Annotated in this window: 103 protein-coding genes and 2 pseudogenes (1 of these 105 cut by a window edge); 40 read left to right on the top strand and 65 right to left on the bottom strand. The window is 71.0% G+C overall.

The window, feature by feature from the left end:
* Positions 1-231 carry the 5' portion of a hypothetical protein gene (locus ACFYZE_RS20175; protein ID WP_388995583.1) on the bottom strand. It extends 213 nt beyond the left edge of the window, so 231 of the gene's 444 nt are visible here — the first part of the coding sequence; the start codon lies at positions 229-231; the stop codon falls past the left edge of the window.
* A 392-nt stretch (positions 232-623) separates the two neighbouring features.
* Here ACFYZE_RS20175 and ACFYZE_RS20170 point away from each other — a divergent pair, with 392 nt between their 5' ends.
* From ACFYZE_RS20170 to ACFYZE_RS20155, 4 genes are read left to right on the top strand one after another with little or no spacing between them, the layout of a single operon-like run.
* Positions 624-2,372, top strand: coding sequence for a sialidase family protein (locus ACFYZE_RS20170; RefSeq protein ID WP_388995580.1), 1,749 nt, complete (start codon positions 624-626; stop codon positions 2,370-2,372).
* Positions 2,373-2,837 (top strand): hypothetical protein, encoded by a 465-nt coding sequence (locus ACFYZE_RS20165; RefSeq protein ID WP_388995577.1) that lies wholly within the window; start codon positions 2,373-2,375, stop codon positions 2,835-2,837.
* Between the two features lie 24 nt (positions 2,838-2,861).
* Positions 2,862-3,353: an NUDIX domain-containing protein gene (locus tag ACFYZE_RS20160; protein ID WP_388995574.1), complete on the top strand. Its 492-nt coding sequence runs from the start codon at positions 2,862-2,864 to the stop codon at positions 3,351-3,353.
* 56 nt (positions 3,354-3,409) lie between these two features.
* Entirely contained in the window at positions 3,410-4,138 is a 729-nt protein-coding gene (locus ACFYZE_RS20155; RefSeq protein WP_388995571.1) for an NAD-dependent deacetylase, read from the top strand.
* Between the two features lie 6 nt (positions 4,139-4,144).
* Here the strand turns inward: ACFYZE_RS20155 and ACFYZE_RS20150 are convergent, their stop codons facing one another.
* The 9 genes from ACFYZE_RS20150 to ACFYZE_RS20110 form a co-directional block, all read right to left on the bottom strand.
* The gene (locus ACFYZE_RS20150; protein ID WP_388995568.1) at positions 4,145-4,627 is read right to left on the bottom strand and encodes a methylated-DNA--[protein]-cysteine S-methyltransferase; all 483 of its coding nucleotides are present in this window, start codon (positions 4,625-4,627) and stop codon (positions 4,145-4,147) included.
* A 9-nt stretch (positions 4,628-4,636) separates the two neighbouring features.
* The gene (locus ACFYZE_RS20145) at positions 4,637-6,148 is read right to left on the bottom strand and encodes an AlkA N-terminal domain-containing protein (RefSeq protein WP_388995565.1); all 1,512 of its coding nucleotides are present in this window, start codon (positions 6,146-6,148) and stop codon (positions 4,637-4,639) included.
* Between the two features lie 140 nt (positions 6,149-6,288).
* Entirely contained in the window at positions 6,289-8,634 is a 2,346-nt protein-coding gene (locus tag ACFYZE_RS20140) for a glycoside hydrolase family 65 protein (RefSeq protein ID WP_388995562.1), read from the bottom strand.
* A gap of 158 nt (positions 8,635-8,792) precedes the next feature.
* Positions 8,793-9,302, bottom strand: coding sequence for an O-acetyl-ADP-ribose deacetylase (locus tag ACFYZE_RS20135; RefSeq protein WP_388995559.1), 510 nt, complete (start codon positions 9,300-9,302; stop codon positions 8,793-8,795).
* On the bottom strand, positions 9,299-10,708 hold the full coding sequence (locus tag ACFYZE_RS20130; protein ID WP_388995556.1) for a phytoene desaturase family protein: 1,410 nt from the start codon (positions 10,706-10,708) through the stop codon (positions 9,299-9,301). The genes ACFYZE_RS20135 and ACFYZE_RS20130 overlap by 4 nt, the downstream gene beginning before the upstream one ends.
* A gap of 90 nt (positions 10,709-10,798) precedes the next feature.
* Positions 10,799-11,644, bottom strand: coding sequence for an inositol monophosphatase family protein (locus tag ACFYZE_RS20125; RefSeq protein WP_388995554.1), 846 nt, complete (start codon positions 11,642-11,644; stop codon positions 10,799-10,801).
* Between the two features lie 170 nt (positions 11,645-11,814).
* Positions 11,815-13,644 (bottom strand): gamma-glutamyltransferase family protein, encoded by a 1,830-nt coding sequence (locus ACFYZE_RS20120; RefSeq protein WP_388995551.1) that lies wholly within the window; start codon positions 13,642-13,644, stop codon positions 11,815-11,817.
* A gap of 115 nt (positions 13,645-13,759) precedes the next feature.
* Positions 13,760-13,981, bottom strand: a complete 222-nt coding sequence (locus tag ACFYZE_RS20115; protein WP_388995548.1) for a helix-turn-helix domain-containing protein — start codon at positions 13,979-13,981, stop codon at positions 13,760-13,762.
* A complete protein-coding gene (locus ACFYZE_RS20110; protein WP_388995545.1) occupies positions 13,981-14,466 on the bottom strand; it encodes a DUF2975 domain-containing protein in 486 nt (161 codons plus the stop codon). Before ACFYZE_RS20110 ends, ACFYZE_RS20115 begins: the two co-directional genes overlap by 1 nt.
* Positions 14,467-14,705: 239 nt before the next feature.
* On the opposite strand from ACFYZE_RS20110, the gene ACFYZE_RS20105 reads away from it, so the two are divergent.
* The 3 genes from ACFYZE_RS20105 (at position 14,706) to ACFYZE_RS20095 (ending at position 17,026) form a co-directional block, all read left to right on the top strand.
* Positions 14,706-15,455: a YqjF family protein gene (locus ACFYZE_RS20105; RefSeq protein WP_388995543.1), complete on the top strand. Its 750-nt coding sequence runs from the start codon at positions 14,706-14,708 to the stop codon at positions 15,453-15,455.
* 135 nt (positions 15,456-15,590) lie between these two features.
* Positions 15,591-15,830 (top strand): DUF6480 family protein, encoded by a 240-nt coding sequence (locus tag ACFYZE_RS20100; protein WP_388995540.1) that lies wholly within the window; start codon positions 15,591-15,593, stop codon positions 15,828-15,830.
* 506 nt (positions 15,831-16,336) lie between these two features.
* Entirely contained in the window at positions 16,337-17,026 is a 690-nt protein-coding gene (locus ACFYZE_RS20095) for a hypothetical protein (RefSeq protein WP_388995537.1), read from the top strand.
* A gap of 26 nt (positions 17,027-17,052) precedes the next feature.
* Here ACFYZE_RS20095 and ACFYZE_RS20090 read toward each other — a convergent pair whose 3' ends face one another.
* The 8 genes from ACFYZE_RS20090 to ACFYZE_RS20055 form a co-directional block, all read right to left on the bottom strand.
* Positions 17,053-18,579 carry an NCS1 family nucleobase:cation symporter-1 gene (locus ACFYZE_RS20090; RefSeq protein ID WP_388995534.1) on the bottom strand — a complete coding sequence of 509 codons (1,527 nt, stop codon included), beginning with the start codon at positions 18,577-18,579 and terminating at the stop codon, positions 17,053-17,055.
* 164 nt (positions 18,580-18,743) lie between these two features.
* Positions 18,744-19,766 (bottom strand): TIGR03842 family LLM class F420-dependent oxidoreductase, encoded by a 1,023-nt coding sequence (locus ACFYZE_RS20085; protein WP_388995531.1) that lies wholly within the window; start codon positions 19,764-19,766, stop codon positions 18,744-18,746.
* 12 nt (positions 19,767-19,778) lie between these two features.
* Positions 19,779-21,179 (bottom strand): dihydropyrimidinase, encoded by a 1,401-nt coding sequence (hydA, locus tag ACFYZE_RS20080; RefSeq protein WP_388995527.1) that lies wholly within the window; start codon positions 21,177-21,179, stop codon positions 19,779-19,781.
* 142 nt (positions 21,180-21,321) lie between these two features.
* A complete protein-coding gene (locus ACFYZE_RS20075) occupies positions 21,322-22,164 on the bottom strand; it encodes a nitrilase-related carbon-nitrogen hydrolase (RefSeq protein ID WP_388995524.1) in 843 nt (280 codons plus the stop codon).
* Between the two features lie 148 nt (positions 22,165-22,312).
* Entirely contained in the window at positions 22,313-23,875 is a 1,563-nt protein-coding gene (locus tag ACFYZE_RS20070) for a PucR family transcriptional regulator (RefSeq protein WP_388995521.1), read from the bottom strand.
* 186 nt (positions 23,876-24,061) lie between these two features.
* Positions 24,062-25,345, bottom strand: coding sequence for an aspartate aminotransferase family protein (locus ACFYZE_RS20065; protein ID WP_388995518.1), 1,284 nt, complete (start codon positions 25,343-25,345; stop codon positions 24,062-24,064).
* The gene (locus ACFYZE_RS20060) at positions 25,342-26,184 is read right to left on the bottom strand and encodes a nitrilase-related carbon-nitrogen hydrolase (RefSeq protein ID WP_388995515.1); all 843 of its coding nucleotides are present in this window, start codon (positions 26,182-26,184) and stop codon (positions 25,342-25,344) included. Before ACFYZE_RS20060 ends, ACFYZE_RS20065 begins: the two co-directional genes overlap by 4 nt.
* 185 nt (positions 26,185-26,369) lie before the next feature.
* Positions 26,370-28,028 carry a hypothetical protein gene (locus ACFYZE_RS20055; protein WP_388995512.1) on the bottom strand — a complete coding sequence of 553 codons (1,659 nt, stop codon included), beginning with the start codon at positions 28,026-28,028 and terminating at the stop codon, positions 26,370-26,372.
* Between the two features lie 399 nt (positions 28,029-28,427).
* Here ACFYZE_RS20055 and ACFYZE_RS20050 point away from each other — a divergent pair, with 399 nt between their 5' ends.
* Complete coding sequence (locus ACFYZE_RS20050; protein ID WP_388995509.1) at positions 28,428-31,037, top strand: ATP-dependent Clp protease ATP-binding subunit; 2,610 nt, start codon at positions 28,428-28,430, stop codon at positions 31,035-31,037.
* Between the two features lie 21 nt (positions 31,038-31,058).
* Here the strand turns inward: ACFYZE_RS20050 and ggt are convergent, their stop codons facing one another.
* Entirely contained in the window at positions 31,059-32,870 is a 1,812-nt protein-coding gene (ggt, locus tag ACFYZE_RS20045; RefSeq protein ID WP_388995506.1) for a gamma-glutamyltransferase, read from the bottom strand.
* Between the two features lie 104 nt (positions 32,871-32,974).
* Between ggt and ACFYZE_RS20040 the strand changes: the two genes are divergently transcribed.
* From ACFYZE_RS20040 to ACFYZE_RS20030, 3 genes are all read left to right on the top strand, one after another.
* On the top strand, positions 32,975-33,724 hold the full coding sequence (locus tag ACFYZE_RS20040; protein WP_388995503.1) for a hypothetical protein: 750 nt from the start codon (positions 32,975-32,977) through the stop codon (positions 33,722-33,724).
* 108 nt (positions 33,725-33,832) lie between these two features.
* Positions 33,833-35,395, top strand: coding sequence for a CocE/NonD family hydrolase (locus tag ACFYZE_RS20035; protein ID WP_388995500.1), 1,563 nt, complete (start codon positions 33,833-33,835; stop codon positions 35,393-35,395).
* A gap of 496 nt (positions 35,396-35,891) precedes the next feature.
* Positions 35,892-36,047 (top strand): DUF6131 family protein, encoded by a 156-nt coding sequence (locus ACFYZE_RS20030; RefSeq protein WP_388995497.1) that lies wholly within the window; start codon positions 35,892-35,894, stop codon positions 36,045-36,047.
* A gap of 134 nt (positions 36,048-36,181) precedes the next feature.
* Here ACFYZE_RS20030 and ACFYZE_RS20025 read toward each other — a convergent pair whose 3' ends face one another.
* Positions 36,182-36,982 (bottom strand): HAD family hydrolase, encoded by an 801-nt coding sequence (locus tag ACFYZE_RS20025; RefSeq protein WP_388995494.1) that lies wholly within the window; start codon positions 36,980-36,982, stop codon positions 36,182-36,184.
* Between the two features lie 278 nt (positions 36,983-37,260).
* A complete protein-coding gene (locus ACFYZE_RS20020) occupies positions 37,261-38,130 on the bottom strand; it encodes a ScbA/BarX family gamma-butyrolactone biosynthesis protein (RefSeq protein WP_388995491.1) in 870 nt (289 codons plus the stop codon).
* A gap of 136 nt (positions 38,131-38,266) precedes the next feature.
* Here ACFYZE_RS20020 and ACFYZE_RS20015 point away from each other — a divergent pair, with 136 nt between their 5' ends.
* On the top strand, positions 38,267-38,908 hold the full coding sequence (locus ACFYZE_RS20015; RefSeq protein ID WP_388995488.1) for a ScbR family autoregulator-binding transcription factor: 642 nt from the start codon (positions 38,267-38,269) through the stop codon (positions 38,906-38,908).
* On the opposite strand, the gene ACFYZE_RS20010 is transcribed toward ACFYZE_RS20015, so the two are convergent.
* From ACFYZE_RS20010 to ACFYZE_RS19970, 9 genes are all read right to left on the bottom strand, one after another.
* Entirely contained in the window at positions 38,905-39,345 is a 441-nt protein-coding gene (locus ACFYZE_RS20010) for a DUF6278 family protein (RefSeq protein ID WP_388995485.1), read from the bottom strand. The genes ACFYZE_RS20015 and ACFYZE_RS20010 overlap by 4 nt on opposite strands.
* 70 nt (positions 39,346-39,415) lie before the next feature.
* Complete coding sequence (locus ACFYZE_RS20005; protein WP_388995482.1) at positions 39,416-40,195, bottom strand: exodeoxyribonuclease III; 780 nt, start codon at positions 40,193-40,195, stop codon at positions 39,416-39,418.
* A gap of 67 nt (positions 40,196-40,262) precedes the next feature.
* Entirely contained in the window at positions 40,263-40,898 is a 636-nt protein-coding gene (locus tag ACFYZE_RS20000; RefSeq protein WP_388995479.1) for an MBL fold metallo-hydrolase, read from the bottom strand.
* A 71-nt stretch (positions 40,899-40,969) separates the two neighbouring features.
* Positions 40,970-42,268: a 4-carboxymuconolactone decarboxylase gene (gene pcaC, locus ACFYZE_RS19995; protein WP_388995476.1), complete on the bottom strand. Its 1,299-nt coding sequence runs from the start codon at positions 42,266-42,268 to the stop codon at positions 40,970-40,972.
* Between the two features lie 32 nt (positions 42,269-42,300).
* Entirely contained in the window at positions 42,301-43,398 is a 1,098-nt protein-coding gene (locus tag ACFYZE_RS19990) for an IS110 family transposase (RefSeq protein ID WP_388995473.1), read from the bottom strand.
* Positions 43,399-44,122: 724 nt separating this feature from the next.
* On the bottom strand, positions 44,123-45,328 hold the full coding sequence (locus ACFYZE_RS19985) for a PP2C family protein-serine/threonine phosphatase (RefSeq protein WP_069777868.1): 1,206 nt from the start codon (positions 45,326-45,328) through the stop codon (positions 44,123-44,125).
* A 402-nt stretch (positions 45,329-45,730) separates the two neighbouring features.
* A complete protein-coding gene (locus tag ACFYZE_RS19980; RefSeq protein WP_233273550.1) occupies positions 45,731-46,099 on the bottom strand; it encodes a hypothetical protein in 369 nt (122 codons plus the stop codon).
* Positions 46,096-46,767 carry a hypothetical protein gene (locus ACFYZE_RS19975; RefSeq protein ID WP_158926423.1) on the bottom strand — a complete coding sequence of 224 codons (672 nt, stop codon included), beginning with the start codon at positions 46,765-46,767 and terminating at the stop codon, positions 46,096-46,098. Before ACFYZE_RS19975 ends, ACFYZE_RS19980 begins: the two co-directional genes overlap by 4 nt.
* Positions 46,758-47,333 carry an RNA polymerase sigma factor gene (locus ACFYZE_RS19970; RefSeq protein WP_199272894.1) on the bottom strand — a complete coding sequence of 192 codons (576 nt, stop codon included), beginning with the start codon at positions 47,331-47,333 and terminating at the stop codon, positions 46,758-46,760. Before ACFYZE_RS19970 ends, ACFYZE_RS19975 begins: the two co-directional genes overlap by 10 nt.
* A 153-nt stretch (positions 47,334-47,486) precedes the next feature.
* Here ACFYZE_RS19970 and ACFYZE_RS19965 point away from each other — a divergent pair, with 153 nt between their 5' ends.
* The 7 genes from ACFYZE_RS19965 to ACFYZE_RS19935 all read left to right on the top strand — a co-directional run bounded on the left by ACFYZE_RS19965 (position 47,487) and on the right by ACFYZE_RS19935 (position 51,847).
* Positions 47,487-47,984 (top strand): Asp23/Gls24 family envelope stress response protein, encoded by a 498-nt coding sequence (locus ACFYZE_RS19965; RefSeq protein WP_135790982.1) that lies wholly within the window; start codon positions 47,487-47,489, stop codon positions 47,982-47,984.
* Positions 47,985-48,068: 84 nt separating this feature from the next.
* Positions 48,069-48,236 (top strand): hypothetical protein, encoded by a 168-nt coding sequence (locus tag ACFYZE_RS19960; RefSeq protein ID WP_030645371.1) that lies wholly within the window; start codon positions 48,069-48,071, stop codon positions 48,234-48,236.
* On the top strand, positions 48,233-48,640 hold the full coding sequence (locus ACFYZE_RS19955) for an Asp23/Gls24 family envelope stress response protein (protein ID WP_388995467.1): 408 nt from the start codon (positions 48,233-48,235) through the stop codon (positions 48,638-48,640). Before ACFYZE_RS19960 ends, ACFYZE_RS19955 begins: the two co-directional genes overlap by 4 nt.
* A gap of 112 nt (positions 48,641-48,752) precedes the next feature.
* The gene (locus ACFYZE_RS19950; protein WP_388995464.1) at positions 48,753-49,379 is read left to right on the top strand and encodes a DUF6286 domain-containing protein; all 627 of its coding nucleotides are present in this window, start codon (positions 48,753-48,755) and stop codon (positions 49,377-49,379) included.
* Positions 49,380-49,407: 28 nt separating this feature from the next.
* Complete coding sequence (locus tag ACFYZE_RS19945) at positions 49,408-50,016, top strand: alkaline shock response membrane anchor protein AmaP (protein ID WP_388995461.1); 609 nt, start codon at positions 49,408-49,410, stop codon at positions 50,014-50,016.
* Between the two features lie 88 nt (positions 50,017-50,104).
* Complete coding sequence (locus ACFYZE_RS19940) at positions 50,105-50,260, top strand: DUF6131 family protein (RefSeq protein WP_388767770.1); 156 nt, start codon at positions 50,105-50,107, stop codon at positions 50,258-50,260.
* A gap of 345 nt (positions 50,261-50,605) precedes the next feature.
* Positions 50,606-51,847: a PP2C family protein-serine/threonine phosphatase gene (locus ACFYZE_RS19935; RefSeq protein ID WP_388995458.1), complete on the top strand. Its 1,242-nt coding sequence runs from the start codon at positions 50,606-50,608 to the stop codon at positions 51,845-51,847.
* A 72-nt stretch (positions 51,848-51,919) separates the two neighbouring features.
* On the opposite strand, the gene ACFYZE_RS19930 is transcribed toward ACFYZE_RS19935, so the two are convergent.
* Together ACFYZE_RS19930 and ACFYZE_RS19925 are read right to left on the bottom strand one after the other, a co-directional pair.
* Positions 51,920-52,123, bottom strand: coding sequence for a hypothetical protein (locus ACFYZE_RS19930; RefSeq protein ID WP_388995455.1), 204 nt, complete (start codon positions 52,121-52,123; stop codon positions 51,920-51,922).
* Entirely contained in the window at positions 52,108-52,737 is a 630-nt protein-coding gene (locus ACFYZE_RS19925; protein WP_352357893.1) for a DUF5994 family protein, read from the bottom strand. The genes ACFYZE_RS19930 and ACFYZE_RS19925 overlap by 16 nt, the downstream gene beginning before the upstream one ends.
* A gap of 344 nt (positions 52,738-53,081) precedes the next feature.
* On the opposite strand from ACFYZE_RS19925, the gene ACFYZE_RS19920 reads away from it, so the two are divergent.
* The 3 genes from ACFYZE_RS19920 to ACFYZE_RS19910 all read left to right on the top strand — a co-directional run bounded on the left by ACFYZE_RS19920 (position 53,082) and on the right by ACFYZE_RS19910 (position 56,150).
* On the top strand, positions 53,082-53,774 hold the full coding sequence (locus ACFYZE_RS19920; protein WP_388995452.1) for a DUF5994 family protein: 693 nt from the start codon (positions 53,082-53,084) through the stop codon (positions 53,772-53,774).
* A 124-nt stretch (positions 53,775-53,898) separates the two neighbouring features.
* Entirely contained in the window at positions 53,899-54,762 is an 864-nt protein-coding gene (locus ACFYZE_RS19915) for a slipin family protein (RefSeq protein WP_350834317.1), read from the top strand.
* Positions 54,763-54,881: 119 nt separating this feature from the next.
* On the top strand, positions 54,882-56,150 hold the full coding sequence (locus ACFYZE_RS19910; RefSeq protein ID WP_352357897.1) for a bifunctional GNAT family N-acetyltransferase/ATP-binding protein: 1,269 nt from the start codon (positions 54,882-54,884) through the stop codon (positions 56,148-56,150).
* A gap of 39 nt (positions 56,151-56,189) precedes the next feature.
* Here ACFYZE_RS19910 and ACFYZE_RS19905 read toward each other — a convergent pair whose 3' ends face one another.
* The 4 genes from ACFYZE_RS19905 to ACFYZE_RS19890 form a co-directional block, all read right to left on the bottom strand.
* Positions 56,190-56,675 carry a DUF5994 family protein gene (locus ACFYZE_RS19905; RefSeq protein ID WP_069777876.1) on the bottom strand — a complete coding sequence of 162 codons (486 nt, stop codon included), beginning with the start codon at positions 56,673-56,675 and terminating at the stop codon, positions 56,190-56,192.
* A 283-nt stretch (positions 56,676-56,958) separates the two neighbouring features.
* Complete coding sequence (locus tag ACFYZE_RS19900) at positions 56,959-57,483, bottom strand: hypothetical protein (RefSeq protein WP_373304000.1); 525 nt, start codon at positions 57,481-57,483, stop codon at positions 56,959-56,961.
* Between the two features lie 6 nt (positions 57,484-57,489).
* Positions 57,490-58,077: a DUF5994 family protein gene (locus tag ACFYZE_RS19895; protein ID WP_388995448.1), complete on the bottom strand. Its 588-nt coding sequence runs from the start codon at positions 58,075-58,077 to the stop codon at positions 57,490-57,492.
* Between the two features lie 139 nt (positions 58,078-58,216).
* A complete protein-coding gene (locus ACFYZE_RS19890) occupies positions 58,217-59,194 on the bottom strand; it encodes a magnesium transporter CorA family protein (protein ID WP_200418071.1) in 978 nt (325 codons plus the stop codon).
* A gap of 248 nt (positions 59,195-59,442) precedes the next feature.
* Between ACFYZE_RS19890 and ACFYZE_RS19885 the strand changes: the two genes are divergently transcribed.
* The gene (locus tag ACFYZE_RS19885; protein WP_200418072.1) at positions 59,443-60,495 is read left to right on the top strand and encodes an acyl-CoA desaturase; all 1,053 of its coding nucleotides are present in this window, start codon (positions 59,443-59,445) and stop codon (positions 60,493-60,495) included.
* Between the two features lie 431 nt (positions 60,496-60,926).
* Here the strand turns inward: ACFYZE_RS19885 and ACFYZE_RS19880 are convergent, their stop codons facing one another.
* Positions 60,927-61,961 (bottom strand): IS110 family transposase, encoded by a 1,035-nt coding sequence (locus ACFYZE_RS19880; RefSeq protein WP_388995445.1) that lies wholly within the window; start codon positions 61,959-61,961, stop codon positions 60,927-60,929.
* A gap of 616 nt (positions 61,962-62,577) precedes the next feature.
* Between ACFYZE_RS19880 and ACFYZE_RS19875 the strand changes: the two are divergent.
* Positions 62,578-62,783, top strand: a pseudogene (locus ACFYZE_RS19875) (DUF2267 domain-containing protein); the annotation flags it as partial.
* A gap of 67 nt (positions 62,784-62,850) precedes the next feature.
* Here ACFYZE_RS19875 and ACFYZE_RS19870 read toward each other — a convergent pair.
* The 3 genes from ACFYZE_RS19870 to ACFYZE_RS19860 form a co-directional block, all read right to left on the bottom strand.
* Positions 62,851-63,702, bottom strand: a complete 852-nt coding sequence (locus tag ACFYZE_RS19870) for an aldo/keto reductase (RefSeq protein WP_388995442.1) — start codon at positions 63,700-63,702, stop codon at positions 62,851-62,853.
* Between the two features lie 38 nt (positions 63,703-63,740).
* A complete protein-coding gene (locus ACFYZE_RS19865) occupies positions 63,741-64,778 on the bottom strand; it encodes a zinc-binding dehydrogenase (RefSeq protein WP_388995439.1) in 1,038 nt (345 codons plus the stop codon).
* Between the two features lie 64 nt (positions 64,779-64,842).
* Complete coding sequence (locus ACFYZE_RS19860) at positions 64,843-65,820, bottom strand: aldo/keto reductase (protein ID WP_388995436.1); 978 nt, start codon at positions 65,818-65,820, stop codon at positions 64,843-64,845.
* A 209-nt stretch (positions 65,821-66,029) separates the two neighbouring features.
* Between ACFYZE_RS19860 and ACFYZE_RS19855 the strand changes: the two genes are divergently transcribed.
* Positions 66,030-66,938 (top strand): helix-turn-helix transcriptional regulator, encoded by a 909-nt coding sequence (locus tag ACFYZE_RS19855; protein WP_388995433.1) that lies wholly within the window; start codon positions 66,030-66,032, stop codon positions 66,936-66,938.
* Positions 66,939-67,091: 153 nt separating this feature from the next.
* Here ACFYZE_RS19855 and ACFYZE_RS19850 read toward each other — a convergent pair whose 3' ends face one another.
* The 3 genes from ACFYZE_RS19850 to ACFYZE_RS19840 all read right to left on the bottom strand — a co-directional run bounded on the left by ACFYZE_RS19850 (position 67,092) and on the right by ACFYZE_RS19840 (position 68,967).
* Positions 67,092-67,961, bottom strand: coding sequence for a DUF5994 family protein (locus ACFYZE_RS19850; RefSeq protein WP_388995430.1), 870 nt, complete (start codon positions 67,959-67,961; stop codon positions 67,092-67,094).
* A gap of 71 nt (positions 67,962-68,032) precedes the next feature.
* Positions 68,033-68,527 (bottom strand): DUF5994 family protein, encoded by a 495-nt coding sequence (locus ACFYZE_RS19845; protein WP_388995427.1) that lies wholly within the window; start codon positions 68,525-68,527, stop codon positions 68,033-68,035.
* Positions 68,528-68,748: 221 nt separating this feature from the next.
* Positions 68,749-68,967 (bottom strand): hypothetical protein, encoded by a 219-nt coding sequence (locus ACFYZE_RS19840; RefSeq protein ID WP_388995425.1) that lies wholly within the window; start codon positions 68,965-68,967, stop codon positions 68,749-68,751.
* A 638-nt stretch (positions 68,968-69,605) separates the two neighbouring features.
* On the opposite strand from ACFYZE_RS19840, the gene ACFYZE_RS19835 reads away from it, so the two are divergent.
* Complete coding sequence (locus tag ACFYZE_RS19835) at positions 69,606-70,286, top strand: hypothetical protein (protein ID WP_388995423.1); 681 nt, start codon at positions 69,606-69,608, stop codon at positions 70,284-70,286.
* A 31-nt stretch (positions 70,287-70,317) separates the two neighbouring features.
* On the opposite strand, the gene ACFYZE_RS19830 is transcribed toward ACFYZE_RS19835, so the two are convergent.
* Positions 70,318-72,111, bottom strand: coding sequence for a SpoIIE family protein phosphatase (locus ACFYZE_RS19830; protein ID WP_388995420.1), 1,794 nt, complete (start codon positions 72,109-72,111; stop codon positions 70,318-70,320).
* An 867-nt stretch (positions 72,112-72,978) separates the two neighbouring features.
* Here ACFYZE_RS19830 and ACFYZE_RS19825 point away from each other — a divergent pair.
* Positions 72,979-73,356, top strand: a complete 378-nt coding sequence (locus tag ACFYZE_RS19825) for an ANTAR domain-containing protein (protein ID WP_388995418.1) — start codon at positions 72,979-72,981, stop codon at positions 73,354-73,356.
* A gap of 1,104 nt (positions 73,357-74,460) precedes the next feature.
* On the opposite strand, the gene ACFYZE_RS19820 is transcribed toward ACFYZE_RS19825, so the two are convergent.
* Both ACFYZE_RS19820 and ACFYZE_RS19815 read right to left on the bottom strand, forming a co-directional pair.
* A complete protein-coding gene (locus ACFYZE_RS19820; RefSeq protein ID WP_388995415.1) occupies positions 74,461-75,558 on the bottom strand; it encodes an IS110 family transposase in 1,098 nt (365 codons plus the stop codon).
* Positions 75,559-76,090: 532 nt separating this feature from the next.
* A pseudogene (locus ACFYZE_RS19815) lies at positions 76,091-76,282 on the bottom strand (L-tyrosine/L-tryptophan isonitrile synthase family protein); the annotation flags it as partial.
* A gap of 1,255 nt (positions 76,283-77,537) precedes the next feature.
* On the opposite strand from ACFYZE_RS19815, the gene ACFYZE_RS19810 reads away from it, so the two are divergent.
* The 3 genes from ACFYZE_RS19810 (at position 77,538) to ACFYZE_RS19800 (ending at position 82,695) form a co-directional block, all read left to right on the top strand.
* Positions 77,538-79,922, top strand: a complete 2,385-nt coding sequence (locus ACFYZE_RS19810; protein WP_388995412.1) for a hypothetical protein — start codon at positions 77,538-77,540, stop codon at positions 79,920-79,922.
* 161 nt (positions 79,923-80,083) lie between these two features.
* Positions 80,084-81,961, top strand: a complete 1,878-nt coding sequence (locus ACFYZE_RS19805) for an exo-alpha-sialidase (RefSeq protein WP_388995409.1) — start codon at positions 80,084-80,086, stop codon at positions 81,959-81,961.
* Positions 81,962-82,455: 494 nt separating this feature from the next.
* Positions 82,456-82,695, top strand: coding sequence for a hypothetical protein (locus tag ACFYZE_RS19800; RefSeq protein WP_388995407.1), 240 nt, complete (start codon positions 82,456-82,458; stop codon positions 82,693-82,695).
* Positions 82,696-82,777: 82 nt separating this feature from the next.
* Here ACFYZE_RS19800 and ACFYZE_RS19795 read toward each other — a convergent pair whose 3' ends face one another.
* The 5 genes from ACFYZE_RS19795 to ACFYZE_RS19775 form a co-directional block, all read right to left on the bottom strand.
* Positions 82,778-85,453 (bottom strand): glycosyl hydrolase, encoded by a 2,676-nt coding sequence (locus ACFYZE_RS19795; RefSeq protein ID WP_388995405.1) that lies wholly within the window; start codon positions 85,451-85,453, stop codon positions 82,778-82,780.
* Positions 85,454-85,624: 171 nt separating this feature from the next.
* Positions 85,625-87,172, bottom strand: a complete 1,548-nt coding sequence (locus ACFYZE_RS19790) for a neuraminidase (sialidase) (RefSeq protein ID WP_388995402.1) — start codon at positions 87,170-87,172, stop codon at positions 85,625-85,627.
* A gap of 196 nt (positions 87,173-87,368) precedes the next feature.
* A complete protein-coding gene (locus ACFYZE_RS19785; RefSeq protein ID WP_388995400.1) occupies positions 87,369-88,490 on the bottom strand; it encodes an MFS transporter in 1,122 nt (373 codons plus the stop codon).
* A 77-nt stretch (positions 88,491-88,567) separates the two neighbouring features.
* Entirely contained in the window at positions 88,568-89,464 is an 897-nt protein-coding gene (locus tag ACFYZE_RS19780; protein WP_388995397.1) for a M48 family metalloprotease, read from the bottom strand.
* A 26-nt stretch (positions 89,465-89,490) separates the two neighbouring features.
* Positions 89,491-89,883 carry a BlaI/MecI/CopY family transcriptional regulator gene (locus ACFYZE_RS19775; protein ID WP_388995394.1) on the bottom strand — a complete coding sequence of 131 codons (393 nt, stop codon included), beginning with the start codon at positions 89,881-89,883 and terminating at the stop codon, positions 89,491-89,493.
* Positions 89,884-90,059: 176 nt separating this feature from the next.
* Between ACFYZE_RS19775 and ACFYZE_RS19770 the strand changes: the two genes are divergently transcribed.
* Genes ACFYZE_RS19770 through ACFYZE_RS19760 form a run of 3 tightly spaced genes read left to right on the top strand, consistent with a single transcriptional unit; the run spans position 90,060 to position 92,274 of the window.
* A complete protein-coding gene (locus tag ACFYZE_RS19770; RefSeq protein ID WP_388995391.1) occupies positions 90,060-90,743 on the top strand; it encodes a ferric reductase-like transmembrane domain-containing protein in 684 nt (227 codons plus the stop codon).
* A gap of 5 nt (positions 90,744-90,748) precedes the next feature.
* A complete protein-coding gene (locus ACFYZE_RS19765; RefSeq protein ID WP_388995388.1) occupies positions 90,749-91,033 on the top strand; it encodes a ferredoxin in 285 nt (94 codons plus the stop codon).
* Positions 91,030-92,274 carry an NAD(P)/FAD-dependent oxidoreductase gene (locus ACFYZE_RS19760; protein WP_388995385.1) on the top strand — a complete coding sequence of 415 codons (1,245 nt, stop codon included), beginning with the start codon at positions 91,030-91,032 and terminating at the stop codon, positions 92,272-92,274. Before ACFYZE_RS19765 ends, ACFYZE_RS19760 begins: the two co-directional genes overlap by 4 nt.
* A gap of 331 nt (positions 92,275-92,605) precedes the next feature.
* Here the strand turns inward: ACFYZE_RS19760 and ACFYZE_RS19755 are convergent, their stop codons facing one another.
* Positions 92,606-93,223 carry a sigma-70 family RNA polymerase sigma factor gene (locus ACFYZE_RS19755; protein ID WP_388995382.1) on the bottom strand — a complete coding sequence of 206 codons (618 nt, stop codon included), beginning with the start codon at positions 93,221-93,223 and terminating at the stop codon, positions 92,606-92,608.
* A 186-nt stretch (positions 93,224-93,409) separates the two neighbouring features.
* Positions 93,410-94,174, bottom strand: coding sequence for a hypothetical protein (locus ACFYZE_RS19750; protein WP_388995379.1), 765 nt, complete (start codon positions 94,172-94,174; stop codon positions 93,410-93,412).
* 256 nt (positions 94,175-94,430) lie between these two features.
* Here ACFYZE_RS19750 and ACFYZE_RS19745 point away from each other — a divergent pair, with 256 nt between their 5' ends.
* Both ACFYZE_RS19745 and ACFYZE_RS19740 read left to right on the top strand, forming a co-directional pair.
* Positions 94,431-95,573, top strand: coding sequence for an MFS transporter (locus tag ACFYZE_RS19745; RefSeq protein WP_388995376.1), 1,143 nt, complete (start codon positions 94,431-94,433; stop codon positions 95,571-95,573).
* Positions 95,570-96,610, top strand: coding sequence for a sugar ABC transporter permease (locus ACFYZE_RS19740; protein ID WP_388995373.1), 1,041 nt, complete (start codon positions 95,570-95,572; stop codon positions 96,608-96,610). Before ACFYZE_RS19745 ends, ACFYZE_RS19740 begins: the two co-directional genes overlap by 4 nt.
* On the opposite strand, the gene ACFYZE_RS19735 is transcribed toward ACFYZE_RS19740, so the two are convergent.
* Positions 96,588-97,778 carry an acyl-CoA dehydrogenase family protein gene (locus ACFYZE_RS19735; protein ID WP_388995370.1) on the bottom strand — a complete coding sequence of 397 codons (1,191 nt, stop codon included), beginning with the start codon at positions 97,776-97,778 and terminating at the stop codon, positions 96,588-96,590. The genes ACFYZE_RS19740 and ACFYZE_RS19735 overlap by 23 nt on opposite strands.
* Before the next feature lie 125 nt (positions 97,779-97,903).
* On the opposite strand from ACFYZE_RS19735, the gene ACFYZE_RS19730 reads away from it, so the two are divergent.
* Both ACFYZE_RS19730 and ACFYZE_RS19725 read left to right on the top strand, forming a co-directional pair.
* The gene (locus tag ACFYZE_RS19730; RefSeq protein WP_388995367.1) at positions 97,904-99,643 is read left to right on the top strand and encodes a CoA transferase; all 1,740 of its coding nucleotides are present in this window, start codon (positions 97,904-97,906) and stop codon (positions 99,641-99,643) included.
* The gene (locus ACFYZE_RS19725; protein ID WP_388995364.1) at positions 99,640-101,307 is read left to right on the top strand and encodes a class I adenylate-forming enzyme family protein; all 1,668 of its coding nucleotides are present in this window, start codon (positions 99,640-99,642) and stop codon (positions 101,305-101,307) included. Before ACFYZE_RS19730 ends, ACFYZE_RS19725 begins: the two co-directional genes overlap by 4 nt.
* Positions 101,308-101,369: 62 nt before the next feature.
* Here ACFYZE_RS19725 and ACFYZE_RS19720 read toward each other — a convergent pair whose 3' ends face one another.
* The 8 genes from ACFYZE_RS19720 to ACFYZE_RS19685 form a co-directional block, all read right to left on the bottom strand.
* On the bottom strand, positions 101,370-102,191 hold the full coding sequence (locus ACFYZE_RS19720) for a metal ABC transporter solute-binding protein, Zn/Mn family (RefSeq protein WP_388995361.1): 822 nt from the start codon (positions 102,189-102,191) through the stop codon (positions 101,370-101,372).
* Positions 102,140-103,018: a metal ABC transporter permease gene (locus tag ACFYZE_RS19715; RefSeq protein WP_388995357.1), complete on the bottom strand. Its 879-nt coding sequence runs from the start codon at positions 103,016-103,018 to the stop codon at positions 102,140-102,142. Before ACFYZE_RS19715 ends, ACFYZE_RS19720 begins: the two co-directional genes overlap by 52 nt.
* Positions 103,015-103,650 (bottom strand): ATP-binding cassette domain-containing protein, encoded by a 636-nt coding sequence (locus tag ACFYZE_RS19710; protein ID WP_388995354.1) that lies wholly within the window; start codon positions 103,648-103,650, stop codon positions 103,015-103,017. The genes ACFYZE_RS19715 and ACFYZE_RS19710 overlap by 4 nt, the downstream gene beginning before the upstream one ends.
* A gap of 106 nt (positions 103,651-103,756) precedes the next feature.
* Positions 103,757-104,269, bottom strand: a complete 513-nt coding sequence (locus ACFYZE_RS19705) for a copper chaperone PCu(A)C (protein WP_388995351.1) — start codon at positions 104,267-104,269, stop codon at positions 103,757-103,759.
* Positions 104,266-106,527 carry a heavy metal translocating P-type ATPase gene (locus tag ACFYZE_RS19700; RefSeq protein ID WP_388995348.1) on the bottom strand — a complete coding sequence of 754 codons (2,262 nt, stop codon included), beginning with the start codon at positions 106,525-106,527 and terminating at the stop codon, positions 104,266-104,268. Before ACFYZE_RS19700 ends, ACFYZE_RS19705 begins: the two co-directional genes overlap by 4 nt.
* Positions 106,524-106,766 (bottom strand): hypothetical protein, encoded by a 243-nt coding sequence (locus ACFYZE_RS19695; RefSeq protein WP_388996052.1) that lies wholly within the window; start codon positions 106,764-106,766, stop codon positions 106,524-106,526. Before ACFYZE_RS19695 ends, ACFYZE_RS19700 begins: the two co-directional genes overlap by 4 nt.
* Positions 106,767-107,154: 388 nt before the next feature.
* On the bottom strand, positions 107,155-107,715 hold the full coding sequence (locus ACFYZE_RS19690; protein ID WP_388995345.1) for a GNAT family N-acetyltransferase: 561 nt from the start codon (positions 107,713-107,715) through the stop codon (positions 107,155-107,157).
* Between the two features lie 4 nt (positions 107,716-107,719).
* The gene (locus ACFYZE_RS19685) at positions 107,720-108,328 is read right to left on the bottom strand and encodes a superoxide dismutase (protein WP_388995342.1); all 609 of its coding nucleotides are present in this window, start codon (positions 108,326-108,328) and stop codon (positions 107,720-107,722) included.
* A 546-nt stretch (positions 108,329-108,874) separates the two neighbouring features.
* Between ACFYZE_RS19685 and ACFYZE_RS19680 the strand changes: the two genes are divergently transcribed.
* Positions 108,875-109,090, top strand: a complete 216-nt coding sequence (locus ACFYZE_RS19680) for a heavy-metal-associated domain-containing protein (protein WP_388995339.1) — start codon at positions 108,875-108,877, stop codon at positions 109,088-109,090.
* Positions 109,091-109,213: 123 nt separating this feature from the next.
* Here the strand turns inward: ACFYZE_RS19680 and ACFYZE_RS19675 are convergent, their stop codons facing one another.
* Both ACFYZE_RS19675 and ACFYZE_RS19670 read right to left on the bottom strand, forming a co-directional pair.
* On the bottom strand, positions 109,214-109,951 hold the full coding sequence (locus ACFYZE_RS19675; RefSeq protein WP_388995336.1) for a YcnI family protein: 738 nt from the start codon (positions 109,949-109,951) through the stop codon (positions 109,214-109,216).
* Between the two features lie 41 nt (positions 109,952-109,992).
* The gene (locus ACFYZE_RS19670) at positions 109,993-110,577 is read right to left on the bottom strand and encodes a hypothetical protein (protein WP_388995333.1); all 585 of its coding nucleotides are present in this window, start codon (positions 110,575-110,577) and stop codon (positions 109,993-109,995) included.
* A gap of 317 nt (positions 110,578-110,894) precedes the next feature.
* Between ACFYZE_RS19670 and ACFYZE_RS19665 the strand changes: the two genes are divergently transcribed.
* A complete protein-coding gene (locus tag ACFYZE_RS19665) occupies positions 110,895-111,110 on the top strand; it encodes a hypothetical protein (RefSeq protein ID WP_388995330.1) in 216 nt (71 codons plus the stop codon).
* Positions 111,111-111,284: 174 nt separating this feature from the next.
* Positions 111,285-112,727 carry a PepSY-associated TM helix domain-containing protein gene (locus ACFYZE_RS19660; protein WP_388995327.1) on the top strand — a complete coding sequence of 481 codons (1,443 nt, stop codon included), beginning with the start codon at positions 111,285-111,287 and terminating at the stop codon, positions 112,725-112,727.
* 73 nt (positions 112,728-112,800) lie between these two features.
* Here the strand turns inward: ACFYZE_RS19660 and ACFYZE_RS19655 are convergent, their stop codons facing one another.
* A complete protein-coding gene (locus tag ACFYZE_RS19655; RefSeq protein WP_388995324.1) occupies positions 112,801-113,559 on the bottom strand; it encodes a hypothetical protein in 759 nt (252 codons plus the stop codon).
* Between the last annotated feature and the right edge of the window lie 364 nt (positions 113,560-113,923).

Raw genomic sequence — 113,923 nt, 5'->3', positions numbered from 1 at the left:
CCCGGGTTCACCGCCCGTGCCCGGGTCGGCCCACCAGCCGGCCCACCCCGCGAGACGGCCCTCCATGGAGTCGTTGAAGACGTTGATGTAGGTGTCGCTCCCCATGTGCTGGAGCTCGAAGTGGAAGCTGTCCTCCGCGGCCGAGGCCGGTCCCGCCCCCGCCGCCAACAGGCCGGCGGTGAGCGCGGCGGCCCCCGCCATCGCCGCCAGGCGCGCCTTGATGTTCGGCACGTGGTCCCCCTGTTCATGGTCTTGGCATGCTCCTGACGAGCATGGTGATCACCGATCTTCTCCCAGACCTTGCCTCTCCGCAACTCCCCATCCTTTACGCGTCGTTGGTCAGGAGAGGCAGCCAGTGGTGATCCGGTTGCACGGGGAACGCGTGCTGCGGCTCGTGGAAGCCGAGGCCGCCGGAGGGAGCCGGAGCCCGTCCGAAAAATGTTCGACTTCCGCGCGACGGACGGCCCCCACCTCCCCGTAGAGCAGGTGAAGGCACCACCCGTACCGCCCCGCACCACCGCCCTTCGTCCGACTCTCGAACCCTCGAGGTACTTGTGGCCCTCTTCTCCGTGCTCCGTCGTCACCGCCACCCGCGGTCGCGGTGGTCTGTCGCCGTAGGGTTGGTGGCCCTCCTGGCCGGCGCCCTGCCCGGTGTGTCGGCCGACGCCGCCACTCCGCCCTCCGGATCGGTCAGCGACACCGCACCCACAACCACATGGGGCGGCGGACCCTTCGCCGTCCCGAACGTCTCAGGCACCACGGGCACCGTGAGCTGCGGCGACCCGCAGCTGTGCGACGACTACGCGCTGAAGGTGACGGTGCCCACCGGCTACGACACCGGTCACAGCCTGCGCATCGACATCAAGTGGCCCGACAGCGCAGCCGACTTCGACCTGTACGTCCTCGACGCGAACGGTCATGTCGTGGCCGCCTCGGCCTCCAGCAGCGACCCCGAGACGGTACTGCTTCCGGCGGTGACGGCGTCGTACACCGTGCGCGTGGTGCCGTACGCGCCGCTCGGCGACAGCTTCACCGGCACCGCGAGCCTGGTCTCCGACCCGGCCGATCCGCCGCCGAGTACGGCGACCCCGCCGACGTACGCCAACTCCTCGGCACCGGACAGCATCGCGGACGCGCACAACGCCGGTGAACCCTCGATCGGTGTCGACCGCGCGACCGGCGCCGCGATGTTCCAGGCCTATACCTCGACGCTCAAGGTCGCCTACGACAGCGCGGGCACCGCCACCTGGCAGGACAAGAGCGCGAACACGGCGCACGGCTGTCCCCAGGGCGGCATCACCAGCCTCGACCCGATCCTGTTCACCGACCCGGCCACCCATCGCACCTTCGAGTCGCAGCTCGCCGGCAAGACCGCCCTGACCTGCTACACCGACGACGACGGCGAGACATGGACGCCGACGGCCGGCTCGGGCATCAACTCGGGAGTGGACCACCAGACGATCGGCGGCGGCCCCTTCGCACCGGGCGGTCCCGGCGCACTCACCTCGTACCCCGACGCCGTCTACTACTGCTCCCAGGACATCGCCGACGCCTCCTGCGCGGTCAGCCGGGACGGCGGTCTGACGTACGGGCCCGCTGTCCCGATGTACTCGCTGCTGGACTGCGGCGGACTGCACGGGCATGTGAAGGTCGCCCCGGACGGCACGGTCTACGTGCCCAACAAGGGCTGCGGCGGCAACCAGGCCGTGGCGGTGTCCGAGGACAACGGACTGACGTGGACCGTCCGCAAGAACCCCTCCAGCACCCCCGGTGACTCCGACCCGAGTGTGGGCATCGGCGCGGGCGGGACCGTCTACATGGGCTACCAGAACAGCGACGGCACCGCGCGGATCGCCGTCAGCCACGACAAGGGCAGGACGTGGCTGTACGACCAGAACGTCGGTGCGGCCCTCGGCATCAAGAACGTCGTCTTCCCGGCCGTGACCGCGGGCGACGACAACCGCGCCGCCTTCGCCTTCCTGGGCACCACCACCGGGGGCGACTACCAGGACACGGCCGGCTTCAAGGGCGTCTGGCACCTGTACGTGGCCACCACCTACGACGGCGGCCAGTCCTGGGTCACCGTCGACGCCACCCCCACCGACCCGGTGCAGAAGGGGTCCATCTGCACGGGCGGCACCACCTGCGGCCAGGACCGCAACCTCCTGGACTTCATCGACGTCACCCTCGACGCCCACGGCCGCGTGCTCGTCGCCTACGCCGACGGCTGCACCGGCGCCTGCGCCACCGGCGGCGCGCAGAACTACGACGCGCTGGCCTCCGTCGCCCGCCAGTCCTCCGGCAACACGCTGTACGGCGCGTACGACGCCGTGGCCGCCGGCAAGCGCAAGAAGACCGAGGGAGGCCGATAGGTGAAGCCGTTCCCGCCCGCCACCGCGCTGGCCGGCTGCGTCCTCGTCCTCGCGGCCGTCACCGGGTGCTCGGCCGCGAGTGAGCAATCGGAGCGGCCGGCCGTGGAGGCAGCCGCCGCACCGGCGCCCGGCGGCTGCCCCACCGCCGCCTCACTTCCGCTGCCCAAGGACTTTCCGGCCGACCTGCCGGTGCCCGAGGGCGCGGTCGTGACCTCGGTGGAGCACCGCGCCGGCGACCGGCTGGTCGTGTCCACCGTCGTACGCGGCGGCTTCGACTCCGCGCTCACCTTCCTGCAGAAGCAGCTCCCCAAGGCGGGGTACCGGCTGAAGGAGGGCGAGGTGGAGGAGGACGACGCCGAGTCGAACTTCTCCTCCCGGACGGTGGAAGGCCGCTGGACTCTTCGGACGGTGCCCGACTGCGCGGGAGGTGTGTACCTGACGTACCTGACGTCCGCCGTCTCCTGACCCGGCAGTGGTTACCCTTCCTGGATGACGACTCCAGACTTCGCCGCGTACATCGCGTCCCTCCCCCGTGTCCTGTCGGGCGCGGCCGCCCTCTTCCGCGACGCCGAAGGCCGGGTGCTGCTCGTGGAGCCCAACTACCGTGAGGGCTGGGCGCTGCCGGGCGGCACGATCGAGTCCGACGACGGTGAGACGCCGCGTCAGGGTGCGCGCCGCGAGACGCTGGAGGAGATCGGTCTCGACCGCGAGCTGGGCCGGCTGCTCGCGGTCGACTGGGTGCACGGGACGGGACGCCCGCCCCTGGTCGCCTACCTGTACGACGGCGGGGTCCTCGGCGAGGACGACCTCAAGGCCATCCGGCTGCAGGAGGAGGAACTGCTGTCCTGGCGCCTGGTGCCCCGTGAGGAGCTCACCGACTACCTGCCCGGCGCCCTCGGGCGCCGCGTGCTCGCCGCCCTCGATGTGCTGGCGGACGGCGCGGGCACAGCGGAGCTGGAGAACGGCAACCGGGTCGGCTGACGCGGACCGCGTTATCCGTTCGCCCCGCCGGGATCAGCCGTCCTACTCTCGGTGACATGACCAAGCCCCTCGTGGCCGTCCTCAGCGGCGCCGGTATCTCCACCGACTCCGGGATCCCCGACTATCGCGGGCCGAACGGGCTGTGGCGACGGGACCCCGAGGCCGAGAAGCTGGTGACGTACCAGTACTACATGAGCGATCCGGAGATCCGGCGGCGCTCGTGGCAGATGCGGCGGCAGAACCGGACCCTGGGCGCCGAGCCGAACGCCGCGCACCGGGCCGTGGCCGAGCTGGAGCGGTCAGGGGTGCCCGTGCGGGTGATCACGCAGAACGTGGACGGGCTGCACCAGCTCGCCGGGATGCCCGCCCGCAAGGTGCTCGAACTGCACGGCACCGCCCGCAGCGTCGTCTGCACGCGGTGCCACGCGCGCGGCCCGATGGAGGACGCGCTGGCCCGCGTCGACGCCGGGGAGGACGACCCGCCGTGCCTGGAGTGCGGCGGGATCCTGAAGTCGGCGACCGTGATGTTCGGTGAGCAGCTGGACCCCGAGGTCCTCGGCGAGGCGGTCGCGATCACCAAGGCGTGCACGGTCTTCATCGCCGTCGGCAGCAGCCTCCAGGTCCAGCCCGCCGCCGCTCTCGCCGGCCTGGCCGCCGACCACGGGGCCCGGCTGATCATCGTCAACGCCGAGCCGACCCCGTACGACGACCGTGCCGAGGAGGTCGTACGGGAGCCGATCGGCACCGCTCTGCCCGCTCTGCTGCAGAGTCTCCGGGAAGGGTAGGCAGCCCTAGAACAACGCCGATCCCCGTTCGAACTCCAGCAGCCGGCGCTTGCGGTCCAGTCCGCCGCCGTAGCCGGTCAGGCCGCCGCTCGCGCCGATGACGCGGTGGCAGGGGACGATGATGCCGATGGGGTTCCTGCCGTTGGCCAGGCCCACCGCGCGGGAGGCACCGGGGTTGCCGAGGGCGTCGGCCAGTTGGCCGTAGGAGCGGGTCTCGCCGTAGGGGATGCGGCGCAGTTGCTCCCAGACGCCGCGCTGGAACGGGGTGCCGTGCAGGCGCAGTTCGAGCGTGAACTCCTTCAACTCGCCCGAGAAGTAGGCCTCCAGCTGTTCCTCCGCCTCGGCGAAGGACCCCTCCTTTCGCTCGCCGAAGGTCTCCTCCGAGGGGCGGTGGCGCTGCTCGGTCATGTAGAGGCCGCACAGGACGCCGTCGTCGGCGACCAGGGTGAGGGGCCCGTAGGGGCTGTCGATGATCGTGTGCTGTTTCACTGTGTGTCCTTAAACCGGAAGGAAGTTGATCGGGTGGCTGTCGGTCGCCCACAGGTACTGGACCGCGTACGCCCGCCACGGCCGCCAGGCCGCCGCGCGTGCGGTGAGTGCCGCCGGGGTGGACGGCAGGCCGAGTTCCTGTGCGGCGCGTCTGATGCCGAGGTCGGTGGGCAGGAAGGCGTCGGGGTCGCCGAGGGCGCGCATGGCGATCACGTCGACCGTCCAGGGGCCGAAGCCGGGGAGTGCCAGCAGCCGGGCGCGGGTGTCCTCCCAGTCGCTCTCGACGCCCAGGTGGATGGATCCCTCGGCGAGTTGACGCACGAGGGTCGTGAAGGTCGTCCGGCGGGTGCGGGGCATCGCCAGCGACTCGGGGTCGAGTGCGGCGAGGGCCTCCGGTGCCGGGAAGAGGTGGGTGAGGCCGCCTTCGGGGTCCTCGACGGCCTCGCCGTGCGCGGTGACCAGGCGGGCCGCGTGGGTGCGGGCGGCAGCCGTGGAGACCTGCTGGCCGAGGACCGCCCGTACGGCGAACTCGGCCTCGTCGACGGTGCGCGGCACACGGCGGCCGGGGGCCTTGTCGACGAGGGGCGCAAGCACCGGGTCCGTGCGCAGCTGGTCGTCGACGGCGACCGGATCGGCGTCCAGGTCGAGCATGCGGCGGCAGCGGCTGATGGCGACGGCCAGGTCGCGCATGTCGCTGAGGCTGAGACGGCAGGCGATGTGGTCGGGTCGCGGGGTCAGCGCCACGATGCCGTGTCCGTACGGCAGCCGGAGCGTGCGCCGGTACGCGCCGACGGGGGGACCGCCCTCGCCGTTCAGGCTGCGGGGGAGCCACTCCTCCACGCCCGGTACGGCGGTGGCGGCGAGGTGTCCGAAGAGGTTGTCCGGGTTGAGCGGGGCGCGGAACGGCAGCCTCAGGCTGAGGACGCCCGGTGCGATCACCGTCTGCCGGGGCAGACGGGCGCGCAGCTCGCTCGGGGAGAGCGCGAAGACCTCGCGGACGGTGTCGTTGAAGGTGCGGATCGAGGAGAACCCGGCCGCGAACGCGATCTCCGCCATCCGCAGCCCGGTCGTCTCGATGAGCAGCCGGGCGGTCTGGGCGCGCTGCGCGCGGGCGAGCGCGAGCGGCCCGGCGCCGAGTTCGGCGAGGAGCTGGCGCTCGATCTGGCGGGTGCTGTAGCCGAGACGGGCGGCGAGGCCGGGCACGCCGTCGCGGTCCACGACACCGTCGGCGATCAGCCGCATGGCGCGGGCGACGAGGTCTGCGCGCTGGTTCCACTCGGGCGAGCCGGGGCTGGTGTCCGGGCGGCACCGCTTGCACGCCCGGAACCCGGCCTGCTGGCAGGCGGCGGCGCTCGGGTAGAAGGTCATGTTCTCCGGTTTGGGCGGCACCGCCGGGCAGCTGGGGCGGCAGTAGATCCGCGTGGTCAGGACCGCTGTGTAGAACCAGCCGTCGAAGCGCGCGTCCTTGGACTGGACGGCGCGCACACAGCGCTCCCGGTCGGTGTGCATCGCGTTCCGCATGCCTCAAGCATCGGGCACCGGAGCGTGCCGGGCTGGCGGAAATCCGACATGTGGCTGGAGCGACCTGCCGTTACCCCGATCGCTGTGCCGCCACGTCGTCGTCCGCAGGCCGCCCCCGCACAGCAGCAGGGGTTTTGTGTTCAGTGGGGGCGCTCGGGGTGGCGTCCGGGGGGCTGGGAAGGCTGCGGCAAGGGGGGCGACGGTTTCACCGGGCGGGTCTGCGCGGTGTCGCCGGCCACAGTCAGCGGCTCGCCGTAGTGCCTGATCCTGACCGATTCCCCCTTCACCAGCGTGTACGTGGCATGGGAGTCGGTGATCTCCACCCGGAGGCACTGGCCGCGGACGTGGATCGAGAAGGCCAGCCGGCTGAGCCTGTCGGGCAGCCGGGGCGCGAAGGACATGGTTCCGGAGTGGTAGCGCAAGCCGCCGAAGCCGGCGACGAGCGCGATCCAGGAGCCCGCCAGGGACGCGATGTGCAGGCCGTCGCGGGTGTTGTTCTCCAGGTCGTCCAGGTCCATCAGGGCCGCCTCGCCAAGGTAGTCGTACGCCAGGCGCAGGTGGCCGACCTCGGCTGCGATGACGGCCTGCACGCTCGCCGACAAGGAGGAGTCACGGACGGTGAGCGGTTCGTAGTAGGCGAAGTTGCGCGCCTTCTCGCCCTCGTCGAAGGCGTCGCCGCGCAGGTACATCGCCAGCACGAGGTCCGCTTGTTTGACCACCTGCTTCCGGTAGATCTGGAGGTACGGGTAGTGCAGCAGCAGCGGGTAGTCCTCCGGCCGGGTGCGGGAGAAGTCCCAGACCTGGTGGCGGGTGTAGGCTGCGGCCTGCTCGTGGATGCCGAGGGCCCTGTTGTAGGGGACGGTCATCGTCTTGGCGGCGGTGCGCCAGGCCGCCGTCTCGTCCTCGGTCACGCCGAGCGCGGCGGCCTGTTCGGGGTGGCGTTCGGCGGCTTCGGCGGCGGCCCGCAGGTTCTCCTGGGCCATGAGATTGGTGTAGGTGTTGTCGTCCGCGAGCGCGCTGTACTCGTCGGGGCCGGTGACGCCGTCGATGTGGAAGCGGCCCTGGGAGTCGTGGTGGCCGAGGGAACGCCACAACCGGGCGCTCTCCACCAGGAGTTCCACCCCGGTGTCGCGTTCGAAGTCCTCGTCGCCGGAGACCGAGACGTAGCGCAGGACGGCATGGGCGATGTCGGCGTTGATGTGGAAGGCCGCGGCGCCGGCCGGCCAGTAGCCGGAGCACTCCGCGCCGTCGATGGTGCGCCATGGGAAGGCGGCTCCCTCGAGGCCGAGCTGCCGGGCGCGGGCGCGGGCCGCCGGCAGGGTGTCCTGGCGCCAGCGCAGCGCCGCGGTGACGCTGCGCGGGTGGGCGAAGATGAGCACCGGCAGAACGTAGGTCTCCGTGTCCCAGAAGGCGTGCCCGTCATAGCCGGAGCCCGTCAGGCCCTTGGCGGGGATGGCCCGCTGCTCCGCCCGGGCGGCGGCCTGGAGCACATGGAAGAGCGCGAAGCGGACGGCCTGCTGTATCTCGGCGTCGCCGTCCACCTCCACATCGGCGTGCGCCCAGAAGTCGTCCAGGACGGCCCGCTGCTCGTCGACCAGACCCTGCCAGCCCGTGCTGCGCGCCTCGGCGAGCGCGGCCTCCACCTGGTCCCCCAGGGACGGCAGTGAGCGCAGCGAGGACCAGCCGTAGGAGACCAGCTTCTCCAGACGGAGCTTCTCGCCGGGCCTGAGGTCGGCGATGACGGTGAACCGGGCGACGTCGTGCGCGCTCTCTCCGGCTGTCCGGGTGGATGCCGGACCCTGTACGACGTGGTCGGCGGCGGCCGCGACCCGCAGTCCGCTGCGGACGGTGCGGTGGATCAGGCGCAGCCGGGCCCCTTCGGCGTGGTGCTCCTCGGAGCGCAGCGGGGATTCCAGGGCGGCGGCCACCCGCGGATCGTCGCTGGGCTGCGGCATGGGCTCGTTGGCGACGAGTTCGGACTGGATGACGACGCGCACCTCGTCGTCCAGCGGCTCAACCTCGTAGGCGATCGCGGCGACGGCGCGGTGGGTGAAGGACACCAGGCGGGTGGAGCGCACCCGGACGGCCTTGCCCACCGGCGAGACCCATTCGCAGACGCGGTGCAGTACCCCGGCCCGCAGATCGAGGACCCGTTCGTGCGAGAGGAGACGCCCGTAGCGCAGGTCCACCTGCTCGTCGTCGACGAGGAGGCGGATGAGCTTGCCGTCGGTGACGTTGATGACCGTCTGGCCGGACTCCGGGTAGCCGTATCCGGCCTCGGCGTAGGGCAGCGGGTGTACTTCGTGGACGCCGTTGAGGTAGCAGCCGGGCAGTCCGTGCGGCTCCCCCTCCTCGAGGTTGCCTCGCCAGCCGATGTGTCCGTTGGACAGGGCGAAGACCGATTCGCTCTGTGCCAGGACGTCCAGGTCGAGCCCCGTCTCGCGGATGCACCAGGGGTCGGCCCCGTAGGCGGGATGAGTGATCACGGCGGGACCTCCGGGAGACATATCCGGAATGCCTGGAATGCCATGTGCTATATCTGCCCGCTCAGCAGTCACTCCATCCCCAAGGGCCCCGGAAAGGACGGCGCACCCCACCAGGGGCAGCGCGGCCTCGCCGAGGGTCGCGGGGAATGAGCGGTCGCTCAGCGAAGCCGCGCCGCGAACGCCTCGTACGCCGGCTCGTCGAAGAGGACGAACGTGACCTCCTCGACGGCCGTCCTCGTGGCCCTGACCGTCTCCACCGCGATACGGGCGGCGTCGTCGATCGGCCACCCGTAGATGCCGGCGGACACGGCTGGGAAGGCCACCGTACGGGCGCCGAGCTCGTCGGCGACGCGCAGCGACTGCCGGTAGCAGGAGGCCAGCAGCTCCGAGCGGTCCTCCTGGGGGCTGAAGCGGGGACCGACCGTGTGGATCACCCAGCGTGCGTCCAGTTCGCCCGCCGTGGTGGCGACCGCCCGGCCCGTTGGCAGTCCCTTGCCGTACCTCGAGGCGCGCAGCGCGCGGCACTCCTCGAGGATCGCCGGGCCGCCGCGCCGGTGGATCGCGCCGTCCACCCCACCCCCGCCGAGCAGGGATGAGTTGGCCGCGTTGACGATCGCGTCGGCGCTCTGCCGGGTGATGTCGCCCTTGACCAGCGTGATGGCGGTCATCGCTGCCTCAGCCTCCGCCAGACCGCCTTCGCCGCGTTGTGTCCCGACATGCCGTGCACGCCCGGGCCCGGTGGGGTGGCCGAGGAGCAGATGAAGACGGCCGGGTGCGGGGTGCTGTACGGGGACAGGGACACCTTGGGGCGCAGCAGGAGCTGGAGGCCGGACGCCGCGCCGGAGGCGATGTCGCCGCCGACGTAGTTCGCGTTGCGGGCGGCCAGTTCGGGCGGGCCGGCGGTGGCGCGGGCGAGAACGCGGTCGCGGAACCCCGGGGCGAAGCGCTCCAGCTGGCGCTCCATGGCGTCGGTGAGGTCACCGCGCCAGCCGTTGGGCACATGGCCGTAAGCCCAGAAGACCTGCTTGCCCTGAGGCGCCCGGGTGGGGTCGGCGACGCTGGGCTGCACGGTGATGAGGAACGGCCGGTCGGGCGCGCGGCCCTCCCGGGACGCGGCGCGCAGGGCGGTGCCGATCTCCGCGCTGTCCGCGCCGATCTGCACGGTGCCGGCGACGCGCGGTTCCTTCGCGGTCCACGGGACCGGGCCGTCCAGCGCGTAATCGATCTTGAAGACGCCCGCGCCGTAGCGGTAGCCGTCGTAGTAGCGCCCGAGGCCGGCGATACGGGCCAGCGCGGTGGGCGAGGTGTCGAAGACGTACGCGCGCGCCGGGGGCAGGTCGTCGAGGCGCTTGACCTCGTAGTCGGTGTGGACGGTGCCGCCCAGGTCCTTCAGGTACGCGGCGAGGGCGTCGGAGATCGACTGGGAGCCGCCGCGGGCGACCGGCCAGCCGCGGGCGTGCGCCGCGAGGGCGAAGACCAGGCCGATCGCGCCGGTGGCGAAACCGCCGAGCGGGGCGATCACGTGGGCGACGAGCCCGGCGAACAGGGTCTTCGCGCGCTCGTCGTGGAAGCGGCGCATCAGCCAGGTCGACGGGGGCAGGCCCACTAGGCCGAACCGGGCGAGGGTGACCGGGTCCCGGGGCAGCGCGGTCCGGGGCAGGGACATGAAGTCCCGGGCCAGGGTGTCCCAGCGGCTCAGGAACGGCGCGACCAGCCGGCGGTACGCTCCCGCGTCGCGCGGGCCGAACGAGGCGGCCGTCTCGGCCACGGACCGTGACAGCACCGCGGCCGTGCCGTCGGGGAAGGGGTGCGCCATCGGCAGCTCGGGGTGCAGCCACTGAAGGCCGTACCGCTCGAGGGGCATGGCACGGAACGCGGGGGAATTGACACCCAGGGGGTGAGCGGCCGAGCACGGGTCGTGCCGGAAACCGGGCAGCGTCAGCTCCTCGGTCCGGGCGCCGCCGCCGACGGTGTCGCGCGCCTCGAAGACGGCCACGGAGAAACCGCGACGGGCCAGCTCCACGGCAGCCGTCAGCCCGTTGGGCCCCGCCCCCACCACGACCGCATCGAGCATCGACGGCACCTTCGGACTCCTTCGTCAGCCGACGGCCACAGGAGATCAGGATATGCCGGAGGTCTGACACGCCTCGGGTACGGGGGAAGGTCAGGCGGCGCCCGACAGCAGGCCCACCACCCGGCGCGCCGTGGCCTCGTCCCGCGCCGCGGTGAACGGCAGCGCGTTGCCGCCGGTGATCCGGAACGGTTCGCCCGTCAGGGTCAGGTGCGCGCCGCCCGCCTCCTCGACCAGCAGCAGGCCGGCCGCGTGGTCCCAGGCCGCCTCCCAGGAGAAGGCCGTGGCGTCGAGCAGGCCCTGGGCGACATTGAGGTACTCAAGGCCCGCCGAGCCGCACGGGCGCGGGCGGACGCCGCCCGTCCGCAGTCCGAGCAGCCCGCGCTTCTGCTCGTCCGTGGTGTAGTCGGGGTGTGACGTGGCCACCTCCAGGTCGCGGCCCGCCGTGGGAGAGCCCGCTCGCAGGCGTTCGCCGTCGAGGAACGCGCCCTCGCCCCGCACCGCCGTGGCGAGGCGGTCCAGGGCCGGGGCGTACGTCCACGAGGCGCGTACGACACCGCCCTGGGCGAGTGCGACCAGCGTGCAGAACCCGGGGTCGCCGTGCACGAACTGGCGGGTGCCGTCGACCGGGTCGACGATCCAGACAGGGGCCTCGCCCCGGACGGCCTCGTACGTCACCGGGTTGGCGTGCACCGCCTCCTCACCCACCACGACCGAGCCGGGCAGCAGCCTCGGAAGCACCTCGGTGAGGTAGGCCTCGGCGTTGCGGTCGGCGTCCGTGACCAGGTCGTGCGGGCCGTTCTTCTCGTCGATCTCGTGCGCGGCGAGCCGGCAGAAGCGCGGCATGATCTCGCTGGCGGCCGCCTTGCGCACGGCCTCCTCGACGTCTGCCGTGCCGTGCGCGAGAAACCCGTCGATGGTTTCGTAGTCGTCGATCATGCCCTCAATGAGAGCACGCGTCACTGACAATCCTCACCGGCCTGGTGTACTCCGGGTTGAATCGGTATGAATTCGGTGCTTCTCCCCTGCTTCGGCCGGTCGGCGGGTCGGCCGGTTCGGTGGGACCGGCTGATTCAACGGCACCCGCTGGTTCAACGGCACCCGCTGGTTCAGCGGCCGACCGCGTACCCCTGCATGCCCCGTGGATTGGCCGCGGCCGAGAGCACGCCCGTCTCCGGGTTCCGGGCTACCGCGCACAGCCGCCCCTCCGACCAGGCCTCGCCGACGGTGACGTCATGGCCGCGCCGGCGCAGCTCCGCGACGACCTCCGGGTCCGTGCGGGACTCGACGGTGACGCTGCCGGGGCGCATACCGCGTGGGTAGAAGGAGCCCGGGAAGCTGTCGTTGTGCCAGTTCGGGGCGTCGATGGCACCTTGCAGGTCGAGGCTGCCGCGGACCTGCGGGAGCAGGGCGACGGACAGGAAGAAGTGGAGCTGCCACTGGTCCTGCTGGTCGCCGCCGGGTGTGCCGAACGCCAGCACCGGCACCCCGTCGCGCAGGGCGATCGAGGGCGTGAGGGTGGTACGGGGCCGGCGCCCGGGCGTGAGCGAGTTCGGCAGGCCCTCGTCGAGCCAGGTCATCTGGAGCCGGGTGCCGAGCGGGAAGCCCAGCTCGGGCACGACCGGGTTGGACTGGAGCCAGCCGCCGCTGGGCGTGGCCGCGATCATGTTGCCCCAGCGGTCGACGACGTCGAGGTGGCAGGTGTCGCCGCGGGTGGCGCCGTCGGCGGTGACGTCCGGTTCACCGGGCACGGGCGACGTCGGGCTCTTCGCCACGGTCGGTTCGCCGACGCCCATGGGGTTGAAGCCGGGATCGTCGGTGGCCACCACGCGAGCGTACTCACTCAGGCGCGGCACGCGGCTTCCGGGGGCGCCGGGGCGCAGCTCGTACGACGCCTTGTCGCCGATCAGGGCGCGCCGCTCGGCGTTGTAGGCATCGGACAGCAGTTCGTCGAGCGGGACCGCGGCCGCGTCGCCGTACCAGGCCTCGCGGTCGGCCATGGCGAGCTTGCAGCCCTCGATCAGCAGGTGGACGTAGTCCGCGGAGCCGTACCGGGGCAGCTCGGGCGGGAGCAGGGCGAGCTGCTGGAGGAAGACGGGGCCCTGGCTCCAGGGGCCCGCCTTGCACACGGTCCAGCCGTTCCAGTCGTAGGTCGCCGGAGTCTCGTAGGCGGCCGACCAGGAGGCCAGGTCGTCGGCCGTCAGGGTGCCCCGGTGGCGTTCGCCGCTGGTGTCCATGGTGGGCCGCCCCGCCTGCCGCACCAGGGCCTCGGCGATGAATCCGGAGCGCCACACCCGGCGGGCCTCCTCGATCTGCTCCTCCCGGTCGCCGGCCCTCGCCACCTCGGCGAGCAGCCGCTTCCAGGTGGCGGCCAGCGCGGGGTTGCGCAGCGGCTCGCCGGGGCGCGGCGACCTCCCGCCGGGCAGGTACACCTCGGCCGAGGAGGTCCACTCGGTTTCGAACAGCTCGCGCACGGTCTCGACCGTCCGGCCGACGCGCTCCACCGGCGGGTGCCCGTGCTCGGCGTAGCCGATGGCGTACTTCAGCACGTCGGCGAGGGACCTGGTGCCGTGGTCGCGCAGCAGCAGCATCCAGGCGTCGAAGGCTCCCGGGACGGCGGCGGCCAGGGGCCCGGTGCCGGGGACGAGATCCAGACCGAGTGCCCTGTAGTGGGCGATGGTGGCCCCCGCGGGCGCGACGCCCTGCCCGCACAGCACCCGCACCTCGCCGCCCGCCGGGGCGAGCAGGATCGGGACCTCGCCGGCGGGGCCGTTGAGGTGCGGTTCCACGACGTGCAGCACGAACGCGCCCGCCACGGCCGCGTCGAACGCGTTGCCACCGTCCTCCAGCACGGCCATCGCCGACTGGGAGGCGAGCCAGTGGGTGGAGGACACCATGCCGAAAGTCCCTTGAAGGGTGGGGCGGGTCGTGAAGTGCATCTCTCACCTCGGGGTCGGGGCGGTGCTGCGGGTGCTGGGCGATCCATGTCCATGCCGTACACGCGCCGTGTCACGGCCGGTTACGCCAGACGTTCTCACGCCCGCCTGGGACACGTCATCCACCCACGGCATCCTCGGCCTCCCAGCGCAGCAGGTCGCCCGGCTGGCACTTGAGAACCTCGCAGAGCGCGGCGAGCGTGGCAAAGCGCACCGCCTTGGCGCGGCCGTTCTTGAGTACCGCCAGGTTGGCGGGCGTGATCCCTACGCGTTCCGCGAGCTCGCCCACGGACATCTTGCGTCTGGCCAGCATCACGTCGATGTCGACGACGATCGGCATCAGATCACCTCGTCCAACTCGGCCTGCATCTGCGCCGCTTCGACGTCGCGCGCGACGGCCTGGGCGAGCAGCGTCCGCAGTACGAACACGATGAGCGCGACTCCCAGGATGGCCACGCCGACCCCGCCCATGATGACGGTGACGCCCGGGTCGGCCCGCTGGCCCGGAGCGTTGAGGGCCGTGACCGCGAACCACACGAGGGCAGCCGCCACGATCGCGCCGATCACGACGTCCACGTACCGGAACGCGGCGTGGGAGAACACGGTCCCGCGTCGCACCATCGTCACCAGCCGCCATACGCAGACCACGGCGACCTGGACCGACACCATGCCCAGGATCGTGATCACGCGCAGGGGGGTCAGCGGCAGCGACCCGTTCTCCGGGTCGGTGGCCAACGCCCACACCATCGATGCCTGTACGAACACGGCGCCGGCGAGCACCACCACGAGTACGGCGCGCAGCGCACCCACTGTCAGCTTTCCCATGCCCCAACCTTCCATCGATTCGCGATGGGAATCTATCGAATGTCGATAGATGAAGCAAGGGCTGGGACGGAGGGTCGGCGGCGGACTCGCACGGCGGGGGGACGCCGTGGCCATGTCTCGACCTAGCCGCGTCCGGCGAGCACCTGACCCCCGCAGCTCGGTCATCCGTTGCCCCTCGGCGGGCCGGGCTGACGCGGTGCACGTCCCCCAGTCGCAGCGCTCCCGCCGCGTTTCCCGGTGTGATCGACGGGGACTCGGGCGGCATGGTGTCCCTCGCGGCGGAGCAGCGCGTCCACCTGCCGGCCCTGGAGGCAGGATGGCTGACGCAGACCTTCGTGCACTGGCCCTTCCGCCCCGACCAGGTGCGGCGTCTGCTGCCGGAGGGCCTGACCGTGGACGAGTACGAGGGCGCGGCCTGGGTCAGCTTCACGCCGTTCCTGATGGCCGACGTACGGCCTGCGGTCCTGCCCGGCGCGACGCCCGGCCTCCCCACGTTTCCGGAGACCAACCTGCGCACCTACGTCCGGGGCCCCGACGGGCGCGACGGGCTGTGGTTCCTGTCCATCGAGGTGGGCAACCCCCTCATGCTGGCGGCCCGCGCCGTGGGCGCACCGTACAACCCGGGCCGGCTGAGTCTGTCCCACGAGGGAGAGGTGGTGCGCTACTCGGGTGCACGCCGGGGCGGCTCGCCCTCGTACGAGGTGGCCGTCCGGCCCGGCCGGCCGCTGACGCCGACGCAGCGGGACGTCTGGCTGACCTCACGGTGGCGCGCGTACACACGACGGCTGGGGATGCTCTGGGAAACGCCCGTCGAGCACGAGCCGTGGCCGCTGCGCGCCGCGACACTCGAACGCTTCGAGGAGACCGTGACCCGGGCCGCAGGACTTCCCTCACCCGAAGCCGAGCCGGTGGTGCACTTCTCCGACGGGGTACGGCAGGTGCGCATGGGCGCCTCCCGCCCACTGTCGCCCTCACGTCTGGCCCGCTGACACCCCCTCCTCGGGCGCGCGCAGGGCAGCGGTCACCCCGTTCGTCCCCTTGTCTCCGCGTCTCCGCGTGACGCCCGGTCGTGCGGGTACTCGGCGGCCATGAACCAGATGAACCGGGACAGCGGAACAGGGGGGATGCGGAACCGTCAGTACGGCTCCGCCGACCCCGAGCCGTCGCAGACCCCGGGGGTGGAGCCGGGCGGGGTGCCTCCGGGAGAGACGCCGCCGGGCGAGAGCAGCACTTCGGAGGTCACTCACCGGGACGACTACGACCGGACGCGGGGCTGGGCGAAGGGACCACTGATCGCCATCACCGCGCTGGTGGTGCTGGTGGCCGGGTTCTTCCTCGCGTACGCGATATCGCTGATGCGGTGAGCGCGCCCCGGGCGGCCGGGGCGGCCCCGCGGTCGTTCGGGGGCGGGGACGGTGGCACCCGACGGCCCCGGGGTCCCGTCTCGGGGGGACGCCCATCGGAAGCCGGGGCTGGCTCCGGCCCCGGCGGCACGCGGGTCCGGCATGGTGCCGCCCCTGTCCCGCGCGGGTTCAGCACGGGTCCGGCCCACCCCGCCGCGCGGGCCCAGCACGGGTCCGGCCCACCCCGCCGCGCGGGTTCAGCACGGGTCCGGCCCACCCCGCCGCGCGGGCCCAGCACGCTGCCGCCCCTGTCCCGCGCGGGTCCAGCGTGGGCACAGCATGGCTCCGGCACCGGTCCGGTTCGGGCATAAGGGGACACAGGGGCCTGTGCACGGTCGGCCTGCGTCATCGCGTGAGTACAGAGCGAGTTGGCCCCTTCCGCCTCACAGGCAGTCATGTGAAACTGTCGTCCCGTCCGCAGTGTGGACCACCCTCCGCACCGTCCGTCCCCCACGAGAAGTGCGCCCGTGCGTGATCTTCCCCTGCCGCTCGCCCTCACCGCGCGGCTGAGCCCGGTCCTCGTACTCGCCTGTGCGGGCTGGGCGCTGACCTCCGGTCCGGCCGCCTCCTCGGCCACCGAGCACAAGTCGGCCCAGCGGAGCCAGGACGCCCAGAGCCCCCAGGACGCGGGAACCGCCTCCGCTTCCGGCCCGTCGGCCGCGGCGAAGACGTACGCCACCGCGCCCCCACCGTGCACGGCTCTGACCGGCAAGACGATCACGTCCCTCGTCCCGGGCGCCAAGACGGCCGGCAAGGAGATCCCCTCCACGGACCGGTCGGTCCGCCGGACCTGCTCCTGGAACGCGCTCAAGGGCTACGACTACCGCTGGCTCGACGTCACCTTCGAGATCATGGACTCGCAGGCGCAGGCGCAGAAGTCGTACACCGAGCGGACCACGGACAAGAGCGGCGGCGGCGCGGTCCCCGGTCTCGGCGACGCCGGCTACTCGGTCGTGAACCTCACCACCGAGGACAAGCAGCAGACCCGTGAGGGCCTGGTGCTGGTCCGCGTGTCCAACGCGCTGGTCTCCGTCGACTACAACGGCAGCGACTTCGAGACGAAGAAGGCTCCCGGTACGGACGAGATCAACAAGGGGGCCATCAAGGCCGCCAGGGAGGCGGTGGCCGCGCTGGGGGACGGTCAGCAGAAGAGCTGACCGTTCCCCAGCGGCCCGGCCGGTGGTCACACCGTGGCGTCGTCCCGGCCTCGCGCGAGCATCAGCAGCAGGTACAGCACCAACGACGTGCCGAGGCCGACCGCCCAGCCGTAGTCGGCGAGCGGCTTCAGGGCCGGGACGGGGCGGCCGTCGATCAGCGGATGGAAGTCCGCGCCGCCGATGGCCAGCACTCCGCCGACGACGAAGGCCAGCACGGCCCGCCAGTTCCAGCCTCCCCCGTACCAGTAGCGGCCACCGGAGCGGTACAGGTCGGTGAGGTCGAGCCGGGTGCGGCGCAGGATCCAGTAGTCGGCGATGAGGATGCCGGCCACCGTGCCGAGCAGGCCGCCGACCAGGCCGAGCCAGGTGAAGATGTAGCCCTGCGGGTCGGAGTAGAGCTTCCACGGGAAGATCAGCACCGCGAGGACCGAGGTGATCAGGGCGCCGGTGCGGAAACTCACCTTGCGCGGCGCGACGTTGGAGAAGTCGAACGCCGGGGAGACCAGGTTGGCCGCGATGTTCACCGACAGGGTCGCCACCAGCACGGTCACCAGGGCGTACAGCAGCCCGACCACGTTGTCCGTCTTCGCCGCCAGCTGCACCGGGTCCCAGACCGGCTTGCCGTACACCGCCTGCGAACCGGAGGTGACCAGCACCGACAGGAACGCGAACAGCGTCATGGTGGTGGGCAGGCCGAGCGCCTGGCCCCACGTCTGGGCCTTCTGGCTGCGGCCGTACCGGGTGAAGTCCGGGATGTTCAGGGACAGCGTGGACCAGAAGCCGATCATGCCCATGAGGGAGGGCGCGAACAGCTTCCAGAAGTCCGCTCCCCAGCCCAGCTTGGAAGGCTGGTCGAACAGCGGGCCGAAGCCGCCCGCCTTGCTGCTCATCCACCACAGCATCACCAGGGCGCCGACGATCACGAAGGGCGCCGCCCAGTTCTCGAAGCGGCGGATGGTCTCCATGCCCCGGTAGATGATGGCGACCTGGAGCACCCAGAAGATCGCGAACGACAGCCACATGGTCCAGGCGTAGCCGCCGACGTGGGAGGCGTTGGACCAGCTGTCGCCGATGAGCTTCCCGGCGAGGAAGTAGATCGCCTCACCGCCGATCCAGGTCTGGATGCCGAACCAGCCGCACGCCACCAGCGCCCGTACGACCGCGGGCAGGTTGGCGCCGCGCACGCCGAAGGAGGCCCGGGCGAAGACCGGGAAGGGGATGCCGTACTTGGGTCCCGCGTGCCCGGTGAGCAGCATCGGGACCAGCACGATCACATTGGCCAGGGCGATGGTGAACACCGCCTGCTTCCAGTCCATGCCGACCGCGATCAGGCCGGAGGCCAGGGTCCAGGACGCCGTGTTGTGGGCCATGCCGACCCACAGCGCGGAGAAGTTGTACGTGGTCCAGGTGCGCTTGGCGACGGGGACCGGCAGCAGGTCCTCGTTGGCGTACGCACCGCGCGGCTGCGGGGAGCCCGGGGCGATCTCCACGCGCCCGTCGGGGAGGGTGACTTGGGCGGACGGCGGTATGGCCGTGGGAGCGGTGTCGGTCATGGGGCAGGCCAATCAGGAGGTGGGACGGGAAAGGCCGTGCGGGTGGCGGCGCCGATGGGGGGTGCGCCCGGTGGCCGAGGCGACCGGAGCGTCCTGGGCCCCCTTCCCGGGAGAGCGGGAAGGGGACGAGCGGGGAGAGGAAGGGTCCGGGGACCCGTTGGGGATCAGCCGTTGACGGCCGGGATGACCTGGCTCCCGTACGCGTCGATGACGGCTTCCTGTGCGTCGTGCATGTCGTAGACGGCGAACTGGTCGACGCCCAGCTCGCGCAGTGCCTTCAGCTTCTCGATGTGCTTCTCGACCGGGCCGATGACGCAGAACCGGTCGACGATCTCGTCGGGCACGAACTGGGTGTCGGGGTTTCCGCTGCGCCCGTGGTGGGCGTAGTCGTAGCTCTGGCGGGCCTTGATGTAGTCGGTCAGCTCCTCGGGGACGGCGGAGGAGTGCTCGCCGTACTTGGCGACGAGGTCGGCGACGTGGTTGCCGACCATGCCGCCGAACCAGCGGCACTGCTCACGGGCGTGTGCCAGCGCCTCGGGCGAGTCGTCCTCGGTGACGTAGGCCGGGGCGGCGACGCAGATCTTCACCTCGGACGGGTCGCGCCCTGCGGCCGCGGCCGCGTCCTTCACCGCCTTGACCATGTACTCGGTCAGATACAGGTCGGCGAGCTGGAGAATGAACCCGTCGGCCTCCTCTCCGGTCATCTTGAGCGCCTTGGGGCCGTACGCCGCCATCCAGACGGGAAGCCTGGCGCCCGGTTTGATCCAGGGGAACTTGACGACGGTGCCGCCGCCGAGGTCGGCCTCCTGGCCGCTGCCCAGCGCCCGGATGACCTTCATGGCCTCGCTGATGCGGGCCAGGGTGTTGGGCTTTCGGCCGGCGACGCGCATCGCCGAGTCGCCGCGGCCGATGCCGCAGACGGTGCGGTTGCCGAACATGTCGTTGAGGGTGGCGAACGTGGAGGCCGTGACCTCCCAGGTGCGGGTGCCCGGGTTCGTCACCATCGGACCGACGGTCAGCTTCTGGGTGTTGGCCAGGATCTGGCTGTAGATGACGAACGGTTCCTGCCACAGCACGGCGGAGTCGAAGGTCCAGCCGTAGCGGAAGCCGTTGCGCTCGGCTCTCTTCATCAGGCTGACGACCCGCGAGGCCGGCGGGTCGGTCTGCAGGACGAGTCCGAAGTCCATGGGGCGCCACTCCTAGTTGAGGTACTGACAGGTGGAGCGGGGGGTGTAGACGCCGTGTCCCGCGCGCCCGGTGAACTCCCGCTCGGTGATGACGGGTTCGCCGCGCGAGAGGACGGTCTCGACCCGGCCGGTGGTGCGCTTGCCCTCGTACGCCGAGTAGTCGACGTTCATGTGGTGTGTCTCGGCGGACATGACCTGCTCGGCGTGCGGGTCGTAGACGACGATGTCGGCGTCGGCGCCGGGGGCGATGGTGCCCTTCTTCGGGTAGAGGCCGAACATCCGGGCGGGGGTCGCGCAGGCGATCTCGATCCAGCGGCGGCGTGAGATGTGCCCGTCGACGACGGCCTGGTGGAGCAGGTCCATGCGGTTCTCGACGCCCGGGAGGCCGTTCGGGATCTTCGAGAAGTCGCCCCGGCCCAGCTCCTTCTGGCCGACGAAGCAGAAGGGGCAGTGGTCGGTGGAGACCACCTGGAGGTCGTTGGTGCGCAGGCCCTTCCACAGGGCCGCCTGGTGCTCCTTGGGCCGCAGCGGGGTCGAGCACACGTACTTCGCTCCCTCGAAGTCGGGCTCGGCGAGGTTGTCGGTGGACAGGAACAGGTACTGCGGACAGGTCTCGCCGAAGACGTTCAGCCCCTCGTCACGGGCGCGGGCCAGCTCGGCGACCGCCTCCTGCGCCGAGACGTGCACCACGTACAGCGGGGCCCCTGCGACCTGGGCGAGCTTGATGGCGCGGTGGGTGGCCTCGGCCTCCAGCAGGGCCTTGCGCACCTCGCCGTGATACCTCGGATCCGTCTCGCCGCGGGCCAGCGCCTGCTCGACCAGCACGTCGATCGCGATGCCGTTCTCGGCGTGCATCATGATCAGCCCGCCGTTCTCGGCGGAGCGCTGCATGGCGCGCAGGATCTGGCCGTCGTCCGAGTAGAACACTCCTGGATAGGCCATGAACTGCTTGAAAGAGGTCACGCCTTCCTCTACCAGGAGATCCATCTCCTTGAGCGTCTCCTGGTTCACATCGGAGACGATCATGTGGAAGCCGTAGTCGACGGCGCAGTTGCCCTCGGCCTTGGCGTGCCAGGCGTCCAGCCCCTCACGCAGCGAGTGGCCCACGCTCTGCACCGCGAAGTCGATGATCGTGGTCGTTCCGCCCCAGGCGGCGGCCCGGGTGCCGGTCTCGAAGGTGTCGGAGGCGAAGGTGCCGCCGAACGGCAGCTCCATGTGGGTGTGGGCGTCGACACCGCCCGGGATCACGTACTTGCCGGTGGCGTCGATGGTCTGTTCGGCCGTGAAGGCCTCGGCGGCCGGGGTGCCGGACGCGGCGAGGGCGGCGATGCGGCCGTCCTCGATCAGGACGTCGGCGTGGATCTCGTCGGACGCGGTGATGACGAGGCCACCGCGGATGACGGTACGGGTCATGCTCCCTCTCCTCCGTAACTGCCCCGCTGGGTGCGATCAGAGAGTGCGGGTTGTATGTGGCTGGTCGAGCCCGCGCGGCGGTAGCCGCATATCGAGCACAGCCCCGCGCCCCTTACGGGGCGCGGGTGCCCTCCGCCCGTTGTCACGGAGCCGTCAGCGGGCCGTACGCGTCGGGACGGCGGTCCCGGTAGAACTGCCAGCGGTCGCGGACCTCCCGCAGTTTCGCGAGGTCCAGGTCGCGGACGACCAGCTCGGTCTCCTTGTCGCTCGCGACCTCGCCGACGAACTGTGCCTCCGGGTCCACGAAGTACGAGGTCCCGTAGAAGTCGTTGTCGCCCAGCTCCTCGACGCCCACCCGGTTGATCGCGCCCACGAAGTACTCGTTGGCCACGGCCGCCGCCGGCTGCTCCAGCTGCCACAGGTAGGCGGACAGGCCGCGCGAGGTGGCCGAGGGGTTGAACACGATCTCGGCGCCCGCGAGACCGAGGGCCCGCCAGCCCTCCGGGAAGTGGCGGTCGTAGCAGATGTAGACACCGATCCTGCCGACGGCGGTCTCGAAGACCGGCCAGCCGACGTTCCCGGGACGGAAGTAGAACTTTTCCCAAAAGCCCTTGACCTGCGGGATGTGGTGCTTGCGGTACTTGCCGAGGTAGGAGCCGTCCGCGTCGATCACCGCTGCGGTGTTGTACAGGACCCCGGGCTGCTCCTCCTCGTACATGGGCAGCACGAGGACGATGCCCAGCTCCTTGGCGAGGGCCTGGAAGCGCTTGACGATCGGGCCGTCCGGGATCCGCTCGGCGTACTCGTAGAACGCGGGGTCCTGGACCTGGCAGAAGTACGGCCCGTAGAACAGCTCCTGGAAGCACAGGACCTGGGCACCCTGCGCGGCCGCGTCGCGGGCCGCCTGCTCGTGGACCTGGATCATGGATTCCTTGTCGCCCGTCCAGGCGGTCTGGAAGACGGCGGCACGGATCACTCTGCTCATCGGGACCTCCGGTCGCTCGGTGTGCCGAGAGCGTAGAAAGCCGGCGGGCCGCGTTTGAGTTGCACCGTGTCACGTCTGCGGGCGTTCGGCGTTGCACGCTGTCATACCGGCGCGTACACACCTGTTTCCCACGTTTTTCCATGGCGTTTCACCCTTGTTGGGCGTCGTGCGCGAGCAGCGCGATGTGTACCGAGGCGGCTTGTTCGAAGTCGTCGAGGTCGACCCCGAGGCGCGCTTGTATGGCCTCCAGCCTGCGGTAGAGGGCCGGTCGGCTGACGTGGTGGAGCTGGGCGGTGCGGGACTTGTTGCGGCCGGTGGCGAGGTAGGTGCGCAGCACCGGCAGCAGCTCCTGCTCGGCGTCGCGCCCGCACAGCAGCCCGTCCAGCTCCCGCTCGGCGAAGGCCTGCACGTGCGGGTCGTCGCGCAGCAGCCGGACCAGGCCGCGCAGATGGACGTCCCTGAGGCGCACGACGGCCGGGAGGTCCTGCGCGGCGGAGTGGCCGGCCACGGCGTCCGCGACGTGCCGGGCTTCGCGCAGCCCGGCGGGCACGTCCTCCCAGGCGGTACGCGGGTCGGCGGCGGCGATGGCCGTCCCGCGCACCGCCGGGGACTCCGTGCGCAGCCGGGTGGCGAAGTGCGCGGTCAGCGCTTCCGCGTCCTGGTCACGGGCGAGGCTGAGCAGTACGGCGGTGGCCCCGTCGGCCAGCTCGGCGGCGAGCCCGGGCAGGCCCAGCAGCCGCAGGACGCGATCGAGCTGGGCGGGATCACCGTCACGTACGACCAGGGGGACGAAGGTGCGGCGGTTGACGGGCAGCCCGGCCGCCCGCGCCCGGGGCAGCAGCCTGCCGGGCGGTACGGCACCGGAGACGAGGTCGGTCAGCAGGCTCTGCGCGGACTGCTCCTCCCAGGTGTGCGCCGAGCCGTGGAGCATCCGGTGCAGGACCAGGGCCTCGGCTCCGCGCTCGGCCAGCAGGCGCCCGATCGGACTGTCGCCGCGGTAACCGCACAGCACGATCCGGCCCCAGCGCTCCCCGCGCCCGCCCAGCTCGGCGCGGACCCAGCCGTCGCCCTCGCTGCCGCCCGCCTGCCGGGCGATGCGCTCCCAGTCGCGCAGCACGTCGTCGACCGCGGGCCGCTCCCCCGCCGTGGCGAGCACGCGGTGGGCGAGGTTGGTGAGGACGACGGGGCAGCCCGCGTGCACGGCGATCTCATCGAGCAGCCGCTGCAGCGGGGCGCCCGCGGTGATGAGCCCGGTCAGGGCCGTGCGTACGGACTCCGACAGGCTCACCGCCGCGAACTTGCGCCGCACGAGGCGGGACTGGACCTCCTCGGTCAGTTCGGCGAACGGGAAGGGCCGGTGCAGGACCACCATGGGCAGCCCGCAGCGTTCGGCGGCCCGGCGCATCACGTCCGGGGGCGCCGGGAAGGCCCGGCCGAGTCCGAGGACGACGGCTGCGGCCTCCGCGCGGTGCAGGGACCGGATGTACTCGGCCTGTTTCTCCACGTCTCCGGCGAGCAGCACCCCGGTGGTGAGGACCATTTCGCCGCCGCTGAGCATCACGCCGACGTCCGGCGCCTCCGCGACGTGCACCCAGCGCACCGGCCGGTCCAGGTGCCCGGCGCCGGCCACCACCTCGGGCTCTCCGGCGAGCACCCGGTCCAGGGCGAGGACCTGGCGTACCGACAGGGCGGGTTCCAAGGCGGTGGGCATGGCTGTAGTTCCCTTTTTTTGTGGCTCGGTGCGCCTCCGGGACGCTGGATGCCGATGTCGAGAGGCCGACCGTCTCAGGCCTTTGGGCTTCCGCGCTCCCCCAAGCTCCACGAGCAGGGGGTGCCCCCTCGTCCTCTCGACACCGGCGCGCCCCTTCGGCTCGCTCGCCCGCTCACTTGCTGCCTGCTACTGGACATCCCTGAGGGCCTGCTCGAGGATCGCGGCGCCCTCCTCGGCCTCCGCGACGGTGAGCGAGAGCGGCGGGGCGATGCGCAGCACGCTGGTGTTGTGCCCGCCGCCCTTGCCGATCAGCAGTCCCCCGTCGCGGGCCGCCTCGAGCACGGCGGCCGCCGCGTCCGGGTCGGCCTCGTCGGTGCCGGGCCGCACCAGCTCGACGCCGATCATCAGGCCGCGCCCGCGCACCTCCCGTACGCCCGGAAGCTGGGCGCCGACCGCCCGCAGCCGCTCCATGAGCAGTCCGCCGACGCGCCGGGCGTTGCCCTGGAGGTCGTGCTCCAGCAGGTACGTCAGGTTGGCGAGCCCGGCCGCCATCGTGATCTGCGTGCCGCCGAAGGTCGAGATGCTGTTGGCGTCCAGGCAGTTCATGATCTCGGCGCGGGCGACGACGCCGCCGATGGACATGCCGTTGCCGATGCCCTTGGCGAAGGTGAGGATGTCCGGCGGGCCGCTCCGGCCGTGCGCCTGCCAGCCCCAGAAGTGGTCGCCGGTGCGGCCCCAGCCGGTCTGCACCTCGTCCGCGATCCACAGGATGCCGTGCTCCTGGAGCACGTCGCGGAAGGCCGCGTACAGCCCGTCGGGCGGCGAGGTGAAGCCGCCGACGCCCTGGATCGGCTCGGCGATCAGCGCGGCGGGCGGGCGGGTGTGGCCGAGGAGGTCCCTCAGGTCCTCGACGCAGGCCGCGATGAAGTCGGCGTCGCTCAGGTGGGCGAACGGGCCGCGGGTGCGGACCCCGCCGTGGACGTAGAGCGTCTGCAGCGGGGACAGGGAGGTCGGCGACCAGCCGCGGTTGCCGGTGATGCCGATCGCGCTGAACGAGCGGCCGTGGTAGCTGTTGCGCATCGCCAGGATCTGGTTGCTGCGCCGGTACGTCGTCGCGAGCAGCAGCGCGGTGTCGTTGGCCTCGGTGCCGGAGGTGGTGAAGAAGACGCGGGCGTCCGGGATGCCGCTCAGCCGGGCGATGCGCTCGGCGAGCTCGACCATCGGCCGGTTGAGGTAGAGCGTGGACGAGTGGATGATCCGCCCGGCCTGCTCGCTGACCGCCTTGGTCACCTCGGGCAGCGCGTGCGCGGTCATCGTGGTCAGGATGCCGCCGAAGAAGTCCAGGTACTTCTTCCCGTCGGCGTCCCAGACGTGCCGGCCCTCGCCGTGGGTGATCTCCAGGGGGTCCTTGTAGTACAGGGCCAGCCAGTCGGGCAGGACGGCCTTGTGGCGGTCGTACAGGTCACTCACGGCTTCACCAGTCCTTCGTACGCGTCGGGGCGGCGGTCGCGGTAGAACGCCCACTGCTGCCGCACTTCTTCGATGAGGTCGAAGTCGAGGTCCCGCACGACGAGCTCCTCCTCCTTGTCGCTGGCGACCTCGCCCACAAACTGCCCACGGGGGTCGACGAAGTAGCTCGTCCCGTAGAAGTCGTTGTCGCCGTACTCCTCACGGCCCACCCGGTTGATCGCGGCGACGAAGTACTCGTTGGCGACGGCCGCCGCGGGCTGTTCGAGCTGCCAGAGGTAGGAGGACAGGCCGCGGTGGGTGGCGGAGGGGTTGTAGACGAGCTGGGCGCCGTTCAGTCCCAGCTGCCGCCAGCCCTCCGGGAAGTGGCGGTCGTAGCAGATGTACACGCCGACCTTGCCGACCGCGGTGTCGAAGACGGGCCAGCCGAGGTTGCCGGGTCTGAAGTAGTACTTCTCCCAGAAGCCCTTGACCTGGGGGATGTGGTGCTTGCGGTACTTGCCGAGGTAGGTGCCGTCGGCGTCGATCACGGCGGCGGTGTTGTAGTAGAAGCCGGACTGCTCGACCTCGAAGACGGGGACGACGATCACCATGCCGGTCTCGCGGGCCAGGTTCTGCATACGGCGCACCGTCGGCCCGTCGGGCACCGGCTCCGCCCAGCGGTAGTGCTCGGGCTCCTGGACCTGGCAGAAGTAGGGGGCGTTGAAGACTTCCTGGAAGCCGATGACCTTCGCGCCCTGCCGGGCCGCCTCACGGGCGTGCTCCACATGTTTGGCGATCATGGATTCGGTGTCACCGGTCCAGGTCGCCTGGACCAGTGCGGCGCGTACGACGTGGGCCATGGTGCCGCTCCTTTGCCTGATGGTCCGCAAGGGACGTCAGAGAGCCTCTACGCCCGTAGAACCGGGCTGTAGAGGGTCGAACGTAAGCCTCCGCGGCAGCCTTGCCAAGACCATCGTCGTCAACCCGCTGAGTCGATCACGTTTCGCACCCCTGCGGGTGAGCGGTCGCACCGAGGGCGGACCGGTCAGGCGGTGAATCCGGCGACCCTCAGAGCGTGGACGAGGTCCCAGTGACGTTCGGCGGAGACACCCCGGGCGGCCTCCAGGAGCAACGGTACGAGCAGCTGCGGGCGGGCGGCGACACTGCGGGCGGCCTCCTGAGGCGTACGGACGCGTACGTACGCGTCGAGGAGGGCGCCGGCCTCGCGGTGCCGGCCGTCGGCGTGGAGTCCGAGGACGGCCTCGCCGATCTCCTTCGCGGGCCGTGCGACGCCCTGCCGCAGCATCTCTTCGCCGTCCGTGCTGCGGCCGGCCGCGGTCAGGGCGTCCGCGGCGGCGACGAGGCGGTCGGCGGGCAGCGAGGCGGCCTCCCACAGGAGGGTGGCCCAGTCGGCGCCGAGGCCCGCGCGGTGCAGTTCGGCGGCCAGCAGGGGGTAGCGGTCGGCGGGCCAGTGGGCGGCCTCGACGAGCAGTGCGTGCGCCTCACCGCTGCGGCCCTCGGCGCGCAGCCGGACGAGCGCGGCGACGGTGTCGGCGGTGTGCTGCCGGTCGGCCTCGTCGACGGGCCGGGTACGCGGCTGAGGGGCCTCGGGTGCCTCGGTAGCGGCGGCCCCGGCGAACCGGGCGCCTCGGGGGCCCTGACGCCCGGGCGCGGGTGCGGCCACGGGTGCAACGGTGCCCGTGGGCGGCTCCTGCACGTCCATCACACCGGCGAAACGGGCACTGCCGCGCGGGCGGCGTTTGCGCTGCTTGGCGGGGGCGTCCACTTCGGCGGGAGGGGGGCCGGACTCGCGGCTCACGGATTTCCGGGACGGGCCGGACCGCTCCTCGGAGCCGGGTCCGGGGGCGTCTTCGGTCCGGGCACGGTGCCAGACGGAAGCGTCGTCGGCCGGTCCCGTGTCCGCGCGCTCCGAGCCGCCGTGAGGCCGTTCGGACGGCGCGTCCGGGCTGCCGCCCTGAGGCCGTTCGGACGGCGCGTCCGGGCCCTGCGGCCACCCCTCGCGGCGCGCCCGGGCCACCTCCGCCGACCGGCTCTCCTCATGGCCGCCCGACGGCGCCGCTGTTCCTCTGCCGGCCGGCTCACCGGGCGCCCGAGCTTCCGTGGCCTCGCCGCCCGTGCGGAACACCTCCCCCGCCCAGGCCGCCCCGGAAGACCGCGCGCCCTGTGCGGGCAGGACGCGGTGGTCGAGGGCCTCCATACGGCGGCGCAGCTCCGCGCAGCGGGCCGTGGCGCGGTCGTGGTCGTCCCGGGCCCAGGCGAGGTCGAGCCGGAGCGACGCGGCCTCCTCGCGGGTGGCGGCCGACTCCAGCCTGCGCGCGAGGTCCGCCCTGCGCTCCGCCGCGAAGCGCTTCTCCCGCAACATCACGTCGAGCCGGTCCCCGAGCGCCCCGTGGGCCCCCGGCCGGGCGTCGTACGCGGCGAGTGAGGCACCGTGCAGCGTCCGCGCCCGCTCGGCCTCCGGAGCGGCGACGGCGGGCCCGTATGCGGCGGCGAGGTCCTGCAGCAGCGCCTCCACCACATCCCAGGGCGGCACCTCCCGGCCCTCCAGGCAGGCCCGCATGCCGTCGGGGTCGCGCTGCCAGAAGACGCCGCACCAGCCGCCGCCCTGGTCGAGCCGCGCCAGCAGCCCGTTCAGGTAGCTCGCGAACTCCCGCACCGCTCCCGGGAGTTGATCCACCGCCATCGCCCAGCTCCCGCCCGAGTGGAGTACTCCGGTCCGACAGAAAACACCAGTCGTGTTACGGAAGGGCTACAGGCGGTTTTCAGAGCTGACGCAGTGGGCTCCGCGGGGGCATTCGCGCCCTGTGCGCTCCCCGCCGCGCCGGCGCCGCACTCGGGGGTCGGCCACCCGCCCGTCCGAGGGCGTCCGTCTTTTTGCACATGCCCCTGAACAACGATCGTGCGATGGTGTTCTAAGCGTCAGGGCACGCACCGTACGTGCACGCACGCACCGCAGGCCAAGGCGCACGCAGCGCAGGTGCGCGCACACCCCTCCGGGGCAAACGCACGCACCGCAGGTGTAACTCGGACAACCCCGGGCACCCGCGACGGACCGGCATGTACATCAGCGGAACGGAAGGCCATGACCAGCGGATTCACGGGTCCGCAGGGCTACGGCTCGGACCCCTTCGCAGAGTTCTTCGCACGTATCTTCGGTGGGCAGCGTCCAGGTCCCCGGCAGATCGACCTGGGGCGGCTCCTGAGCGAGCCGGCCCGGCAACTGGTCGCCGGCGCCGCGCGCTACGCCGCCGAGCACGGCAGTCGCGATCTGGACACCCAGCATCTGCTGCGCGCCGCGCTCGCCACCGAACCGACCCGGAGTCTGCTCAGCCGCGCCGGGGCGGACCCCGACTCGCTGGCCTCGGAGATCGACGAACGCTCCGGCCCGGCCCAGCAGAGCTCGGGCGACGCGCCGCCGCCCACCTCGCTCTCCCTGACGCCCGCCGTCAAGCGCGCCCTGCTGGACGCGCACGAACTGGCCCGGGCCAGCGGCACCGGCTACATCGGCCCCGAGCACGTGCTCAGCGCGCTCGCCGCGAACCCCGACTCGGCCGCGGGGCACATCCTCCACTCCCACCGCTTCACCCCCGCTCCCATGCCCCCGGAGGCAGGGGACCACGTGGCGCAGCGCCCCGAACGGCCGCGCCCCACGTCGACTCCGACCCTGGACAAGTACGGTCGCGATCTCACCGACCTCGCGCGGCAGGGCCGTATCGACCCGGTGATCGGGCGGGAGGAGGAGATCGAGCAGACCATCGAGGTGCTCTCCCGCCGCGGCAAGAACAACCCGGTGCTCATCGGTGACGCGGGCGTCGGCAAGACCGCCATCGTCGAGGGGCTCGCGCAGCGCATCGCCGACGGCGATGTGCCCGACGTGCTGCTCAGCCGCCGGGTCATCTCGCTGGACCTGACCGGCGTGGTGGCCGGCACCCGCTACCGGGGCGACTTCGAGGAGCGCCTGAACAACATCGTCGGCGAGATCCGCGCGCACTCGGACGAGCTGATCGTCTTCATCGACGAGCTGCACACCGTGGTCGGCGCCGGTGGCGGCGGCGCGGAGGGCGGCTCCATGGACGCGAGCAACATCCTCAAGCCCGCCCTGGCCCGCGGCGAACTGCACGTGGTGGGCGCCACCACGCTGGAGGAGTACCGACGGATCGAGAAGGACGCGGCGCTGGCGCGCCGGTTCCAGCCGATCCTGGTGCCCGAGCCGTCCGTCCAGGACGCCATCGAGATCCTGCGCGGGCTGCGCGACCGCTACGAGGCCCACCACCAGGTCCGCTACACCGACGAGGCGCTGGTGGCCGCCGTGGAGCTGTCCGACCGCTACCTCACCGACCGGCATCTGCCGGACAAGGCGATCGACCTGATCGACCAGGCGGGCGCCCGCGTGCGGCTGCGCGCCAAGACCAAGGGCACGGACGTACGGGCCCTGGAGCGGGAGGTCGAGCGGCTGACCCGGGACAAGGACCAGGCGGTGGCCGACGAACAGTACGAGCAGGCCACGCGGCTGCGTGACCGCATCGTGGAGCTGAAGCAGCGGATCGAGGAGGCGAGCGGCGAGCCCGAGGCCGACGAGGGACAGCACCTGGAGGTCACCACGGAGGCCATCGCCGAGGTGGTGTCCCGGCTGACCGGCGTCCCGGTGAGCCGGCTCACCGAGGAGGAGAAGGAACGGCTGCTCGGCCTCGAGCAACACCTGCACCAACGGGTCGTCGGGCAGGACGAGGCGGTCGCCGTGGTCGCCGACGCGGTGCTGCGCTCGCGGGCCGGCCTGGCCAGCCCCGACCGGCCGATCGGCAGCTTCCTGTTCCTCGGCCCGACCGGCGTCGGCAAGACGGAGCTGGCGCGGGCGCTCGCGGAGGCGCTGTTCGGCAGCGAGGAGCGCATGGTCAGGCTCGACATGAGCGAGTACCAGGAGCGGCACACCGTCAGCCGGCTGGTGGGCGCCCCGCCCGGGTACGTGGGTCACGAGGAGGCCGGGCAGCTCACCGAGGTCGTACGGCGGCACCCGTACTCGCTGTTGCTGCTCGACGAGGTGGAGAAGGCGCACCCGGACGTCTTCAACATCCTGCTCCAGGTCCTCGACGACGGGCGGCTGACCGACTCCCAGGGCCGGACGGTGGACTTCACCAACACGGTCATCGTGATGACGAGCAACCTGGGCTCGGAGGCGATCACCCGGCGCGGCGCGGGCATCGGATTCGGTGCCGGTGGTGCCGAGGCGGACGAGGACGCGCGGCGGGAGCAGATCCTGCGTCCGCTGCGTCAGCACTTCCGGCCGGAGTTCCTCAACCGTATCGACGAGATCGTCGTCTTCCGCCAGCTGACGGCCGAACAGCTGCGGCAGATCACCGACCTGCTGCTCGACAAGACCCGGCGCCGGCTGCAGGCGCAGGACATCGACGTGACGTTCAGCGAGCGGGCCGTGCAGTGGCTGGCGCAGCGCGGCTACGAGCCTGAGTACGGCGCTCGTCCGCTGCGCCGCACGATCCAACGGGAGCTGGACAACCGGCTCTCCCGTCTGCTCCTGGACGGCCGGATCGAACGCGGCAGCGCGGTCGAGATCGACGTGGAGGAGGACCGACTCGCGTTCCACCCGCGGCCGCGGGCCTCGGCGCGGGCTTCCGCCGACGGGGAGCCGGGCGGCGGTGCGGCCCGCGCCCCGGAGGGCGGGGCCGCACCCTGGTGAGCGTGAGACTCCCGGCGGCCGTCAGGACGCCGGGGTCACCACCATCGCCGAGCCGCCACCGCGTCGCACCTTCTCGGCGGCGGCCAGCCACCTGCCGCCCGGCAGGCGCTGGACGCCCGTCGCCGCGCCGATCTCCGGGTTCAGCGTGAACGAGTGCCCGATGGCCTCCAGCTGGGCGCGCAGAGAGCTGTCGTAGAGGGCGGGTTCCAGTTCCGTCTTCGCCGCGTTGCGCTGGCTGGCGCGCGGCGCGGCGATCGCGTCGACCAGCGGCAGGTGACGGTCGAGGAACTCGGTCAGGGTCTGCAGCACGGTCGTGATGATGGTCGCGCCGCCGGGCGAGCCGAGTGCGACGACCGGGCGGCCCTGCTTGTCGAGCACGATCGTCGGGGAGATCGAGGAGCGCGGACGCTTGCCCGGGCCCGGCAGGTTCGGGTCGTGCACGGCCGGGTTGGCGGGGGCGAAGGAGAAGTCCGTGAGCTCGTTGTTGAGCAGGAAACCGCGGTGCGGGACGGTGATGCCGCTGCCGCCGGTCTGCTCGATGGTGAGGGTGTAGGCGACGACGTTGCCCCACTTGTCGGCGACCGTGAGGTGCGTGGTGTTCTCGCCCTCGTACGTGGTCGGGGCCGCCGTCCCGCCGGTCGCGCAGGGCGCCGGGTGGCGCGGGTCACCGGGCGCCAGGGGGCTGGTGAGCACCGCGTCGTCCTTGATCAGGCACGCGCGTGAGTCGGCGTACTTCTGCGACAGCAGGTCCTTGGTCGGCACGTCCTCGAAGGCGGGGTCGCCGACCCAGCGACCGCGGTCCGCGAACGCGATACGGCTGGCCTCGATGAAGTGGTGCAGGTACTGCACCTCGCTCGCCTTCGAGAGGTCCGTCCTCTCCAGGATGTTGAGCGCCTCGCCGACGGTCGTGCCGCCGGAGGACGAGGGCGCGATGGAGTAGACGTCGAGGCCGCGGTAGGACGTCTTCGTGGGCGCCTGGAGCTTGGCGCCGTAGGCCGCGAGGTCCTTCTCGGACAGCTTGCCCGGGCGGGCGTTCCAGCCCGAGGCCGGGTCCACCGGGGGCTTTTCGACCGTCGCGACGATGTCCTCGCCGAGGTCGCCGTGGTAGATCGCGCCTATGCCCTTGCGGCCCAGCTCCTCATAGGTACGGGCGAGGTCGGGGTTCTTGAAGGTGGAGCCGACGACGGGGAGTCGGCCGCCCGGCAGGAAGAGCTTGGCGGTGTCGGGGAAGTACCGGAAGCGGGTCTCGTTGGAGGCGGTCTGGGAGCGGAAGGTGTCGTCGACGGTGAAGCCGTCGCGGGCGATCCGCTCGGCCGGCTTCAGCACCGTGCCGAGCTGCTTGGTGCCCCACTCGTCCAGCGCCTTCTGCCAGGTGGCGGGCGTGCCGGGGGTGCCGACGCTCAGGCCGCTGCTGACGGCGTCGGCGAAGGCGAGCGGCTTGCCGTTCTCCACGAACAGGTTCGGGTCGGCGCTCAGCGGTGCCGTCTCGCGGCCGTCGATGGTGTGCACCGTACGGGACCTGGCGTCGTAGTAGACGAAGTAGCCGCCTCCGCCGACGCCCGCGGAGTACGGCTCGGTGACGCCGAGCGCGGCGGCCGTGGCGACGGCCGCGTCGACCGCGTTGCCGCCCTTCTTGAGGACCTCGATGCCGGCGGCGGACGCGTCGGCGTCGACACTGGCCACGGCCCCGCCGTAGCCCACGGCCACCGGCACTTTCGCCGGAGTCGTTCCCTCCGGCCCCGAGGCGGCGTGCGGCGGCGCGGCCGCTCCCACCGACAACAGGGCGGCCGAGACCGCCGAAACCGCCAGTTTCCGCGCGACAGGGCGACGCATTCGTACCTCCAGTGGCGTGCGTCCACGCAGGGTAACCACATTGCCATGGCCCCGTCAGCACCGCCTCGAGCGCTGGTCCGAATGGGCGACTAGCATGCGCCGCCATGAACGACGACGTGCGCAACATCGTCCTCGGGGTGATAGCCGCCGGTATCAGTGCCGCGTTCGGCTGGCTCGCCCGTACGTATCTGTGGAGGCGCAAGCTGCGCCGCAAGCAGGCGTTCTTCGGGCTGCCGGACCACTCGGAGTCGCTGCTGGTGGTCAACCGCGCGGCAGGTGGACCGGAGCTGTCGGTGAAGCGTCACGACGTGTTCGCCCTGCTCGAACTCTCCGCTCTGATCAAGGACTGCAACGCGCGTGCCCAGGTCGTGGCGCACGACGCCACTCAGCAGGGCTTCGGCGGTCGGACGGAGTTCTGCGTCGGCGGCCCCTACTCCAACCGTCGGACGGCGGCCCACCTTTCCTCGCTGCTGCCGGGTGTGTGGGTCAACACGGACCCCGAACCGGTGGCGGAACGGGGCACGTTCAGGATCGGCGGGGAGCACTACCGCATGGAGGGCGGCCGGATCGAGTACGTCCTGCTCGCCCGGCTCACCGCGGACGGGCAGGAGGACGCCCGCCCGGTGTTCCTGTTCTGCGGTCAGCGGGCCGTCGACAACCAGGCCGCCACCCGCTATCTCGTCCGTCACCACGAGCGGCTGCACCGCAGGTACGGCACCGGATCCTTCGTGCTGCTGCTGAAGGTGGTCAATTCGCAGGCGTACGGCCCGGATGTGGTCGAGCTGGTCGCGGACGTGACGCGGGCGGCACGGACGCCGCAGCCCGAGCCGGCCTCCGCCGACACGCCCGCTTAGAAGTTCAACAAACTTTACCGGTACGTAACTTACCGACGGGTTACTTGCGGTAAGCGAGCACGGTTACCGTCGGGTCACTTTGCACTGACATGAGTGAAGGAGTGACCCATGGGACACAGTCGCACCTCTGTGCGCACCGCCGCCGCAGGAGCCGTGTCGGCGGCGTTGGTCGCCGGTACCGTCGTCGGCCTCGCGCCCGCCGCCCAGGCCGGCAGCGTCCGCTTCGTCGACATCTCCGGCGACGGCGGCACCGTACTGAAGGCGAACGTCGTCATGCCTGCCGGCGCCGACGGCTCGCGCCGTTACCCGCTCATCGTGCTGCCCACGAGCTGGGGCCTGCCGCAGGTGGAGTACCTGACGCAGGCCCAGAAGCTCGCGGACACCGGCTATGTGGTGCTCACCTACAACGTGCGCGGCTTCTGGCAGTCCGGCGGACAGATAGAAGTGGCCGGTCCGCCGGACACAGCGGACGCCTCCAAGGTCATCGACTGGGCCCTCGCACACACTCCGGCCGATCCGGCGCACGTCGGGATGGCCGGGGTCTCCTACGGCGCCGGGATCAGCCTGCTGGCCGCCGCGCACGACAAGCGCATCAAGGCGGTGGCCGCCCTCAGCGGCTGGGCGGATCTCATCGACTCGATCTACTCGGGCCGCACCCAGCATGTGCAGGCGGCGGCCGTCCTGGACGGCGCTGCCACCCTCACCGGCCGGGAGAGCCCCGAACTGCGCGAGATCTTCGACAACCTGTACTCCTCGAACCTGTCGAAGGAGCAGCAGATGATCGACTGGGGGCGGAAACGTTCCCCCGCGACCTACGTCGACCAGCTGAACAAGAACGGCGCGGCCGTCATGCTCGCCAGCGCCTGGGGCGACACGGTCTTCCCGGCCAACCAGAACGCCGACTTCTACGAGAAGCTGACCGTGCCCAAGCGGCTCGAACTACGCCCCGGCGACCACGCGACCGCCGAACTGACCGGCCTGTTCGGGCTGCCCAACGACGTCTGGACGGACACCGAACGCTGGCTGGACCACTATCTCAAGGGCGTCGACAACGGCATCGACCGTGAGCAGCCGGTCCAGTTGCAGTCCCGTAGCGCGGGGGGGTACGAGGGCTACCCGGACTGGAAGTCGATCGCCGCGACCCGCCGGAAGATCGCGCTCGCCGGCTCCACGACCATCCACGCCAACGTCGACTCCGGCGCCGACGGCGGGATCGTCTTCCTCTCCAGCATCCTCGACCAGGTGGGCCGGCTCCCGCCGGTCGCGTCGATCCCGCTGCTTCCGCGCCGCTGGGCCGCCGTGTGGCAGTCGGAGAGGTACGGAAGCACCCAGCACGTGCGCGGCACGGTGAAGCTGCACACCACACTCACGCCCACCAAGGAGAGCGGAACCCTCGTCGCATACCTGTACGACGTGGGCCCGCTCGGCCTCGGCAAGCTGGTCAGCAACGCGCCGTACACCTGGCACGGGCGAACGCCCGGCACGCCGTTCGGCGTCGACCTGGAGCTGTTCTCCACGGCCTACGACGTCCCGGCCGGGCACCGCCTCGCGCTGGTCGTCGACACGGTCGACCCGCTGTACATCGAGCACAACCCTTCCGGCGCACAGCTGACCTTCTCCTCGCCCGCGAACGACCCGTCCTACGTGTCGATTCCGCTGCGCGAGCAGTGATCTTCGGCTGTCGCCTTCCGGGCCCGGCCCTCTGAGCTGCTGCTCCCCTTCCCCTCGCGGTCGACGGACCGCGGGGGGATCCCCACGGCCGCCAACACCACGGGGATGAACGGCACATCGTAGTCGAGACTCGGCGGGATGCGCCGGGCGGACGGCCACGCACCGGCCGCCGCTCGCCCACGACGGGTCTCCACGCCCGGCTGCCGCCGCCCCTTCGTGCCCGCGGTCACCGTGGACCACAGCTTCGCCGGGGCGTACCGGTGAAGCCGGACGCCGCCTGCCGCTCTCGCCGACCGGAGCCGGACCCGAGCTCCACCGCCGGGCGTCCCGCCCGGTCGGCGACCGTTTCGGCGCGGCTCCGGCCGCCTGAGGGGTGGTGCCGCAGCACCTCCCGGGGTGTGGTTTGGGGCACGGCGCGCCGGGAACTCCGAAAATAGGATTTATCGGGCACAGCTCAAGGGACACGGCCCGGCGGCAGCCCTCGTCGGGAGGCGTCATGGTCATCCTGGGGATCATTCTCCTCATCATCGGGTTCGTCGCGAACATCGCCGTCCTCTGGACGATCGGGATCATCCTCGTCGTCATCGGAGCCGTACTGTGGCTCCTCGGCTCTCTCGGACACGCGGTGTTCGGGCGACGGCACTACTGGTAGTGCCGGTCGGTCGATGGGCGCCGCCGCGACCGGCGGCATCCGGCGGCCCCGCCCTCCGCGCAGCCGGGTTCACCCGGCTCGTGGCGGCGGGGCCCGTCCGTGTCCGCGCCCGGGGCGAGCGTCGCGATCCGAGGTCAGCCGGATCCGTCCCACGTCTGCCGCCGGGGCACGGCGCTGGTTCCCGACCGGGGCGCTCCGCCCTGCCTGGGGACCGTCGGACGGGGCCGGGAGGGGCGCGTACCGCCGGGCTCGCCCCGTAGCGCGGTGGTTCCGCGCGCCCAGGCCAGCAGACCCGGGTCCTCCAGCGTGTCCACCCACAGGTCGGCCAGGGCCACGGCCTCCCCGCCGGGCCTCCGCCCCACTCCGAGAGCCCGCAGACCCGCCGCGCCGGCGGCCTTCAGCCCGTTGAGCGAGTCCTCGACGGCCAGCGCTCTGCCGCACTCCACGCCCAGGCGCCGCGCGGCCTCGGCGTAGGTGTCGGGGTGGGGTTTGGGGCGTACTCCCGCGCCCGGCACGACGATGTGCCGGAAGTGGTGCCGCAGTCCCACGGACTCGAGGGAGAACTCCACCACGTCTGCGGGACAGTTGCTGGCCACGGCCAGCGGCACCGCCCGGCTCAGGGCCGTCACCAGGGACCGCGCCCCGGGCATCGGCACGGGATCCCGGGCGACCAGAGCGCGGAACGCCGCCAGGAGTTGCCGGGTCATCTCCTCGGCTCTGTCGGGCCTGCCGGCGAGGCGGGCCATCAGGGCTCCGCACTCGGTGTAGTGCAGGCCCTTGCTGCGGTGCGTGAACTCCGCGTCGGGTACGACTCCGTGGCCGCGCAGGACCGTGTCGCGCGCTTGCTGCCAGTGCCGTTCGGAGTCCACCAGTGTGCCGTCGCAATCGAAGACGACGGCGGCTGGAGTCCAGTCGAAAATACGGTGGGTCGTCATGTGTGTGCCGTTCTTGGCGCAGGACGGAACGGCCGGAAGGCGGCACGTTCCGCCGGTGGGAATGCCGGTGTGCGCCTGCTGCGCTTTCTTCGCTTCGGGAAAGCGTCGGGAAAGCGTGACCTCGCAGGCCGAGATGACTGGTTCACGCATGCACGGGTCACGCATCGCGGTCTGCGGTGGTCCTGACCGCATCCGGAACCAGAAACATAATGAACGCTACGCTCTTCTGGAGCAGTCGTGAAGATTTGCCACCGCAATACCCACGTGTGGGTGACGCCTTATCGATAACGCAGCATGCCTGCGGCTGTACGCTCACCGCCCTGCCGAATGAAGAAGAAGCCGGTACGGCCGTGCGGGAAGCAGTGAATGACCGCGGGCGGTGCGTGTTCGGTGAACTTCAGGGCCGTCATACGGCCGGAAACCGGCCGGAGCAGAAGTCCTCCGCTGCGCAGGGCGATCGCCTGTCGTGCCGCCTCCAGCAGTGCCATCCCCGGCACATGGTCGGTGCCGTGGTCGAAGTAGTAGGGGTGACGTGGATCGGCCGGGTCCAGCAGAATGTCGTCCTCCTGGCGGGAGATGAGGACATCGGCGCTCGACTCGAGCCCCAGGACGGCCGGTTGCGGCCGGGGGCGGTGGCTCGGCGCCGGGGCCGCCACAGCGAGCCGGGAGCGGATTTCCGCGTACCGCCGGGCGCCGAGAATCCGCGCCCCGCCCGCCGCGTGTGCGAATGTGCGGCCTCCGGCCAGGAATTCGGCCCGCATCCGCAGCGCGGCCACCCCTTTCCCGTTCCGGTCGGTGCGGAGGTCACGGACCGACACCCGGCAGGTGACCTCGCTGGCGCCGTGCGGTGCCGTGGGTTCCGCGCTCGTGTCGAGCCGGAAGGAGACGTCGTCGATCAGGAAGTGCGCCGTGGCCGGCACGCCGAAGTGGCGCAGCGGAACGCAGATGCCGAGCTGGCGCAGGGTCTCGACGAGCATCCAGGGGCTGTGCCGGTCGTCGCGACCGCGGGGGAACGTGGGGTGCGAGCGTGTCCACGCCGCGGCGGCACAGAAGGTGAGCGGCCCGCACGAGCGGACGTCCGTCAGCAGCACCTCGGCCACCGAGATCCGGTGCACCGCCTCGCGTTCGACGGTCCTGGACCAGCTCAAGGACGAACAACAGAAAGGGGAATCCATGAAAAAAGCTAATAAGACTATTGCTGCTTTCGCATGTGCGACCCCGCTGACCGTCCGGCGGGACGGCTACATTCCTCCTCGCGACCCATCGACGGACAAGGGGCAACGCGTGCAGGATCGGGCGGAAGAGACCCGCAAAGCCGTATTGCTGGCCGCGGCTCACCTGTTCTTCGAACGTGGGTACGCAGCAACCAGTATCAGTGACATCAGCGAACGGTCCGGCCGCACCAGCGGAGCCATCTACTTCCACTACACCAACAAGGAACAGCTCGCCCTTGCCGTGGTGAAGGCGCACTTCGCGACCTGGCCGGCCATGATCGCGCGCCATGAGGCCACCGCCGAACCGGCCCTGGAGAAGCTCGTCGGTCTCAGCTTCGCGGTCGCCCGGGCATTCCGGGACGACGTCCTCGTCCGCGCGGGCGCCCGGCTGTGGGCCGAGCGGAAGTCCATCGACGTGGAGATGCCCCCGCCCTTCGTGGACTGGATCGCCACGGTCGAACGGATGCTCACCCAGGCACGCGCCGACGGAGACCTCGCGCCCGGGGCGGACCCCAGCCGCGACGCCCCCACCCTGGTCGCCGCGTTCTTCGGGCTGCACACGCTCTCCGACGCCCTCGACGACCGCCTGCTGATCGAGGACCGCCTGACCGACCTGTGGCTGCTGCTCCTTCCGGGCCTCCAGGCCGAGCCCGCGCCACGGGCGCTGCTGGCCACGGTGGGCGCCCGGGTGGCCGCCGACGTCCCGAGCTAGACCTCCGCCACTTCGGCATACACCTGGGACAGCTCGGGGGCGCCCGTGGAGGCCCAGGTGTGGCCGTCGGTGACCACGTCGATCTCGCGGCCGGAGGCCAGCCGGACCACGGGGTGGCCGTTCGGCCAGATCTCCCATGTGGCGCCGGGGACCGTGCGCACGATGACCGTGCCCAGATAGAGGCCCGCGTCGTTCCCGAGCCAGGGCAGGACCTCCGCGTCGTCGCGCCAGCGCGGCAGGAGCTGGTCGAGCGCCTCCAACGAGGCCGTGGAGTCGTCGAGTTCGACGCCCGCCTGCTCGGCGTGGGAGCGCAGCAGCTCGCATTCGGACAGGAGTCCGGTGACAGCGTCAGTGTCGGCGTCACCGTCGGAGAACACCGCGACGCCCAAGGCGGGACCGCGTTTCTTGCGCCAGTTGCCCAGGAAGGAGATGTTCATACGCCCAGCGTGACACCGGCGCGCGCCGAGACACCACAGGCGCGCAGAGTTCGCCGTCACGCCCCTGCGGCTACGGCTCCAGGTCCACCACCACCGGCGCATGGTCCGAGGCGCCCTTGCCCTTGCGCTCCTCGCGGTCCACATAGGCGTCCTTGACCGCCTTCGCGAACGGCTTGTTGCCGTACACCAGGTCGATGCGCATACCGCGGTTCTTGGGGAAGCAGAGCTGGCGGTAATCCCAGTACGTGAACGGGTGCTCGTACTTCAGCGGGCGCGGCACCACGTCCTCCAGGCCCGCCTCCCGCAGGGAGGCCAGGGCGGCACGCTCGGCCGGGGTGACATGGGTCGAGCCCTCGAAGGCCGTGATGTCGTAGACGTCGTCGTCCGTCGGCGCCACGTTGTAGTCGCCCAGCACCGCGAACGGGCGGCTGCCCGCGGCGTCGCCCGCGACGGCCGCCTTCAGCGCCTCGAACCACTGCAGCTTGTACGCGTAGTGCGGGTGGCCCACCTCGCGGCCGTTCGGCACGTAGACCGACCAGACCCGGACCGGGCCGCAGGTCGCGGAGACGGCGCGGGGCTCCTCCACGCCGTCGTAGCCCGGGTCGCCGGGCAGGCCCTTGACCACGTCCTCCAGGCCGACGCGGGAGAGCACCGCGACGCCGTTCCACCGGCCGTCCGCGTGGACCGCCGCCTTGTAGCCCAGCTCGCGCAGCTGGTCGTAGGGGAACTGGCCCTCGGCGATCTTGGCTTCCTGGAGGCAGAGCACGTCCGTGCCGCTGCTCTCCAGCCAGGCCAGGAGCCTCGGGAGGCGGGCGGTGATCGAGTTCACGTTCCAGGTCGCGATGCGCATGCCTCACAACCTACCCGGCGGGTACGACAACCGGCTCCCGCCCTGTCTCCCGAGGCTTCCGCCCCCCTCAGACCTCCGCCGATCCGCCCGGCGTCAGCCTCAGGTGCTCGGCTCCGCCCAGGGCGCCGATCTGGTGGTCGTAGATCGGGCGGGCCAGGTCGGTCAGGAGGGCGTCGTGGATGTCGTACGCGCGCTGCGGCTTGACCTCACGGACGTACTCGATCACCTCGGCGATCTTGTTCCAGGGCGCCATCACCGGGAGCATCAGCGTCTCGACGGGGCGGTCGGGGACGGTGAGGGCGTCGCCGGGGTGGAAGAGCCTGCCGCCGTCGATCAGATAGCCGACGTTCGTGATGCGCGGGATGTCCGGGTGGATCACGGCGTGCAGTTCGCCGTGCACCTGGACGTCGAAACCCGCGGCGGTGAAGGTGTCACCGTGGCCGACGGTGTGCACGCGGCCCGGGAAGGCCGCCGAGATCTGCTCGGCGACCGACTTCAGGGTCCAGATCTGGGCGCCCGGGTTGGCCTCCATGCCGGCCCGCAGCCGGTCCTCGTTGAAGTGGTCGAGGTGCTCGTGCGTGACCAGGATGGCGTCCGCGCCGACCGCGGCGTCCTCCTCGCTGAACGTGCCGGGGTCGATGACGAGCGTCCGCCCGTCCTTCTCCAGCCGGATGCAGGCGTGCGACTTCTTCGTGAGCTTCATGGGTCCATCCTGCCCTCGCCCCGGGGGGCGTGGGCCCACGGAGCATGGTGTTCCTGGTACCCGGTCTGCGATCACTCCTGGGGGGTGGTCTCCTCCCGGATGACCTGCTGCGCCACCTTGAACGCACGGTTCGCGGCCGGTACACCGCAGTAGACCGCGGTCTGGAGCAGCACCTCCCCGATCTCGGCGGGGGTCAGGCCGTTGCGCAGGGCCGCCCGGGTGTGCGCGGCGAGCTCGTCCAGATGGCCGGCCGCGACGAGCGCGCTGAGGGTGACACAGCTACGGGTGCGCCGGTCGAGGCCGGGCCGGGTCCAGATCTCGCCCCACGCGTAGCGAGTGAGGAAATCCTGGAAGTCGCCGGAGAAGTCGTCCGTGGCGGCCAGGACCCGGTCGACGTGCGCGTCGCCGAGCACCTCGCGGCGGATCTTGATCCCGGTGTCGTACGGATCGGGCCGGACCGAGGGCTCTGCCGGGGCCGCGGCCGGGGCGATCTCGGCCACGGGGGCCACCGGTGGCGGCGCGACCGGCACCGGCTTCGCCGGGGACGCCGCGATCGCCGCCATCTGTCCGGTGGTCGCGTCGAAGGCGGGCTGCCACGCGGTCGCGAAGTGGTGGACGAGCAGGTCGGTGACCGCCGCGGGCTGTTCCACGGGCACCAGGTGGGAGGCGCCGGGGACGACCGCGAGCCGGGCGTCCGGGATCCCGGCGACCAGGGTGCGTGCCTCGGCGGGTCCGGTGACCTGGTCCTCGGAGCCGACAAGGACCAGGGTGGGCACACCGATGCGGCTCAGTTCGGCCCGTACGTCGAAGGCGGCGAGCGCCTCGCAGGCCGCGATGTAGCAGCCGGGGTCGGTGGTGCGGACCATCTGCACGGCCCACTCGGTGATCGCGGGCTGCGCGGCGGCGAACCCTCCGGTGAACCAGCGCTCCGGGGACGTGCGGGCGATCGGGTCCAGTCCGTTCGTCCGGACGATCACACCGCGCTGGCGGAACTCGTCCGCCGTGCCGAAGCGGGGCGAGGCGGCGATCAGCGCGAGCGAGGCGAGGCGCTCGGGGCGGCGCAGGGCCAGTTCGATGCCCACGGCGCCGCCGAGGGCGCAGCCCGCGTAGCCGAAGCGCTGCACACCGAGCGCGTCGAGGGTGGCGAGCAGGCGGGCGGTGAGGTCGGCGACGGCACCCGCCGGGTGGGCGGGTGCGCCGCCGTGACCGGGCAGGTCGAAGCGGAAGACGCGCCACTGCTTGGCGAGCTCCGGAACCTGCCGGTCCCACATGTGCCATGTGGTACCCAGTGAGGGACCCAAGATCAGGACCGGAGCGTCTTCTGGCCCGTCAAAGCGGTATTGCAGGGTGTTCGGGGGTGTCTCACTCACGCCCCAGACCCTCTCACGTCTCACGGACGCCCCTATAACGCGGGGGCGCGGGAAACCGGTCTGACCAGGTTGAAGACCTCGCGGGCGACATACCGCTTGAGGCATCGGATGATCTCGCGCCGGGTCTTGCCTTCCTGGGTGCGGCGTTCGTAGTACGCCTGGGTTCGGGGGTCGTGGCGCAGGCGGGTGAACACGATGCGGTGCAGGGCGGCGTTGGCCTGCCGGTCGCCGCCGTGGTTGAGCCGTCGCGTGATGCGCCGCCCGGAGGAGTACTCGATGGGGCTGACTCCGCAAAGGGCAGCAAAGGACGCCTCGGTGTTCAGCCGCTCGGGATTGTCCCCCATGGTGATCAGGAGAGTGACGGCGCTGTCCGGGCCGATGCCCATCGGTACGAGCAGTTGCGGCGCGTGGCGTTCGACGAGCCGGGTCAGGCGTTGGTTCAGCTCGTTGATCTGCCCGGTGAGCTGTTCGATGCGTTCGGCGAGCATGCGTAATGTCATGTGGGTGGCCTGGACCACCGCGTCCTCGTCTCCCCCACCCTCGGGAGAGCCGAGGCGCGCGCAGGTGCGGAACAGCTCGGCATTGCCCAAGCTCGACAACCGTTCCCGCAGGGCGGGGTCGGCGATCACTAGGACGGCCTTGAGCTGGTTGATCGCCTGTGTGCGGGCCTTGACCGCGGAGTCCTTGGCGAGTTTGTAGATCCGGGCGCCTTGCACGGGTCCGTCGCCGGACTTGGCCTGGGCCCGGGTGCGACCGCTGAGCACGGCTCGCGCTGCGGCCTGCGCATCGAGCGGGTCCGACTTGCCGAGCAGACGGCGGGCTGTGCGGTCGGGCCGGTTCACTTCGAACACCTGGATCTGCTGGGTCAGCAGGTAGCGGGACAGGCCCGCGCCGAAGGTACCGGTGCCCTCCACACCGGCCCGGCGCACCGTCCCCCGCCTGCGGGCCCACACGAGCAGCCGCCGGTAGCCGGCCACCGTCGCCGGAAAGGACTCGGTGCCCAGGATCTTGCCCAGCGGGGACACCACGGCGGCGACGTGAACCTCACCGTGCGTGTCCACGCCGAGCACGACTTCTCTCCGCACGGGAGGATCCGTACTGGAGGAGGTGCTGCGCTGTCTGGTCGTCATGGTGGTTCGCCTCCCGCAGGGTGACACGCTGAGTGGATGGCACCGGCCCGCTCGGGCGGTCTGAACCGTGATGGCGCCTGGAACTCGGCAAGGCCCCTATTGGGACACGCCCTGTGGCTCGGTGACAGCAGAAGCCAGCCCGCAACGACGGTCGACAAGCCTGTGACTGGACACTTCGGTCAAAGATCTCAAGAGTCAGACCCCCGTCCGGGACGGCATCGCGCAACCGTCGCATCGATCCCGGCGTATCGGCATCTACCGACCACAGCCGGATGGCTTCGCCCGAACCAATGCCCAACCTGGCCGGAGCAGGCTGAGAATGAGTTGACTCCCCGCCCACTCGCGACCGGCAATGACAGACAGCCGTCTGGGCCGCCTTACGGTCGCCCTCCATCGGCCATCGCACGAACGGCTTCGAGCCCTCATTCTGGTGCACGGTTGTCCGCAAGTCATGGCGCGGGCTGCCAAAGAGGCTGCCTAGCAACTCGGCAAAGGCACCGGCGAGTGCTTGGGAACTCGGTCTACTCGAGTAACGGGGAACAGCAGCACCGCACGAAGGGGCGCCCGCGTGGAAGGCATGGCGCATGTGGGCGCTGCCGGACCCGATGCTCGCGGCCCCCGTCACCGACCCGGCGCCGCCCGATGGGTGGGCCGCCGAGGAGAAGTGGGACGGTTCTCCAGACACCTCGTGATGTCTCATTCGCGTTGGCACCGTTCACCCAGGTCACGACTGGTCCTTCGTGCGTGCGGCTGAGGCTTGCCGGGTGTCTGCGCCGCTGCTGACGTGCCGCTGGGTCTCCTGGGGGCCGTGCCAGTCCAGGCAGACGGCGGTGGCATCGTCTTCGAGCCGGCCGTCGGCGGCGTCCCGGACCGCGGACGTCAGCGCCAGCGCGGTCTCCCTCGGGTGCAGATTCCGGGTGCACCCCAGCAGGGCGGGCAGATCGACCTTCTCTCCGTGACGTTCGAGCATGCCGTCGGTGAACATGAGCAGACGGTCACCGGGCCGCAGGTCGAGGTCCTGCACACGGTACGGGTGGGGAGTCAGCTCAGACAGCCCGAAGGGATGGTCCACCTCGCAGGCAATCGTCTCCACAGCCCCGTCGCGCATGCGCAGCGGCCAGGGATGACCGGCGTTGACGAACCGGGCCCGCCCGGTATGGAGATTGATGCGCAGGAGCTGCCCGGTGGCATGACCGTGGCCGTGTTCGATCAGTGCCTGGTCTGCCCGGTGGGCCTGTTCGCCCAGGCCGGTGCCCGCCCGGCGGGCACCGCGCAGGGCGCCCACCAGGACCGTGGCGGCCAGGGCGGAATCCATGTCGTGGCCCATGGGATCGGTCACCGACACGTGCAAGGTGTCGCGGTCCACGGTGTAGTCGAAGGTGTCGCCGCTGAGGTCCTCGGAGGGCTCCAGGTTCCCGCACAGGGTGAACTGTGCGGCCTCGCACGACAGCGACAGGGGCAGCAGCTGGTACTGGATTTCAGCTGCCAGGGTGGCCGGCTTGGAGCGTTTGCCCCAGGTGTAGAGATCGGTGAAGCGGCCGTTGGCGATCACGATGTAGGCCAGGATGTGGGCGGCTTCCCCGACTGCGTCGAGCACGTCCTCGCCAGGGCCGGTCGGCAGGAGCAGTTCCAGCAGCCCGATCGCATCCCCGCGGTTGGTGACGGGCACGATCACCCGCTGCCCCTCGCCGGTCGCGTCCTGATACAGGCGCTGGGTACGGATCACCTCCTCGTAGACACTGCCGAACAGGGGAACCCGCTCGGCCTGCCGCCCACCCTGAGTGGGAGCGGTGGACAGCCGAGCCACCGCCTTCCCCGTCAGGTCCACGATGAGGAAAGAGACCTTAGTGGCCTCGAAACGCCGCCGCAGGTCCTCCGCGATCACGTCGACGGCGTCCGCCGGCGCCGCTGTCTCCGCTGCTGTCAGCAATCGAGTGAGCCCACTTTGTCCACCGCTCACGACCGCAGTCCCTTCCGCAACCCCCCACCAGCTTGGTAATCACCGCAGTGAGCGTCAATCCGTGAACAGTCACGCTCCGGCGTTCGCCCGCGGACGGGGCCGCCACGGCTGCTCTGTACAAAAGCGGCTCGACAGGCCGATGTCTTATGCGACACGCCAGAGTCTGGAGCTCCATGGTGGGCGGGCTTCGACACGTCCGGAGGAGTAACTCACAGCCGGTCACCCCGTACGGGAGCCGGATCGTCGGCGGCACCGAGGCTTGAGCCGCGACCACCCATGTAGGACTTCCGGACGGGGAGCAGCGCGCTCCCACGGTCGGCGACCTGCCGCTTGCCGAACGACGGTTCGTGGGGCCTGTGCCCGCGCCGCCGCTCATGCCGCGTCGCGCCAGGCGGCGATACCGGTCACCGTGACCGCGACGGTGACCGGCTCCGCGGCACCGTGGGTGGCGAGGTGGGTGACGAGGGCGGCTGTCACCCGGTCGTGGACGATTCGGGCGATGTCCAGCGCCCGCCGACCCTCCGTCAGGACGCAGCGCACCTCGATGTGCCATCCCGACCCGTCCGGCGCCCGGTCGGCGCGTATGCCGGCCTCGGGTGGCGTGGTGTCCGCCCGGGTGGGCGCGGCGGCTGCCGCGAGGCGCCGGGCGAGGCGGGGTTGCAGGGCGGCCACGCCAGGAACCGCGAGGGCTGCCTCGGCCGCGACGCCGAGGAGCGCGGTGGTGCCGGTGGCGGTCATCATGCGCCACCGCCCGTCGGGAGGCGGGGACCTGGGGTCGGCCCCGGTTCCAGAACGTCGGCCACGGTGATGTCGACGGCTGTCACCGTAAGCCCCAGGTCCTGTCCGGCCGAGTGGAGGACCGTTCGGCGTACCTGGTGGACCCGGTCGGGCAGCGGGCGGTCGAGGGCGGCGGCCAGGGTCATGGTCACCCGCACGTCGGTGCCGTTGCCCTCGGGTACGAGCCGGCAGGTCGCGGCCCTGGCACCGGGGACCGTGTCCGCGGCCTGCCTCAGCACCTTCGCCGCGGCGCTCTCGGCGATCCGCAGGTCGCGGTCGGGGTCGGCCAGGGGCAGCAGTCGCCCGAACCGGGCCTCTGCCCTGACGACGTCCATGACCCGGTCCGCGAGTGCGTGCAGGCCCGGAGGGTCCTCGTCGCGCAGCGCCCGGGCGGCCGCGTTCACCGTTGCCAGTCCCTCGACTGCCTCTCGGCAGTGAGGACAGGACACCGGGTGCAGGTCGGCGGCCGGCGGTGCGTCCCGCGCCTGTTCCCAGACCCGGCTGAGCAGGCGGCCGCAGGGCAGTACCTCATCGCCTGCGATCGGGGGCACGTCGGCGGCGGCCGAGCCGTTGCGGGGCCCGCCGGCTCCGGGCGGTCCGGGAGGCCGCGTGTGCGGGTCGTCTAGCGCCATGGGCCCATCGCCTCCTGCAGGGATCGGCGTGCCCTGAACAGTCTGCCGCGTACCGTCTGCTCGCCGGTACGCGTCACGTGCGCGATCTCCTTGTAGGGCAAGCCCTGCACCTCCCTCAGGATCCAGCAGACCCGCTGCCCGGCGTCCAGCTCGGCGAGTGCGCGGGACAGGGCGGCCGTGGCCGCGTCCTGCTCGGCGGTCCGGGCGGGCTGGCTCCACGCGTCGCCCGCCGCGGGTTCGGCGACGGCGTCCAGGGGGAGGGGCGGCGGTCGGCGGCGGCACATGGTCTGGCAGCGGTTGACGGTGATCCGGTACATCCAGGTGCGGAACTCCGCCCTGTGGCGGTATTCCGGCAGGTGGCGCCAGGCGCTGACGAAGGCGTCCTGAACGGCCTCTTCTGCGTCCTGGGGGTTGCCCAGCATGCAACGGGCCAGGGCCAGGAGGGACCGGCTGTGCCGCTGGACGAGAACGGCGAAGGAGTCCTCGTCCCCCTCGGCCGCCCGTACGGCCAGCAGGCGGTCGGGCAGGTCGCATCCCAGTCGTGGGGAAGCAGTGCGTTCGATCATGGCGCTCCCACGCAGGCTCGGAACAAGCGTGTACCCCTGAACCGAGCTGTGATGCATGTCACACATCGGGCATGTGAGGAACACGCCGCCCGGTATGTCCAACCTTTGACGGGCACCATTCCGGTGTCCGGCCGACCGATCGAGGCGACCGCCATGACGGACAACATCACCAGCGTCGGCGGGGGCAGCCGGCCCGAAGCGGACGTGAGCGCGCTCAAGGGCCGCACCGGGGCCGGGGCTCCGGCCGAGACACGGGGCAGGACCACCATCGCGGACGGTGTGGTGGCCAAGATCGCGGGCATGGCCGCCCGCGAGGTACCGGGCATCCACAGCCTGGGCGCGGGGATGGCCCGCGCCTTCGGCGCCATGCGCGAACGCGTCCCCGGCGCAGGCGGAGGCGGAGGCGGAGCGGTCACCCGCGGCGTCAAGGTCGAGGTCGGGGAACGGCAGGCCGCGGTGGACCTGGACGTCGTCGTCGAGTACGGCGTCTCCATCGTCGACGTCGCGGGCGGCGTACGCACCAACGTCATCAGCGCCGTGGAGCGGATGACGGGCCTGGAGGTCGTCGAGGTGAACATCGCCGTCGACGACGTCCATCTGCCTGACGACGAGGAGGAACAGACCGAACCGAACGAGGGCCGCGTGAGGTGACCGCTGCCAGGAGCACCGCCGTGTCCTCGGGCCCGAGCGGATGATCACGGCGAGAGGGACGCTCGCGAGACGGGTGAGTGCGAGATGAACACAGCAACGACGGGACTCGCGGCCGGCATGGCCCTCGGCTTCGCCGGCTACTTCGGCGGCTTCTGGGCGTTTCTGCTGGTGCTGGTCCTGGGCGCGGCGGGGCTGATCGTCGGCCTCGTCGTACAGGGCGACCTGGACCTCCGGACACGGAGGCAGCGGTGAAGACCCAGCCCGGTTCCCCCGGTGAGGGGTCGGGCCCGCCGGCGCCGGCCGCCGGGCTGCCGCCCCCGGCCGAGCGGGGCGCCACCGTCATCCCGGACAGGGTGGTCGCCCGTATCGCCGCGCAGGCCGCGCGCGCGGCGCAGGCGCGGCGCGCCGCGGTACCGCCCGATCGGGGCGGACCTGCGGCACCCCACGCCTCCGCCGCCGTCCGTACCGGATCGGTGCGCCTGCATCTGACCATGGACCTGCCCTACCCCACCGACATCCCGCGTGTCTGCGAGCGGATCCAGCGGGACGTCGCCGAACGGGTCGCCCAGCTGACCGGGCTGCGAGTGGGAGAGGTCCTCCTCACCGTCCGGCGGCTGGTGACCGCCACCGACTCGAGCCGGGGGCGGGTCCGGTGAGCGGCCGGGCGGCCCGGGTCACCGGGCACGCCGTGCAGGAAGGGCGATCGTGATGACATCCGGTCCACGTCCCCCGGGCCGCGGCTCCGCGTCGTCCGGGCACCGTGCCGCAGTGCCGCTGACGAAGGAGCCCGATCCTCCCGAACGCGACGTGTCCACCTCGGACCTCACAGCCGGTGAGCGCGAAGGAGGGCACCGAACCCGTCGCAAGTGGTCGGCGCGCAGCGTCACGGCGGCGCTCGTCGCCGCGGTGATCCTCGTGGCCGCGGTCGCGACGCTCGTCGACGTCGTCGCCGTACGGGCGGGACGTCCGGCCACGGCCTGGCGACGGCACCTGGCCGACGAACTGGCGACCCGCCCGGTGGACGACGTATGGATGCTGACGGGGGCCGCCGTGGCCGCCGCCGTCGGCGTCTGGCTGATCGTCCTGGCCCTCACCCCCGGTCAGCGACGCTGGCTGCCCCTGCGCTCACCCGCCGGCTGCCCGCGATTGCGGGCCTTCGTGGACCGCAACAGCGCCGCCGTCCTGCTGCGCGACGCCGCCATGCGGGTCCCCGGAGTCGGCGCGGCGCACGTCCTGGTGGGCCGCCACCGCATCAAAGCCCGCGCGGACGTCCGCTTCCGCGAGCCCCGACAGGTGAAGGACGACCTCACCGCCGTCCTCGACGAGGAGCGCGACCGGCTCGCCCTCGCCCGTCCTCTCCGCATCGCCGTACGGACGCGGCGACGCACCCGCTGACACAAGACCCGCAGCACCGGAGCCCGCCATGACGCCGCGATCCGCTCTCAACCGCACCCTGCTGGCCCTCGCCGGGCTGGTCCTCCTCGGCGGCGGACTGCTCATCCTCTTCGCCGGGCTCGACCTCTACCGGCGGCACGATCTGGCCCCACCCGCCGGCTGGCCCCTGACCACCTCGGCCGACGTCCTGCTCGGCTCCGCCGACCGGGCACGCTGGAGCAGCCAGGGCTGGTGGTGGTGGCCCGCGGTCATCGCCGCCCTCGCACTCGTCGCCCTGCTCGCCCTGTGGTGGCTGCTCGCCCAGCTGAGCCGACGCCGCCCCGGCTCCCTGCCCGTCGGCGGCACACCCCCGCAGGAAGGCGTCGAACTGCGCGACCACGCACTCAGCGAAGCGATCGCGAACGAAGCCGGTGCCCTGCCAGGGGTAGGCCATGCGGCCGTACACATCACCGGCCGACCGGCCCGCCACCGCACCCGCATCGACCTCACCCTCACCCCCGAGGGCACGCCCGGCGCCACTCTCGGCGCCCTCTGCGAAGGCCCGCTCAGCACGGCTCGCCGGTCCACCGGCCTCCCTGACCCTCCTACCGAGGTCCGGCTACAGGTCAGCCGCCACGGACCACACCGCGTGGAGTAAGGAGGAGAGATATCGCCGTTCCCGCCGACGCCCTTGCGGCCCACAGCAGTTCGCGGGCGCGCCGGCACCACTCCCCGAAGGAGAGATCATGATCGTCCTGGGCGTCATTCTGCTCGTCGTCGGCTTCCTCACCGGCCTGTCCATCCTGTGGACCATCGGGATCATCCTGCTGGTCGTCGGAGCCATCCTGTGGATCCTCGGCGCGATGGGACACGCCGTCGCCGGCCGACGCCACTACTGGTAGTCGGGATCGTTGCCTGCAGGGCAGTGATCCAGGCTGCGGGCAGGCCGGCAGACGTCGCGGACCCACCCACGTTCGCGGCGGCGGACGACAGCGGCGGAGAGGTCGATCCGCCTGAGGCCGCCGTCGGTGCCGGTCAGCCGCCGCGGCTCGGACGCGGGGCGCCCGGTGGCCGTTGTGCCGGTCCTCGCCGCACGAGCGCACGGCCGACTCGTTGGGGAGTCGGTGGATCGGCCCCCACGGTCCGGGCGGGAGTTCCCACCGCGTCGGCCGGTGAGTCTCCGTCGGGAGTTCGTATGCACAGCACCTTCGTGAGGATCCGCCAGAACGTCCCCCGGGGCCACGGCGATGACGGGCGGTGAGCGGCAAGGACCCGTGGAAGGCTCCACCCGGTCGGAGCGCTTCGGGGAGGAGTTTCTGGGAGTCCTGCTGGACCAGGGGCACGAGTTGCCGCCGCACGAGCTCGGTCCGCTCGTCGCACGGCAGATCGGCATGCTCGACGGCCGCGAGACCTCGCTCTTCCTGCAGGACTACGGCCAGGTGTGGCTCGTCCCCCTGCCGGGCGACGGGCTGGCAGCCGGGGAACCGCAGCCGATCGACGGCTCCGATGCCGGTCGTGCCTTCCAGGAGGCGCGTCCCGTCGAGGTGCCGCAGGCCGGCGGTGTACGGGTCTATATGCCCCTGCTGGACGGTGGCGACCAGGTGGGCGTCCTGGCCGTCACCCTGGACCGCCTCCACGACGACGAGCGACGGCTGCTGCGCAGGCTCGCCTCGCTCGTGGCCGACATGCTGGTGACCAAGCACGGTTACACCGATCTGTTCTTCCGGCTGCGCCGCAGAGAACCGATGAGTGTGGCGGCGGAGATCCAGTGGTCGCTGCTGCCACCGCTGGCGATGTCCACGCCCCGGGTCGAGCTGGCCGGGATGCTGGAACCCGCCTACGACGTGGCCGGCGACAGCTTCGACTACGCCCTCAACGGCGATGTCCTGCATGTGGCCATGGTCGACGCGATGGGCCACGGACTGGACGCCGCCACGATGGCCACGGTGGTCATCGGAGCCTACCGGCATGCCCGGCGCATCAGCGTCGGCCTGTCGGAGATCTATACGTTCATGGACCGGGCCGTCGCCGATCAGTTCGGCCCCGACCACTTCGTGACCGCTCAGATGATGCGGCTCAACACGGCAACGGGCAGGCTTCAGTGGGTCAACGCCGGACATCCCGCTCCTCTGTTGATCCGTGGACACCGTGTCGTACGACGGCTGCAGGGCCCGACGACGCTGCCCGTCGGCTTCGGCGGTCACGAGCCCCGGATCAGTGAAGTGGCTCTCATCCCCGGCGACCGGATCCTGTGCTTCACCGACGGACTGATAGAGGAGCGCGATGTCGGCGGTGAGGAATTCGGTGAGGAGCAGCTCATCGGGTGGGTGAACCGCCTTGAGCCCACGGCGCAGCAGATCCGGACGGTGGCGCGCTCCCTCTCCCACACGCTGCAACGGGCGCGGGGCGGGATCACGACGGACGATGCGACGCTCCTGCTGATCGAATGGCGCGGGAGCGCCACCGACGACCTCGCCCTCCTGGAGTGAGCCGGCAGCGCACCACCATGGACATGGCCGACGGCACACTACGTTCCTCTCCCGCCGCTCTTTGCGAAAGTCCTACCGGCGGGGGCGGCTCCGCGATGCTCCTTGGAGCGGGTTCACTTCCCCGTGCGGTGCCATGGCGAGAACCGCCACCGCCGGGTACGGCCGGAAGGTCAGGGTCTCCATGCGATCATCGTGGCTCGCGGTGAACAGCTGAATCACGATCACACCGAAGACGATCATCGCGAGCAGCACGCTCACCGTCACGAAGGTGCCCATATCTCCCATGCTCCTGCTGCCGTGGTGGGGGGCCCGTGACCGGTGACCGGTCCGTCAGGAGTGCGTGAGGCGGGGTGGGGGGCGTCGTGTCCGCCTTCGGAGTCCCAGACCGCCTCCCCGAGTGAGTCCGAGTCGGCCGCTGCCTCTGCCGCGGCCCGGAAACGTTCGGCCTCATGGATCAGGCCGGTCGCCGTGAGGCTCCGTGACGGGTCGGTGGCCGCGGCCATGAGCCGGGCCGCGGTGGCCGGGGCTGTCTCCGGTGGGATCACCAGCAGGTCCCAGCGGCCGAAGGTGTAGGACAGCAGCAACAGCTTGTGCGGGTCCTGCCCGGCGTTGGACCAGCCGACGCGCACCATGTGGCCGTGCGCGGGCACTTCACCCGGGATGACCGGCCACAACGTGCGGCTCACCGCTATCCGGGTGATCCGCCCCCACAGCGGGTCGAGACATTCGACGAGCGCCGGGAGCTCCTCCGTCAGGTTGCGCGAACGGGGCCACCAGGCACCGTCGATCAGGGCCGGAGGGGCGCCGGCCCGCGCCAGCGTGAGTCGGAGCGGTGACGAAGAAGGGGCCCGGTCTCCGACTGCGGGTGTGAACGGAATGGTCGCGGTCATGACGCGGACCCAACCCCGGGCCGGTCACGGCCGGCCCGGTTGCCATGAATCGCCGAGAACGACCCGGCGTGGAAGCCGGTGTACGAGATGCTCTCGGTAATCACCAGGATACTCCTCGCCGAGGCCCGGCGGACTGGCGGGGAGTGACGGGCTGAACGGAACAACACACGTCACAGAGCCAGGGGAGTGCTGGGCCGGGGCATGCGGGCCGTCGGGCGTGAGACCGGTCCGGGAGCCGGCATACGAAGGGCCCCGGCGCCCTCGGCCCACTGCCGCCGGTATCGACAGCCGCTTCACCGAATGCGGCGGCGTCTCCACAACCGCCCCGGCGTGTGCGGAGTACCGTGGACAGCACCGAGGGCATTTCGCACACCGGCTTCCACGCCGGGTCGTTCTCGGCGAGAGACGAAACCCGGGTCGCCGCCAAGGCGGCCCGGAGACGGGTCCGCATCATGTCGGCGACCTTGCACCAAGCCCTGCCACACCACGAGCCCGTCGCAGCCCCGGCCGCGCGTCTCGCGCTGAAGACCGACGGCCCGTCGCGCGGCCTCCTGGACGGTGCCTGGTGGCCCCGCTCCCGGGACCTGCTGAGCGAGCTGCCCGCGCTGACCGATGTGCTGGACCCTCTGTGGGGCCGCATCACCCGCATCGCCGTCAACCCGACGTACTGGCCGGTCATCCCGCACGAGATCCCCGTGGGCGGTCATGTCGTCAAGGCCGGATGGTTCACCCCGGAGATCGACCCGCACAAGCTGCTGCTGCTCTCCTACGGCACCGGCCGCTGGGACCTGCTGGTCATCCCGCCCGAGACCGAGACGGAGTCGGCGGCCCGCCTGATGGCGGCCGCGTCCGACTACGACGGCCCACCGCTGACCGCAAGCGCTCTCATCGCCGCGGACGAGACCCGGCACGCCGTCTCCGCCGCCGACCGGCCACTCGAACCGGACGAGGCAGGGAAGCACGAGGAGGACGGCCCCGCCTCAGCGGCCGTTCCGGCACGGACGGATCGCGCCAGTTGCCTGGTCATCGGCATGTGAGACGGCCGCCACGACCGGTGCCTTCACGGGTTTCGGACCTGCCTCACGAGCCGGCGCAGGCACATGCAGGGGTCTCGACCGGCGAGTCTCCGCCCCACGTGGTCCTCGTCCCGAGGAGCAGTACATGCAAGCCCTGATCGTTCTCATCGTCGTGATCGGTCTTCTGGCCGTCCTGGCCCTCGCCCTGTCCGTGAAGGTTGTCAAGCAGTACGAGAAGGGAGTGCTGTTCCGCTTCGGCCGACTCGCCGGAACACGCTCCCCGGGACTGCGGTTCATCATCCCGTTCGTCGACGCCCTGCACCGGGTGTCGCTGCGGGTCGTCACCATGCCGATCCAGTCCCAGGGCATCATCACCCGGGACAACGTGAGCGTGGACGTGTCGGCGGTCGCCTACTTCCGGGTCGTCGACGCCGTGAAGTCGGTCGTCGCCGTGGAGAACGTCAACGCGGCGATCAACCAGATCGCCCAGACCACCCTGCGGAAGGTCGTCGGCCGGCACACGCTCGACGAGACACTGTCGGAGACGGACCGCATCAACCTGGACATCCGCCAGATCCTGGACGTCACCACCGTCGACTGGGGTGTGCAGGTCACGCTGGTCGAGCTCAAGGACATCCAGCTGCCCGACACCATGAAGCGCGCCATGGCCCGCCAGGCCGAGGCCGAGCGGGAGAAGCGAGCGAAGATCATCAACGCGGAGGGCGAGTCCCTGGCCGCAGCCGCGCTCGGCGACGCCTCGGACACCATGATGGCCCACCCCCTGGCGCTTCAACTGCGCAATCTCCAGAGCCTGGTGGAGATCGGTGTCGACCAGAACACCACCGTCGTCTTCCCGGCCCCCCTCATGAGCACGATCGGCGAGCTCGGCTCCTTCCTCGCCCGGGAAACTGCTGCCGCCGCACCCGCCGCGGCAGCGCCACCGGCCGGCACCGGCCGCACCCACACGTCCCTCAGCCCGGCAGGCAGCGCGCCCGGCACCGCGGCGTGAAGCCGACTACGGCCCGAGCGATCCGTGGCACCAGGGAGGATTCGTGACCGTCGCCTGTCGCGCGCATCCTCCGGGCACCGGCTGATGATGGGGGTACGGCCGAACACGCGGAGCTGATCATGACGGGTTGGCGGGTCAGGGACTACACCCAGGACGATCTCGAAGCGGTGATCCGTGTCGACATGCAGAGCGGCACGACCGAGGAGCCGCCGCTCTTCCCGCTCTCGGACGCCGTGACGGCCCTCCAGACCCGCCACCCGGCCGTGGTGGCCACGGCCGACGACGTGCTGATCGGCGCCGCGGTGAGCAGGGTGGAGGGCGAACGGGCATGGATCCTGCGCATCTGCATGGCGCCCGGCTGGCGGCAGCGAGGGCTGGGGAGTGCTCTGATCACCGCCCTTGAGCAACGGCTCTTCGCCGTCGGCGTCCGCGCGGTGCAGGCCGCCCTGCCCGAGGGCGAGACCGGTGCCACCGCCCTGCGCAACTGTGACTTCGGCGCCCGCCCCGGGCTGGTCTTCTTCGAGAAACGCGGACCGGTGACCCCGCAGTCGGCCGGCACGCTGTCCTCGCTCGGAGCGGAGCTGCCCCCAGGGGGGCTGTGGCAGAAGGTCGCGGGCATGCAACGGGAGAAGCAGCTCATCGAGCGGCGCCTGGTCCTGCCGCTGGCCCATCCCGAACTGGCCGCCCAGCACGGAGTGGAACCGCCACGGGCGGTGATGCTGTTCGGCCCGCCCGGGACCGGCAAGAGCACGTTCGCGCACGCGATCGCCAGCCGCCTGGGATGGCCCTTCCTCGAACTGTTCCCCGCCCGTCTGGCCGCCGAGTACGGCCTGGCGACCGGGCTGAACCGGCGCTTCGACGAGATCGCCCGGCTCGACCACGTCCTCGTCTTCATCGACGAGGTCGAGGAGGTCGCCGGCGAACGCGGCGGCGCGGACGCGACCGCTGTCGGCGTCGTCAACGAACTGCTCAAGGCGATCGTCCGGTTCCGAAGCCAGGACGGACGGCTGCTCGTCTGCGCCACGAACAACGTGACCACGCTCGACTCCGCGTTCCTGCGGCACGGCCGCTTCGACTACGTGCTGCCGATCGGCCCTCCCGACCACACCGCCAGGACCGCGCTGTGGGAGAGCTACCTGGCCCGAGCAGGCGCACGGGCCGACAGCGCGGTACTCGCGTCCGCCAGCGAGGGGTTCACCCCCGCCGACATCGCCCACGCGGCGCGCACCGTCTCCCAGGCCCAGTTCGAGCGCACCTTCGACACCGGAACCCGGACCACCCCCACCACCGACGACTACCTGGACACGATCCGCGACACCAAGCCCACGGTCAGCGCTGCCATGGCCCGGGAATTCGCCCAGCAGACGGAGGAGTTCGCCCGCATCTAGCGTCCAGGCCGGGTGGGGAGTCGATCTGCGACGGACGTGTCAGGCCGGCGTAGGTGGCGTGTCGCTGCCCGTTTCGATGAGGATCTGCCTGGCCTCGGTGACGTTTTCGGCCCGTACGGCCCTGGCCATCGCGGCGCGTGCCGCGTCGGGCGACGTGTCCGGAGGGACCAGCAACAGAGAGAAAAGGTCCCCTTCGCCTCGGGTGATGAGGACGGTGTCGTCACCGACCGGGAAGGAGTCGATGTGCACGACCCGGTCGTCGACCATCACCCGGGTCGGCAGTTCGTCCCAGGCGCTGCCGTCCAGACCGACCCGGGTGACAGGCCCGAGATGCTCGGTCAACGCGGAGATCAGCGAGGGAAGCTCGGCACCGATGTCCCGGGACCGCGGCCACCATGCGCCGTCCAGGATTCCCTCGCGTGCGTGGGTGGTCTCCAGTCGCAGCAGGGCCGTTCCGGGTTTCACCGACCGGTGCACGGCGTCCGGCAGGAGCCTGGGGAAGTCGGGGGTGTCTGAGCCTGCCATGGTGTCCGCCCGTCCGCAGAGAGCAGTGCGACCGCACGGCGTGCGACCACGATACGACCCTGCTACCTCACGGTACTCCGCACGACGCTCCCGCGAGCGCTTCGCCGCAGGCGCGGTTGCGGAAACAGGCAACGGCTCCGGCGTATACCCGCCGGAGCCGCCCTTCCGGGTCATTGCACGTGAGCGTGCGCCGACCCGCTTTCCAGGTTACGTCAAAGGGACTAATCCGCCATAAGCAATCCTTGCGAGGGTTCACTTCGGTCCGAGAAGCCGACGCGGCGGTTCAGCCACGCCCTTCCTCTTCCGTCTCCATCTGCCGGATCCCCTGGTGCGTCAGCGTGATCATCCCGGGCGTGTTGCCCCTCTCCCAGTCCACGACGACCCAGCCTTCACCTGCCAGGTACATACAGGCAGCGGCCATGTCCTGCTCAGGGATACCCAGGTCCGTGCGGAGCTTCGCCCCATCGACACCCAGGAGGCGATTGCCCTCGGCGGCCTGGTACAGAGCCTGCATGATCCTCTCGCGGTACGTCTTCCGGTCCCGCAACATCGCCATGACGCGCCTTCCTCTACTGCCCACGGTCGGGCCGAAGCCGATGTCATCCGCGGTCGCCGTCGCGGTGGGGCGCGTCGGAACGGTCGCATCCACCGACCGACGGTGTCTCCGGGGCCGACGCCCGATCCCCGGCAGAACATCGCTGTAGTGGAAGGCAGCGATCCGTTCGGCGTGCTGGCCGTTGAGCCGGTGGATCAGAACGACTCCGACGGCGATCAGGACGAGCAGCACGGCCACGGCGATGACGAGCATGGGATCTCACCTCCGCCGACCGGCGGGCGAAGGCCCTGCCGAGCCGATGGGCCGGGGCAGGGACGACGGTCGACCTGCTCCGCCGTCGGCCTCCCAGGCTTCTTCCCTGTTTCGTGCATCGATCCTGTCTGCTGCTTGCTCCCGGGCCGAGGCATCGACGCCGTCGCCGACCATCAACTGCGCGGCGGCATCCGCACCGGTTTCCGGCGGAAGCACCAGCACGTCCCGGCGGCCGTCAGCGGAGAAAAGAGTGAGTCTGTGGGGATCCTGCTCCTCGGTGGACCAGCCCACCTGCACGGTGCGCCCGGCGTAGGACACCCAGTGCGGCAGGACGGGCCAGTAGGCCGGGTGCACGGTGACACCCGTGATACGACCCCAGAGATCGCCCAATGCGGCCGTCAACGACGGCAGCTCACGGGTGAAGGCACGGGAGCGAGGCCACCACATACCGTCCAGCCCGCCCGGCGCGGGCGTCAGGGACAGCCGGGCCGGCTGCGGCGGCGCACATCTGATCGATGTCGTACGGTCAATGGTCACAGCCATGGCGCGGACCTGTCCCCGGGCTCGTGGGTGCGGCCCGGCGCTGTCGATCACCGGGAACGGCACCCGCGTCGGAGCCGGTGCGCGAAGAACTCCCGGTGTCTTCAACACTACTCCGCTAACCGGTCCGAAAAGCCCGGGATGACCAGGCAGTTTCCTACCTTCAGGACCTGGTCGCTGGTGCCGATGCCGGTCAGAGCCAGTCCTTGCGCTTGAACGTCAGATACAGCAATGCGGACAGGATCACGATGACTGCGGCGGAGGTGATGAATCCCGACTCGCGGCCGAAACCGGGATAGGGGAGGTTCTGGCCGTAGTAGCCGGTGATCGCGGTGGGTACGGCGATGATCGCGGCCCAGCTCGTCACCTTCTTCATGATCAGGTTCATGCGATTGGCCTGGACCGAGAGGTTCGTCTCCATGACCGAGGCCACCAGGTCCCGCAGCGATTCCGTCCACTCGGTGGCACGCAGCACGTGGTCGTAGACGTCCTGGTAGTACGGGGCGAGAGGGTCGTTGATCAGGTGCAGGCCGGGGCGCATGAGGGTGTTGACCACCTCACGCATCGGGAGCACGACGCGGCGCAGCTGGACGAGCGACTTACGCAGTGCGAAAACCCGGCGCTGCACGGCTTCGATCTCACGGCGCCCGGCCGCGAAGAGCAGACCCTCCAGCTCCTCGACGCTGTCGTCCAACTGCTGGACCGCGGCGAAGTGTCCGTCCACGAGATGGTCGAGCAGACCGTGCAGCAGGAATCCGACGCCGTGGTCGGCCAGGTCCGGGCTCTCGTCCCAGCGGGCGACGACGTCCTCGATGTCGAGGCCGTCGTCCTTGCGGACGGTGATCATGGCCTGACTGGTGAGGAATACGGCGATCTCGCTGTACGTCAGTTCCGCACCGTCCGGGCTGACGGTCACGGCGTAGGCGCTGAGGAACTCGTGGGTGCGATAGCGGTCGAGTTTCGGCCGCTGTCCATGGTGAGCGGCATCCTCCAGAGCCAGTTCGTGGATGCCGAACTCCTGACCGAGCATGGTGAGTTCAGCGGCTCCGGGCCGGTGCAGGTCCAGCCACAGGACCGACGCCGGATCAGCGAGATGCGCAGAGACGTCACTGGCGGGAAAGCCCTCCAGGACCAGAGTGCCGTCGTGATACAGCCGGGTACGCGTCACCATGGCCCGAGGCTAGTGTCTTATACCCCTGTCATGCCGCTTCGCCCCGATTGCCAGCGCGGCAGGTTCATCGACAGCAGCCACCCTCCGTGGGGGCCTTACGTCAAAGCCCGCGACATCCGGAGCTCCGACCGACGAGCATCGGGTGCCGGTCCGAAGGCAGGGATGTGGGTACCCGGCCGCCGCATCGCATCCGGCGTACACCGCACGACCGGATGCGGCCCGTCAGCCGGGAAGGACACTCCGAGACCATGACCACGCATACCCCGCGCCGTCGCCCGCCTCCCCCCGCAGGTGGCAGTGATTTCGCCCGCCTGTCGAAGAAGATCGCCGAGGCCGGCCTGATGAACCGGCGCCCCGGCCACTACACCGTCCGGTCCATCGTCGTGGCCGTCGCCTACGCCGGGGGCTGGAGCGCGTTCGTCGTCATCGGCGCCGGGTGGTGGACCCTGGCGCTCGCCGCGTTCCTCGCCGTGATGTTCGGGCAGGTGGCTCTGCTCGCCCACGACGTCGCGCACCGCCAGGTCTTCCGCCGGCGCCGGCCCAGCGAAACGGCCGGCCGCATCGCCGGGGCCGCGATCGGGATGGGCTACGGATGGTGGCAGGACAAACACACCCGCCACCACGCCAACCCCAACCACGAGGACCTCGACCCCGACATCGCCCCGGACCTGCTGGTGTGGTCCCAGGACCAGGCCCGCGCCGCGACCGGACTGCCGAGGATCATCGGCCGTCGGCAGGCGTTCCTCTTCTTTCCCCTGCTCCTGCTCGAAGGGGTCAACCTTCATGTCTCCAGCGCGCGAGCACTGGGCAACCGCGCCCTGAAGAACCGCGCCCTGGACGGCACGCTGCTCTACGGGCACACCGCCGCCTACCTGACCGCAGTGTTCATCGTCCTCCCACCCGGCATGGCGATCGCGTTCCTGGCCGTCCACCAGTGCCTGTTCGGCCTGTACCTCGGTTGTCTGTTCGCCCCCAACCACAAGGGCATGCCGATCCTGACCGGCAAGGACCGCCCCGACTTCCTGCGCCGCCAGGTCCTCACCGCACGCAACGTACGCGGCAGTTGGTTCACCGACCTCGCCCTGGGCGGCCTGAACCACCAGATCGAACACCACCTGTTCCCCAGCATGCCCAGCCCGCACCTGCGCAGGGCCCGGCCCATCGTCCGCCGCTACTGCCAGGACTTGGGAGTCGACTATCTGGAAACCGGACTGATCGCCTCCTACCGGCAAGCACTCGCCAGCCTCCACCGAGCAGGAGCGCCACTGCGGCGAGCCCGTATCAGCAGCGCCCGAGCATGACGCACCGGCGCCGACGGTAGATGATCTCGCCGCCCTGTCTGAACCAGGAGGCAGTCCCGTCGAACCGCTTGCGTGAGTCGGCAGCTGTAACGCATCCAGATGCCCTTGCCGTACTCCAGCGCCTTGTCCCGGTGCCCGGCTGAAGTGATCCGGTGAGACCCAGCGGCTGGAACAGCCCCGTCGGCTTCCCGGCGCGGCTGCGTCGTCTTACGGCTCCCCTCCCAGATGGGCGCAATCGCAAATCCAGCGTCCCGCGAGCATCGCAGGAGCGCGCACTGTGTGCGGAGCCGAACGCGGTCATGCGCGCAAGCACAGTCGAGATCACAGCGAAGCGCCGCCGGAGCGCTCCGGCGGGGCTTCGTCTCATGGCTCCGAGCAGAAGCCCCGTCGGGGGATGGTTCCCGGAAGGGCTTCACTGCTTCGCACTGCCCCTATGACGCGGGTTGCGGCTGCATAGGTCTGACCAGGTGGTAGACCTCCCGGGCCGCGTAGCGCTTGAGGCTGCGGACGATCTCGCGCCGGGTCTTGCCCTCCTTGCTGCGGCGTTCGTAGTAGTCCTGGGTGCGCGGGTCGACGCGGAGGCGGGTCTGCACGATGCGGTGCAGGGCCGCGTTCGCTTGCCGGTCGCCGCCGCGGTTGAGGCGACGGTACTGCCAACTGCCCGAGGAACGCTCGACGGGGCTGGCCCCGCACAGCGCCGCGAAGGACGCCTCACTGCCCAGGCGTTCCGGGTTGTCTCCGATCGTGATCAGCAAAGTGACGGCTGTGTCCGGACCGATGCCCACTACCTCAAGCAACTGGGGAGCGTGGCGTTCCACCAGCCGGGTCAGGCGGCCTTCCAGGTCCTGGACCTCTTCGCTGAGCTGCCTGATGCGCCGGGCCAGGAGACCCAGGGTGACGTGGGTGGCGTGGAGCACCGCCCCCTCGCCGGTCTCGTGGTTCAGGCTGTCGTCGACGAGCCCTGCGCAGGTGCGGAAGAGTTCTGCGTTGCCCAGCCCGGCCAGTTCCTCCCTCAGCTGCGGATCGGCACGGATGAGGACGGCCTTGAGCTGGTTGATCGCCTGGGTGCGGGCCTTGACCGCCGAATGCTTCGCCAGCTTGTACATCCGGGCGATCTCCACCGGCCCGTCGCCCGTCTTGGCCTGGGCGCGCGCTCGCCCGCTCAGCACCGCCCGGGCCGCGTTCTCGGCATCGAGCGGGTCCGACTTGCCGCGCCGACGGCGGTCGGCCCGGTCGAACCGGTTCACATCGAAAACGTCCACGCCCTGGGCCAGCAGGTAGCGAGACAGGGCCGCCCCGAAGGAACCGGTTCCTTCCACTCCGGCCCGGCGCACCGTACCCGACGCCCTGGCCCACCCCAGCAGGTCTCGGTATCCAGCCGCGGTGGCCTGGAACTCCTCGGTGCCGATCACCTCCCCCACCAGGGAGAGCACGGCGGCCACATGGGCATCCCGGTGCGTGTCCACTCCCAGGATCACCTCCCTCGCCGGTCGCCGCCGATGAGAACGCGAAGCGCAGGGTGTGTCGATCATGCTCGATTCTTTTCAGGCCGACGGCTTATCGCTAGCCGGCACCGGGCCGTGCGGACGGTCAGAATCGTGATGACGCCTGTCCGGCAGGCCCCTATCGAGACACGCCCGGTCAGCCCGAGACCAGCAACGCACCGTCCCCGCCGGTGGTCGACACAGGGCGAGCAGGACACTCGGTCAGGCATCTCAGGAGTCAGACCCCGCCGCAGGACAGCACCCACCTACGGTTCTCCTTTTATCCGGCTTGCAGCCACGTCAGCCCGCTCGTTCGAGCGAATTGACTCGAAGCGCCCGCCGCCGACGAACAGAACTGGGACCATGCCGGGAAGCTGGTGCCGTGACGGGTACGAGATCAAGCTCGTCGACGTCCCCGCCTGGTGCCTTGCCGTCCTCGACCCCGGTCCCCGTGCCCTCGCGGCTCACTCGGCCGCACACCGTTATCCGGGCCATGTAGAACGAACGCCAGCCGCTCGGCCGCGGGCTACGACCGCACCCGGTGACCGCACACCGGCACCATCCCTTGGATGACAGAAAGGAAGCCACCCCGCCCGTGATGTCCGACCGGTACGCCCTCCAGCAGCCCTGCGGGAGGGCGTACGAACAGACGTTGGAGAATCCGCTTCGACGGCGCCTACCCCGCCCGTGACAGGGCAGAGGAAGCGCTCCGCCTGGTCCTTGCGGGACTGGGCCGCCAGCTGACCGGCGACGAAAGCGTCGAACTGGCCGCCCGCCCCCCTCGAAGCCGCAAGCGTCCTCACCGGCGGTGGTGCGAACACAGACAGGGGGTCTGCGCGAGGGATCTGGCACGGGAGGGGTCGGGAGCGGATCAGGCGTCCAGGCGGCGTTGGGCGAGCCAGGTGACGATCTCGGGGTCGTGGTGGTCGAAGAACAGGGAACGTCCGGAGTCCAGGGTGGCGATCTGGGCCACCTGCTGGTCGGTGAGCTGGAAGTCGAAGACGTCGGCGTTCTCGGCCATGCGCTCGGGACGCACCGACTTGGGGATGGCGACGACGCCGCGCTGGATCAGCCAGCGCAGCACGACCTGCGCGACCGACTTGCCGTACTCCTTGCCGATCTCGGCCAGCAGCGGGTTGGTGAACAAGTCGTTCCGGCCTTCGGCGAAGCCGCCCCAGGACTGGATCTGCACCCCGTGCTGCCGCATGAGGTCCTGGTAGTCGGCGCGCTGGAAGAACGGATGTGTCTCGATCTGGTTGACCGCCGGCACGATCTCGTTGTTCACGATCAGGTCGATCAGCCGGTCCGGATAGAAGTTGGCGACGCCGATCGCCTTGGCCACGCCCTCGCGGTTGAGCGCCTCCATGGCGCGCCACTGGCCGTAGACGTCGCCGAAGGGCTGGTGCATCAGGTACAGGTCGAGGTGGTCCAGACCCAGCTTGTTCAGGGACGTCTCGAACGCACGGCGGGTGTTCTCCTCGGCGGGGGCGTCCTGAACCCACAGCTTGGTGGTGACGAACAGGTCCTGGCGGGCGATGCCGCTGGACTTGATGGCGCGGCCGACGGCCTCTTCGTTGCCGTAGGCGGCGGCCGTGTCCAGCAGGCGGTAGCCGGCGGCCAGCGCCTCGGAGACGGCGCGCTCGGTGTCCTCGGCGGGGATCTGGTAGACGCCGAAGCCGAGGAGCGGCATCTCGACACCGTTGTTCAAGGTCACGTACTGCATGAGGGGGATGTCCTTCGCTGTGCGGGCGTGAGCAGGGGTCAGGGGCGGATGAGGGCCTTGAGGACCTGGCGGTCGGCCATGGCCCGGTAGGCGTCCGGCGCCTGGTCGAGGGTGAAGGTCTGGTCGAAGACGCGGCCGGGGGCGATGGTGCCGTCCAGGACGTCGGGCAGCAGCTGCTCGATGTAGGCGCGGGCGGGGCTCGCGCCGCCGGTCAGGGTGAGGTTGCGCATGAATTCCGCCGGGCCGATCGGCCCCTGCTCGTACTGGGGGACGCCCAGGCGACTGATGGTGCCGCCGTCCCTGACCGCGCCCAGAGCGGTGTCGAGGGCCTGGCGGGTGCCGACGGCCTCGATCGCCTTCTCCACGCCACCGGTCACCTCGCGGATGCGGGCGATGCCCTCCTCGCCGCGCTCGGCGACCACGTCGGTGGCACCGAACTCACGTCCCAGGTTGGTGCGCGCCTCGTGACGGCCGGCGAGCACGATCCGCTCGGCGCCCAGCCGCTTCGCGGCGATCACGGCGCACAGACCGACCGCGCCGTCGCCGACCACGAGCACCACGTCGCCGCGTGCGACGCCGGCGGTGACGGCGGTGACGGCGCCGTGGTGGCCGGTGGTCATCACGTCCGACAGTGCCAGCAGCGATGGCAGCAGCGCGGAGTCGGCGGACACCGGCAGCTTGACCAGGGTGCCGTCCGCGTACGGGACGCGGACGGCTCCGCCCTGCCCGCCATCGACGCCGTCGAAGCCGTACCGGCCGCCGTTGCGGCACGAGATGGGCAGGCCCTTGGCGCAGTAGTCGCACGTGTTGTCGCTGTACGTGAAGGGCGCGACGACCAGGTCGCCCGGCTTGAGCCCGGTCACGTCCGCGCCGGTCTCCTCGACGACGCCGAGGAACTCGTGCCCCATGGGGCGGCCGGCGTCGGTGGCGGGCATCGACTGGTAGGGCCACAGGTCGCTGCCGCACACGCACGCGGCCAGCGTGCGCACCACGGCGTCGGTCGGCTGGACGATCTTCGGGTCGGGCCGGTTCTCGACGCGGACGTCGCCGGCTCCGTACATCACTGCTGCACGCATGAAAGGTGTTACTCCGAACGAGGGCGGGAGGGTGCCACGAGAAGGGCGACATGGCGGGGCAGGGTCAGCGTTCGAGCATCTGCGCCTGGGCCGCGTTGTGGGTGTCGCCGGCGGCGGGCGGCAGACTGCTCAGCCGGTGGAGCTGCTCGGCGGTCAGCGTGACCGTGTCGGCGGCGGTGTTCTCCTCGACCCGGGCCACGCGCTTGGTGCCGGGGATCGGGGCGATATCGTCGCCCTGGGCGAGCAGCCAGGCCAGCGCCACCTGCGCGGGCGTGGCGCCGACCTCGGCGGCCAGGGCCTGCACCTCGTCGGCGAGCGCGAGGTTGCGCTGGAAGTTCTCGCCGGTGAAGCGCGGGTTGCCACGCCGGAAGTCGTCCTCGCCGAACTGATCGGTGGAACGCACGGTGCCCGTCAGGAAACCGCGTCCCAGCGGGGAGAACGGCACCAGCCCGATGTGCAGCTGGCGCAGGACCGGCAGGATGCGCTCCTCGATGCCGCGCGTCCACAGCGAGTACTCGGACTGCAGCGCGGTGACCGGCTGGACAGCGTGCGCGCGGCGGATCGTTTCCGGGCCTGCCTCGGAGAGCCCGAAGGCGCGGACCTTGCCCTCGGTGATCAGCTCCTTGACAGCGCCGGCGGTCTCCTCGATCGGCGTGTTCGGGTCCACCCGGTGCTGGTAGTACAGGTCGATGTGGTCGGTGCCCAGCCGCTTCAGGGAGCCCTCGACCGCGGTGCGGATGTTGGCCGGGCCGGAGTCCAGGTTCCACGCGCCGTCGCCGCCGTGGGAGACCAGGCCGAACTTGGTGGCCAGCACCACCTTGTCCCGGCGCCCCTTCAGCGCCCGGCCCAGCAGTTCCTCGTTGGTGTAGGGGCCGTAGATCTCGGCGGTGTCGATCAGCGTGACGCCCAGCTCCAGCGCCCGGTGCACGGTCCTGATCGACTCGGCGTCGTCGGTGCCCGAGCCGGTGTAACCGTGGGACATGCCCATCGCGCCCAGCCCGATCCGGGAAACCTCCAGGTCACGCAGCTTGATGTACCGCATTTCGCCCTCTCCGCATCGTGGCGTCGCCCGGCGCCCGTCGCCCGGTCCGCCGCGTCGTACCTGTGGTGGCGGTGGCCGGGGCGCCGGCGCATCTTGCTCATTCACCCTCGCCCGGATCGCGTCGGTGTGGCAGGGCGGGCTCTTCCGGGGTAATGACAGGACCCCCCTCACCCCCGTGCGGCAGGCACTCAGCGGGTGAGACTGGAGACATGCCATCCGAGAGCGCGAACAGCGAGGGAGCCGAGCTGGGCCGCTACCTGCGCGCCCGCCGCACCCAGACCAGCCCCGAACACGTCGGCCTCACCGTCGGCGCCGGCATACGCCGCACCCCCGGCCTGCGCCGCGAGGAGCTGGCCACCCTCGCCGGCATCAGCATCGACTACTACGTACGCCTCGAGCGCGGCAAGGAGACCCGCCCCAGCCCCGCCGTCCTCGACTCCCTCGCCCGCGCCCTGCACATGGACGACCAGGAACACCAGCACCTGCGTGAGCTCGCCGCCCGCGCCGCCCGCTACACCCCCGAACCGGCGCCCGCCCCCAGCCGTACCGTGCGCCCCCACTTGAAGCTGCTGCTCGAATCACTCCGCCCCAACCCGGCGTACGTCATCAGCCGCAGCATGGACCTGCTGGCCTGGAACCCCGGCGGCCTCGCCCTCTACACGGGCCTGGACGACTGGCCCGCCAGACAGCGCAACCTCGCCCGCTACCTGTTCCTCCACCCCGCGGCCCGCAGCCTCTTCACCGACTGGGACCGGCAGATCACCGCATGCGTCGCCCGCCTGCGCGCCATCGCCGGCACCGCACCCGACGCACCCGACCTGACCAACCTCGTCGGCGAACTCCTCCTCAAGAGCCCCGATTTCGCCGGGCTCTGGGAACGCTACGAAGTCACCGGACGCAGACCCGCCCACAAGACCTTCCACCACCCCCAGGTCGGCACGGTCACCCTCACCTCGCAGTCCCTGCACGTGGAAGGCACACCCGGCCAGCGCATCGGCGTCTACATCGCCGAACCCGGCACCCCCGACCACGACGCCCTTCTCCTGCTCGACATGACCGCGCCGCGGCCGCCGCAACGCCCCGCGCACATCCCGAGGGCCACCGGTCAACAGCCGTAAGCCGCCGTACCCGTCCCAGACCTTGCACCGCGTCGCGCGCAGGGCCGCGCCGGAAGAAGCCTCGCCCGCAGCCGGCCGGCGTCCACCCACGAACCGAGCGCATCCTCGCCGGATGTGCCTGCCTGTGCCGCCGGACGGGCCGGACCCACGCACTCAGCTCGCGAAGTGACCCTGCTCCGGCGTCAGTCCCATTGCGGACACGAGCGATTCCGCGGCCTGCTCGGTGGCCTCCGGTGACACGACCAGCAGATCCCGGCGCCCATGGGCGGGGGCCATCAGCACGATGGTGCTGGGCGTGCGCGCCGTGGCGGTCCTGCGCAGCCGGACGACCTGGTTGCAGACGAGCATGCGGCCCGGGACCCCGGCCCACCCTGTGCCGTTCACCAGGACACTGACGATCTGGCCCCAGGCGCGGGGCAGGCCGGAGAGCAGTGACGGGAGTTCCGCCAGGAGGTCGAAGGTTCGCGGCCACCAGGCCCCGTCGATACGGCGTGGCACGGTGCTCTCGGGCGCTAGGTACAGGCGAAGGAGGGGCGGGGCCGGTGGCGGGCGCCGCAGCTGGTCGCTCATGAGGTGTCCTGTCGGGTGGTTCGGCGCGGCATGTGGTCCCCGGCCGGGCGGTGCGTCCCGGCGGCCGGCAGTGCGCTCGCGGGGAGGCGGGAGTGCGGCGTCGGCCGTTCGTCCCTCCCAGGCGTCCTGTGCGCTCGCGTAGGCGGGGAAGCGCTCGAGCAGGCCGGTGTGGCGGAAGACCAGGTCGGTCATGTGGTTGCCGTACACGATGCGTACCCAGCCTCGCCGGGCGCGGCAGTCGGACCACGCCTCGCACAGCGCAGACAGGATGCTGGAGTCGGAGAAGGTCACCTCGCTCAGGTCCACGATCAGGAAGAGCCGTCCGGGCCGGGCCGCTCGGGCCTCGGCCAGGGCGCGGACCAGTGGGGCCGCGGATTGCGTGTCCAGTTCGCCGTGCGTGCGGACGATGCGGCACTCCTCGAAGAGCGCAGAAGTGTCATTCAGAGTGGGCAACGGCTCACGCGAGGATGGTGGTTGAGGCTGGCCGGTCGTCCCTGCCGCGGGCTCCCAAGGGGGCCCGTGCCTCATTCCGCCTCCCCGGCCGCGCCCACCGGGCGACCCGCATCGGCGAGCGCCAGCATGCTCGCGGCGGTCAGTGGGTTCTCCGGGTCTGCAGCGGCGGCCAGCAGCCGGACGGCTGTTCCGGCGGGCTCCTCGGGCGGGACGACCAGGAGCACCCAGCGTCCCACGGTGCCGCAGTCCAGGGTGATGACGTGCGCGTCGCTTCCGGGTCCGGTCGGTTCCACGGCGATCACCCGGCCTGGGGCCATGACTGTGTGCGGGGCGCCGGGCCACCCGGCGGGGTCCACGGTGACCCGTATCACGGCCCCCGGCTCCGGCTCCAACAAGTCGACGAGCGAGGGAAGTTCGAGCTCCAGCGCGTCGCAGCGCGGCCACCAGGCACCGTCCAGCGGGCCGTGGCTGACGTCCGGGGTGAGGGTGAGGCGGGGCAGGGGCATGCGGTACGTGTGCGCGTCGGCACCGGACACGCCTTCGGCCGGCGTACTGCTGGGTTCCATGGTCCGGTCCCGTCCCGGGAGCCGTAGGACGACTGCCCGTTTCGTCCCTCGCCGGGAACGGCACCGCCGGAAGCGCTGCGCGAAAAGCTCTCGGTACGGTCAGGCTACACCTGAGCCCAGGAGAAGCGGCCGGGCCAGCCGTCCGGCTCCGTCTTCTCTGCCCTGCCCTATTCCCCCTTGTTCTTCCTCCAGCTCCTCCATCAGGCAGATGCCCTCATGCGTCAGCGAGACGGCCGCGGGGTCCGGTGCGACGTCCAGTCCACGCTGATCAGTCCCTCGTCGGCCAGATAGGCGCAGGCGGCGGAGAGGTCCTCGTCGGGCAGGCCCAGCTCGGCGCGGAGTACCGAACCGCTGACCTCGGGGCGATTGCGTTCGACGGCCCCGTAGAGGGATCGCAGGACCGCCTCCCGGTTGTTCTTGCGTTCGCGGAGTCTTGTCATGGCTGTGGTTCTCCGGGGTCACGGCCGCGGGGGACGGACACGCCGGCGGATCCTCGTGGCCTCGCGGATCCGGGTCGTGCCTCGTCGGCGTGAGCATGCGCGTGCTCTGTCGATTTGCTGGTCGCGAGCCGGAGCGTGCGGGTTCCACGGCGTGCGCGGTGTCGAGGGTGAGATGGAGCCGGGTTCCTCCTTCGCGACCGGCGGGGCAGCTGCTCCACACGGAGCCCCGGACGCGAGACGAGTACGAAACGTACGGACCACGATTCGGGTCGCTGCCCGACGCAAGCGAGCGACGGTGTGGGGGCCTGCGTCGCGTTTCCACGGCAGGCCCCTCTGCAGGGTATGCCGGGTACGGGTGGCTGTGCGTCCCATGACCGGCCGGGCGGCCGGCCGCCTGACATTCGCCCGGCCGAGCCCGGTGACCACGTGAGCCGGCCTGGGCCGGAGGACAGCGACCGCACGCGGACGGTCGGCGCCGTTCCCGGTGCCGGCGACCGCCGGGCCGCCGGGGCGGGCCCGGCCGGGAGTACGGTGGACACACCGAGGGCACGCCGCGCACCGCCTCAGGCACCGGTGCCGTTCTCGGGGATCGACGACGCCGGGGCGGCCTTCGTCCGCGCCCGGGGGCAGGGTTGGCAATGACCGCGCAGGTGCTCCCCCCGACGACCTTGGCCCTCCCCGCTCTCCGGCCCGCACGGGGCAGGCCGCGTACCCGCGCACAGGGCCCACCGCAGAGGGGGCGAAGGTCCTCGCCGCAGGTCGCAGATCGGATCCATCGGCTGACGCGTGGTCAGGTCGCGGACCGTCTGCAGGAGCTGGGCGACCTGTACGCGGAAACCTCCGGTGGCGACCCGTGGGCGTGGAACCAGGCACGTGGCCCCTTCCTGGGCCATCTCACGGCCGACGCACGACGGCCGGGGTTTTCGCTGCTGATCGCGGAGACCACCGCCCTGACCGGTTACGCCTATGGCTTCCCCACGGGCGGCTCGGGTCCATGGTGGGCGGGCTTCGACGGGCACGTCCGGGGAGGTCTGCTCCGCCGCGCCGCCTCCGGGCGGCTCTTCGTCGTCTCCGGGATCGTCGTCCCGCCTCGCGTGCGCCGGGAGTACCGGGACCATGTCTGGAACCTCGCCCGGCGTCTGCAGCGGCGACTGCTCGCCGACCACGGCGCTGCGCTCGGCGTCGCACTCGTGGACGCCCGGGACGGCAGGACCGTCGAGACGATGCGGTCCTGGGGATGGCGGTACGCCGGAGGCGACGGCCTTCAGGCCGTGTCGCCCGGTCCGTTCCGCATTCTGGCGCTTGCTCCGGGGACGTGAGCAGCCGCGCCCCATCACCGCCTCGGCCCGGTCAGGGCACGGGCAGGCGCAGGGCGAGAAGGGCGACGTCGTCCGTGCTGCCCAGGGGCGTCCGGGCCGCCAGCTGGTCGCACAAAATGTCCAGAGGTTCGTGGGCGAGGGCGAGAGCGTGGCGACGCAGTCGGCTGAGCCCTCTGGTCAGATCGCTGCCGGGGACTTCGATCAGGCCGTCGGTGTAGAGCAGGAGCGTGGACCGCGGCGGCAGCGCGTGGGCGGCGCTCGGGCGACGTTTGCCGGCGCACGGGTCGGTTCCGAGTATGAGTCCCTGCCCGGCTTCGAGGTACTGCGCGTTCCCGTCGGGGGTCAGCAGCAGGGGCGGCGGGTGCCCCGCACTGGTCCAGTGCAGCGTCCAGGGGCCGGTGTCCGGACCTTCCACCCGGGCGAGGACGAGGGTGGCCATCCGCACGATGGTGATGGCGTGCAGGGCGTCGTCGAGGCGGTCCACGACGGCACCGGTCGGCTCGGCATGGTCCCAGGCGAGGGAGCGCAGGATGCCGTGCAACTGCGCCATGCCGGCCGCGGCGGTCAGATCGTGCCCGACGACGTCGCCGATGACGAGGACGAGCGTGCCGTCCCTCAGCGCGAAGGCGTCGTACCAGTCACCACCGACCTGGGAGCCGGGCGGAGCGGGCTGGTACCGGGCGGCCAGCTGGAACCGGCCGTGCGCGGGCAGCGGGGGAAGGAGGTTGCGCTGCATGGCCTCGGCGACCGCGCGCTGCCGGCCGAACCGGAGCGCGTTGTCGATGACCACACCGACCCGGCGGCCGATGTCGCCGGCCACGTCGAGATCGCCGGTGTCGAAGGGCCGTGCCGAGTCGGTGCGCACCAGCGTCAGGGCACCAGTGACCTGCCGTCTGCTGCCGAGCGGCACCGTGATGGCGGATGCCGCGCCGGTCGCTCCGAGGAACGCGTCGTGGACAGCGGCCAGCGGTGAGTCGGGCGGTGCCTCCAGGTCCACCCGCTCCTGCAGGACGGGCGCGCCTTCGTTCAGTACCTGGACCAGGGGCGAGTAGGTCGCCTCCCCGACCGGGGGCAGATGGCCGCGCCAGTCCTCCTGCCCGGCTGCACGGCCCTCCGGACCGGTCACGGCCACTCGGTGCACCTGACGGGAGCCGACCCGCAGGTCCACCGCGGCCCAGTCGGCGAGGCGGGGGACAAGGACGCGGCTCAACCGGGCGAGGGCCTCGTCCACCTCCAGGGTCTGACCGAGCACGTCGGTGATCTCCGCGACGAGTGTCAGCCGCTCGGCGAGGCTCTCCAGAGCGCTCGTATGAGCCGCTCGTTCCGCCTGTTCCACCCGTTCCGCCTGTTCCACCCGTCCCGACCGCTCGGCGCGTTCCGCTCGTTCCCTACCGGCACGGCGGTCCGCCGCGGTCTCGACGATCAGCACGACCATGCCCTGGCAGACGCCGGAGACGTCGTCCGCCAGGGGGGTGGCCGACCAGGAGATCGGGACCAGCCGTCCGTCACCACGCAGGCACCTGTCGTCGTCCCCGCGTGCCGCACGCCTCTCGGCCAGTGCCCGCAGCAGCGGGCAGCGCTCCCGCGGGACGAGGCCACCTCCCGGGTCGCGATGGCACAGGTCGTGCAGATCCCGCCCGTACACCGACCCTGCTGCGCGCTGCAGAAGCCGCTCGGCAGCCGGGTTTACAGCGACGATCCGCCCGGCCGGGTCGATCACGGCGAGGGCCGTGCCCAGCTGCTCGACCACCTGCTGCCACAGAGCCGGCTCCTCCGCGGACAGCCGCCGCTCGTGCCCTGCGCCGGACTTCAGGCCCTCCGCCACGTCGCCGCCGTCCCTTCCGCACGGACCCACCGCGGTGCGCGGCCCCCGGGCCGGCGGGTCACAGAGACGTCGGCACCCCGATGGGTTCCTCTTCGAGTACCCCGCACCCGCGAGTGGGTCGCCGCACTCGCCCGACCGGCTTCGTCAGCCCGTGGAACGCGAAGCGCTCGACCGCAACCGTGCACGGGTGCCCGCCGAGACGAGAAGTCTGCGGCCGGCCTCCCATGCGGGGTCGCCGTCTCGAACGCCCACCCACATCCAGAGGGAACTGGCCCTCGCCACCCGCCACACCATCGGCGACGCCATGGGCATCGTCGTCGGTCGTCACCACTGCGATCCTGTCAGCGGCTCCCCCGGCTCGTTGGCTGAACCGGAGGAGCCTGAGTCGAGCCAGCCCCATGGATACGCTGCTGAACGCGGCCCACCCCCTGGGTCCCCCCTCCCGAGTCCCCCACACCCGAATGCCCTGCCGCGATGTACGGCAGGCGCTCGATCGTATGGTCATGTGAGCCGTGATCCGCTCCCGCAGGATCCTTGCAGTCCGTCAGGCACTCCCCTTCGTGGACAAAGCCGCGACCGGTCGTGCGCAGGCCCCCGGGAGGCGGGACGCTCTGAGACGACGCGGTCAAGACGTCTTCTTCCGGCTGCGGTTCATGCGCTCCGAAAGCACGGTCGTCTGCCCCGGCGTCTGCTGGTCGAGCAGCCCTTCGCCTGGATCATGCACGCCCGCGGGCACCCGCGACCACGAACGGAACATCCCGCGATCCGCACGAAGACAGCAACCCGGGGTAATAGTCGAATTGTCGTACTCGCAATCCGTACGGCATCGGCGACCCGGGCGGGAGACCCGCGGTCTGGGATGTGATCATGATGGAGAACTCTCGAAACGGCACCCTCACGCGGCTCGAGGAGCACTTGGTTCCGGGACGGACACCGCCCCTGAACAAGATCAGCGAGTTGCAGACGGAAATCAGTCAGCTGCAGGAGGCCGTCGTCTCCCACACCGTGGTCGACCAAGCGATCGGCGTGGTCATCACCGTTGGTGGCCTGCATCCCGAGCAAGGATTCCAAGTGCTGCGAGAGGTCTCACAGCACACCAATACGAAACTGCGGCAGGTATCCGAACTGATCGTGGACTGGGTACACGGCGAACAGCTGCCGGACGAGATCCGCACCGCTCTCAACAAGGCACTGGCCAGAGCACGGTCATCTGTACGCAGCACAGCTCTGCCGCCCGCGATCTGAGCCGGACGGCAGGGCGGGCGGACGAATGGAATGCCAGCTCACTTCCGAACCCGCACGCGACACGACCTCCGCCCAACGCGTCCCCGAACCCACCTGACCAAAACGTCCCACCCCAGACTTACATCGCGTACGGCGAGCATTCGGCCTCAGGGCGAGACGCCCTCGTCCGACTGTGGCAGTCGCAGGGCGAGCAGGGCGATGTCGTCGTGGGCCCCTGCCACGAGTCCGTTCATCAGCTCGTCGCGAGCGCCTGTGGCACCCTCGCCACCGGCCAGGCCCGGACCGCGCGGACGGTCACAGCGGTGACGACGCCTGGTCGCGTAGCCCCCGTTCGAGACACACCCGGCCGGCCCGGTACCAGCAACGCACCATCCCGACCGGCGGTCGACGCAGCGTGCCCAAGACACGCCGGTCACAGACGCCCCCTGGACAGCTCGAAGAACGCCACGATGCCCGCACGCCCGACAGCCGGAGCACCGTGACGGGGCTGTCGGCCGGGGCAGCGGGCAACCGCAGCACGATCCCCGGGCCGCCCACACGCTGCGGCACTGCCTCCCCGCTGTCCCGGAGAACCGGGTCGGCCTCCCGCGGGCAGGCGGAAGTCGACGATCTCCGTTGCTGCTGGGAGAGGATGCACCCCTCGCACGGACGAGTGAATGGGTGCGTCTGCAAATCAAGCACCCGGGAGAGCCACAGGCACACGGACCGCACGAGGCACCGACCGCAGCGTGCGAGCCATCGCACTCGATCCCACGGAAAAGCCGCATCAGAGTGCTCCGGTGCGGCTTCGCCGTCTCACGCATCCGCGCAGAGCTCCCGCCAGGGACGGACCTCGGTGGGGCTTCGCCGTATCACCCGTGTATCACACAGCCATCACCAACTGGCCAGACCCTCCCGGACCAATAGGCCCTGACCTGCGATTCTGTGCCCACGCTGGACTGGCGTAGACGCCCCCGGACGGTCTCTACAACCTGTGCCATGTGGTACCCAGTGAGGGACCCAAGATCAGGACCGGAGCGTCTTCTGGCCCGTCAAAGCGGTATTGCAGGGTGTTCGGGGGTGTCTCACTCACGCCCCAGACCCTCTCACGTCTCACGGACGCCCCTATAACGGGGGAACGCTGGATACCGTTCTGACCAGGTTGAAGACCTCTCGGGCGGCATATCGCTTGAGGCATCGGATGATCTCGCGTCGGGACTTGCCCTCCTGGGTGCGGCGTTCGTAGTACGCCTGGGTGCGCGGGTCGTGGCGCAGGCGGGTGAACACGATGCGGTGCAGGGCGGCGTTGGCCTGTCGGTCGCCGCCGTGGTTGAGCCGACGCGTGCGCCGCCGGCCGGAGGAGTACTCGATGGGGCTGACTCCGCAAAGGGCAGCAAAGGACGCCTCGGTGTTCAGTCGCTCGGGGTTGTCTCCCATGGTGATCAGCAGGGTGACTGCGCTGTCCGGGCCGATGCCCACCGGTACGAGTAGCTGCGGGGCGTGGTGTTCGACGAGCTGGGGCAGGCGTTGGTTCAGCTCATTGATCTGCCCGGTGAGCTGTTCGATGCGCTCGGCGAGCATTCTCAGGGTCATGTGGGTGGCCTGGGCCACCGCGCCCTCGCCGTCCTCGCCGTCGCCTGGCCCGAGGCGTGTGCAGGTGCGGAACAGCTCGCGGTTGCCCAGGTTGGACAGTCGTTCCCGCAGTGCGGGATCGGCGATGACCAGGACGGCTTTGAGCTGGTTGATCGCCTGGGTACGGGCCTTGACCGCGGAGTCCTTGGCGAGCTTGAACATCCGGGCGCTGTGCACCGGACCGTCGCCGGACTTGGCCCGGGCCCGGGCGCGGCCACTGAGCACGGCTCGCGCAGCGGCCTGCGCGTCGAGCGGATCCGACTTCCCCAGCAGCCGGCGGGCCGAGCGGTCGGGCCGGTTCACTTCGTACACCTCGGCCTGCTGTGCCAGCAGGTAGCGGGACAGGCCCGCGCCGAAGGTGCCGGTGCCCTCTACACCGGCACGGCGCACCGTACCCAGCTTGCGGGCCCACATGAGCAGCCGCCGGTAGCCGGCCACCGTCGCGGGAAAGGACTCGGTGCCCAGGATCTTGCCCAGCGGGGACACCACGGCGGCGACGTGCACCTCACCGTGCGTGTCCACGCCCAGTACGACCTCTCTCCGCACGGGAGGATCGGTACTGGAGTATGTGCTGCGCTGTCTGGTCGTCATGGTGGTCCGCCTCCCGCGTGGTGACGTACTGGGTGAGTGGCACCGGCCAGCTCGGGCGGTCTGAACCGTGATGGCGCCTGATCGTTGGCAAGGCCCCTATTGGGACACGCCCTGTGGCTCGGTGACAGCAGGCGCCATCCCGCAACGACAGTCGACACGCCTGTGACTGGACACTTCGGTCATAGATCTCATGAGTCAGACCCGCGTCCGGGACGGCACTGCGCCACCGTCCCATCGATCCCGGCACAACGGCATGACTCGATCACTGCCGGATGGCTTCGTCCGAACCGGTGCTCAATCTGGCCTGGACGGGCTGACAACGCGTTGCGTCTTCGTTGCCTCGCGACCGGAATTGACGGACAGCCTGTGGCCTGCCTTACTGGCAGTCCTTCATCGACAACGGCACGAACGGACTCGGACGCGGTGGGCCCCGCCTCTTCAGGGTCGCGTTGGTGCACTCTCACTGAGCCCCAGGCAGTCAAGCTGACCGGTTCTGGTCGAAGTGACTGTCTCTGCCGCCTTGCCGCACCAGTCAACCCATCCGGGCGGTTTCGGCTCTGGGCATGAGAGTCCACCTACCGTCGCTACGGCGCAAGCCGGCGGAGTGCCAGGGGGTCGTCCAGGCGTCGGGGGTGTCGAGGAGGCGGATGCCGAATTTCGGGGCGCCGACGGGCTGGGGATGGATGGAGAGGCATACGGCGCGGGGGTGGTGTTCGGCGATCAGGGTGACCCGGGGGCCTGCGGGGCTTCTCGGGGCCGGAGCGCCTTCCTGGCTGGCGCCGTCAGGTCACGGGGTTTTGCGCTAGCTTTCGGACGTGGCGCACGACGAGGCAAGGCAGCTGGAGGTAGTCCACCGTCCCGGGGATCCGCTGGCACCGCCGCTGCATATACAAGTGGGCGACGAAGTCGCGATCACCCTGTACGGATCAGCCGCCTATGGGTGGACGCCGGTCGAAGTGGTCACAGGGCCCTTGACGTTGATCGCGGCGGAAACAACGGACGGAACCGTACGGGCCACGGTCAGGGCTGTGGGTGCCGGTGAGGCGGAGCTGCGATCGACGTCGTCGTTTCGCGGAGATCGGTTCGGGCCGCAGACGCGGCTCTGGCGGCTCCTGGTGCACGTCGAACCGGCGTAGGCGTACGACGGTTACGGGACCACGGCGAGGGTCAGTTGCCAGGCCCTTGAGGGCGGACCGTGTGGGTCGGGCGTGTAGGTGTCGGCGGAGCTGAGCGTCGCGGTCCCCGCAGAGGCGGCGCGCGCGGTGGCGGACCGAGTACCGTCGGATGCGGTGTGGTCGTCGAGCAACGTGACGGTGTTCGGGTTGGAACTCCTGACCGGTGCCCAGCCGCAGTTGGCCGGCGACTTGAGGGTGAGACGGATCGTCGTGCCGACCTGCAGACAGGCGGTACGCAGAGGATTGTCGGCCGCCGGATACAGGACCGTGACGGTGCCGCTGAGGCACGGTCGGGTGGAGCTGGAGGCCGACGAGCCTGCAGGGGCCGGGGTCCCGTGGGACGACCGGGGCGAGGCGGGGGCCGACGGGCTGTTCTCGGCGGGTGCGGTGGCCCCGGTGCCGGAAGCACAGGCAGCGGCTGAAACAATGAGGGCGAGCACCGCGAGTGAACGAGCGCCGGTGCAGCGGTGTCTCACGATGCCCCCAGGGTGGAGTCGGGACAGTCCGACGGTGGGACGCGGCTGAGGCTGGATCCGTTCCGTGATCCGGCAGGGACTCGCGCTCCCCCTACGGGCGATACAGGGAAATCCCTTGTGCCGATACAGAGGAAACCCTGTGTTTTTACTGTGAGTTGACTGAAGTCTGTAAATTCTCGGTTGCTTCGCGCCACGCAGGCTGCATCTCTCTTGTTGCGTGACATGTCCGGTGCAACCATCCCGGATTGCGAACACGCGCTCCATCGGCGTGAACGTCCTTCTTCTCCCCACATGCCGGGCGATCTCCGGCTGTTCGAAAGGATGTTCCGTGTCCCGATCCAGACGCAGACGCGGCCGGATAGCCGCGCTCACCGCGATCCTGACCGCAGTCCCCGCACTCTGGCTCGCCGCCCCCGCGGCCCAGGCCGACCCCGCACCCCACACCCCGGCGGCCCACCACTCGGCCGACACCGGCCCCGCCGTCCGCCACGACACCTCCCCCACCCTGCGCTCCATGGCCGCCCACGCCCACCACGGCCACCACGGCAAGAAGCAGCAGGACGACGACCCCGGCGAGGCGCGCCTCCCGCACCCGCCCGCGTCCCACATCCCGGACCCGGTCGTGCAGTCCAGCCCCGGCGGGCCGTCCGCCCCTTCGACGGGCACGAACTTCGAGGGCATCGGCGCCGGTAACTACTCGATCACCGGTGTCCCGCCGGACCCGAACGCCGCGGTCGGCTCCAGCCAGATCGTGGAGACCGTGAACACCGCCTACGCGGTGTACTCCAAGTCGGGTGCCACCGTCCTCGCCCCGACCGACACCAGCACCCTGTGGTCCGGCTTCGGCGGATCCTGTCAGTCCACCAACGACGGTGACGCGGTGGTCCGCTGGGACACCCTGGCCAGTCGCTGGGTGGTGACACAGTTCGCGAACGTGTCCTCGTCCTCCGGCCCCTACTACGAGTGCGTGGCCGTCTCCAGCAGTTCGGACGCGACGGGCAGCTACTACCGCTACTCGTTCCAGTACGCGAACTTCCCGGACTACCCGAAGCTGTCGGTGTGGCCGGACGCGTACTACGTCACCTACAACATGTTCACCGCCTCCGGCAGCTTCCTGAACGCTGAGGCGTGCGCCATGAACCGGTCGGCCATGCTCACCGGCGCGAGCGCCGCCCAGCAGTGCTTCACCACCTCGTCCTCCTACGGCGGTCTCCTCGGCGCGGACCTGGACGGCTCGACCGCGCCGCCGTCCGGTGAGCCGGAGCTGATGGTGGGCCTGGGCACGACGAGTACGACGCTGGCGTACTGGAAGTTCCACGTCGACTGGACGACGACCGCCAACTCGACCTTCACCGGCCCGTCGACGCTGACCGTCGCGTCGTACACCACCGCCTGCGGCAGCTCGGGCACCTGCATCCCGCAGACCGGGACCAGTCAGCAGCTCGACTCGCTGTCCGACCGGCTGATGTTCCGCCTGGCCTACCGCAACTTCGGCGACCACGAGTCGCTCGTGGTCAACCACGCGGTGACAGCAGGCAGTTCTGTGGGCGTGCGCTGGTACGAGCTGCGCCTGTCCGGCGGCAACCCGACCGTGTACCAGCAGGGCACGTACGCCCCCGACTCCACCTACCGCTGGATGGGCTCGATCGCCGAGGACAAGGTCGGCAACATCGCCCTCGGCTACTCCCAGTCCTCCTCCTCGGTACACCCGTCGATCCGCTACACCGGCCGTCTGGCCGGCGACACACTCGGCACGATGACGCAGGGCGAGGTCACCGCGATCACCGGCGGCGGCTCCCAGACGACATACAGCCGGTGGGGCGACTACACCTCGATGTCCGTGGACCCGACGGACGACTGCACGTTCTGGTACACGAACGAGTACATCCCCTCCAACGGCAATTTCAACTGGCACACCCGGCTTGCCTCGTTCACCCTGCCTAACTGCGGCTCCACCGCGACCAACGACTTCTCCATCGGCGTCAGCCCGGCCTCGTCCACTGTCGCCGCCGGCTCGTCGGCGAACACCACGGTCTCCACCGCGGTGACTTCGGGTTCGGCGCAGTCGGTGAGCCTGTCGGCATCCGGGCTGCCGAGCGGGGCGACCGCGACCTTCAACCCGACCTCGGTGACCGCGGGCGGTTCATCGACGCTGACGGTGGCCACGTCGTCGTCGACTCCGGCAGGGACGTACAACATCACGGTCACCGGCACGGGCGCCTCCGCCACCCACACGGCGACCTACACGCTGACCGTCACCTCGGGCAGCGGCGGCGGTGGTATCACCAACGGCGGCTTCGAGACTGGCAGTCTGTCCGGCTGGACCTCGGCCGGGACCACGTCCGTGGTCAGTTCCGGGGCGCACAGCGGCACCTACGCCGCCCGGGTCGGCAGCACGTCGCCGACCAACGGCGACTCCTCCATCGCCCAGACGTTCACGGCACCGTCCGGGACCAGCACGCTCGGCTTCTACTACAACGTGACCTGCCCGGACACGCTCACCTACGACTGGGCCACGGCCACGCTCAAGGACAACACCACCGGCACCACGACCACCGTTCTGGCCAAGACCTGTGTGTCCTCCTCCGGCTGGATCCAGAAGACCGCCTCGGTCACGGCCGGGCACAGCTACACGCTCACGCTCATCAGCCACGACGACAACTACACGGGTGACGCCACCTACACCCGCTACGACGACGTGACCCTGTCCTGACCGGCGTCGGGCCAGAGATCGGTTCCTGAAACGTCGTGCCCGGGGCGGACCAGCGGACCTGCGCCGGTGGTCCGCCCCACCTCGAACGCCCTCGCTTGAGGGCACACCCCCCATCGACGACAAGGGGTCTCCTCATGTCGCGCACTGCTGTCCGTAGATCCGTGGCGACCGCCACCACCGCCCTGCTCTCTTTAGGCGGCCTCCTTCTCGCATCTCACCCGGCCCTGGCCGACGTCTCCAACGGCGGCTTCGAATCCGGCAGCCTGACCGGCTGGACCTCCGCCGGGACCACGTCCGTGGTCGGCTCCGGCGCCCACACGGGTACGTACGCCGCCCGCGTCGGCGGCACCTCACCCACCAACGGCGACTCCTCGATCGCCCAGACCTTCACCGCGCCGACCGGCGCCACCCAGCTGTCGTTCTGGTACAACGTCACCTGCCCCGACACCGTCACGTACGACTGGGCCACCGCCACCCTGACCGACACCACGACCGGCACCACAACCACCGCGCTGGCCAAGACGTGCACCAACGGCCAGGGCTGGAAGCAGGTCACGTCGTCCGTGACCGCCGGCCACAGCTACACCCTCAAGCTCGTCAGCCACGACGACAACTACGCGGGCGACGCCACCTACACCCTCTACGACGACATCGCCTTCACCACCGCCACCCCGCCGCCCGGACTGACCCAGGTCAGCACGGACCCGTTCACCAACTCCTCCAGTCAGCACGCCACCGAGCTGGAGCCCGACACCTTCGCCTACGGCAACACGATCGTCGCCTCCTCCCAGGTCGGCCGGTTCACCGACGGCGGCTCCTCCGACATCGGCTGGAACACCTCCACCGACGGCGGCACCACCTGGCAGCACGGCATGCTCCCCGGCATCACCACTTACCAGGGCGGCACCTGGGCCCGCGTCTCCGACCCGGCCGTCGCCTACGACGCCAAGCACGGCACCTGGATGGTCGCCGGACTGGTCATCGACTCGAACGTCAACGGCGCCGGCGTCAGCGTCAGCCGCTCCACGAACGGCACGAACTGGCAGAACCCGGTGATCGCGGTCGGCAACGACGGCCAGGGCTACGACAAGGAGTGGATCGTCTGCGACAACTCCACCTCCAGCCCGTACTACGGCACCTGCTACGTCGAGGTGGACGTCACGTCCTCGGGCAATGCGGTGGTGATGAGCCGCTCCACCGACGGCGGCGCGACCTGGTCGGCTCCGGTGGCCCCGTCCGGAGGACCGAGCGGCCTGGGCGGCCAGCCTCTCGTACAGCCGAACGGCACGGTCGTGGTCCCCTACTCCGCCAACGGCAGCGCGGTGCGCGCCTTCAACTCGACCAACGGCGGCTCCAGCTGGAGCAGCAGCACGCTGGTCGCCAACGTCTCCAGCCACGGCGTGGCCGGCAACCTGCGTGACGGTGAGGGCCTGCCGTCCGCCGAGATCGACGGCTCGGGCAAGATCTACGTCGCCTGGCAGGACTGCCGCTTCCGCTCCGGCTGCCCGGCCAACGACATCGTCTACGCCACCTCGACCAACGGCACCAGCTGGTCGTCGGTGACGCGGGTCCCGATCGACGCGACCACCAGCGGCGTGGACCACTTCATCCCCGGTATCGGCATCGACCCCGCCACCTCCGGTACGACGGCGAAGATCGGCCTCTACTACTACTTCTACCCGAACGCCAACTGCACCACGTCCACGTGCCAGCTGGAGGTCGGTTACATCTCCTCCGCCAACGGAGGCAGCACCTGGAGCGCCCCGGCCACGGTCGCCGGCCCCATGTCCCTGTCCCAGATCGCCGGCTCCACCCAGGGCAGCATGGTCGGCGACTACATCTCCACCTCCGTCGTCAGCGGCAAGGCGGTCTCCGTCTTCGCCGTCGGCAAGGCCCCGGCCAACGGGCAAGCCTTCGACGAGGCCCTCTACACCGCCGGCCCGCTCACCGTCAGCGGCGGCAGCGCACGCTCCACGACCCACGGCGCGGTGACCGTCTCCTCACCGCGCATCACCGGGACGCTGCCGATCCGGCACTGACCTGGGAAAGCACACGGTGCGCTCCGGCGGGGACGCCGGGGCGCACCTTTGTATAAGGGGGCGCACAGGAACCGGCCGTCGGGCCAGGACGTCACAGTGGCGTGCCGCGACGTGAGGAGGCAGGTGTGGCGCTGGAGCAGCAAAGACGCAGGCCGGGGCTCGAGGGGCCCTGGTTCGGGGCCGCCGTGGTTGCGGTGGCCTGCCTTCTGACCGCCTGCGGAAGCAGTGGCAGCAGCTCACACTCCGACGCCACGCCACCGCGCCCTTCCGCCGACCCGCACGCCACAACGCCGTCGGCAAGCAGTACGGGGGCGGCAGATCATCCAGTCTCGCCCTCCACGTCGCCATCGGCCACAGCACCTCCCGGGACACCGTCGTCGCCCCCGAGGGGCACCGCCACGCCCCCTGCTGCGGCCTCCACGTCGTCGGGCTGCCTGGCAGGCTCCGCCACGATCACCCACGGCGCCGGGGACGCCGCCGCCCGTAGCCTGTGTGTGCGCTCCGACACGACGGTGACCGTCGTCCTGGAGCCCCGCGCCCAAGGCCCCTGGCCCCAGCCACGCAGCAGCAACCCGATGCTGGCTCTCGTGACCTCCGCCGCCACCGACGGCAAGGGCGTCACCCGGGTCACGGTGCGGGCCGCGCGCATCGGATCGGCGTCCGTGACCTGGGGTCCCAAGAGCGCGCCGCTCTTCACGCTTCGGCTGAGTGTGGCCGCGTATCCGGTGCAGTGAACGTGAATGCCGGACGGCCGGTGCCAGCCCCTGCTTCGGGGGGCACCGGCCGTCGTCGTGCTACGCAGCGTACGGCTGGTGATCAGTCCTTACGGCCCTTGAGGCGCTGTACGTCGAAGGACCAGATGCCGCGTCCGTGCGTGGCGGCGTACAGCTTGCCGTCGGGGCCGAGGCGCAGCTGCATGACGGCCGTGGTGGGCAGGTTGTGGCCCAGGACCAGCCACTTAGTGGCGCCGGCGGGGCGGTAGAAGGTGGCCAGGTCGGTGCCGATGGCGAGGCCGCCGTTCGGGACGAGCTTGACCGAGTCGGCGGGGACGTCGGGCAGGTTGGCGGAGATGTCCGTCCAGCTCGCGCCGCCGTCCTTGGACTCGAAGACGTGGCCCACGCCCGCGCCCGGGCCCTCGGTGAAGCGGCGGGAGAAGCCGTTGATGGCCACGTAGACGTGCTGGGCGTTGGCGGGGTCGATCTCGAAGCCGGAGATGTACCGGTTCGGGATGGTGCCGTCGACGGGGAGGTTGAGCTGGTGCCAGCCGGTGCCGTCGGCGTTGCCGACCGCGATGCCCCGGGTGAAGCCCTGGTTGTTGCAGGGGCCGCACCAGCCGACGTACACGGTGCCGCCGGAGGACGCCACGGCCGTGGCCACGTGGCCCTCGCCGAGGTCGTAGGCGTTCGTCCACTCCTTGCCGGAGCGGATCGCGAAGCCCTTGGTGTTGATCCACACGTGCCGGCCGCCCGCGATCCAGGTGTTGGTGTCCTTGGCGTCGGCGGCGATGGGCGCGATGAAGCGGGCGCCCGCGCCGCCCTGGTCCTTGTCCGGTGGGGCGACCTCGTACTCGGTGGCCTTGGACGGGTCCGTCGACCAGGAACCGTCGTTCACGCCGCAGTTCTGCGTGACCCACATGTCGAGGTACACGTACTCGGCGGCGATGTTGCAGCCGTTGGCGGGGTCGGCGATGGTGTCGCCGCCGTCACCGCCGAAGTTGGATCCCATGACCTTGTCGTGGCCGCGCAGGATCGACTGGCCGTTGTCCTGCAGGCCGCCGGTGACGGAGACGCCGCCGTTGGTGAGGTCCTTGCCGACGCCCACCGAGTAGTACTGAAGGGTGTCGAGGGTGCCGTCGCTCAGGGACTGCCAGTCCTTTGCGTGACCGCCGGAGTCGACGGCGCCGTTGAGCGGGCGGCGGTAGATGCCGCCGTCGTTGCCCACGTACGCCCAGGTCTTGCCCTGGTAGCTGCCGATCGCGACCGCGTGCTGGTCGGAGTGGGTAGTGGGCGAGCAGTCGCCGGTCTGCTTGGCCGGGTCGATGCTCCAGCACGAGAAGGGGAAGTTCCAGTACGGGCCGGGCACGGTCCAGCTCTGGCCGCCGTTCTTGGTCTCGAAGACCTCTTCCAGGCCGAGGTAGACGTGGTCGGCGTTGGCCGGATCGACTTGGAGGAACTGGTTGTACCAGGACTGGATGCCCGGCATGTAGCCGGCGCCCTGCAGGGCGGAGCCGGACGCCTTCAGCTTGGTGTAGTCCGCGATCTGCGTCCACGGCCCGAACGGCGAGCCGTTCTTGGACACGTACACGCCCTTCAGCCCGCTGTCCGGGTTGGCGGCCATCTGCGCCGGCGACTGGTCGATGGCGTACAGGCGCGAGCCGTCGGCCGACGAGGCGAACGTCATATTGCCGACGTCGGCACTGCTGGTCGGCAGGTCACCCAGGCCGCTGACCGGCTTCCAACTGCCGTCGTCCGCCTTGGCGTACAGCCCGTTGTAGGTGTCGCCGCCGCGCCAGCCCACAGCGAGAAGGACCTTGTTGGGGTCCTTGGGGTCTACGGCGATGTCGTTGGCGATGTTCTTGTACGGCGCGCTCGGGTCGTCCGCCTTCGAACCGCCCGGCAGATAGTCCGGGTTGGGCGCGAACTCGTGCTTCCAGGGGCCGGACAGGGTGGTCGTGGAGTGCGACCACACGCCGGTGCTGGTGGCCGCCCACACCGTGGTGCCGGCGAAGCGCAGGGCGTGGATGACGGTGGACTCCAGCTCGGCGCCGCCCACGCGGTCGCCGGGCTGGAACTGTCCGTGGCGCGGGTCTTTGAGGACGTACACGCCGGTACCGACGAAGGAGGTCGCGCCGGTGTTGGACTCGCCGGTGGCGTACCAGAGCCGGTTCTGCCCGTCCAGCGAGAGGGTGCCGGTGGACAGGGACGGCAGCTTGTCGGAGATCGGCTTCCAGTGTCCGCCGCCCGTGGTGGAGCGGAAGACGCCGCCGTTGGCGCCGCCCGCGTACACATCACCCTGGTCGTCCGCGGCGATCCCGGTGATCCGACCGGTCACGTCGCCCGCGCCACCGCTGGAGTTGGAGTTCACATCGCGGTAGCGGGGGTCGTCGGAGTTGTACGCCTTCTTGGTGACGTGGTCCCAGTCGCCCCTCGTGTGCCTCATCGACTGCAGCTGCTGCCAAGCCGCCCCGTAGGCGCCGGGCGCGACCACGCCGGGCGCGGTGCGGGCCTCGGTGAACTGGGCCGTCGCCTCGGCGGAGTTCTCCGCCTCGTCGGCGCCGTCGTCATCGCCGCCCTCCGCGGCGAACGCGGACATGCCGTTGCCCGCGTGCACCGCCTTGATGTGCTCCCGGCCCATGGCGGCCTGGTGACGTGCCTGCCAGGGGCGGGGTCTTGCGTTGTTCGACGCCGCGAACGACTGGGTGCTTACCAGTCCGAACGCGGCCGCTACGACGGTGCAGGTTATGAACCGTCGCTGGTGCTTCGGGGGCAACATGCCCGCTCCTCCCTGCGCCGGGAGCATGGGGGTGTCCCGGGCGCAGAGGGGATCTTGGCGTGACCACAACAGTCACACAAAGGGCTCACAGGAAAAATGGTGGGTTGTTTACCTTCCGCCTCACATGAACCCGAAGTTGCGCCAGCCGTATCCCTCTAGGAGGGGCTTCGATCACCGGACGACCCGGTGCGGCCGAGTTCCCAAGTGCTTCGCCACTCCCGGCACAGCCGTAGCCGTGGCCGCAGCAAAAGGACCGTATTCCCTGCCGGTGTGGAACAGCCCGCTGTAGGCGTCCGTGGAGTTCTGCGGCGCGTTGTCAGTGGTCTCCACGAACAGGGGCCGAACGGCGAAGCGGCCGTCAGCAGCGAGGCCCTCGTAGTCGCCGAGGAAGTGGCCCCGGGCGTAAGGGGCCTGGAGCCAGTCGAAGACGCGGGAGATGCGACGCTCGGTAGCGCGGTTCTCGGCTCCACGCGGGAAGGTGAGCAGCCAGGCGGCGGTGGGCAGGGTGGTGGTGTTCCCGGCGGTGAGGTAGCGCAGGTCGTAGTAGGTGAGCGCGACCGTGCCCCGTGCGTCCACGCTGATGGAGGGTGTGAAGGCGGGCGCGGAAGCCACCCGGTTGACCCTCGTCGGCGCCGTCCAGGTCCGGCCACCGTCGACGGAGTGTGTCATTTCCACGGAGTTGTAGGCACCGCCGCTGAAGTCCGAGCCCTCGTAGGCGACGTACAACTCCCCCGTGTGCCGATCGATGGCGACGTTCGGCAGGTCGCCACCCGCGCGCAGGGACTTGGTCGCGTCCGTGGGGGCATTGGGATCGACTTCGGGTACGGACGTGTCCTTGGCGATGGTGACCGGCTTGCTCCACGTGCGGCCCTGGTCGGTCGACTTGACCACAGCGAAGTGCAGGTCGGTGGGCGTGAACGTGCCGGTGCTGTAGTCGATGTCGTACGTCTGCCAGTCGAAGACGTCGTAGAGGGTGTCGGTGCGCGGGTCGACGACGATGACGTTGCCGATGGTCTGCGAGTGCGGAACGACCGAGGTGTCCACGAACGGGCGCGCCTTGGACCAGTGCCGGCCGCCGTCGCGGGTGATGGAGATGTAGGCGGGCCCGTCGTAGACCTTGGCGGAGTCGTCCTCGTCGATGCGGTCCCAGACCTGGTAGGCGACGCCGGGGTGAACAGGGTCGGCGGTGACCGCGTTCTTGTCGTCCGTGAACTCGGCCTGTGTGTCGTCGATCAACGGGACCGTGTGGGTCCAGGTGCGTCCGCCGTCGTACGACGTCGAGGCGGCCACCCCGTTGCGCGCGTCGGTCGCATCGAACACCAGCCCGCTGGCGTAGACGGTGCCGTCGGGCCCGATGCTCACCCAGCCATCAGAGGCTCGCTGATAGCTGAGGCCGCCCGGCGCGCAGTGCGAGAACGGCAGCGGGGTCTCGGTGAAATGCCGCCCGTCGTGCGTGTACGTGGCGGTCAGGCCCCGGGCTCCGCCGTTGGACCAGCGGTCCTGCTGGAAGATCCCGACCGCGTTGCGCGGATCCCGCGGGGAGACGGTGACGTACGGCTCGTCCTCCGCGGACAGGTAGTTGGTACCGGTCCCGTCGCCGCTGATGTCACAGGCGGCGTAAGGGTCGGTGGGTGAGACCAGATGGACTGGCTGGCGGCCACCCGAGGCCGCAGAACTGCCCACTGCGGCGACGAGCAGAAACGCAGCAGCGGTGGCCACGAAAGACGCTCTTGTACGTGTGCGCATGGCGATTCCCCCAACTCCCCGAATGACGGTCTGCCTTGGGCTGTGCTGGCGCAGGTACGGGTCCCGGGGTTGCCGGGACATGAGTCGCCTGGGGAGCCTAGCCCGCGCTGTGTGACCGGAGTTGGAGGAAGTAGTCAAGGACACGTCAATAATCGTTTACCGGTGTCGGTCAGCCGTTGGCCTGCCGGGAGCGGCCGAGGACGGGCAGGACGGCCGCCAGAGCAAGGGCAATGGCGCCGGACACCAGGAGCGGGACATGCCCGTCGGAGCCCCAGGCAAGCCCGGCCCACAGCCCGGCCCAGAGGACGGCGGCGCCGGTGATCCCCTGATAGAGGCCCTGGGCCGTGCCCTGCTGGTGGTCGGGGACGAGGCTGGAGACCCAGGCTTTGCCGACCCCGTCGGTGCAGGCGGCGAATCCGCCGTACAGAGGCAGGACGACAAAGACCAGCCAGGGCGCATGGATGAGACCGAGGCCCAGATATCCGACGGCGAAGAAGACCAGGCCCGCCGCGAACACCAGCGGGCGTGGCAGCCGGTCGGAGAGGGCTCCGGCAGGGTAGGACAGGGCGGCGTAGGCGAGGTTGTAGACCGCGTACGCGCCGACGACCCCGGCCGTGGACAGGCCCAGCTCATGGGCGCGCAGCAGGAGCAGCGCGTCAGGGAAGTTGATCAGGTTGAAGGCGAACAGCACGGCCAGGACACGCCAGTAGGGGCGGGGCAGGGACCGCCACCGGGCTCGTACGACCTTCGCGGAAGCGCCACCTGTCCGGCCCGGGTCACGGACGACGGCGACCAGGGCCACCGAGGCGACGGCCGGGATCACTGCGACCCAGAACAACGGTCGCAGGCGGTGGTCGAGGCCCTCGTACAGCGCGAGACCCGCCAGCGGGCCGACCACGGCGCCGGCGGTGTCGGCCGCCCGATGCAGCCCGAACACCCTGCCGCGCTGCTCCTGCGGAACACCGTCGACGAGCAGAGCATCGCGCGGTGCGCCCCGCACCCCCTTGCCCAGCCGGTCGACCACCCGCGCCACCAGCACCAACGGCCACACGGTGGCGACGGCGATGAGCAGTTTCCCCAGGGCGGCCAGCCCGTATCCGGCTCCGATCAGCGGGCGGCGGGCGAATCGGTCGGCCAGGCGCCCCGAGGCGACCTTGGTGACCGACGCGGCGCCCTCGGCGAGACCTTCGATCGCGCCGACCACGGCAGGCGGGGCGCCGAGCACGGTGGTCAGGAAGATCGGCAGGATCGGATAGAGGAGCTCGCTGGCGGCGTCCTGGAGGAACGACACCCCGCACAGCACTTTCACGTTGTGGGTCAGCCACGCTGGACGGCCCGCCGACGAACGGTTAGGCGTTACGGGCCCGTTCACGGGTGCAAGATCTCCAGGAACCGGCCGAGCGCCGAGGTGGCGTCGGCGAGCGCGAGTGCCGTCGCGGTGACCAGGGACGCGGCCAGCAGCGCGGCGCTTCGGCGGCTTTCCGGGCGAGCGCCCTGCAAGGCACGAACCCGCTCGGTCACCTGGTGGCGCAGGTAGGCCAGCGCCGTGGCGGGACCCCGGCCGGTGCCGGCGAGGGCGGCTCGGGCCAGAGAACGGGCCGCGAGCGGCCGGCTGGCCACCGCGTGGGCGGCGTCCTCGTCAGCCCAACGCTCCAGCGCGAAGCCGAGTTCGCCGCGCAGACGCCTCAGGATGGGGTTGAGCGCACAAGCCATCTCGCCCAGGGCCGCGAAATGGTGGTGTCGGTGAGCCAGGTGGGCATGCTCGTGCGCCAGCAGCACCGCCCGCTCGTCGACAGGCAGCGCACGCAGCATGCCAGAGGTGACCACGATCCGCCGGGGCCGGCCGGGCAGGGCGTAGGCGTCCGGCTGGTCGTCGGCCAGCACGATCAGGTCGCCGGCCGCAGGCAGGCCCCGCAGACCGGCCAGTGCCCGCATCTCATTGCGGCGCCGCCACACAGTGCGCGCAAGCCTGAACAGGCCGCAGGACAGCAGAGCGGCAGCCAGCACCCCGAGCGTGCGCGGCACCGGGTCGGCGGCGGCGAGCGCGGCGGGGTCAGGACGTGTATAGGCGATGACTTCGCCGATGCGGCCCAGGCCACCGGCCGCCAGGACCAGCAGACCCCAGACCGTGGACAGCGCCGCCACCGCCGAGATGGCCGCCAGCATGCGGGCCGCGGCAGCCGGTGCGAGCTGCCGGGCCAGACGTGGGCCGACGGCAGCCAGCACGGCGGGCGCCACAAGCAGGAGGTACACGGTCAGGTACACGGACGTCGTCGCCTTTCCGGACCGGCTCAGTCCGTGGAGTCGAGCAGGGCGCGCAGGGCGGTCTGCTGGTCGGCGTCCAGGGTGTCCACGAAGTGCTGGAGCACCTCGGCGCGGTGGCCGGTGCGGCGGAGCGCGGCGTTCATCTCCTGGGCGGCCACCTCCGCCGCTGCCCGGCTGGGCGTATAGGCGTACGCACGGCCCACGGGCTCTCGATCCACCAGGCCCTTTGCCCGGAGCCGGCCGAGTACGGTCAGCACGGTCTTGTAGGCCAGACCGTCGCCGAGCTGCTGGTGAACCTCAGCGGCGGTCATCGGCCCGTCGCCGGCCCACAGCGCGGCCATGATCTCCGCCTCCAGCGCCCCGGCCGGACGCCGGGCACCCGCCTCCACAGCGTCGGCCCGATCGCGTGGGCTCGGCATGGTCAGCTCCCCTTCCTTCCCGCCCGCCGTCCGTCGTTCCGAGGGCGGGGACACTCCTTTGTCGCACATCCTGTAAGACTCAGGCTAGTCTCACAGCGTGTAAGACTTCGCGGAGCCGTACTGCTTCGGCGGAGCAGTTCGTCGCGCACAGCGCCACCCGTGCAAGGAGAACGACCTTGGCTTCGACCGCAACGACCCGGTGGCCGGCGCGGGCCACCATACTGGCCCTGCCCCTCGCCCTGTCACTGGCCGCGATGCCCGTCGCCCACGCCGACACCCTCGCCGAGGGCCCCTACACCCCCTACGACCAGGGCGTACGGCACGTCGCCACCCTCGCCGGATACCTCTCCTACGGACTGATGGCGCTGGCGGTCTGCTTCGGCATCCTGACCACCACCGGATGGGCCCGCCGCAGCGTACGACGCGAGACCCTCTACGGCGGGCACATGATGCTCGCGGTGATCTGCCTGGCCTTCGCCTGCATCCACGGCATCGCCTACGCCTTCCAGACCGGCCAGCACTTCTCCTACGTCAACGTGGTCATCCCATTCGTCAACGGCGGCGAGCCCGAGGTCGCCTTCGGCATCATCGGCCTCGAACTCGGCCTCGCGGTCGCCGTCTCGATCTGGGTCCAGCGCAAGCTGGGCTACCGCCGCTGGCACCTGGTGCACTACCTCGCCTATCCCGCCTTCGGCCTGTCGCTGCTGCACACCATCACCGCCTCCGCCGAGGTCCAGGCGCTCGGCCTGCTCGGCATCTTCGTGCTCGGCATCGCCGCCGCTCCCATCCTGCTGTTCTTGCTGCGGCTGCTGCCGGCCACCACCGCGGTCGCCACCCGCATCGCCCCGCAGGAGGTGTGACGCCGGTGTCCGCATCCCACACCGCGGTCAACGCCTTCGGCCCGCACGTCACCGTCCCCACCGCAGCCCCTGCCGCTGCGACGCCGGTGGTGAAGGTCAGCGTCGACAACAACCACTGCGAGCTGTACGCGATCTGCCAGCAGGAAGCCCCTGAAGTCTTCGAGCTGGGCGCCGACGGCCGCCTGCGTTACGACGCCGTCCCCGATGCCTCCCAGACCCCGGCAGTGCGGCAGGCCGCCCGCTGCTGCCCCATGCAGGCCATCACCCTCACCACCCGGGAGAAGCAGTGACCAGCGCGGCCACCGACCGGATCGCCATCGTCGGTACCGGCCTTGCGGGCCTGTCCGCCGCCGAGCGGCTGCGCGAGATCGGCTGGCGCGGCGAGATCACCATGATCGGGGAGGAGCCCCACCGGCCCTACAACCGCACCCCGCTCTCCAAGCAGCTGCTGACCGGCGACCGCCAGCCCCCTGAGCTGGCGCTGAACGTCTACACCGAACTGGATGCTGCCTGGCGCCTGAGCACCCGTGCCCTGGACCTGGATGTGGAGCGGCGGGAGTTGCTGCTGCCCGGAGGTGAGCAGCTGCCGTTCGACGGGCTGATCATCGCCTCCGGCGTCGAACCGCGCCATCTACCCGGTTCCCCACTGCACTCGGACCGGGTGTGGATGCTGCGCACCCTGGCCGACGCCCGCAACATCGACGCCGCCCTCGCCCGGGCCCGGCATGTGGCGGTCATCGGCGGCGGGTTCATCGGCTGCGAGATCGCCTGCTCGGCCCGCACCCGCGCCCTGGACGTCACCGTCATCGACGTCAGCCCCACCCTTCTGCACCGCTCCCTGGGCCCGGCACTGGGTGCGATGATCGGCGACCTGCACCGCGACCACGGCGTCCGACTCCACCTCGGCGTCGGGGTGCGCGGCTGGTCCGAGGACAAGCGCGGCGTGACGGTCCTGCTGGACGACGGTGAGCAGGTCCGCGCGGATGCCGCCGTCGTGGGCGTGGGCACAGTGCCCCGCACCGACTGGCTCTGGCACACCGGCCTCGACCTCACCGACGGCGTACTGTGCACCCCCACCACCCACGTCATGGGCACCGACGGGGACCCGATCGACGGCATCACCGCCGCCGGCGACGTGGCCCGCTGGCCCAACCTGCGCTTCGACGACGTCCCGCGCCGGGTCGAGCACTGGATCAACGCCATCGAGATGGGCCGCCACGCCGCCGACGCCCTCCTCCAAGGCCCCCAAGACGCCTCCCCGTTCGTACCGGTGCCCCGGTTCTGGTCCCACCAGCATGGTGTGCGCATCCAGTCCGTCGGCATGCCGGGTCTCGGCACCGACATGACCATCCTCGACGGCGACCCCGCGCGGTGCCGTACCGTCGCGGGATACACCCGGCCAGGGCCCGACGGAGCCACGATCCTGGTCGGTGCCGTGGCACTGGACTCGCCTCGGACCCTTCTCGCCTACCGTGATCGCATCGGCCACCCCCTGGCCACCGTGCCCGGACGGCGCCAAGTCGCCGCCTGACGGTGGGCCCGCGATGCCGCACCCCGCAAAGCCGCCGCCGGCACCCCTGTCTCCGGCCCTGAAGTTCGGTACCGAGTTGGTCGACGAAGCCATCGTCGAAGCCGACCTCACCGCGGGCATCATGACCGTCATCGAGACGCCGGAGCCGCGGCCGGGAGGCACTCCCCGATGCAGCTCACCAGTTCGCTGGCGCTTCTGCGAACAGTGTCGTGCGCGCTCCGCACCGCCAAGGTCACCTCGGACACCCGCACGGCACCCGACGGGTCCATGTGGCCATGGAAGCCGGCGGCCCGGATCACTCGGTGATCCAGGCCGCCGTGCGACCGGTACGTCATGCCGCTACGGCCACCTGCGCGGCCTGCTCGGCCTCGTCCAGCCACTCGATGAGCGAGGTGCGGGCGCGGGCGACCCGCGAGCGGACTGTGCCGATCGGGCAGTCGCTGACGAGGGCTGCCTCCGCGTAGGGAAGTCCCACCATCTGAGTGAGGACGAATGCCTCGCGGCGGTCGTCAGGCAGCGTGTCCAGCAGCTCGGTGAGTGCGATGCCGTCGTCGAAGCCGGGCAGGTCGCGCGGCTGGGTGCGTTCGGCGGCCGACTGCCAGTCGTCCGTGTCCGACAGGCGGGGGCGGGACGAGTTGTAGCGGATGCTGTCGATGACCGCGCGACGGGCGATGGAGAGCAGCCAGGTGCGGGCCGAGGAGCGGCCTTCGAACCGGTGCAGGCTGCCGAGGGCGCGCAGGAAGGTGTCCTGAGTCAGGTCGTCGGCGCTCTGAGGGTCGGCACCGAGGTACGTCACGTAGTGGCGGACGTCCCGGTGCAGGGCGCGTACGAAGAGGTCGACGGCGTCGGGGTCGCCGCTGCGGGCGGCGAGGGCCAAGGCCGTGATCGAGTCTTCTCTCGGGTTCTTCCTCGATTGTTCGCGCGATGCAGGCAGGGCAGGAGTGATCACCTGGGATCTGTCCTTCTCGGGATCAGGTATCCGGCGTCCGGCCGGCGCGCGTTGCAGGGCAGCGGGCGGCACGATCGGAACCGGTGGTGGGGTGGACGGCCGGGCGCTGGAGCGCACGGCCGATGCCCGAGGCGGGGAACCGACGGCTCGACGGCTGTGGGGACGGCCTCGGGGAACCGGCTGTCGTCAGGCGACAGCTGTCCCGGCGGGCGGGCCCCGAGAGGTGATCGCGTGGGTGAGAAGGAGGCGGCGCGGTGCCCGGTCCGACTCCGCTCGGCGGGCGCGGACGCGCGGCCGGTGTGGCGGCACGGGCAGCCGGAGGAGCAGGTGCAGTGGCGCGAAGAGCCAGCCGGCGACGGCCCGCAGGATGCGGAACGCGGCACGTTCGCCGTACGCGAGCCACAGCGCGCACAGCAGCGCGGCCAGCAGGTGGGCGAGGAGCATGCCGGTCGAGGACATGGCGGCCATGTCGTGGGCAACGGCGCCGACGGGCGCTGCGGAAGCCATGTGGTCCATCGAGCCCATGGAGCCCATCGAATGCATCGAGCCCATGGAAGGCATGGAGTGCATGGCGGCCATGTCGTGGCCAATGGAGTTCATCTCGCCCATGGAGCCCGCCCCCGACGGCGAACTGCACAGGAGGTAGGTGAGCCACTGCTGGGCGAGCGACCTCCCGCCGGACGGTGCGGGGTGGGCGACAGCCTGGGCGAGAGAGAACGAGGAGTGGAGTACGGCCTGGGTGGCCACCGCAACGGAGACGACGAGAAGCGGTCCGCGTTCGCGGTCGGCCACCCGCCAGGCCATACCGCCCGTCGCCACCACGCCCGCGGTCATGGCCCACCAGGGCACCGCGGTTCCCGACATCATGACGTGAGCCAGGGCGGTGAGCAGCACACAGCAGGCCGCGAACACCGCGGCCCGTACCGTGCGAGAACACCACCCAGCAGTCATGGCGGCCTCATCCTCGCATCCGCGCTTCCATGGTCACCGGGGGGTACGGAAAACGGACTATGCCCCCTCAGCCCCGAACTTGTGATCCAGGACACAGCAACGGGCCGGAACTCCTCGGCGATTGAACCCGACTTCTCTCGAAGCACCGGGATTTCCCAGGCGGGGAGGAGGGACGCCGGTGGCGGCGGACCAGAGCCAGACTCAGAGTCAGGTCGGGACGGCGACCGAAGAGGGCCCGGCACGGGCGACAGGTGCCATGACGGCGCTGCTGACGTGCGCCATGGCTTTCTCGATGATGCAGCTCTTCCTGCTCGGCGCGCTCGGACCACGGCTCGTGGACGACCTGAAGGTGTCACCGACCGTGCTGGGGCTGACGACGACTGTGGGCTTCGGAGCCGCGGCTGTGCTCTCCCCGGCGGGCGGGCGTGTGGTGGACCGGCTGGGTCCGCGCCGTTGCCTGGTCGCGTTGCTGCTGGTGTCGGCGGTGGCGCTGGCGCTGATCGGGTCGGCGCCGGGCGCCGGGTTCCTGCTGACGGCGGTCGCGCTGGGCGGGCTCCCGCAGGCGCTGGCGAATCCGGCCACGAACAAGGCGATCCTGGCCGCCGTACCGGCGGAGCGGCGTGGCTCGGTGACCGGGATGAAGCAGTCCGGGGTGCAGCTGGGCGCGTTCGCCGCCGGACTGCCGCTGGCCACGCTGGCCGGAGCGGCCGGCTGGCGGGGCGCGGTGTGGACGGCGGCCGGCGCAGCCGTGCTGGCCGCCGTCTGGGCGGCTCGCGCCTTGCCCGCGGACCCGCCACCGAAGGCCGCGCCGGCCTCGTGGGTCCCGCGCGGCGCCATCGCCTGGCTGGCGCTCTTCTCTCTGCTATTGGGCTGCGGCATCGCGTCGGTGAACACGTATCTGGCGTTGTACGGCGTGCGGCGGCTCGGGCTCGGGCCGACAGCGGCCGGTGCGCTGGTGGCGGTGCTGGGCATCGCGGGCATCGCCGGGCGGGTGGGCTGGTCTAAGGTGGCGGGCCGGCCGGGCCGGGCCGTGTGGCTGCCGGGCGGACTGGCCGCCGGTGCAGTGGGGGCCGCACTGCTGCTGGCGGCCTCGGCGTACGCGCACCCGCTGGCCTGGAGTGCGGCGGTGGCCGTCGGCGTCTTCGCGGTGGCCGCCAACGCGGTCTCGATGGTGCTGGTGATGCAGCGTGCGGCGCCCGGCCGGGCCGGACAGGACTCGGCGCTGGTCTCGGCCGGTTTCTTCGCCGGGTTCGCGATCGGCCCGCCGCTGTTCGGGCTGCTGGCGGGCGCAGGGCGGTACGGGACCGGGTGGCTGCTGGTCGCGGGAGAGTTCGTGGGGGCGAGTGTGGTGGCGCTGACCTGGGCGGTGCGTGAGCGGCGTTCGGTCGTACGACGATGAGCAGGCCGCGTGCGGCGAAGGGCTCGGCGGGCATGGCTCCGCAGCCCCACCCTGACGTCCCCGACTGGGTGGCTCCGGCGCTGGATTCCGTCCTGGAGCGGGTGGCCGTGACTCAGGCTGAAGTCGGTGACCGTTTCCCGCTGTTCGCCGACCCCTGCACCGGCCAGTGGACGACGACCGGACGCGGCTCGTGGACGGGCGGCTTCTGGGCGGGGCTCCTGTGGCTGCGTGCCCGGTCCACAGCGGACGACGGCGTTCGCGAGGCGGCAGTGAAGTGCACCGGTCGGCTCTCTGACTGGGTGCACGCCGACACGGCCGCCCGCGGACTGATCTTTTGGTACGGGACCGCGCTCGCCGACACGCGCGAGGTCACCGAGCTGCGGGACCGGGCCGCCCGCGCCTGCCGGGATGCGTACGACGCCGAACTCGGTCTCGTCCCGTGGGGCTCGGCGTTCGGCGGCCCCCGCCTCCTGGCCCGCGTGGACGGCGTGCCGGGCATGGTCCCGCTCCTGGCAACGGTGGATGAGCAGGCTGCCGAGGCTCACCTGCGCCGCCATCTCGAACTCTGTCTCCACAACGGTTTCTTGGGCTGGTCCTGGCGGTTCGAGCGCCCTGCGCGTTGGGTTCCGTGCGACGATCCGCCGCCGGGCTGGAGCCGGGGCCGGGCTTGGCTGCTGCTGGCCGTGGCCGATGCCGTACACCGTCTCAGCGCCGACGATCTGGCGGATGTCGCACGCCACTTGATTGCCGCCCATGCCGTCCCACCCGCGGACGAGACCCGCCCGGGAGGCCCCCTCGACACCTCGGCCGCCGCCATATCCGCGGTGGCCCTGTTCAAGCTCGGCCGACGTGAACGGGCCGTCCAGGTGCTGCAAGAACTGGTCCGCACCCATCTCTCGGGCGACGGCCGCCTCCTTGGCGGCTGCTACGACCTCACCTCAGGAACGGCGACACGGCACGAGCTGATCTGGGGCGACTACTTCCTCGCCTACGCGCTCGCCGCCCTCACCGGCCTCATCGATCCCCACGAAATCTAGGGGCCCGCAGCACCCGGCGCGCGACCGAGGTGATGTGCAGTTCGTCCGGACCGTCGAGGATCCGGGCCGCCCTGCCGGTTCGGAACAGCGCGGGCAAAGCGGTGTCCGGACCGAGGCCCGCCGCGCCGTGTACCTGGATCGCCGCGTCGGCCACCTGCTGGAGGGTGCGGGCGGCGGCCACCTTGGCCAGGCCCACCTCCACGTGCGCGTCGAGTCCGGCGTCCAGGCGGGCCACGGCTTCGTACACGAGGGGGCGGGTCGTGCGCAGCGCGAGCAGCGACTCGAAGACGTGGCGCTGGACGAGCTGAAGGTCTGCGAGCGGGCCGCGGGAGCGGGTACGGGTCGTCGCGCGTGAGCGCATCAGGTCGAAGGCCCGCCCCGCCTGCCCCAGCCAGCGCAGGCAGCGCAGTGTGCGGCCGAGTTGGAGCCGTTCGGCAGCGACGTCCAGTGCCTTGCCGCGCTCGCCGATCAGGTGGTCGCCACCCACCACGACCCCGTCCAGGTCGATCTCCCACTGCCCGCCCGCGCCGAGCACCGGCAGTTCACGAACCACACGGAAGCGCGGCGAGTTTGTCGGTATCAGGAGCAGTGACAGTCCCTCGCGGTCCGGCGGTGTGCCGTCCGTGCGGGCGAGGACCGTGACGAGGTCGGCGTCGGCCACCCCGCTGGTGAACCATTTGCGTCCGCTCACCCGCCAGGTTCCGTCGTCCGCGGGTACGGCGCGGGTGGTGGTGAGGAAGGGGTCGGTGCCCGGCGTCTCGGGCTCGGTCATGGCGTAGCAGGCCCGTATGTCTCCGGCCACCAGGCGCTCGGCGTACCGTTCACAGACGGCAGGGCTGCCGTGCCGCCATAGCATCAACACGTCGAGCAGGGGCGCCGAGCCGAGCGCGGCCGGGCCGTGGTCGCTGGCTCCCTCGGCCTCGGCGACATGGGCGTACGACCGCAGCGGCAGCCCTTGGCCGCCGAGTTCCGAGGGAAGCGGGAGCGCCCACAGTCCTTCGGTCTTCGCCTCGCGCTGGAGCCTGCGCAGCACGGCGGCGGCCTGCGCACCGCCGGCGTCCAGTACGGGCTCGCAGGGCATCACCCGTCCGCGTACGAACTCGGCGACGCGATCCCTCAACGCCGTTGCGTCCGGCGGGCAGTGGGGCGTCCCGGTGATCTCGTCCATGCGGGTCTCCGTCACTTTCCTCGTGATCCGCGGGAACCCCGGCCGCCGGCCGTCCGACTCCCTCTTCCGTGGAACAGGTCGAGGGCGACCGTCCCCGGGTTCCCGCGCGTCAGGAAAGGAGAGGCATGGCAACTCCAGCCATACCGGCCGTCGCGCGGACGGCCGGACCACTCGACGGTCTCCGCCTGCGGGGCGACGGTCCGCCGGGCCCGGCGGACGGTCTCATCGCGGAGCATCTGCGACTGCTGGGCGCCGAGACCGACGGCGGCTGCGGCGGCCGGCTCACCGTCACCGGAGGCGGCATCGGTGGTGTCACCGCCCGCAGCACGTGGGGAGGGACCGCGACCGACGAGGCCACTGCCCAGGCGGCGACCGGCATCATGGCCGTACACGGCCGCCGTGACGGCGCCCCGCGCGGTCTCGCCGTCGACTACGCCGCCACGGCCACCGGCGTGCTTGCCGTGCAGGGCCTGCTGGCCGGGCTGCTGGCGCGGGCGCGCGGCGGGAACGTCGCACAGGTCGAGGTCAGCGCCGAACGGGCCGGGCTGCTCGTGGTCTCCCAGTACCTGGCCGCCGCCGGCGCCGAGGAGGGCGAAGCGGTCGAACTCGCTGCGGGCGGGCCGCCGTTCACGTCGGCCGACGGGATCGTCTTCGAGCTGGAGACGCTGGATCCGGGGGTGTGGGCGTCGTTCTGGCGCACCCTGGACGCCCCGGAAGAATCGATACGCCGGGGGTGGCGGCCCTTCCAGTTCCGGTATGCCACGGCCTGCGCGCCCTTCCCGCAGACGTTGCACGAGGCGGCCCGGGCAAGCTCCTGGGAGCGGATCCGGCACGCCGCCGCGGTGTCCGGCGCCGACGTGTGCCCGTTGCGGTCGCTCGCCGAGCGTGCGGCCGAGTACGACCGTGCGGCACCCTGGAAGCTGACCCCGCACGACGCGGCGGCGTACACCCCCGGCAGACCCACCGATGACCTGCCCCTCACCGGATTCACCGTCCTGGAAGCCGGGCGGCGTATCCAGGCCCCGCTCGCCGCCCACCTCCTCGGCCTGCTGGGCGCGGAGGTGATCCGGATCGAGCCGCCGGGCGGTGACCCGTTGCGCGGGATGCCGCCCGCCTGCTCCGGCGTCTCGGCGCGCTGGCTGGCGTTGAACCGGGGCAAGAGGGCCGTCGAAGTGGACATCAAGTCCGCCGCCGACCGGGAGCGGCTGCGCGAGATGTCTGCCGACGCGGATGTCTTCCTGCACAACTGGGCACCTGGCAAGGCCGCCCAGCTCGGCCTCGACCACGAGCACCTGGCCCTCGCCAACCCGGCGCTCGTCTACGCCTACACCAGCGGCTGGGCGGACCGGCTGCCCGAGGCCCCCATGGGCACCGACTTCATGGTGCAGGCCCGCACCGGTGTCGGCGAGGCGGTGCGGCCCGCCGACGAGCCGGCCGCCCCGTCCCTGATGACGCTGCTCGACGTGCTCGGCGGCCTGCTGGGTGCCGAGGCGATCCTGGCGGGGCTGCTGCTGCGGGAACGCACCGGACGCGGGATACGCGTCGACTCGTCGCTGCTCGGCGCCGCCGACGTGCTCACCGCACCCCATCGGGCCCGGGCCGCGCAGGGACTCGACCCGCGCAGGCCGGCGGGGTTCCGCCGCCCGCTGCGCACCGCCGACGGCTGGATCGCCCTGGCCGATGTGTCCGCGGCCCCGTACGACGTCGGAGAGCTGTCCACAGACCAGGCGCTGGAGCGGCTGCGCGAGCGCGGCCTGGCCGCTGTCCCGGTCATCGCCGACCTCGCCGACCTGCTCTCCTGCGGCCCGATCAACCGCGACGCGTACGGCGCCCCCGCCGTTCCCGACCCCTGGAGCTTCGCATGACCGTGGACCTGCACGACCTGCTGCCCGCCGAGCTGCGCCGCACCTGGGCAGTCGACGGCACCTGCCCGGACCTGGACCTCTACAGCCTCTACCGCGCCCACCAGGTCGCCGACCTGCACCGCACCGCGGTCATCGACGCCAAGGGAAAGCTCTGCTACACCGCCCTGGACCGCAAGGCGCGATGTCTGGCGGCCGGTCTTTCCGGGCTCGGCATACGCGCCGGTGACGTGGTCGGCATACAACTGCCCAATGGCCGGGGCGCCGTCATCGCCGACCTGGCGCTGGCCGCGCTGGGTGCCATCGCGCTGCCCTTCCCCGTCGGCCGCGGCACTCGCGAGGCGGCCTCCCTGCTGCGCCGGGCGGAGGCGGTCGCCGTGATCGCCGCCACCGAGCACCGCGGAAACCACCACGCCGCCGATCTGCTCACGCTCGCCGGTGAACTCCCTGCCCTGCGCACGGTGATCGCCGCCGGGCCCGGAGCCCCGGAGGGGACGCTCGCGTTCTCCGCGCTGCTGCGCACCGACCCCACGTCCTTCAAGCCGGCCCGTCCCGACCCCGACTCCGCCGCCCGCATCCTGGTCTCGTCCGGGTCCGAGGCCGAGCCGAAGATGGTGGCGTACTCGCACAACGCGCTGGCCGGCGGCCGCGGCAACTTCCTGGCCGCGCTCATGCCGGACAGTCGGCCGCCGCGCTGCCTCTTCCTCGTCCCGCTGGCCTCCGCCTTCGGTAGCAGCGGCACCGCCGTCACGCTCGCCCGGCACGGCGGAACACTCGTCCTGCTCGACCACTTCACTCCCGAGGCCGCCCTGGACGCGCTCGCCGCGCACGAGCCCACCCACGTCCTGGGCGTACCGACCATGATCCGGATGATGCTGGACCGGATCGAGGAAGGACACCATCCGGCGTTCCCTCCGCCCACGGCCGTCATCGTCGGCGGATCGCCGCTCGACGAGGCCACGGCCGAGGAGGCCCGGCGCGTCTTCGGCTGCCCGGTCGTGAACCTCTACGGCTCGGCCGACGGCGTCAACTGCCACACCGGACTGTCCGACCCTCCCCTGCGCGGCGAACGGCCCGGCATCCTCGCCGGCCACCCGGACCCGATCGTCGCCGACATACGCATCGCCGTCCCCGGCACGACCGAACTCCGGGAGGCACCGCGCGGCACTGTCGGTGAGATCGTCGCCCGCGGCCCGATGACCCCCCTGTGCTACGTCGCCGCCCCCGACCTCGACGCCCGCTACCGCACCGCCGACGGCTGGGTGCGCACCGGCGACCTCGGCCTCATCGACGACGACGGGAACCTGCGGATCGTCGGGCGGCTGAAGGACATCGTCATCCGGGGCGGGGCCAACATCAGCCCGGCCGAGGTGGAGATGGAGCTGGCGGCACATCCGCTCGTACGCGACGTGGTGTGCGTCGGCGTGCCCGATCCGCTGATGGGCGAGCGCCTGGCCGCCTGCGTCGTGCCGCGGGGCAAGGCGGCGCCCACGCTTCAGGAGCTGTGCGCGCACCTGGACGCGCGCGGCCTGGAGCGGCGCAAGCACCCCGAACGCCTCCTGGTCGTAGCGGCGTTGCCGCTCACCCCGGCGGGCAAGCCGGATCGGGCGCTCTTGCGTGAGCGGTGTTCGGCGCAGGCGCCGAGGTCCGTCGCGCAGGCCGTCTGACCCACCGCGTGCGAGGCCGCTCGGAGCCTCCGGGCGGCCTCGCACTCACGACGCACCCCAGGTCAGGAAGAGGTCATCGCCTTCTTGATCGTCTCCGCGGCGTTCTTGTAGACCGCCAGCAGATCCAGGTCCTTGCCCGGGTAGTTGACGATCTCCACCTGCCGCGCGCCCGAGTCCGGCAGCACCTTGCCCGTCGTCATGTGGATGTTGTCGAGGACGAACGCGGGCTTTTTCGTCTCCAGCTCGGCCAGCTGCTTGGCGGTCACGGCCTGCGGGCCGTAGGTTCCGCGCAGGTCCGCGCCGGCCATCTTGGCCGACCATACGGAGAAGACCTGCGCGACGACGGCCGGCGCCTTGCCGCCCGGCCACGCGGCCTTCAGCTCCTTCTGCAGCACGCTGTATTCGCTCTTGAAGGAGGTGTTCCATTTCGCGGCTGCATCCTGGGTGCCGAACAGCGTGCCCAGGCGCGTGACGTCCGCACTCGTGGTGGCGACGTCGTTGTCGAGGTTCATCTCGACCAGCTTCGCGCTCGAACCGGCAGCGTCCTTGATCTTCTTGGCGTACGGCTCGAAGGACGCGTACAGCACGAAGTCGGCCCCCGCGACCGCCGCGAGGTCGGACGGCTTGGGATCGTAGTCCGGGGCGTGCTGCACAGACGACGGGACGATGACCTTCACTTCCTTGGCGCCTGCGGCCTTGGCGAGGGCGCCCTCCCAGGTGGTGGTGGCCACGACGACAGGGGCGCCGGCGTTCTTGTTCGCGGTCTTGTCGCTGCCATCGGCCTTGTCGGAGCCGCATGCGGTGGCGGTCAGCGCCAGCGCGGTGGTCAGGCTCAGTGCGACCAGGGAAGGGACACGGACGGTGCGGACGCGGGTGCGCGCCATGAGCGGATTCTCCGTTCGGGGATGAGGTGCACGGCCAGGACCAGGACCCCGGCCGTCAGGACGAGCACGGGCCCGGGCGGCCAGTCGAGCTTCAGCGCGACGAGGAACCCGGTGAGGTTCACCGCGACGCCGATGCCAACCGCCCAGGCGGTGATGGACTTCAGGGAGCTGCCCAACCGCCGGGCGGCGAGCGCGGGCAGGAGGGTCAGCGCGTCAACGAGCAGCGCGCCGGTGAGCTTGATCGCCCCGGCGACGGACACCGCGACGAGCACGAGCAGCAGGAGGGTGAGCCGGTCGACGCGCACCCCGGAGGAGAGGGCGAGTTCACGGTCGTAGAGGAGGAGCGCGAGCTCGCGCCGGCGCCACCAGAATAGGCCGGGTACGACGACGGCGAGCACGCCCAGCAGCCACAGGTCCGGCGTGCCCACCGACAGGATGGAGCCCCACAGCAGCGCGAACGCACCTTGCGCGTTGACGCCGGACACGGCCAGGACCAGCAGCGCGGCGGCGATCGCCAGGCTCATCAGCAGGCCCATCGCGCCCGACAGGCCGTCCGGGGTGCGGGCGAGCGGCGCGACACCGGCACCTGCGAGGGCGCAGGCGAGAAGCGCGCACAGCATGGGGTCGAGCCCGGTCAGCAGTCCGAGTGCGATGCCCAGGAGCGCGACGTGCATCATCGCGAACCGGACCGGCATGATGTCGAGCCCGACGATCACGACACCGATCACCGGAAGGCCGACGGCCGCCAAGAGCAGGGCGGCTCCGGCCCGTTGGACGGGTATGAGCTGCAGGAGCGTTCCGAGGTCGGCGGCGGCAAGGTTGTTCACCGGACCTCCCTGAGCCGGCCGGCGGCCATCTCCAGCACTCGGTCGCAGCGGTCGGCCAGCGCCCGGTCGTGCGTGACGACCACGACGGTCACCGGCAGCGACAGCAGGACGTCGGCCGCCTCCTCCTGCCCGGCGAAGTCGAGCGCGGCGGTGGGCTCGTCGGCCAGCAGCACCCCCGCTCCGGCTGCGACACAGCCGACCGCGCGGGCCAGATACATGCGCTGCAGCTGGCCGCCCGACAGCGTGTGCAGCGGCCGGCCGGTCAGCGACCCGACACCCAGCTTCTCCGCCGCCTGCACCGCTTCGGCCGCTGCCCCACTGCTCGCCAGCAACTCGCTGCCCAGCAGCGGGAATCTGCCGACTGCGGGCTTCTGCGGGATCCAGGCGCACGCCCGGCGCCGCCACGCCCACTCAGCCGCGCTGCCGGTGCCCCGGCCGCCGACAAGGATCTCCCCGTCGGCCTGGCGGTGCAGGCCCAGCACGGCACGTAGCAGCGTGGTCTTGCCCGACCCGTTGGTCCCGGTCAGCGCCACCCGCTCGCCCGCCTCGATGTCGAGATCGACCTCGCGCACGGCCTCTACGCGACCGTGCCGGCAAGCGACCTGGCGCATCCGCACATCCAGCCCGTCCATCCCACCTCCTGTCCGTTCTGCGAGAGGAGTCGGACGGGCAGGGCGATGAGTTCCCGGCGATTCCCGGCGACGAGAGGAATGCGCGAAGTCTCCACCGCTTGCGGTCTCAGCCCGTGCCGGGGCGTACCACCACCGCCAAGGTCTTGATCCGCCCGCTGTGCCGGAAGTGCAGCACGAACGGGACGAGGTCCCCCGCACGCCACTTCCCACGCACCGTCACCATCACGTCCAGGCCCCACGGCGACATCGCCAGCGTGCCGCCCGCCGGGACGATGGCGGAGCCGACCGGGCGCATGTACCCGACGTTGCCGGGTGTCGTCGTGTTGCGGCCGAGCATCGCCCGCTCCATGGCGGTCGAGGTCACACCCGTCAATTCGTCCTCCGTGCCACCCGAGTTGGAAATCCGGAAGAAGGCGGCTGATTCCTCCCCGTCCCCGTACGGGAGGAACACCCGCCCGGACGTGACCTCGATGCGCGCGGGACTGCCCGCCGCCCCGGAGGCGGTCCAGGCGGCGAGACCGCCCAGCGCGAGTACACACGCCGCCACGGGGGCGAGCGCGGCGAGAAACGCCTCGGCGAGCCGGCGCCGAGAGGGCCGCCACACCGCGAGTTCGGTCACCGTGCACCACCCGTCCGCCGCGGTCGGCTCGGCTGCCAGGTGCGCAGCCGCAGGCTGTTGCCCACGACCAGCAGGGAGCTGGCCGACATCGCGGCGGCCGCGAGCATGGGGTTGAGCAGGCCCACGGCGGCGAGCGGCACGGTGACGGCGTTGTAGCCGAACGCCCACAGGAGGTTGGTCCGGATCGTGCCGAGGGTCCGGCGGGCGAGGCGGACCGCGTCCGCAACGACCTCGATGTCCCCACGCACGAGGGTCACGTCGGCGGCTCCGATGGCCACGTCCGTGCCGCTGCCCATGGCGATCCCGAGATCGGCACCGGCCAGCGCGGCGGCGTCGTTCACGCCGTCGCCGATCACCGCGACCCGGCAGCCCTGTGCCCTCAGCCCCCGTACGAGCTCCGCCTTGTCCTCAGGGGTACACCGCGCCCGAACTTCATCGATCCCCAGCTCTGCGGCGACGGCGCGGGCGGTGTGCTCACGGTCGCCCGTGGCCAGCACCGGCCGCACCCCCAGGCGCCGAAGCCGGTCCACGGCACGGTAACTGCCCGGTCGTACGAGGTCCCCGACCGCGATCAGTGCCTGGGGCTGGCCGTCCACCAGTACCAGGACCGGTGTGTGCCGGGCCGTCTCGCACGCGCCCAGCGCACGGGCCAGCGGCTCAGGTAGCTGACTGTCGGGCGAGCGGACTTCCACCAGTCGGCCCTCGACCCGGCCGCGCACGCCCAGCCCGGGCAGTGCCCGGAAGTCGGCCACCTCGGGCAGCGGCCGTCCGCAGTACGCGACGATCGCCCGGCCCAGCGGATGCTCGGAGCCCTGCTCGACGGCACCCGCGAGACGCACGACCGCCTCCTTGCCGATCCCGCCCGGCACCTGCGTGACCCGTGTGACGCTCATGTGCCCGGTGGTGAGCGTGCCGGTCTTGTCCAGGACGACGGTGTCGATGTGCCGCAGGGCCTCCAGCGCCTGCGGACCGCTGACCAGCACACCGAGCTGAGCGCCGCGGCCGGTGGCAGCCATCAGCGCCGTGGGAGTGGCGAGCCCCAGCGCGCAGGGGCAGGCGACGACCAGGACCGCCACGCACGCGGTGACGGCCGCCTGCGGATCGGCTCCCGCACCGAGCCAGAAGCCGAGCACCGTGACGGCGATCGACAGCACCACCGGCACGAACACCCCCGCCACCGCGTCCGCCAGACGCTGGGCGCGCGCCTTGCCCGCCTGCGCCTCGGTCACCAGCTGGGTGATCCGTGCCAGCTGGGTGTCGGCACCGACTGCCGTGGCACGCACCAGCAGCAGCCCGCCCGCATTGACGGCACCGCCGACGACTGCCGAGCCGGGCTGGACCTCGACCGGTTCGCTCTCGCCCGTGACCAGCGAGACATCCACCGCGGAACTGCCTTCCACAACCTCGCCGTCGGTGGCCACCCGCTCTCCCGGCCGGACGAGGAAGGTCTGCCCGACCAGCAACTCACTTATGGCAATCCGTCGTTCACGGGCGCCTTCCCGCACGGCGACTTCCTTCGCTCCTAGCTCGGCGAGCGACCGCAGCGCCTGCCCGGTGCCGTGCCGGGCCCGCGCTTCCAGGAACCTCCCGGTCAGCACGAACAGCGGTACGGCGACGACGGCTTCCAGATAAATGTGCGCGCTGCCGTAGCCGGCCTCGGCGGACGGCAGCAGGCTGAAGGACATCCGCATGCCGGGATCGCCCGCGCCACCGAGGAAGAGCGCGTAGGCAGACCAGCAGAACGACGCCGCCACGCCCAGCGACACCAGCGTGTCCATGGTCGCCGCCGCATGCCGCAGCCCTCGCACCGCCCGCACGTGGAACGGCCACGCACCCCACACCGCGACCGGCGCGGCCAGTACGAAACACAGCCACTGCCAGTTACGGAACTGCCAGGCGGGCACCATCGACAGCACGAGTACGGGCAGCGAGAGCAGCACGGTGACGACCAGCCGGTCCCGGCCCTCGAACGCGGCTGTCCGCGCCGAGCCTTCGGGCGGGGATTCGGGTTCGGGCCTGGGCGGAGCGGGCAGCTCGGCCGTGTACCCGGCTCGCTCGACTGCCCCGACGAGCTCGGCCGGCGTGACGCCCGGCGGATGGTTCACCCGGGCACGCCCGGTCGCCAGGTTGACCGTGGCACTCACGCCGTCCAGCTTCGCGAGCCGCTTCTCCACCCGCCGTACGCAGGCCGCGCAGGTCATGCCGCCGACGATCAGATCCGTGGTCGTCAGGGCGGCCTCCGTCTCCTGGGCCGTCATCCGTGCATCCCGCTCATGCCGCCCATGCCACCACTGTCGCTGTGCGGCACGGTGCCTCCACCGCCGGAACCCGTGCGGGTGCCGTGCATGCCGGGCGCGACCGGTCCATAGGCGGCGCCGACGCCATACGACACCGCGAACATCAGCGCCAGCAGCAGAAGGAAGCCACACAGGGCGGGCGGCGGCACCCGTTTCCTCAGCACCGCACCCGCGCCGGCAGGCTGACGGGACTCATCGATCACAAGGTCTCCTGGTCGCGTCGTACGGCCGCCACTCGGTCCGAGCCGTACCGATTCAGGAGTCGGAGCCACAGGGGATGAAGTTCCGAAGCTTCCATGTGACCTGAGCCACGCCAGCCCTCGGTCTGTGAGGTTCCGCGCCGCAGTGCGGAACCTCAGTGAGCCGAACGCCTCGCGTGCGGCCCGCCCCTGCTGCGGCGACGCAGCGGCATACCTGACATCGCCAGCTCGATCAGCACGTACAGCAACCCGCTCAACGCTAACCCGGCAGCGCAGCCGACCAGAGGACCCAGAGCGTCACCGGCAACTTCTCTGTCGAGTTCAGCGTGGGAGCGTTACCGCGAGGTCTGACCTCGGCGGCAGGCAGGAGTCTTCCGGGTCTGATTCGCTACCAGGGGCGGTGCATGAGAATCCGGGTTCGACTATCTGGTAGGCGCAGAAGTTTGGCTGTGCGCCAGCCGCGTGCCCGGTAGAGAGCGAGGGCGGGTGCGGCGTGAGGGTGGGTGAGCAGCCAGCGGGGCCCGGGCGGTGCAGTGGTGAGGAGGGCGTCGTGGAGTGCGGCTCCGATGCCGTGGCCGCAGGCGCTGGGCGTGACAGCGAGTTCGCGCAGTTCGAAAGGGAGCCTGCTCACGGGTGGCTGGTCGGCCAGGGCGGCGAGATGGCAGGCGGGGCGTCCGTAGGCGAAGCCGACTAGGTGGCCTGCGGCGTCGTCGGCCAGGAGCAGACGGAATCCGGGCTGGTGGGCATCAATGGTGAGGCGGTTGATCAGGCGGGCGATGTCGGCCGGGGCCGCGTGCCAGGGGCGGGGAGTGAAGGTGGCGTGCGCGAGCCGGGTGAGTGCGTCGAGGTGCGGGGCGAGGCGGGCCAGGGTGATCCGGCGGACACGTGTGGCGCCGTGCGGGCCGGGAAGCCACCAGGCGTCCCGGCCCTTGGGCAACAACGTGTTCACGTGGTCAGGCGCCGACGGCCGCGGTGTAGCGGGCGGCGACGTCTTCCCAGTTGACCAGGTCCCACAGCTTGGTGACGTAGTCGGGGCGGACGTTCTTGTACTGCAGGTAGTAGGCGTGCTCCCAGGCGTCGAAGACCAGCAGCGGGGTGGTGCCCTGGCCGACGTTGCCATGGTGGTCGTAGACCTGCTCGACGACCAGGCGCCGGCCCAGCGGCTCCCAGGCCAGAACGCCCCAGCCGGAGCCCTGGACGGAGGAGGTGGCGACGGTGAGCTGCTTCTTGAACTGCTCGAAGCCGCCGAGGTGTTCGTCGATGGCGTCGGCCAGCGCCCCGTCAGGGCGATCGCCGCCGTCCGGGGAGAGGTTCTGCCAGAAGATCGAGTGTAGGACGTGGCCGGAGAGATTGAAGGCGTAGGTCTTCTCCAGGCCGACCAGGCTGGTGGGGGTGATCTGGTCCTTGTCGCGGATTTCGGCGATCTGCTCCAGGGTGTCGTTGGCGCCCTTGACGTAGGCGGCGTGGTGCTTGGCGTGGTGCAGCTCCAGGATCTGCCCGGTGATGGCCGGCTCCAGCGCGGCGTAGTCGTAAGGCAGGTCGGGAAGCGTGTAGGTGCCCATCAGGCACGTCCCCTTTCCACGTGGGTGATCGTCCAGGGACAGCCTACGCACTTATTGCGAACTACTTGCAACAACTATCAGAATGCATCAACATGAGTCGTGACGGGGCCGGCCCGTCAACTTTCGGTAGCGCGGTTACTCAGTGCCGTTTCCTTCCCGGAAGGTGATCGTCTTCTCACCCGGCACCCGCCGGACCCCGGCCGGCCCCGCAGGTCGCTTGCGTCACGCCTGGCAGGGCACAGCCCGTTCATGACCAGACTCTGTAGGTGGAAGGCGGTCGTCTGGACCGCAGAGTGCAGCGCGTCCGCCACCAGGGGTGCGGGCGCCTCATCGATGGCGCCGGAAGGGTCGTCGGCCAGCACTACGGCGGGCGCCGGAACCGCCCTCCACCCACCGGTTCGCAATCCCCGGCAGCATGCGCAGGCACGCCGTGCGGAACTATGCGCTCCACTCCGCCGACCTCTGAGGTGACGGCCTCGGCCTGAACACCCGCACCTGCGGATCCGTGCGTCGCCCAAAGCCCTTACAGCACCGAGGAGTTCCCCCATGACCCACAAGCAGTACAACGTCACCGGCATGAGCTGCGAGCACTGCGCGGCGAGCATCAGGGAAGAGGTTTCCGAAGTGCCCGGAGTGAGCGACGTCGTGGTCGACGTCGCCACAAATTCCGTCACCGTGCACGGCACGGATCTCGACGACGGGCGGCTGCGCGCGGCGATCGTCGAGGCAGGGTACGGCGTCACCGACCCGGTCGCCGTCTGACCCAACGGCGGAGCGGGCCGTACGCGGCCGACTCTCATCCGTCGCGCGTCACATCGAAAGGACGACGGGTGCCCTGCCGACGGGTCTTCGCCGACAGGGCAGGCACCACTGTTTTACTCGGCTTTACTCGGCCCGGGATCCCGCGGAGCGGCCGCGCAGGACGGCGAACACCGCCGCGGCCAGCCCCAGCACGCCGACGACCAGTCCGGCGACACCCAGACCGCGGGCGGTCGAGTCACTGGCCGACGCGGTCGATTTCGAGCTGCCGGAGGTCTTCGGGCTCGCCGACGAGGCGGTCGCGCTGCCGCCGTCCTCTGCCGCCTTGGCGGTGAGCTTGAGCACGGGTGCCGGGTTCTCCGGCTCCTGACCGCCCTGGGCCTCCTCGATCCACCGCACGACCTTGCCGTCGGAGTACGTCTGGAGGGTCTTGAAGGTGAGCTGGTCGGTGTCGTCGGGCAACTGGCCGAAGGCGACGTTGAAGTCCTCATAGTGGCCGGGGTCGATCTTGCCGCCGGTGAAGGTGATCTCGGAAACGGCGTCGGTGATGGTGCCGTCGTCGGTCTTGACGGGCGTCTTGAGCTTGGTGTTGGTGACCTTGGCGGTCCAGCCGTCCTGCGGGGAGACGAGCACGCCGAGGACCGGGTGGTCGGTGGGCAGGAACACCTGGACCTGCTGGGTGCTCGCGTTGTCCTCCTCGTTGGGGACGCGGAAGGTCAGAACGCCGTCGGTGGCGCCCTTGGCGTAGCTGTCGGGGTGGACGGTGACGTGCGCGGAGGCGACGCCGGCGGCAGCGAGGAGACCGGCGGCGGTCAGGGCGGTGACAACGCCGGCGCGGCGCAGGGTGGTGCGGGTCCTGGACATGAGGTGAGGGATCTCCGTACGGAAGAAAGGGATGTCGGGGGTCAGTTCGCGTACGACATTCCCATCGGCGGCCCCCGCCGGTTAACGGCGTGCCTCAGCCGTGCCTGCCGCAGCGGCCACGTCTCACCGGCAGCCCGACCTACGAGCCCGTGCGCGTCCGGTACGCCCCGCGCCCCGCCGCCAACCTGCCACCAGGCAGCAAGCCCCGGTACGAACGCGACCGCCCACCGCAGGAGCGACCACAGCGCCGCCTCGCCTCGCCGCAGCCACCAGGTCAGCACCAGGGCGGCCCCGACATGGGCGGCAGTGGCGTGCGGCGTCAGCGCATGCGCGTGGGCCATCCGCATGCCGTGCATGACCATCGTCGCGTGATGCGGCTGCACGGCGTGGAAGAGGAGATGCAGCCCACCCTGGGCAGTCAGAGTCTCCACGCCGATCGCGGCCAGCGACCGCTCCCGGCCGCCCAGCAGACATCCGCCCGCAAAGACCGGCACGAACGCGGCGACCTGCACCCACACCGGCGGCGCCGAACCCGTCGCCAGTGCATGCCCTCCGGCACCGAGCAGCACGCACAGCACGGCGAACACCGCCGCGCGCACGCTCCGCACCGCCAGGGACACACTCACGACACCCGATGCTGCCACGCAGCAAGAAGATCTTTCCCCTCGCCCATGCACACGCATCACCGCCCACCACCCGGCCAATCCGCCCCCTTCAACGTGTCGGAGGCAGCGGCCGTTCAGTTCCCGGCCACCTTGGCGAAATCGAAGCACCGGAAGCGGAGCCAGGAGCACGGGCGCACGCCGTCCGCCCACACGCCCCCACACGCGACGGGGTCGCGCGTCCGCCGCATCCGCGCCGGGTATCTCCCGGACAGTCCCCCGCGGCCACCGGTCCTGGCACCGGAGCGCCGCAACCCCATGTCCACGAAAGGTGGAGCAGCATGACCGACACCAGCGCCCTGGAGCCCGTCGCCACGTTCTGCGGCAACTGCAACTGCGGCTGTCCCCAGCTGTTCGTCGACCCCAGCGCCGCGGACGACCGTCGGATCATCCTCACCGACGACTTCGGCCAGCGCGTCCAGATGAGCGCCGACCAGTTCTCCTCGATCGTCGCCGACGCCAAAGCAGGCAAACTGGACGGCATCGCCCTGCCCTGACCCGCCTCCCGATGCCGGGCACCGGATACCGCCCGGCATCGGAGCCGTCCGTGCGGGAACTCCTGGCCTTCACAACCGCCCGGGTGTGTGCCACCTCACATCGGCGACGTGGAACTCATCGTTCCGGTCAGCCGACCGCTGACCGGACACCCAGACGTCCCAGGAGCAGCACCCATGTCCATCGAGCCGCCCACCACTGACCCGCCCCGCACGGCCGGCGAACCCGGAACGTCCGCCCAAGGCGCGGCCCCGGCGGCTCCCTCGCCCCTGCGCGCACTGCGCCCGCTGGTGCTGCGCCTGCACTTCTACGCGGGCGTGTTCGTCGCGCCATCCCTGTTCGTCGCGGCGGTCACCGGACTGCTGTACGCAGGCTCCTTCCAGGCCGAGAAGATCGTGTACGCCCACGAGCTGGCCATCCCGGTCGGCGACGACAAGCTGCCCATCTCCCAGCAGGTCGCCGCCGCCCGCAAAGCCCACCCCGAGGGCACCATCTCCGCCGTGCGGCCGTCACCGCAGCCGAATGCGACCACACGCGTTCTGCTGTCCGGGGTGAAGGGCATCGCCGCCGACCACACGCTCGCCGTGTTCGTGGACCCCTACACCGGAAAGGTGCGCGGCGCCCTGGAGCAGTACGGCTCCACCGGCGCCCTGCCGCTGCGAATCTGGATCGACGAGCTCCACCGCGACCTGCACCTCGGTGACACCGGGCGCCTGTACAGCGAGTTCGCCGCCAGCTGGCTGTGGGTGATCACGGGTGGCGGGCTGATGCTCTGGTTCGGGCGCCGCCGTGCCCGCCGCAAGGTGCGCGGCACCACGGGGCGGCGGCGCTCCCTGACCCTGCACGGCACGGTGGGCGTCTGGGCGGCGGCCGGTCTGTTCTTCCTGTCGGCGACCGGCCTGACCTGGTCCACCTACGCCGGGGCCAACATTGGCGACCTCCGCGAAGCCCTCGGCCAGTCCACCCCGTCCGTCGTCACCGCGACAGTGAGCAGCGGGCACGAGGGACACGGATCCATGGCGGGCATGGACATGAACGGCATGGACACGGGCTCGCACTCCGGCGCACGGTCCGACATGGGTCTCGACGCTGCGCTGAAGACGGCCCGCGCCGAGGGCCTGTCCGACCCGGTCGAAATCGTGCCGCCCGCGGACTCCTCCTCCGCCTACGTCGTGCGGCAGATCCAGCGCAGCTGGCCGGAGAAGCAAGACGCGATCGCCGTCGACCCGGCCACCGGCAAGGTCACCGACGTGCTGCGCTTCTCCGATTACCCGGTGCTGGCCAAACTGACCCGGTGGGGCATCGACGCCCACACCGGCATCCTGTTCGGTCTCGCCAACCAGATCGCGCTGGCCGGCCTCGCCCTGGCCCTGATCCTCCTCAGCCTCTGGGGCTACCGCATGTGGTGGCAGCGCGGCCGCGGCTCCGCCTTCGGCCGCCCGCTTCCCTGCGGCGCCTGGCGGCAGGTGCCGGTGTACGTGCTCGTGCCCTGCGTCGCGGTGGTCGCCGTCGTCGGCTGCTACGTCCGGCTGCTCGGAATCCCGCTCGCCGGCTTCCTCGCGGTGGACATCGTCCTCGGCTGGGTCACACGCCGTCGCACCGGGCACGCACACCCCTGAACCGAGCGGCTGCGCCTGCGCGGCAGCGTTACGCGAAGCTCGCCGCGATCGGGTGCGGCCGCAGATCAGCACATCAGGAAGGCGATGACGCGGTACCACCGGATGGCATCGCGCCCGGCAGTACACCTCCGGGAAGCGGCAGATTGGTCACCACGAACTGGTTCAGGATGTCGTCACGATCCATGAACATGATCTGGCTCCGCTTCGCCGCGTCCAACGCGTTGCCCAGCCAGTTGCGTGCAGCCTTGGTGATCTCCCCGCCGGCCACGATGAACGCGTGGTCGACGAGGACGCGCCGGTTGGTTTCGGGATCGAAGATCTCGTGCGCCAGCATCATCAGGGCCTGATTGTGGATCTCAGCGATGTTGGCATTGCCCGCCCTGGACTTTCCGGTGGCGTCCAGCTTGCCGCGCTTCACCTGGATTCCGAAGTACAGGAAGTGCTGGGTCGGCAGGGTGTAACGCATCCAGATGTCCTTGCCGTACTCCAGCGCCTTGTCCCGGTGCCCGGCTGCAGTGATCCGGTGAAAACCCAGCTGCCGGAACAGTGGCAGCAGCACTTCCTCAATGAGTGCATCCTCACTGCACGTGTCCAGGAATGCAGCAAGTGCTGTACGCCGCTGCATCTCGGCGGCGCTCAGAGGACGATGCGGGTTCTTGGCCAATACCGAGACAGTGTTCGTTCCGATGTGCCGCAGGTAGCAGTGCTTGTCCTCCCCGTAGAAGGCTTCGAACCCTTCCCGGGCGAGCGCATTGTTCAGCAAGCGCAGGGCATTGGGCCGGTCGAGCCCCTCATTGAGAGCATCCGCCGGATTCATCAGGTGGTCGATCACCCTGCAGAAGGACTCCGGTGGGTGTGAAGGCCCCCTGTGCGGCTCTGCCAGCAATTGTTCCAGCACCCCTGCAACCCAGCGGTGCCGCGTCGAACCGTCGTGCTCCCAATCCATGTCGAGGTCGGCGAAGAATTCGGTGATATAGCTGCTTGAGCGATACGGGAAATATGCAGGTTCGGCATCAGCTTGCGGATCTGCCGCACCGAGGTTCCCGCAAATGAGGTCGCCGAGCGGTTGCGTCCAGGGAAGTGGTGTACGGGTTCGACCTGATCCGGGGGTTTGCTCCGGCGTTGGGATGAGGCCCGCATAGATGAACGGCCACCGGCTGATCTTCGAGGTGTCGAAGCCCGAAGGAGATCAGCAC

The organism is Streptomyces sp. NPDC001796, from assembly GCF_042892355.1.
In the GTDB taxonomy this organism is placed as follows: domain Bacteria; phylum Actinomycetota; class Actinomycetes; order Streptomycetales; family Streptomycetaceae; genus Streptomyces.
This window is presented reverse-complemented; position numbering and strand designations above follow the sequence as displayed.

Coding starts and splice junctions, on each gene's coding strand:
- ACFYZE_RS20160 (WP_388995574.1), top strand. CDS start 2,862: ATGACGACTCCAGACTTCGCCGCGTACATCGCGTCCCTCCCCCGTGTC.
- ACFYZE_RS20000 (WP_388995479.1), bottom strand. CDS start 40,898: ATGAAGCTCACGAAGAAGTCGCACGCCTGCATCCGGCTGGAGAAGGAC.
- ACFYZE_RS20110 (WP_388995545.1), bottom strand. CDS start 14,466: ATGGGAAAGCTGACAGTGGGTGCGCTGCGCGCCGTACTCGTGGTGGTG.
- ACFYZE_RS20040 (WP_388995503.1), top strand. CDS start 32,975: ATGAACGACGACGTGCGCAACATCGTCCTCGGGGTGATAGCCGCCGGT.
- ACFYZE_RS19775 (WP_388995394.1), bottom strand. CDS start 89,883: ATGCCGAGCCCACGCGATCGGGCCGACGCTGTGGAGGCGGGTGCCCGG.
- ACFYZE_RS20125 (WP_388995554.1), bottom strand. CDS start 11,644: ATGATCGACGACTACGAAACCATCGACGGGTTTCTCGCGCACGGCACG.
- ACFYZE_RS19860 (WP_388995436.1), bottom strand. CDS start 65,820: ATGCGGTACATCAAGCTGCGTGACCTGGAGGTTTCCCGGATCGGGCTG.
- ACFYZE_RS19910 (WP_352357897.1), top strand. CDS start 54,882: ATGACGGGTTGGCGGGTCAGGGACTACACCCAGGACGATCTCGAAGCG.
- ACFYZE_RS19680 (WP_388995339.1), top strand. CDS start 108,875: ATGACCCACAAGCAGTACAACGTCACCGGCATGAGCTGCGAGCACTGC.
- ACFYZE_RS20060 (WP_388995515.1), bottom strand. CDS start 26,184: ATGGCCCACGTCGTACGCGCCGCACTGGTCCAGGCGACCTGGACCGGT.
- ACFYZE_RS20055 (WP_388995512.1), bottom strand. CDS start 28,028: ATGGCGGTGGATCAACTCCCGGGAGCGGTGCGGGAGTTCGCGAGCTAC.
- ACFYZE_RS19905 (WP_069777876.1), bottom strand. CDS start 56,675: ATGGCAGGCTCAGACACCCCCGACTTCCCCAGGCTCCTGCCGGACGCC.
- hydA (WP_388995527.1), bottom strand. CDS start 21,179: ATGACCCGTACCGTCATCCGCGGTGGCCTCGTCATCACCGCGTCCGAC.
- ACFYZE_RS19740 (WP_388995373.1), top strand. CDS start 95,570: ATGAGCAGGCCGCGTGCGGCGAAGGGCTCGGCGGGCATGGCTCCGCAG.
- ACFYZE_RS19870 (WP_388995442.1), bottom strand. CDS start 63,702: ATGCAGTACGTGACCTTGAACAACGGTGTCGAGATGCCGCTCCTCGGC.
- ACFYZE_RS20075 (WP_388995524.1), bottom strand. CDS start 22,164: ATGAGCAGAGTGATCCGTGCCGCCGTCTTCCAGACCGCCTGGACGGGC.
- ACFYZE_RS20155 (WP_388995571.1), top strand. CDS start 3,410: ATGACCAAGCCCCTCGTGGCCGTCCTCAGCGGCGCCGGTATCTCCACC.
- ACFYZE_RS19720 (WP_388995361.1), bottom strand. CDS start 102,191: ATGGCGCGCACCCGCGTCCGCACCGTCCGTGTCCCTTCCCTGGTCGCA.
- ACFYZE_RS20090 (WP_388995534.1), bottom strand. CDS start 18,579: ATGACCGACACCGCTCCCACGGCCATACCGCCGTCCGCCCAAGTCACC.
- ACFYZE_RS20005 (WP_388995482.1), bottom strand. CDS start 40,195: ATGCGCATCGCGACCTGGAACGTGAACTCGATCACCGCCCGCCTCCCG.
- ACFYZE_RS20070 (WP_388995521.1), bottom strand. CDS start 23,875: ATGCCCACCGCCTTGGAACCCGCCCTGTCGGTACGCCAGGTCCTCGCC.
- ACFYZE_RS19975 (WP_158926423.1), bottom strand. CDS start 46,767: ATGGCGCTAGACGACCCGCACACGCGGCCTCCCGGACCGCCCGGAGCC.
- ACFYZE_RS19930 (WP_388995455.1), bottom strand. CDS start 52,123: ATGGGCACCTTCGTGACGGTGAGCGTGCTGCTCGCGATGATCGTCTTC.
- ACFYZE_RS19890 (WP_200418071.1), bottom strand. CDS start 59,194: ATGGTGACGCGTACCCGGCTGTATCACGACGGCACTCTGGTCCTGGAG.
- ACFYZE_RS19700 (WP_388995348.1), bottom strand. CDS start 106,527: ATGACGGCCCAGGAGACGGAGGCCGCCCTGACGACCACGGATCTGATC.
- ACFYZE_RS20120 (WP_388995551.1), bottom strand. CDS start 13,644: ATGCACTTCACGACCCGCCCCACCCTTCAAGGGACTTTCGGCATGGTG.
- ACFYZE_RS19835 (WP_388995423.1), top strand. CDS start 69,606: ATGACCGCGCAGGTGCTCCCCCCGACGACCTTGGCCCTCCCCGCTCTC.
- ACFYZE_RS19855 (WP_388995433.1), top strand. CDS start 66,030: ATGCCATCCGAGAGCGCGAACAGCGAGGGAGCCGAGCTGGGCCGCTAC.
- ACFYZE_RS19865 (WP_388995439.1), bottom strand. CDS start 64,778: ATGCGTGCAGCAGTGATGTACGGAGCCGGCGACGTCCGCGTCGAGAAC.
- ACFYZE_RS20100 (WP_388995540.1), top strand. CDS start 15,591: ATGCGGAACCGTCAGTACGGCTCCGCCGACCCCGAGCCGTCGCAGACC.
- ACFYZE_RS19795 (WP_388995405.1), bottom strand. CDS start 85,453: ATGTTGCCCCCGAAGCACCAGCGACGGTTCATAACCTGCACCGTCGTA.
- ACFYZE_RS19935 (WP_388995458.1), top strand. CDS start 50,606: ATGACGGGCGGTGAGCGGCAAGGACCCGTGGAAGGCTCCACCCGGTCG.
- ACFYZE_RS19925 (WP_352357893.1), bottom strand. CDS start 52,737: ATGACCGCGACCATTCCGTTCACACCCGCAGTCGGAGACCGGGCCCCT.
- ACFYZE_RS20030 (WP_388995497.1), top strand. CDS start 35,892: ATGGTCATCCTGGGGATCATTCTCCTCATCATCGGGTTCGTCGCGAAC.
- ACFYZE_RS19940 (WP_388767770.1), top strand. CDS start 50,105: ATGATCGTCCTGGGCGTCATTCTGCTCGTCGTCGGCTTCCTCACCGGC.
- ACFYZE_RS20050 (WP_388995509.1), top strand. CDS start 28,428: ATGACCAGCGGATTCACGGGTCCGCAGGGCTACGGCTCGGACCCCTTC.
- ACFYZE_RS19970 (WP_199272894.1), bottom strand. CDS start 47,333: ATGATCGAACGCACTGCTTCCCCACGACTGGGATGCGACCTGCCCGAC.
- ACFYZE_RS19745 (WP_388995376.1), top strand. CDS start 94,431: ATGACGGCGCTGCTGACGTGCGCCATGGCTTTCTCGATGATGCAGCTC.
- ACFYZE_RS19840 (WP_388995425.1), bottom strand. CDS start 68,967: ATGACAAGACTCCGCGAACGCAAGAACAACCGGGAGGCGGTCCTGCGA.
- ACFYZE_RS20025 (WP_388995494.1), bottom strand. CDS start 36,982: ATGACGACCCACCGTATTTTCGACTGGACTCCAGCCGCCGTCGTCTTC.
- ACFYZE_RS19750 (WP_388995379.1), bottom strand. CDS start 94,174: ATGACTGCTGGGTGGTGTTCTCGCACGGTACGGGCCGCGGTGTTCGCG.
- ACFYZE_RS19900 (WP_373304000.1), bottom strand. CDS start 57,483: ATGCTCGTCATCGCCGTGGCCGTGCTGCTCGTCCTGATCGCCGTCGGA.
- ACFYZE_RS20115 (WP_388995548.1), bottom strand. CDS start 13,981: ATGCCGATCGTCGTCGACATCGACGTGATGCTGGCCAGACGCAAGATG.
- ggt (WP_388995506.1), bottom strand. CDS start 32,870: ATGCGTCGCCCTGTCGCGCGGAAACTGGCGGTTTCGGCGGTCTCGGCC.
- ACFYZE_RS20135 (WP_388995559.1), bottom strand. CDS start 9,302: ATGACCGCCATCACGCTGGTCAAGGGCGACATCACCCGGCAGAGCGCC.
- ACFYZE_RS19915 (WP_350834317.1), top strand. CDS start 53,899: ATGCAAGCCCTGATCGTTCTCATCGTCGTGATCGGTCTTCTGGCCGTC.
- ACFYZE_RS19945 (WP_388995461.1), top strand. CDS start 49,408: ATGACGCCGCGATCCGCTCTCAACCGCACCCTGCTGGCCCTCGCCGGG.
- ACFYZE_RS19735 (WP_388995370.1), bottom strand. CDS start 97,778: ATGGACGAGATCACCGGGACGCCCCACTGCCCGCCGGACGCAACGGCG.
- ACFYZE_RS19825 (WP_388995418.1), top strand. CDS start 72,979: ATGATGGAGAACTCTCGAAACGGCACCCTCACGCGGCTCGAGGAGCAC.
- ACFYZE_RS20130 (WP_388995556.1), bottom strand. CDS start 10,708: ATGCTCGATGCGGTCGTGGTGGGGGCGGGGCCCAACGGGCTGACGGCT.
- ACFYZE_RS20010 (WP_388995485.1), bottom strand. CDS start 39,345: ATGAACATCTCCTTCCTGGGCAACTGGCGCAAGAAACGCGGTCCCGCC.
- ACFYZE_RS20085 (WP_388995531.1), bottom strand. CDS start 19,766: ATGGACTTCGGACTCGTCCTGCAGACCGACCCGCCGGCCTCGCGGGTC.
- ACFYZE_RS20035 (WP_388995500.1), top strand. CDS start 33,833: ATGGGACACAGTCGCACCTCTGTGCGCACCGCCGCCGCAGGAGCCGTG.
- ACFYZE_RS19990 (WP_388995473.1), bottom strand. CDS start 43,398: ATGACGACCAGACAGCGCAGCACCTCCTCCAGTACGGATCCTCCCGTG.
- ACFYZE_RS20145 (WP_388995565.1), bottom strand. CDS start 6,148: ATGCGGAACGCGATGCACACCGACCGGGAGCGCTGTGTGCGCGCCGTC.
- ACFYZE_RS19730 (WP_388995367.1), top strand. CDS start 97,904: ATGGCAACTCCAGCCATACCGGCCGTCGCGCGGACGGCCGGACCACTC.
- ACFYZE_RS19820 (WP_388995415.1), bottom strand. CDS start 75,558: ATGACGACCAGACAGCGCAGCACATACTCCAGTACCGATCCTCCCGTG.
- ACFYZE_RS19685 (WP_388995342.1), bottom strand. CDS start 108,328: ATGGGCACCTACACGCTTCCCGACCTGCCTTACGACTACGCCGCGCTG.
- ACFYZE_RS19885 (WP_200418072.1), top strand. CDS start 59,443: ATGACCACGCATACCCCGCGCCGTCGCCCGCCTCCCCCCGCAGGTGGC.
- ACFYZE_RS19960 (WP_030645371.1), top strand. CDS start 48,069: ATGAACACAGCAACGACGGGACTCGCGGCCGGCATGGCCCTCGGCTTC.
- ACFYZE_RS19845 (WP_388995427.1), bottom strand. CDS start 68,527: ATGGAACCCAGCAGTACGCCGGCCGAAGGCGTGTCCGGTGCCGACGCG.
- ACFYZE_RS19675 (WP_388995336.1), bottom strand. CDS start 109,951: ATGTCCAGGACCCGCACCACCCTGCGCCGCGCCGGCGTTGTCACCGCC.
- ACFYZE_RS19710 (WP_388995354.1), bottom strand. CDS start 103,650: ATGGACGGGCTGGATGTGCGGATGCGCCAGGTCGCTTGCCGGCACGGT.
- ACFYZE_RS19665 (WP_388995330.1), top strand. CDS start 110,895: ATGACCGACACCAGCGCCCTGGAGCCCGTCGCCACGTTCTGCGGCAAC.
- ACFYZE_RS19660 (WP_388995327.1), top strand. CDS start 111,285: ATGTCCATCGAGCCGCCCACCACTGACCCGCCCCGCACGGCCGGCGAA.
- ACFYZE_RS19725 (WP_388995364.1), top strand. CDS start 99,640: ATGACCGTGGACCTGCACGACCTGCTGCCCGCCGAGCTGCGCCGCACC.
- ACFYZE_RS19965 (WP_135790982.1), top strand. CDS start 47,487: ATGACGGACAACATCACCAGCGTCGGCGGGGGCAGCCGGCCCGAAGCG.
- ACFYZE_RS19980 (WP_233273550.1), bottom strand. CDS start 46,099: ATGATGACCGCCACCGGCACCACCGCGCTCCTCGGCGTCGCGGCCGAG.